The sequence below is a fragment of the Billgrantia gudaonensis genome (assembly GCF_900100195.1).
Lineage (GTDB): Bacteria > Pseudomonadota > Gammaproteobacteria > Pseudomonadales > Halomonadaceae > Halomonas > Halomonas gudaonensis.
The window spans coordinates 1-111544 of sequence record NZ_FNES01000013.1; the positions used below are offsets into that span (position 1 = coordinate 1).

The window sequence follows — 111544 nt, forward strand, 5'->3', positions numbered from 1 at the left end:
TGCTCACTGCCTCATCGACAAGCGCCCACATGAATTACCTGATCGATTGTTAAAGAGCGGCTCTCATCTCCCGTGAAAACGGAGCGGAGTGTCTCACCCTGCTGTCGGCAGTGCCGCCAGCGCCCGGCGAGGAAGGCGTATTCTACGTGATCGGCGCCGACTGTCAAGAGCGAACGTGTCGCTCAGCGGCCGACTCACGGCAGTGACGAAACCCGCGCAATGCCGGCAAAAAACCTCGCCGCATCAAACGCTTCCGTCACTCTCCACCGCTGGCAACGTGGCCCGTCGCCGGCAGCGGATGCGTACTTTACGGGCAACCCGCGTACGACGCAAGGGGTTCGCGTAGAAAAACGTCAGGACAAGCCACCACTCAAGGCGTCGGAATGCGCTTGAGCTTGCGCATCACGGCCAGGACGGGGCCAGAAACGACATAGGCACCAAATAACGCCAGCAACATCACCGAAGGCTGCACCGAGATGACCACGAAGGCCAGCACGACGGCCAGCAGCACCACGAAAGGCACAGGCCCCTTGAGATCGATGTCCTTGAAGCTGTAGTAGCGAATATTGCTGACCATCAGCACGCCAGCCGCAGCCACCAGGAACAACATCAGCAGCTTGAAGCCGAAGGCATCCGCGTCGAAACTGTGAAAGGTCCACACGCTCGCGGCAACCAGAGCAGCGGCAGACGGACTGGGCAGCCCGATGAACCACTTCTTGTCGACGCTGCCGATCTGGACGTTGAATCGAGCCAGGCGCAGCGCAGCGCAGGCCACATAGAGAAAAGCCACTACCCAACCTGTCTTGCCGACGTCCTGCAGAATCCAGGTAAAGGCCACCAGTGCCGGCGCTACGCCGAAGGAGAGCATGTCCGATAGACTGTCGTATTCGGCGCCGAAGGCGCTCTGGGTATTGGTCAGGCGAGCGACGCGCCCATCCAGCCCATCGAGCACCATGGCAATGAAGATCGCCACCGATGCTGCGGTGAAGTCGCCATTGATGCCGGCAACCACGGCAAAGAAGCCTGCAAAGAGTGCCGAGGTCGTGAAGAGGTTGGGCAACAGGTAAATTCCCTTGCGCCGCACCTTGCGGCCATCCTCGACGGACTCCTCTATCACCTCCGTTTCGCGCAGGAATGCGGCGGCCAGATCCTCACTCTCGTTCGACGCCGACTCCCGCGACTCCTCGCCCTCCCCAGAACGCTGACGCTCGTGCTCGTGCTCGGTATTGCGGGAATCCTGACTCATGCTGGACGTCCAATGCGGCAAATGAAGAGTGCCATTCTTGCACGCCGCCGTAGGTGCGAAAAGGCATTGCACCGCCACGCGAAAAGTCGAGGGCGCGGAATTCCGCGCCCTCGACAGCTAGCCGTTTCCGGGAAATCAGTTCTTGCTCTTGTCGACCAGCTGGTTGGCAGCGATCCACGGCATCATGCCGCGCAACTTGGCACCGACCTGCTCGATCTCGTGCTCGGCATTGAGGCGGCGACGCGCGGTCATCGAAGGATAGTTCGTATTACCCTCATTGATGAACATCTTGGCATACTCGCCGGTCTGAATGCGCTTGAGAGCATTGCGCATGGCTTCGCGCGACTGCTCGTTGATCACCTCTGGGCCTGTCACGTATTCGCCATACTCCGCATTGTTGGAGATGGAGTAGTTCATGTTGGCGATGCCGCCCTCGTACATCAGGTCGACGATCAGCTTGAGCTCGTGGAGGCACTCGAAGTAGGCCATCTCCGGGGCGTAGCCGGCTTCGGTCAGGGTTTCGAAGCCGGCCTTGACCAGTTCCACGGCGCCGCCGCACAGCACGGTCTGCTCGCCGAAAAGGTCGGTCTCGGTCTCGTCCTTGAAGGTGGTCTCGATGATACCGCTACGCCCGCCGCCGATAGCCGCGGCGTAGGAGAGCGCGAGCTCCTTCGCCTTTCCGGAAGCATCCTGCTGGATGGCGATCAGATCGGGTATGCCACCGCCGCGCACGAACTCGGAACGCACGGTATGGCCTGGCGCCTTGGGAGCGACCATGATGACATCGAGGTCGCCGCGCGGCTCGATCTGGTTGTAATGGATGTTGAAGCCGTGAGCGAACGCCAAAGTGGCCCCCTGCTTGAGGTTGGGCTCGACCTGGGTTTCGTAGATCGCCTTCTGGTTCTCGTCCGGCGCCAGGATCATCACCACGTCGGCACTCTGGCAGGCGGCCTCGACGGAAGCGACCTTGAGCCCGGCAGCCTCGGCCTTGGCGGCAGAGGAGGAGCCTTCACGCAGGGCGACGGTGACGTCGACGCCCGATTCCTTGAGGTTGTTGGCATGGGCATGGCCCTGGGAACCATAACCCACGATGGTGACCTGCTTGCCCTGAATGAGGGAGAGGTCGCAGTCCTTGTCGTAGTAGACGCGCATGGGAGTACTCCTGGAAGTCGAAGGTGGAAAATCGTGTCCGCGTTGATGGCCACCCGCGCCGTCTACCGCGGCGCTGGGAGTCGATCATTCGTTGCAGACACCTTACGCCAGAGTCCCTGTTGCGTAAAACGCGATGTTTGCAACATTACATGCCGGATTATGCAATACTAGACGGCATGGATACGCGCCCCCTGGAGCACTTTCTGGTCCTGGCCGATACGCTGCACTTTGGCCGTGCCAGCGAAGCCTGCCACGTCAGTCCCTCGACACTCTCACGCTCGATCCGCCAACTCGAGGCGAGCCTTGGCGTGCCGCTCTTCGAGCGCGACAACCGCCATGTCGCCTTAACCCGCCACGGCGAGACATTCCAGCACTTCGCGCGAGAAACCGTTGCCCAGTGGGAAGCGCTGCGCCTATCGCTGATGAGCGAGGCACAGCACCTCACCGGCGAGATCAGCATCTACTGTTCCGTGACCGCCAGCTACAGCTTCCTCTACGCTTTGCTCAGCGACTTCCGCGGGCGTCATCCAGGCATCGAACTCAAGCTGCATACCGGCGACCCCGCCGAGGCCATGGCCCGCGTGCTGGCCGGCGACGAGGACATGGCGATCACTCCCCGCCCGCGCCAGGCCCCCGAGGCACTGGCGTTCAAGTCGCTGACCCGCTCGCCGCTGGTATTCATCGCCCCTCACGAAGCGCACGACTGGACCCCCGCCACGCCGGAGACTCCGCGCATCGAACAGTGGCGAGCGGTACCGATGATCCTCTCCGAAGCGGGACTCTCGCGGGAGTATGCCGACACCTGGTTCCGTGCGCTGGGCATTGCGCCACGGATCTACGCCCAGGTCGCCGGGCACGAGGCCATCGTCAGCATGGTAGGGCTGGGCTTCGGCATCGGCGTGGTGCCGAAGATCGTACTCGACAACAGCCCGCTGGTAGAGCGCGTGCGGGTGCTGCCGGTCAAGCCGGAGCTGCCCCACTACGACGTCGGCCTATGCGTGCGAGAGCGGCGCCTCAAGAACCCGCTGATTCGTGCGCTCTGGGACGAGGTGGCAGAACGTTAGGGCGCGAAAAAGCCGCCCCGAAGGGCGGCCTGCGAGGTCATGGTAGAAGCCTCGATCACAGGGACAGCACTTTGTCTCCCCGCGCGATCCCCGATACGCCCGTCCTTGCCACCTCGAGGATGCCCACCGGCGCCATGGCCTGCAGGAAGGCATCGAGCTTGCCGGCATCCCCGGTGATCTGCACCGTGTAGAGGCTCGGCGAGACATCGACGATCTGCGCACGAAAAATGTCCACGGTACGTTTGACCTCATCGCGGGCGGCGCCCAGCGCCTTGACTTTCACCAGCATCAGCTCACGTTCGATGTGGTTGCCCTCGGTGAGATCGACGAGCTTGACCACGTCGATCAGCTTGTTGAGGTGCTTGGTGATCTGTTCTATCACCCGGTCGTCACCCACCGTGGTCACGGTCAGGCGAGACAAGGTCTCGTCCTCGGTAGGCGCGACGTTCAGCGTCTCGATGTTGAAGTTGCGCTGCGAGAAGAGCCCCACCACGCGTGACAGGGCGCCCGGTTCGTTTTCCATCAGAATCGAGATGATATGGCGCATCAGGTCCGCTCCGTCTTGGAAAGCAGCATGTCACGCATGGAGCCCAGGGGCACCTGCATCGGATAGACGTGCTCGCGCGGATCGACGATGACATCCAGGAACACCAGCTCGTCCTTGTCGGCCAGGGTACGGTCGAGCGCCTCCCCCAACTGCTCCTTGGTCTCCACCCGTAGTGCCGTGAAACCGTAGGCTTCGATCAGCTTGGCAAAGTCGGGCAGCGACTCCATGTAGGAGTGAGCATGGCGCGACTTGTAGTTGAGATCCTGCCACTGGCGCACCATGCCCAGCGAGGCGTTGTTGAGATTGATGATCTTCACCCCGCCGCCGAACTGCTTACAGGTCGATAGTTCTTGCATCATCATCTGGAAGCTGCCTTCCCCGGTGATGCAGATCACCTGTTCCTCGGGGAAGTTCTGCTTGATGCCCATGGCCGCCGGGAAGCCGAAGCCCATGGTGCCCAGCCCCCCAGAGGTGATGAAGCGGTTGGGCTTGTCGAACTTGTAGTACTGGGCGGCAAACATCTGATGCTGGCCGACGTCGGTAGTCACGTACGCCTCGCCGCGCGTCGCCTCGCACAGCGCCTCGACCACCTCCTGAGGCTTGAGCGCTTCACCGGCCTTGGAGGGCTCGTAGAGCTTGCCGCGGCGCTCCTCACGCCAGCCGTCGATCGTTTCCCACCACTCGGCGAGAGCTTCGGGATGGGCGATTTCCTGCCCCTGGACCAAGCTGATCATCTCGCTGATCACGCTGCCCGCCGGCCCCACGATGGGCACGTCGGCACGCACCGTTTTGGAAACGGAGCTGGGATCGATGTCCACATGGATGATCTTCGCCGTGGGACAGAACTTGGACGTGTTGTTGGTGACCCGGTCGTCGAAGCGTGCGCCGATGGCCACGATCAGGTCGGCATGGTGCATGGCCATGTTCGACTCGAAAGAGCCGTGCATGCCCAGCCAACCCAGGCACTGGCGATCGCTCTGCGGGTAGGCGCCGATACCCATCAGCGTGGTGGTGATGGGAAAGCCCAGCCGCTTGACCAGGTCGGTCAGCCCCTCGCTGGCCCGGCCGCTAACCACACCGCCACCGGTGTAGAACACCGGCCGCTTGGCCTTGAGCATCAGTTCCACGGCCTTCTTGATCTGCCCGGTATGCCCCCTCGCGACCGGGTTGTAGGAGCGCATCTTGACCTTCTTCGGGTAGACGTACTCGTAACGTTCGGTAGGAGCGGTCATGTCCTTGGGAATATCCACGACGACCGGGCCCGGACGACCGGTTGCCGCCAGATAGTAGGCCTTCTTGAGGACATCGGGAATCTCGGACGGGTGGCGGATCGAGAAGCTGTGCTTCACGATGGGCCGGGTCACGCCGATGATGTCGGTTTCCTGGAAGGCGTCGTCACCGATCAGGTGGCTCATCACCTGACCGCACAGCACCACCATGGGAATCGAGTCCATGTAGGCGGTGGCGATGCCGGTGACGGCGTTGGTAGCGCCCGGGCCGGACGTCACCAACACGGTGCCGGGCTTGCCTGAGGCACGCGCATAGCCGTCGGCGGCATGGGTGGCGGCCTGCTCGTGGCGTACCAGGATATGTTTGACCTTTTCCTGACGGAACAGCGCGTCATAGATATGCAGCGCCGCCCCACCCGGATAGCCATAGATGTATTCGACGCCCTCGTCCTGGAGGAATCGGGCGATCATGTCTGCGCCGGAAAGCAGTTCCACGGATGTTTCTCCCCTGGAGGTCTCGAGTGCGATCCGCGCTCCTATCGGAAGCACGGGGTCAAGTGCGGCGGTACGCCGCTGCCGGCCAAGCCGGCACCTGATGCCAAACCCTGGCTTGATGGGCCCTGTTGGGGCCTGCACTCTCTTTCGGGAACGCCGATTCATTGTGACATGAATCGTCAGTTCCCTTTCACGGCGGATCGCCGCGTCGGGGCGTTGGCCGTCATCGACGGTTGGCCGATGCCGGAAGTCCTTCGGCGGGTAAAGGCCCTGCGACCTACCCTTCGCGCGGCAATGGGGGATCGCCCGCTGGTGGCCGCGCCCGCGTATCAGGAAAGGTCAAGATTCCATTAGCGTGGCAAGAGTGTCAACCATCGTAGGCCGTTCGCTAGACCCATACTCCTGCCACGACAAGGACGAGCCACGAAAAAAACCCGCCGGCCGAGGAACGGCTGGCGGGCAAGGGGGTTACAGGACGCAACCTGATGATAAGTCTAGTCCGCATTCGGCGGCGCGCCCGACGATCCACGTAACGGCCTGTGAACGACGGTTCGCTTGTCGAATCCTCAGGCAGTCCGAAAGACCAGGCGTCCCTCCTCGGCCTCCACTCGGATGGTATCGCCGGGAGAGAACTTGCCGGCCAGGAGGTCCTGAGCCAGAGGGTTCTCGATGCGGCTTTGAATGGCCCGCTTGAGCGGACGGGCGCCGAACACTGGATCGAAGCCCACCACGGCGAGCTGCGCCAGCGCTTCGCTGGATACCTCGAGCGACAGCTCGTGCTCGGCGAGCCGTGAACGCAGCCGGTCGAGCTGAATCTCGGCAATGGCCTGGATCTGCTCCTGATCCAGTGCATGGAAGACCACCACTTCATCGATGCGGTTGATCAGCTCAGGGCGGAAGTGATTGCCCACCACCTCCATCACCGCGCTCTTCATCTGCTCGTAATCGGCGTCGTCGCCGCCCAGGCGCTGGATGATGTCCGAGCCCATGTTGGAGGTCATGACGACCACGGTGTTGCGGAAATCCACCGTACGCCCCTGGCCATCGGTGAGCCGGCCATCCTCGAGCACCTGCAGCAGGATGTTGAAGACGTCGGCATGGGCCTTCTCCACCTCGTCGAGCAGCAGCACCGAATAGGGTTTGCGGCGCACTGCCTCGGTCAGGTAGCCACCCTCTTCATAGCCGACGTAGCCGGGAGGCGCACCGATCAGTCTCGCCACGGAGTGCTTCTCCATGAACTCCGACATGTCGATGCGCACCATGGCCTCCTCGGTGTCGAAGAGGAAGTTCGCCAGCGACTTGCACAGTTCGGTCTTGCCGACCCCGGTGGGGCCCAGGAACAGGAAGGAACCGTTGGGGCGATTGGGGTCCGCGAGCCCGGCGCGCGAGCGGCGCACGGCATTGGCCACTGCGTTGACCGCCTCGTCCTGGCCGATCACCCGCTCATGCAAGGCTTGCTCCATACGCAGCAGCTTGTCGCGCTCGCCCTCGAGCATCTTGGCCACCGGGATACCGGTCCAGCGCGACACCACCTCGGCAATTTCCTCTTCGGTGACGTTGGAGCGCAACAGCTTGTGCTGCGACGTGTCCGCTTCGGCGGCACTGGTTTCGGCGATTTTCTTCTCGAGGTCGGGAATCACCCCGTACTGAAGCTCCGACATGCGTCCCAGATCGCCCTGGCGGCGCGCCTGCTCCAGCTCGACGCGGGCGCGATCCAGCTCGTCCTTGAACTGAGCGGCACCCTGAATGCTTGCCTTCTCGGCCTTCCATATCTCATCGAGGTCCGCATACTCGCGCTCGAGCTCCTCGATCTGCCCTTCCAGACTCTCGAGACGCTTCTTCGAGGCGTCGTCGGTCTCCTTCTTGAGGTGCTCGCGCTCCATCTTGAGCTGAATCAGCCGGCGATCGAGTCGATCCATCGACTCGGGCTTGGAATCGAGCTCCATGCGAATGCGCGAACACGCCTCATCGACCAGGTCGATGGCCTTGTCGGGCAACTGACGGTCGGTGATGTAGCGATGGGACAGCTTGGCCGCTGCGATGATGGCACCATCGGTGATGTCGACGCCATGATGCACCTCGTAGCGCTCCTTGAGGCCACGCAGGATCGCCACGGTGTCTTCCTCGGTGGGCTCGTCGACCAGTACCTTCTGGAAACGCCGCTCCAGCGCTGCATCCTTCTCGATGTGCTTGCGATACTCATCGAGCGTCGTCGCACCCACGCAATGCAGCTCGCCACGGGCCAGCGCCGGCTTGAGCATGTTGCCGGCATCCATGGCGCCCTCGGCCTTGCCGGCGCCGACCATGGTGTGCAGCTCGTCGATGAACAGGATGATCCGGCCCTCCTCTTGAGCCAGCTCCTTGAGCACGGCCTTGAGACGTTCCTCGAATTCACCGCGATACTTGGCGCCGGCCAGCAGCGCGCCCATGTCCAGCGACAGCACGCGCTTGTCCTTGAGCCCCTCGGGCACCTCACCGTCGACGATGCGGCTTGCCAGCCCCTCGACGATGGCGGTCTTGCCCACCCCTGGCTCGCCGATCAGCACCGGATTGTTCTTGGTGCGCCGCTGCAGCACCTGGATGGTACGGCGGATCTCATCGTCACGGCCGATCACCGGGTCAAGCTTGCCCTGCTCAGCTCGTTCGGTGAGATCCAGGGTGTACTTCTCCAGCGCCTCGCGGCTCTCCTCGGCGTTGGGGTCGTCGACCCGCTCACCGCCTCGCACGCTATCGATGGCGCCCTCCAGCGCCTGGCGAGTCACGCCGGCCTGCTTCAGCAACTTACTGACGGCATGACTCATTTCCAACGCAGCCAGCAGCACCAGTTCGCTGGCGATATACTGATCGCCGCGTTTCTGCGCCTCGCGGTCGGTGAGGTTGAACAACTTGCCCAGGTCGCGGGACGGCTGCACTTCGCCGTCGAACTGGCCCACTCTGGGCAGGTCGTCCAGGTGGCTCATCAAGCCATCTCGCAGATGCGCAGCGTTGCCGCCGGCCTTCTGCACCAGCGCCTTCACACCGGTATCGCTCGCATCGAGTAACGCCAGCAACAAATGACCCGGCTCGAGCTGGTTATGGCCGCGGCCCACGGCCAGCGACTGAGCCTCGGCTATGGCGTTCTGCAGCTTGGCGGTGAACTTGTCGAAACGCATTCGTTTTTCCTCCATCGGGGTGGCGAGGCGTTCGGACGCCCCGCTTGGCCCTGTCGATTCGTCTTGACAGAGTTAATGGAGTCTGGCGGGTGGGGTTTCAAGTCGGCCGCCAGGGAAAGGCAGGAAGCCTTGATGAGGGTCAAGGGTTGGGGTTGGAGGAGGTAGTTTGGCTCGAGACCCGGCGCTATCGCAACCAGATCACACTGGCCATGCGTCCGGTCTTGCCGTCATCGCGACGGTGGGAGTAGAAGCGTGACTCGCAGGCGGTGCAGAAATGGCCTCCGCCGATGTGGGACACGCCCAGGCGCTCGAGGCGCAGGCGCGCCAGCTTATAGAGATCGGCCATGTAGTGGCCCAGCCGATAGGGGCTGGGGTCGAAGGCAGCAGCGGCTTCGGGGTGCACGCCCACGAAGGCCTGCTGTACCTCCGGCCCTACCTCGAACTGGGCGTTGGAAATCGCCGGCCCCAGCCAGGCCATCAACCGTTCCGGCGGCAAGGCGAGTGCCGCCACCGTGGCCTCCAGCACGCCACCGGCCAAGCCACGCCAACCGGCATGAGCCACTGCCACGCGAGTGCCCTCACGATCGCAGAAGAATACCGGCAGGCAATCGGCGGTCAGCACCACGCAGGCATGGCCGCGATCGAAAGCCACCGACGCGTCCGCCTCCGGCACGCCGTCGGTGTAGCTCGACTGTACCCGAGCGCCGTGCACCTGTCTGAGCCAGAGCAACGGCCGCTCGTCGTCGAGCTCGTTGCCGATCAGCCGCCGGCACAGCGCTACGTGGGCAGGATTGTCACCTACCCCATCGGACGGATTGAAGCAGGCAAACACACCCTGACTGGGGCCGGTCTCGCGCGTGGTGACGAACGCCCCCACACCGGGCGGGGCCGGCCAATCGGGGATGATCAGGGTGGGCTCGAGATGGGGCGCATCGCTCATGTCATGGTCTCGGCATCATCACGGAGGGCGTCGATCAACAACAGCAGATCATCGGGCAGATGGGCACGTAGCGTCATCCGCTGGCCGCTCACCGGATGATCGAAGGCCAGTTTGCGGGCATGCAGCGCCTGACGCGGAAACTCGCGTAACAGGGTCTTGACGCCTTCGTCGGCGCCTGCCGGGAGTTTCAGGCGGCCGCCATAGACGGGGTCGCCAACGAGAGGGAAACGCTGATGGGCCAAGTGCACGCGGATCTGATGAGTGCGCCCGGTTTCCAGCCGGCACCGCACGTGGGTGTGGCCGCGGAAGCGTTCCACCACGCGATAGTGCGTCACCGCCGGTTTGCCGGCGGCATGTACCGCCTGGCGCTTGCGATCGCGGGGATGCCGACCGATGGGCGCATCCACGGTACCGCCCGCCGTCATCACCCCGGTGACCACGGCATCGTACTCCCGGGACACGCTGCGCGCCTGAAGCTGCTCGACCAGGGCGGTCTGGGCGGCGAGCGTCTTGGCCACCACCATGAGGCCGGTGGTGTCCTTGTCCAGGCGGTGCACGATGCCCGCTCGCGGCACGCTGGCCAGCGTCGGGCAGTGGTACAACAGGCCATTGAGCAGGGTCCCGTCTGGATTGCCGGCCGCAGGATGGACCACCAGCCCTGCGGGCTTGTCGACCACCAGCACTGCGTCATCCTCGAACGCCACCGACAGGGGAATCGCCTCGGGCTCGAAGCGTGCTTCATCCTCGAGCTCCGCCTCCAACCGCAGCCATTCGCCGCCGGCCAGTTTTTCCTTGGGCTTGGCCGGATGACCGTCGACGGTCAATGCTCCGGCCTTGATCCAGCCCTTGAGCCGTTCGCGGGAATGGTCGACGAACAGCTCGGCCGCCGCCTGGTCCAGGCGGCAACCCGCCAGGGCATTGGGCACGCGGTGCTGGGCTTCCAGTGTCTGGGGCATGGCGAACTATCGTTGCAGCACCGAGGACTGCGTTTTCACGCAAGGTGCTTTATAGTGGATGGGTTCCGGTCGATTCTACCATGGCCGACACAGGATGTTTGACACGAGGATCACGATGCGCGCTTTCCCCATCGCCACCCGCCTTGCAGCCCTCCTGATGGCCTCGACCCTGCTGGCCGGCTGTGCCAGCATTGGCTCATCGGAAGAGGAGGAAACCGATGAGTTCGCCGGCGTTGCCGAACGCGAACTCTACGAAGAAGCCCGCGATGCCCTTGAAGATGGCCGTTATACCACGGCCATCTCGCGCCTCGAGGCAATCGACACGCGCTACCCCTTCGGGGCTCACGCCGAGCAAGCCCAGTTGGAGCTGATCTACGCCTACTACGAAACGGGCGACTGGGAAGCCACCCGCGCCGCCGCGAACCGCTTCATTCGCCTGCACCCGAGCCATTCACGTGCCGACTACGCGCTCTACCTCCGCGGGCTGGCCGCCTGGCAAGCCGGCCGTTTCAGTCTCGAGCGTCTACGCCTGATCGACATCTCCAAGCGCGACCTCGGCGCCTCGCGTGACGCCTACTCCGATTTCCGCGAGCTGGTCGACCGCTACCCGGACAGCGAATACGCACCGGACGCAGAGCAGCGCATCGTCTATCTACGCAACGTGCTGGCCCGCCACGAACTGCACGTGGCCGACTTCTATCTACGCAAGGGGGCCTTCCTCGCCGCCGTGGAGCGCGGTCGCTGGGTGGTCGAGAAGTTCCCCGAATCCGCAGCCACTCGCGATGCACTGGCAGTGATGGTCGAAGGCTACCTGGGTCTCGACATGCGCGACCGTGCCCGCGAAGTGCTCGATGTGCTGATCGACAACGCACCGAGCCACGAGCAACTGCGAGGCCGCACCTTCCAGCCCAAGCACGTCGAGGGCGAAACGCTCTCGGCCTGACCGGCTGCGGGCTGCGGAAAGCCCGTCTTGGCTCTGGAAAGGCATACGCCACCCTCCTGCGGAGGGTGGCGTTTTCGTGCCCGAGTCACGCGGCTCGTCGCCCGCGGCTCGCGCGCAGCGCCTACTCCCCCGGCTGCCAGCCGTTGACGATGGGATAGCGACGGTCGCGACCGAACCCGCGTGGAGTGACGCGCACCCCCACTGCCGCCTGACGGCGCTTGTACTCATTGCGGTCGACCAACCGAACCACGCGATAGACATCCTCGCGCTCGAAACCGGCGTCGATGATCGCCTCGGCGCTCATGTCGCCCTCGATGTAGCGCACCAGAATGGCGTCGAGCACGTCGTAATCGGGCAGCGAGTCGGTATCCTTCTGATCCGGAGCCAGCTCCGCAGAGGGCGGGCGCTCGATGACCCTTTCGGGGATGGCCGGCGACTGGGTGTTACGCCAGCGTGCCAGGCGGTATACCCAGCTCTTGTAGACGTCCTTGATGGCATTGTAGCCACCCACCATGTCGCCGTAGAGCGTGGCATAGCCCACCGCCATCTCACTCTTGTTGCCGGTGGAAAGCACCATCAACCCCTTCTTGTTGGAGATGGCCATCAGCAGCACGCCACGGCAGCGCGACTGCAGATTCTCCTCGGTGGTGTCGCGCTCGGTACCGGCGAAGGTATCGGCCAGGGTCTCCATGAACGCCTCGACCATCGGCTCGATGGGCAGCACCTGATAGTGCACGCCGAGCAGGCGTGCCTGTTCGGCGGCGTCCTGCCGGGAGATGTCGGCGGTGTAGTGGTAGGGCATCATCACCGCCTGAACCCGCTGGGCTCCCAGAGCGTCCACCGCGATGGCCAGTGACAACGCCGAGTCGATGCCACCGGACAGTCCCAGCACGACTCCCTCGAAGCCGCTCTTGTTGACGTAATCGCGCAACCCGGTGACCAAGGCGCAGTACAGGCTCTCCTCCGGGTCCACGGAAGGTTCGATCTCGCCTTCGCGGGGCACCCAGCGATCCGCTTCGCGCACGAACTGCACCGGCATCAGTCCGGCCTGCCAGTAGGGTGCCAGCACGCGCAACTCGCCGCCGGCATCGACGCAGGCCGAACCTCCGTCGAAGACCAGCTCATCCTGTCCACCGATGGTGTTGACGTAGACCACCGGACGCTCGACCTCGGCCGCGCGTTGCTCGAGCAGGCGCAGCCGCTCGGCCGGCTTGTCCTGATGGTAGGGCGAAGCATTGAGGGTGATCAGGACATCGGCGCCAGCCTCGCAGGCAGCGCGCACCGGCGCCCCGTCCCAGAGATCTTCGCAGATCAACAGTCCGAGCCTGACGCCCTTGTGCTCGAGCACCAAGCTGCGGTTGCCGGTAGCGAAATAGCGTCGTTCGTCGAAGACCTGATAGTTGGGCAGTGCCTGCTTGGCGTATTCATCCAGCCATTCGCCGTTGTACAGCGCTCCGGCCAGGTTGTATCCCTGCCCTTCCCGGCGCCCCGGGTAGCCGATGATGACCAGCACGTCGCGCGCCACCTTGGACGCCATGCGCGCCCGCGCCTCACGCAAGCGCGTCTCCATCGACGGACGCAGCAACAGATCTTCCGGCGGATAGCCGCTCAGGAACAGCTCCGGGAACACCACCACGTCGGCGCCGTGCTCGATGCGCGCCTCACGCACCGCCTCGATGGCCCGTTCGGCATTGCCGGGTATGTCTCCTACCAACGGGTCCAACTGCGCCATTACCAGCGTCAAGTCTTGCATGGGCGTAGAAATCTCTCGAGAATCCAGTGTACCGCCATTGTCCCGCAAGGGCGCCCGGCTAGCAAAGCCGTCCGCCTCTCCCAGGGAGTCGCCAAAGGATGAACCTGTTGCTCATTCGTCTGATCATCTTCGTCATACTGTTCCTGGCCGGTTTCAAGCTCTACCGGCTGTATCGCGAGTGGCGGCTGGAGCAGGAGCGGCGCGATGACTTGCCGGGGGAAAGGCAGATGGTGCGCTGTGCCTGGTGCCAGGTTCACGTGCCCGAAGACGAAGCGCTTCGCGACAAGCGCACGGAAGCCTGGTTCTGCTGCAGCGCCCACCGAGACCGCTTCCTGCAGGAGCACGACCCGGAAGCCTGATTGCCGGCCGAGGCGGTCATCTCGCAACTCCGATATCGCCGTTCGCTTACACACGCTTCCCCAAGCTCGACTAGAGTGACAAGCGCCCAGTGGACAAGGGACTGCACTCCGGGAGGGCTTGCATGCCACGTGCCCCGCTACCCCGCTCCCACGGTGGAGCACGACCGCGATCACGCCACCGAACTGCCTGCGGGTTCACGCTCATCGAGCTGGTGACGACGCTCGCCGTCATGGCGATTCTGGCCACCTGGGCCGTGCCGGCCTTCCAGGCCCAGGCGGCTCGTCAGGAGGTCACCACCGACGTCATGCGGCTCAAGACGGCGCTGTCCATGGCGCGCAGCACTGCCATCACGCGGCGCACCCCCATCGTGGTCTGCCCGCTGGATGACAGCACGTCCGCAGGATGCAGCAAAGCCAATGACTGGACCCAGCCGCTGCTGATCAAGCCATGGAACGATGCCGATGCACCCGCGCTGCGGATACTCGCCGATGGCGAGGTGGAGTCGATCACCTACCGCGCCGACCGCCCGGTTCGCTTCACCGCACTGGGTCGTGCCAGCGGCTACAACGGCACCTTTCGCATCTGCGGCCGACGAAGCAACGCTGCACGCATCATCGTCAGCAATTTCGGGCGCGTTCGAGTGGAACGCGGCGCCGATTGCTGAAAGACTCGGCGCAGAAATCCGGCTTTCACTGGAGCGCCCGAATGCGTCAACCCATCGTCGGCTACCACCGCGACGAAGAGAACCACTGGGTCGCCGAACTCGCCTGCGGGCATAACCAGCACGTGCGCCACCAGCCGCCCTGGGTCGAGCGGCCCTGGGTCACCACGCCCGCCGGACGACAGCGCATGCTCGGTTTCGAGCTCGCCTGCAAGAAGTGCGACGAGGGCGCCCCGCCCGACAACCCGCTGCCCGCCTGAAGGCCGCCGCGGCTCGCTTCAGGCGCCTACCGGGAGACCGACGAACTCCGCCCTCACCTGCCGGCCTATCCCTTGGGACCCAGCAACAGCCAAATGATCAGCCCGACGACCGGGAAGATCAGCAGAATCAAGATCCACAGCAGCTTGCTGATCGGACCGGCGCCACTCTTGGCCACCTTGACGACGGCCCAGATGACGATGATCAGCCAGATCAGGCCCAGCAATCCGCCCACTTCGAGTCCCATAGGTGTCGTGCTCCTTGCGTGTCGGTCAGGGTACCCGTGCAGCATAGCCGTCTCTCACCGCAGCGTCATGCCCTCACTGGCCGCCACCATTCGGGCAACCGCTCACGCACGCCAGGTTGAGCGAAGCGGTCGTCCATCAGCACCACCACGCCCTCATCCTGCGGACCGCGAATCACCCGTCCCGCCGCCTGTACCACCTTGAGCAGCCCGGGGATGCGATAAGCGTAGTCGTCGCCACGGCCGAAACGAGTCGTCAGGCGCGCCTTGAGCACCTCGTTGAAGGCATCCGCCGGCGGCAGCCCGAGAGTGGCGACGAAGGCCCCCACCAGTCGCTCTCCCGGCAGGTCGATGCCCTCGCCGAAGGCTCCTCCCAGCACGGCGAAACCGATCCCCTCGCCACCGAGCCGAAAGCGCGCCAGGAAAGCCTCGCGTTCGTGCTCGGCCATGCCGCGCGTCTGCGCCCAGGTGGGAATGTCCGGACGCTCGAGCGTGAAACGCTCGTGCACCGTCGCCAGGTAAGCGAAGCTGCTGAAAAACGCCAGGTAGTTGCCGGGGCGCCGACGGAATTGAGCGGCCATCTCGGCGACGATGGGCGCCACCGAGGCGGGCCGATCGGCGAGCCGCGTGGAGATGTCGCTGCGAATGCGCACCTCGAGCTGTTCGGCCGTGAACGGGGCGGGCACGCTCTGCCACACCGCATCCGCCGGCAGCCCCAGCAGGTCGCGGTGGTACCCGGGCGGGCTCAGGGTGGCGGAAAACAGCACGGCAGCGTGGGCCGTGGCGAAGCGTGGCGCCAGGAAATCGGCCGGCACCAGGTTGCGGATGCCGAGCACGGCGCGACCGCGCCCATGGCGGGCGAGATCGCACAGCGAGTGCTCACCGAAGGTTTCGGCAAGGCGGGTGAAAGCCAGCGTCTCGAAGAGCAGCTCCTGCAGCTCGGCACTGGCGTCTTCCGGGTGCTCGCCCAGATGATCGGTGATAGCGGCCGCCACGCCCTGCAGCGCACCGCTCATTCCATCGGGAAGACCGTCCAGCACCCGGTAGGCGGGCCGACCCGGCTCACCGGCATCGCTCAGCCCCGCCTCCCTCACTTCCGTGTGCCACTGCCGAGCCAGACGCCCGAGAGCACGCTTCAACCCACCGGGGGCGGCACGCCGCAGGCGGCCGAGACGTCGCTGATCGAGTTCGGCACTGTACATGCCGCGCGCCCGCCCCACCAGATTGTGAGCCTCGTCGACCAGCAGGCCGACCCGCCAGTCGTTCTCCCGGGCCAGCCCGTGCAGCAAGGCATTGGCATCGAACCAGTGATTGACGTCACCGACGACGATATCGCACCAGCGCGCCATCTCCTGGCCCAGATAGTAGGGACAGACGCCATGGGCCAGCGCCACCTCGCGCAGGCCGTCACGGTCCAGCCAGCCCTGCGCCACCGCCGCGGCCCGCGCCTTCGGCAGGCGATCGAAGAAGCCCGCAGCCAATGGGCAGGCATCGCCATGGCAAGCGCTGTCGGGATGCTCGCAGGCCTTGTCGCGGGCGATCAGCTCCAGCACGCGCAGCGGCACTCTTCGAGAGCTTGGCTCGGCTGCCGGATCGGCCCCCAGAGTCTCCAGCGCCTCCAGCGCCAGTCGACGTCCCGGCGTCTTCATGGTGAGAAAGGCCAGGCGGTCCAGTCCCTGGCGCGGCATCGCAGCCAACATCGGAAAAAGCGTACCCAGCGTCTTGCCGATGCCGGTGGGCGCCTGGGCGAGCAGGCAGCGACCGGTGGCAGCCGCCTTGTAAACGCCCTCCGCCAGGTCGCGCTGGCCGGGGCGAAAGTCGCCGTGGGGAAAGCCCAGCGTTCGCAGGGCGGCATCGCGGCACTCGCGGTGCGCCACTTCCTGCTCGGCCCAGGCCAGGAAGCGCTCGCACTGCTCGGCAAACCATGCCTGTAGCTCGCTCGCCTCACCTCGTTCGGTGAGCACCGTCTCGTGCCCGCTCGCCACATCGAGGTAGACCAGCGCCAGTTCCACCGCATCCAGTCCGCGCTCGGCGCACAACAAGGCTCCGTAGACCTTGAGCTGCGCCCAGTGCAAGGCACGCTGGTTGTCGGCCATCCGCTCGAGGCTTCCACGATGCGTCTTGATCTCCTCCAGCCGGTTGGCCCTCACGTCATAGCCGTCGGCACGGCCGCTCACCGCCAGGCCCCGGTGGTAACCGGCGAGCGGCACCTCGTTCATGTAATCGGCTCCCCGCCGCGCCACCACTCGAGCATGCCCCGCAACGCCTTCCCGAGCGCTGGGTGCCGGCGTGAAGCGATGATCGAGATCGCCCGTGCGAGCGGTGAAGGCGCACAGGGCGCGCACCGCCACACGATAGCGAGGCGGGACCGAATCGTTCACGACATCCCCCACCAGCGTACGTGGCAGACGGCTGCCGGCATGTCCTGAGCGATGAAGAAACTCAGCCAGCGACGCTGGTTGTCCTGCAGGCGGTCGCCAGGTCCCTTCACTTCGATCAGCCGATAGCGCGGCTCGCCCGCCGCAGCCTGCGGCCGGAACTGGACGAGATCGGGCAGACCCGCGCGGTTGCCCTTCAAATCGCCGAGCAGGCGTTCGAAGCAGGCCCGCAAGTGGGCGGCGGGCACACAGGCCAGGGCGAGTTCGATCAACGCTTCATCGAGCGTTTCCCAGTGCACGAAGGGAGAAGCGAGGCCTCGCTTCTCCCGCCAGGTAGCGCGGATCGCCGCGGCATGGCTGTCATCGTCGAGCAGCGCCAGGCAGGCCGCGAAGTGCGCGCGGCGCCGGGTCACGAAATCCTCGCGATAGAGATCCGCCGGGGCGACATGGAAGGGGTGGAAGAAGGCGCCGGGCAGCGGTGCGAACAGCGCCTCCCAGCACAGCAGCCCGAACAGGCCGTTGATGAGCGCATTCTCCACGTAGTACACCGGAGCCGCGTCGCGGTGAAGATGGTCAGCCACTGCCCGTTCGACGCCCAGCGACGCCCCCATGGGATCGAGTTCCAGCGTGAAGCGCTCTGGCACCGGCTCGGGCAAACGCGGCGCCACGGGCTCGCCAAGCCGACGTGCCAGCCGCGGCAGCAAGCGATCGAGGGCCTGGGCTTCTGCCCCTGTGCATGCCTGGCTGTCTTGCACCAGCGGCCGAGCCAGCGCCAGCGCCTCGGCATGGCGCCCCTGGCGCTCCAACAATCGCAGCCGCCGGATGCGCGCCTCGCTGCTCGCCCCTTCGTTCCACCCGGCCTCGGCGTAGAGCGACAGGGCGAGCTCCACTTCTCCTTCACGCTCGGCCTGACGCCCCAGCGCCAGGCACAAGCGATCACGGTGTGCCATCAACCAGGCGTTGTTCGCCGGCATCTCGGGCAGTTCGGCCTTCAGCTCGGCGGCGGATTCGCCGGCATCGAGCCGTTCGCGCAGCCGATGCAGCGCCAGATAGGCATCCACCTCCCGGCGGGAACGAAATGCCCGGGAATCGTGCGTGAACGTCACCGACTCGAAACGCTGCACCCCCAGCTCGGCCAGCACGAACTCCGCCCAGTCCTGGCGCAGGTTGCCGAAGAACATCAGGCGCAACCGATCGCAGGTGGCCATCACCGCCAGGCGCACCACCCGATCCGGCGCTGCAGGCCACCAGTCGGTCAGGCGCCGCGAGTCATCGAGCCGCGGCGCCAGCGCCGCGTTCAGTGCCGCCTTGGATAGGCCCGGCGACAGTTCCGCCGCGGCGATCTCGCCGGCCAGGGCCTGGCGCAGCTCGGGAAGGCGCAGTTGGGCGAAGAGGGTGGCGATATCCAGCGCAGGGTCGGCATCGACGAAGTCCGCTTCGACCAGCGGCGCCAGCGCCGTCTCGGTATCGCCGATCTCGGCGTAGACGAGCCGCGAGGTACGAAAGTGCTCGCCACGACGCATCACCATGCGCACCAGCAGCGCTTGTGACGCCTCGGGCAGTGCCATGAAGGCCTCGAGAAAGGCCCGCTCCGGCGTGGCGAGCAGGTCCGCATGGCGCTTGGCCACCCAGTCGAGCACGAAGCGAAAGTTCGCCAGGTAGTAGCGCGGGTCGTCCAGCGGCGCGGTCGCCGCTCTGGCAGAGATACTGGTCATTCATCCATGGTATCAGGCGCCAAAGGGAGACGGCAGGGGCGATGCCTCGGGCCGCCTCTGGAACGGCTCCGACCGGCCTCAAGGAGACTCGGCGGGGCGCAGCACCATGCGCGAGTTGCGGATCTCGATATCGAAACGATTCAGGAAGCTCATGCCCATGAGGGCGACGTCTCCCTCCATGCCAGGGCTGATGGAACCGCGCACGTCGCTGGCGGAAAAACCGCCCAGGCTCACTTCGTCGAGGGTGGTGAGCTCACCGCGCACTCGCCCGTTGGCGGTGTTGAACCAGGCCGAACCGGACGCCTCCAGCCCCAGTCGCTCGGCCAGCGTGGCCGGTACCGCCACATAGGTGGCACCGGTATCGAGCAGGAATTCCACCGGCTCGCCGTTGATCCGCCCGGTCGCCATGAAGTGTCCGGAATGGCTGCGCTCCAGGGTGATCGGCGCATCGCCGCCCTCCACTGCATCGACGAGGTGGGCGTTGGGATTGCGCTGCGCCGCCAGAAAGCCATGGAACCACCAGGCACCCACGGCGATGAACAGCAGCCAGAACAACAACATCATGCCTAGCCCGACGCGACGCACGGATCTCTCGTCATCCATGGGAACCTCCCGGCCGCAGCCGACTCTCGCATCCTGTCAGTATGGACCAGGTTGCCCCGCTTGCGCTGCCCGGTCGCCGTTGCGTGCCTCCCAGTCATGTGCCGCCCGTTGCCCACGCGCCTGATTCACGAACAGACATACCAAAATGGCAACGACGAACAGCCCCGCGCACAGCAGGATGGACGCCTGCAGCCCCACCAGCGACTGCAGCAATCCCAGCCCGATGATGCCGATCACCCCGGCGAGCTTGTTGGCCAGGCCCCAGAAGCCGAAGAATTCGGCAGCCTTGCGGCTCGGCGAGAACAACCCCACCAGGGCGCGGCTGGCCGATTGGCTGGAGCCCAGCGACAATCCCGCCAGGCAGCCCACCACCAGGAACAGATGCTGGGCCTGCCAGTCGAGGCCAAGTCTGGCATTGAGCCAGGCGGTCAGCTCCGGGGTCGCCCAGATGGCCAGGATCGCCGCCACCCAGAGCGAGAGAGTGATGAGGTACGTGAGCTTGGTGCCGATGCGATCCTGGATGAAGCCGAAGCCCAGGGCGCCTGCCGCTGCGGTGATCTGCACGATGATGAACATGATATTGCGGACCGACTCGTCCCAGCCGATCACTTGGGCACCATAGATGAAGGCGAAGGCGATGATGATGTAGACCCCGGCCATGGAGAACAGCAACGAGACCAGGAAGGTCCCGAGATCCCGGAAGCGCCGCAGCTCGTGCAGGGTCGTAGAGACGCGCTCCAGGGCGATCTCGCGATAGGGCTTGCCGGGCGGCTGGGGCGTGCCGCGTTCCTTGACCCACAGGAAGGTGGGAATGGCGGTGACCAGGAAGAAACCCGCCGCGAAGGGCCCCACCCAGCGGATGCGCTCGAAGTTCTCGGCGGTCGCCTCACCCAGAACGATCAGGGTGAAACCCGCGGCGAAGAGCCCGCCCACGTAACCCAGTGCCCAGCCGAAGCCGGAAATCTTGCCCAGGTCCTCCGGCGGGCCGAGGTCGGGAAGGAAGGCAGCGATGAACGACTCGCCCATCGAGTAGGCGTAATTGGAAAGCACGATCAGCACCAGGCCCAGCACCACGTAGCCCGGTTCCACGAAGAAGAGCATGGCGGTGGTGGCCACCGTAGCCAGGTAGCTGGCGAACAGGAAGCGCTTCTTGGCGGCCTGATAATCCATCACCGCCCCGCACAGCGGCCCGGTCACCACCACCAGCAGGTAGCTGATCGCCAGCGCCAGGCTCCACAGGAAGTTGGCCAACCGGTAGCCGTCGCCGCGATCGCCGACGATCACCGTGGTGAAGAGTTCACCGAATACCACGGTGATGATCAGCAGGGTATAGGCCTGATTGGCGAAGTCGAACATCGCCCAGCCGAGAATCTCCCTGCGCGAAGCGCGGGGTGTCGTCGGCACGGCAGCGGGGATCGGGCTCATGCGGGACGTCCCTGTGATCGTGACGCCGCCAGACTAGCACCTTCGGCATGCCCGTCACTATCACCCGGCTCTCGCAATGGCCACAGCGTTGGCCATCGGAGATGACTTTCCTCATGCCTTCGACTAGTTTGCAATCGGGGTCGTGTCGATGACCGCCACCGGAACATGCTGCATCCCACCGGGGTGGCTCCCGAGCGCCCCGTCATAACAATAACGAGATGGAAGACGGATAAGACGAGGGAGCTCATGCGCAAAGGATTACTATGGGTGGCTTGCCTGTTGCTACCCATGACGGCAACGGCCGAACTGTCCGACCTGACATTCATCACGGAAGAGTACCCGCCCTACAACTATCAGCGCGGCGGACAGCCGGAAGGCATCGCCGTCGAACTCCTGGAACGCATTTTCACCCTCACCGATACCCCGCTGGATCGCCATGACATCCAGTTCTACCCGTGGGTCCGCGGCTATGACACGGCGCTTACCGAGCCCGGCACGGTGCTCTTCTCGACCACCCGCACCGAACAGCGCGAACCGCTGTTCCAGTGGGTCGGCCCCATCGCCACCGACCGCGTGTCACTGATCGCGCGACGCGACGCCGACATCCGCCTCGACGACCTCGATTCACTGATCGACAGCGACTACCGCGTGGCGGTGATTCGAGAAGACATCGGCGCCCAACGACTCCACGAAGCAGGAGTGCCCGACTCGCACATTCAGGTTGCCATGTCCAATGAAAGCGCCCTGCGCATGCTCGAGCGTGGGCGGGTCGACCTCTGGGCCTATGGCGAGGACGTCGCGTTCTGGCTGATGGAGGAGAAAGGGCTGGCCCGGGCCGACTTCGAGCCGGTACTGCCGATCAGCGAATCCGACCTCTACTTCGCGCTGCACCAGGATACCGACCCCGATCTGGTGGCCGCCATGCAGGACGCGCTGGACAGGCTGCGTACCGAGAGCCTCCCGGCCACGCCGGGAGAACACCGCGTGACGTTCAACACCGAGGAGTACCCTCCCTTCAACTTCCTCGACGAGGCGGGAGAGATCGACGGCATCGCCACCCGGCTACTGCAAACGGCCCTCCACGATACCGGTCTCACCGCCAACTTCCGTCTGCTGCCCTGGGCCCGCGCCTATGCCGAGGCGCGGCTGCGCGAAGACCACTGCGTCTACTCGACCACGCGTACGCCGAACCGCGAAACGCACTTCACCTGGATCGGCCCCCTGGCCATCAACGAATGGGCCGCCTTCGCCCTGGCCGAAAGCGACCTCGAGGCGAGCGAACTCGCGGACCTGGCCGATCGGCGAGTCGGCAGTTTCCGTGAGGATGCCGTTGGCCAGTATGCCGAGCAGCAGGGCATCAGCATCCTGCTCACCTCGGCGGAGCGCGACAATATCGGCCGCCTTCGGGCCGGCGTGATCGACGCCTGGGTCACTGGGACACGGACCGCACGGCAGCTGGCTCGAGAGGCCGACGTGGAGCTGAAACGGCTCTTCTCGTTTCGTCAGGAACCGCTCTACCTTGCCTGCCACCCCTCCGTCCCGGACGATTACGTGGCCGAACTGCAAGCCGCTCTCACGCAGCTGACCCGGAGCGGGCGCGCCGAGACACTGCGCCGCCAGGTTCTCGAGCAGTTGGAGGGCGATGCATGAAATCCGCCTTGCCCGTACCCAGACGGCGCAGTCTCAACGGCAAGCAGGCCATCCTGACACTGCTCATCGCCGGCCTGCTGAGTCTGGTCGCCGGCAGCATCGAACTGGCCCGCGACGCCGCCACCATGCGTGACGAAGTGAAGAACCAGACCGACCACCTGCTGGCACTGATCGACGGTACTGCTGCCGAAGCGGCCTTTCAGCTCAACCCCGACTTGGCCAGGCAGGTGGCCGACAGCCTTTTCGACGGCGACCGAGTGGCGCAGGTCGCGCTGCGTGACGACTTCGGACGCACCATGGCCAGCCGCGAACGCGATGACGACGCGTCGACCAACTGGCTGGTCACCCTGCTGTTCGACGACATCCTGCACTATCGCCGCACGCTGGTTTACGAACCCGGCCAAGGCGCCCCGACGACCCAGGTCGGTGAGATCGAACTCACCCTGGCCCTCGACAGCCTGGGCCGCGACTTCATGAGCCGCGGCCTGCTGGTCTTTTCGCTCAGCGTGATCAAGGCACTGGCGATTGCCGCGCTCATGGTCGTGGTGTTCCATGCGTTCATCACCCGCCCACTGCTGCGCGTGCATGCCGCCATCGTCGACACCGACCCGCGCCGGCCCGGCGAATGGCCCAAACCGCGCCTGGGCCGCCATGCCGACGACGAGCTGGGCCATCTGGTGGTCAGCCTCGACCGGCTGCTCAAGGCCTTCCAGAACGGCCTCGACCAGCGCGACCAACTGCACCAGATCTCCACGCTGGACGGCCTGACCGGCATCGCCAACCGGCGACGCTTCGACGGCTTCCTGCCGGATGCCTGGCAGCACTCCCGACGCTCGCGTCAGCCGCTGTCGCTGATTTTCATCGACATCGACAACTTCAAGGAATTCAACGATCGCTACGGGCACGTGCTCGGCGACGATACGCTGCGTGCCGTGGCCAGCGCCCTCTCGAACACTGTGACCCGAGCCACCGATCTGGTAGCACGCTACGGCGGCGAAGAGTTCGTCTGCGTACTTGCCGACACCGACATGGCCGGCGCTCGTGCCGTTGCCGACCGCCTGCGCGAAGCCATTCTCGAGTTGGCCATCCCGCACGCCGGCTCACCGCATGCCGAGTTCGTCACCGCCAGCTTCGGGGTCGCCTCGGCGTATCCCGCCGAAGAAGACGAGTTCGGCTTCGATGCCCTGCTCGAGCGGGCCGACGCCAAACTCTACCGCGCCAAGCATCACGGTCGCGACCGGATCGTCTGGGAGCCGTGATGGCCTGTCATGCCAGATCGTGCGCCTGGCCGGGGTGGGTCAGCGTGAAGGGCGATCATCGTCCGCTTCCGCACGACCATCGTTGCCACGTTGCAAGCGCTCGATCGCCTCGCCGCCTTCCTGGGCCAATCCAGCCAGGCGCTCGATCTGGGCATCCAGTTTGGGCAGCGCCTCCTGGCGATAGCGGGAGAGATCGTCGATGGCACCCATGACGTCGCCGAAAGCCTGTTCGAGCGCCTCCAGATCGAGCTGCGCCGAGCCGGCGCGGGTCTGGATCTCCACGCCCTGCTGGCGCAGCGAGCGAGCGGTTCCGGCGATCAGCTCCGAGGTGGTGGCGTTGAGGGACTCGACGCGGTCGAGGACCAACCGCTGATTGGCCAGCGCCAGGGCCACGGCGACCGCCACGGTGAGCGCCGAGACGGTGACGTGGATGGCGCGGTCGACGCCGCGCATCAGTTCGCGATTGTTTCGGATGATCACTTCCAGCGCCAGCACGCCTTGCTGACTCACCGCCTGCTGCTGCTGCAGATCGAGGATGCGCTGGCGCAGCGGGAAGAGCAGCTCCTCCTCGAGGAAGGTGCGCTGCGCGTCGCCCTCGTCGCGTCGCTCGATCACCGCTACCAGACGCCGGTCGATCAGCCGCCCCAGCGCCACCTGGCGCTCGAGTTGGCCGAGAATATCGCGCAGCGCCTGCTGGTCGTCGCCCAGCGTGAGGTTGTCGCGATGCAGCATGTCGCGCCCCGCCTCCAGGTCGGCGATGATCGCATCCAGTGCCTGCTGGGCATTCTCGAACTTGCGGAAATAGCGCTGCAGGCGACTTCCGGCACCGGGCAGGCGCTCCAGCACACGATCGAGGCGCCCCTGCTCGAGGCGATGGTGGCGCGGGTCGAGCGACTGCATGCGTCCACGCAGGTCGATCAGCGCCTTGGCCACCGGACCGCCGTCGTCGCCCTGGTGCGCGAGTTTGCGCAGCGGCGTCTGCAGCATGGCGCTGTGGTGAGCCGCCTGCTGCTGCAGCTCGAGGCCCATCTCGTCCACGGCGCGGCGCTGTCGAGCGAGCGTCTCGGCATCCTGGGTATCGGCCAGCACGTCCTCGACGAAGCGATCGGCCAGCGAGGCCAGCTCCGGGTCTTCGCTCTGTGCAGTCGCGTCATCCGGCGTCGGCGTCGCCGCGTTCAGTTCGCTCTCGATCTCTTCCACCGTCGGCAGGGAGAGCGGCGAGCCGCGGTCGGATGGCGATTTCATGATTGGCACCCCCTGCATATCGATGGATTGACCCAGTCTCGAAGTCACCTTACCCCAAGGACAAGCCATTCACTGGCTGGTTCGCCCGTAGCGCTCGGCGCGGCCAACGAAGCGACGCAGCTCCTCCAACGCCTGATCGGTCGCCACGCTTGCCTGGGGGCGGCCCGTTTCGATGCGCGCCAATGCCACGGCGGCATCGTCGAGTACGGTCAACGCCGACTCGTTGCGGGCCGCCAGGTGACGCAGGCGGCTCTCGGTGCCCTCGATCAGCTCCAGGCGCCGCTTGAGGGCGATGCGCTCCTCCACGGTCAGCGATTCGCGCGCCAGGCGGCGACGCACGAAATCGGCGTCGAGCCCCACCACGCCACGCGCCTGTGACGTCATGGCGGTCAGATTGTCCACCACGCCCAGGCACACCTCGCTGACCAGTCGCTGGGCGCGCTGGTAGGCGAGTTCCTGGGGCGAGAAACGCGCCTTCAGAATGTCCAGCACATGAGCATAGCGGCTATAGCCGCGGTCGGCCTGGATCGCCAGATCGGGGCGACGCACGTCGAGCAGCCCCTGCTTGGCACGACACAGCGCCAGCACCACCTCATCGTCACCCGCCGGAGGATGCGCCGGGTCGAGCACCGCCACGCCGCTCTCCCGGGCCTCACGCTCCTGCTCGACGCGCCGACGCTGCGCTTCGGCGACCAGTCGGGCCTCTTGACGGCATCGCTGCCGCCGCTGGCGCCAGCGATGCCAGGCCCGCTCCAGCGGTACCTCCACGGCGATGGCCGTCAGCCCCGCCAGCCAGCCAGCCAGGCTGGGGCCAAAGCCGCCCCACAGCGAGGTCAGCCACAACAGAAAGCTCAGGAAAGGCGCGAAGAGCGCATAGCGGAAGATCACCTGCAGGCGAGTGGGCGACTCGCCGGGCAGCGCCAATCTCGGGTTGACCAGCCCCACCAGGCACCACGGCAGGCAGGTGAGAAAGAGTCCGTAGGCAAATCCCTGCAGGAATCCCAGCATGGGCCTCGTTTCCAGCGACCATGGGCGATGTCCTGAGTGTACGGGTGGGCGGCGTTGGGCGCACGTCCCATTACATCAGTCGCGTCAACACCAAGGCGCTGCCGCTGACCAGCAGGGCGGTGATCACGGCAACGTCCACCGCCCGATCCAGCCAGCGATCGACTGCGCCAGGGGCCAGGCGGCGCACCGCGCGACGCTGCGAGGCACCACGGCGGGGCGGCGCACGGCGGAAGCCGAGCAGCGGCATGACGCACCTCCATTATCGTCGTTTCCTGGAGCTTATGACCTGGCCTCGAAGTGCGCCACCGCGAATGATCGGAATTGCAAGATGGCAGCGTCACCCCGATGATGAACGAAAAGCGCAGCAGGCTAACCAATTACGGGGTACCGAGATGCCGCAACTCGCCGACACGCCACTTTCCGTACTCGACCTCGCCCCGATTCGTCAGGGCGGTACCGCCGCCGACAGTTTTCGCGAGAGCGCCAACCTGGCCAGGCTCACCGAGCGGCTAGGCTTCACGCGCTACTGGCTGGCCGAACACCACGGCATCGACGGCATCGCCAGTGCCGCCACGGCCGTACTCATCGGCCACATCGCCGGGGCGACCTCGCACATCCGCGTCGGTAGCGGCGGGATCATGCTGCCCAACCACCCACCGCTGATCGTCGCCGAGCAGTTCGGCACCCTGGAGACGCTCTATCCGGGGCGAATCGATCTGGGACTGGGCCGCGCCCCGGGATCGGACGCTGCCACCATGGCGGCGCTGCGCCGCGATCCCCATGCCGGTGTCGACGACTTCCCGGAACGCCTCGCCGAGCTGCAACGGTTTCTCGGCGAACCACGACCGGGCCAGCGCGTGAGGGCCATCCCCGGCCAGGGCACCCGAGTTCCGCTGTGGCTGCTGGGTTCCAGCGGCTACAGTGCCCAACTGGCTGCTCGCGAAGGGCTGCCCTTCGCCTTCGCCGCCCAGTTCGCACCGGGCTATCTGCACGAGGCGCTGCGTCTCTACCGCGACAACTTCCGCCCTTCGGCAGTGCTCGAGCGCCCCCATGCCATGGTCGGCCTGCCGGTGATCGCCGCCGAAAGCGATGCACGCGCCGAATTTCTCGCCAGTACGGCCCGGCAGAAGTTCCTCAACCTGATTCGTGGCGCTTCCACCCGTTCGCTGCCGCCGGTGGAAACGCTGGACTGGACACCGACCGAACGCGCTCAGGTCGAGCAGTTCCTGGGAGCGGCGGTCATCGGCGGCCGCGAGACAGTGCGCCACGCCCTCGAGACCTTCCTCGAGCGCACCGGCGCCGACGAGTTGATGCTGGCGACCGACGTCTTCGCCGAAGCGGATCGACTGGCCAGCTACGAAATCGTGGCCGAGGCATGCCGATCGTGACCTTGACGACACGGCCGGACCGGCCCGTGTCCGGAACGATTCCGACTCTCCGGCCTCCAAGTGGCAGCCACGTCGCCCCGCCTGGGGGACGATTCGTTTGGAGAAAGTGATGCCCGACCCTCGCGACCCCCGCCGCAATCCCGCCTGGCATGCCGCCCAGCAGTGGCAGCGGCGTGCCCGACAGTCCCAAGGCAACGGCCTGCTCGGCAGCCTGAAGATGCTGCTTGCGTGGCTGCTGTTCGGCGCCCTGATGATCGTTGCCATGGTGCTTGGCCTGGTGTTACTGCTACTCGGCTGGGCCCTGATGCCGCTGCTGCGCCATCGGCTCAAGAAACGCATGGAGCAGATGCGTGCCGACCAGGCACAAGAGGCGGGCAGCAGCGTCCACTATCGCGAAACGCGCTCCCGGGAAAGCCGCTCAGCAGCGGGCACGCAGCGCGATAGACAGATACTCGAGGGGGATTTCGAGATCAAGGACGACGACCCACGGCATTGAGTCGCAACATGCCGTAGCGTTCAGGCACTGCCCTCGTAGGCCGCCTTGAGCCGATAGAATTCGGTGACGACCTCGTCCATGGCGGCAGGGTCGTAGTCGCACAGCCCGCTGACCACCAACTTCTTGGTTCCGCTGCCCACCACCTCGCCGGCATCGGTGATGCAGAACTGCAGCTGTACATCGCCCCGCTTGCCGTGCACCTCCAGCGCCGAGTCGACGAGCTCGAGCCTCGGCTGCTTCAGGTCCAGTCGATCCAGGGAAAAGCCCATGCTGTCGTAGACCACCAGCGGTCGGCGAGGATTGAACATCACCCCTTCGGCTTCCATCAACGGCTTGAGCACATGGGGAAAGTTCTTGCCGGAGAAGGACACGTAGCGCTTGGTGAAGGCTTCGATCACCCCGGCTTCCTCGGTACGCTCGCCGCGACGCGCCACTTCCAGGTAGCGCTTGCCGTCATCGTCGCTGACCGCGATGTGCGTGTCGTCGGGCGCCTCGAGGTGCAGCGGCACGTCGTTCCCGACCATGCTGCGAAAGCGAAAGTCCATGTGGCGGGAGAGTCCGAAATGGGACAGCACCAGGGCGAAGAGCAGGTCGCCCGGCACGCAGAAGCGTCGTGCATCGGGATCGTGAATGGGATTGAAGTCGCCGGCGACCCGCTTGGCGAAATCGCTGGCCTGTCGAGCGGTGATACGAATCCGCGACGCGCTGCGCGTATGGTAGGGATCGAGAAACATGCCTGGTCTTGCCTGCTCCGAACTGGGGTGACGCCTGCTGACTGACGCCTGTGTCGGACCCGATGATGCCACAAGTCGTCACCATGCGTCGCGATGCACCCAGCGGTAAAAGGGGATGCTGCGCCGCAATGCTGCTGATATAATTAGGCCGCTTACCACCTCTCCCTCTACCCTGACGGAAACCGCTACCATGGTGACTTGTCCACGCTCCTCGGACCATCGGCATCCTACCCGGTGGTCTTTTTGGTTCTGTGCCCCGCTTCTCTTCCTAGGGCTCTCCACACCCCTGCATGCCGCCGCCGGTCCGCTGGACCTCACGCCTTCGGCCGTCGGCATGGCCGCCTTGGCACTCTTCGTCCTCGCCTATGCCCTGGTCATGGCCGAGGAGAAGATCCATATGCGCAAGTCCAAACCGGTGTTGGTCGCGGCCGGCATCATCTGGGCGATGATCGGCTGGGTCTACGTCAATGCCGGCCTCTCGACGGAGTCCGAGCACGCCTTCCGCGAGACCCTGCTCGAGTTCTCCGAGCTGATGCTCTTCTTGCTGGTGGCGATGACCTACATCAACGCCATGGAGGAGCGCCGCGTGTTCGACGCCCTGCGCTCCTGGATGATCCGCAAGGGCTTCAGCTACAAGCAGCTGTTCTGGCTGACCGGCGGGCTCGCCTTCGTCATCTCGCCGGTGGCCGACAACCTCACCACCGCCCTGCTGATGTGCGCGGTGGTCACCAAGGTGGCCGAAGGCGACAAGCGTTTCATCAATCTATGCTGCATCAACATCGTGGTGGCAGCCAACGCCGGCGGTGCCTTCAGTCCCTTCGGCGACATCACCACGCTCATGGTATGGCAGGCCGGCATGGTCGAGTTCTATGAATTCCTGTCGCTGTTCATTCCCTCGCTGGTCAACTTCCTGATTCCTGCGGTGGTGATGAGCCTGTTCATCAACAACCGCAAGCCGGAAGGCGTCTACGAAGACGTTTGGCTCAAGCGCGGAGCCCGCCGCATCATCGCCCTGTTCCTGCTCACCGTGGCCACCGCGGTGGCCGGGCATACCCTGCTGCACCTGCCGCCGGTACTGGGCATGATGACCGGGCTGGGCTACCTGCAATTCTTCGGCTACTACCTGCGTCGTACCCTCCCGCGCTCGCTGGAGCGCAAACGCAAGCGCTACACCCGTCGCGGCGATTATCGCAAGCTCGAGCAGCTGGGCAGCGTGGTGCCCTTCGACGTGTTCAACCGCGTGGCCCGCGCCGAGTGGGACACCCTGCTGTTCTTCTACGGCGTGGTGATGTGCGTGGGTGGCCTGGGCTTCATGGGCTACCTGGCCACGATGTCCGAACTGCTCTACACCCAGTGGGATGCCACCTGGGCCAACGTCGTCCTGGGGCTGATCTCCGCCGTGATCGACAACATCCCGGTGATGTTCGCGGTGCTGACCATGGAGCCCGAGATGTCTCACGGCCACTGGCTGCTGGTGACCCTCACCGCAGGCGTCGGCGGCAGTCTGCTGTCGGTGGGCTCGGCCGCCGGGGTGGCGGTGATGGGTCAGTCACGCGGCGCCTATACCTTCATGGGCCATCTGCGCTGGGCACCGGTGATCATGCTCGGCTATATCGCCAGCATCGCCGTCCACCTGTGGCTCAATGCCGAGAGCTTCGCGATCATGCACTGACACGCGCCTCGTCAAGGGTCGAGCCGCGGCCCTTGATGAAGCCGTCCCGGCCAGCGCAACACCATGATGGCCAGGACGTTGCGGTGCTCACCGCCGGCCAGTTCGCTGCTGCCCGCGGGTGACGGAATGATGCCGCTTGTCGGGTCGACGGCCGCGACCAGCGCTTCGCGCAGGCGAGCTACCGCCGGATGCGCCTCGCGGCCGGCGAGCAGGAAACTGAGCGCCACCTCGGCCTGGATGTCCTCGGTGGCGCGCTTCCGGATCGTCTCGAGCTCGCGCTCGAAGCGGTCCAGTATCCAGGCGAACTCGTCGGGATCCACGCGTTGCTGGTAATAGCGGCTCGCCGCGATCACGAAATGGGTCATGCCGTAGAGATAGTTGCGGTATTCCAGGTCGTCCAGCCCGTCGGCACTGCCCGGCGGATACTGGGCACGAAAGGCGGAGACCACCGGCTCGCGGAGGTCGGTCACCCCGAGCTGATGCAGGAAGTGCACGTAGTTGCCCACCTGGGCCGCATAGGTGCGCAGGACTTGCGGGTCGGTCAGAAAACGCTTCCAGTCGACCTCGGCAAGGTAGTCGAGAGCCCGCTCGTGCCCGTCGACCTCCGTCAACAGGCCATGGTACTCGGCCTGGATCAGCCGGGCGAGCAGACGCCGCGCGAAGGGTAGCTCTCCCCACTCGGCGAGCATCGCCCGGCGAGCGCGCTGTTTCGCGGTGCGCTGCGGGTAGCTCACGACGATCTCGCGACTGCGCATGGCGGCATAGTCCGGCGCTTCGAGACCGACGATGTCGGCCTCGAGCTTGGCCACCAGCCGGCGCCCATAGGCGCGACTGAACGGCACATAGCGCGCCTCGCCGGTCAGGCGATAGAGACGCTGGGCGTAGTGGCGCTGCTTGGCGGGCGGCAGTTCGGGCAACGCCGCATCATAGACGGCCTGGATGGCAAGCCCCGTCTCGCGCTGGCGTTCGCGTTGGCTCGCGTCCAGGTGCGTTTCGACGCTGGCGCAGCCCGCGAGCAGCACGAGAAAGACGAGCAGCGACCACCCGACCGCCGGCCAGCGACCCAGCCGGCTGCGGACCATCTCACGTCGGATCATTGCCCTGTCTCCTGCGACGACGCTCGGGACGGATCAGCCTGACTCGTGCCTTGGGCGGTACCTTGGCCTGCTCGCCACCGTCCCGTGCTGCCGGACGGATCGTCACCCAGGCGAAAACGGGCAACGCGAGCCGCCACTGGATCGCCGCCAGGCGCAGGCTCAGCGTCGTCGCCACGCCGATCATGATCGATGCCAGAGCCGGTGCGTCCAGCGCCTCCAGCGCCACGTAGACGATGCCGCCAGCGATCGATGCGGTGGCGTAGACTTCCTGGCGCAGCACCATGGGCACGCGACGCGCCAGGACGTCGCGCACCATGCCGCCGGCCACTCCAGTGAGCAGGCCCATCAGCACCGCCACGATGCCGGGCGCCTCCAGCAGCAGCGCCTTGTGGGCCCCGATCACCGTGAACAGGGCCAGGCCGAAGGCATCCGCCACCGGCAGGAAGACTCGCGAGAGGCGATGAATGTAGTGGAAACCCAGGATCGACAGCCCCACGGTGGCCAGGATCACCCACAGGTAAGTGGGGTCGCTGACCCAGAACACCGGCCGCACGCCCAGTACCAGGTCGCGCAGGGTACCGCCGCCGATGCCGGTCACCGCCGCCAGCACCAGCATGCCGAAGGGGTCCATGCGCGAACGGCAGGCGAGTATCACGCCCGACAGGGAGAAGACGATCACCCCTGCCATGTCCAGCCAATGGACCAGGCTCGTCACGTTTCACCCGCCCGAATCGAAACCGGCAAGATTCTCCGCTCCGCTCTCATTGGTAGGTCACCACCAGAAATCCCACCAGCTCCGTATCGCCGACATTCTCGATGGTGTGTTCGAGATCGGCATGATAGTGAGCGGAGTCGCCAAGGCCCAGCTCGCAACGATTGTCGCCGGCCACCACGACCGCCCGCCCTTGGGTAACGGTGAGCAGCTCGCGGGTCCCCTCGAAGTGCGCAGCGCTGTGCAGCCGGGCGTTCGGGGCGAGGCGCACCTCGTAGAACTCCACGCTCTTCTCCAGGTGCAGCGGCGAGAGCGTGCGGATGCGGCAGTCGCGGTCGTCACGAAACAGCTGACTGGCATCGTCGCTGCGCACCACCTCGATGCGCGATGCCGTCCACGGCTGATCGACCAGCTCGCCGATGTTGAGCCCGAAAGCCTGGGCGATGCGCAGCGTCACTGCCAGGGTCGGGTTGGCCCGCCCGCGCTCGATCTGGCTCAGCATGGAACGGCTGACCCCCGAGGCGGCGGCCAGTTGCTCCAGCGTGAGGCCACGCTTCTTGCGCAGCTCCACGACTCGGCTCGCCAGCCCCTGGCTGCCGATGTCTCCCGTGGTGGAAGCTGCCACCGTTGTGTCGTTCACCCCGTCACTCCTCTATACCGATAGGAACACGCTGCAACCCACACGTGGGGCCATCGCCCAAATCCATGATGAGGGAATTATTTCTTGAATGATGGAATTATTCTGCAATACTGGAAGTCGTTCCTTTATCGTAAACGTTCTGGAGCGCAATGCCAGGATCCTGCGTTCCCGACGTCACTCCGACCCCCATAACAAGGTAGAGTCATGCAAGCACTGGTCAAGAAGGAAGCCGCGCCGGGACTGTGGCTGGCGGAGGTTCCGAAACCGGAGATCGGCATCAACGACGTGCTGATCCGCGTCAAGCGCACCGCCATCTGCGGCACCGATCTGCACATCTACAAGTGGGACAGTTGGGCGCAGAAGACCATTCCCACACCCATGGTGGTGGGTCACGAGTTCGTCGGCGAGATCGTCGAGGTCGGCTCCAACGTCAATGATTTCCACCCCGGCCAGATCGTCTCCGGCGAGGGCCACGTGGTGTGCGGGCGCTGCCGCAACTGCCTGGCGGGACGCCGCCACCTGTGCGCCCACACCAGCGGCGTGGGCGTCAATCGCCCGGGCGCCTTCGCCGAATACGTGGCGCTTCCCATGTCCAACGTCTGGGAGCACAAGCCGGGGATCGACCTCGACGTGGCCGCCCTGTTCGACCCGCTGGGCAACGCCGTGCACACTGCCCTGCAATTCGATCTGCTCGGCGAGGACGTGCTGATCACCGGCGCCGGGCCGATCGGCGCCATGGCCGCAGCGGTGTGCCGACATGCCGGGGCGCGCCACGTGGTGATCACCGACCTGAACCCGTCACGCCTGGCACTGGCCGAACGCCTCGGCGCCACCCGCACGGTGGACGTGCGCCATGAAACGCTGGCCGACGTGCAGCGCGACCTGGGGCTGGCCGAAGGCTTCGACGTGGGCCTGGAAATGTCCGGCAGCCCCGCCGCGTTCCGGGAGATGCTGGCCAACCTGTGCCACGGCGGCAAGGTGGCGATGCTCGGCATTCCCACCGAGGAGATGGCCATCGACTGGAACACCGTGATCTTCAACATGCTGACGATCAAGGGCATCTACGGTCGAGAGATGTACGAGACCTGGTACAAGATGTCGGTGATGATCGACTCGGGACTCGACATCTCGCCGGTGATCACCCACCGGTTGCCCTACACCGATTTTCAGCAGGGCTTCGAAGCCATGCTGGCTGGTGATGCCAGCAAGATCGTCCTCGACTGGGAGTAACGCCATGTACGGAGCCTTTCGACAGCACCTGCAGCGCGAGCTCGACACCATCGAATCCGCCGGGCTGACCAAGCACGAACGCCTGCTGGCCACGCCACAGGGCACCCATGTCGGCCTGCCCCCCTCGGCCGGGATGGAAGAAGGCCGCGAGGTGCTCAATCTGTGCGCCAACAATTACCTGGGCCTGGCCCAGCACCCCGAGGTCAACGCCGCCGCCAGGGTCGGGCTCGACGAGTGGGGTTACGGCCTGGCTTCGGTGCGCTTCATCTGCGGTACCCAGACCCAGCACAAGGATCTCGAGCAAGCGCTCAGCGACTTCCTCGGCGCCGAGGACACCATCCTCTACCCTTCCTGCTTCGACGCCAACGGCGGGCTCTTCGAGACGCTGCTCGGGCCGGAGGACGCGGTGATCTCCGATGCGCTCAACCATGCCAGCATCATCGACGGGATTCGTCTCAGCAAGGCCAAGCGCTACCGCTATCGCAACTGCGACCTGGCCGACCTCGAAGCGCAGTTGCAGGCCGCCGAGCGCGATGGCGCGCGCTTCAAGCTGATCTCCACCGACGGCGTCTTCTCCATGGACGGCACCATCGCCCCGCTGGATGCCATCTGCGACCTGGCGGAGCGCTACGGGGCGCTGGTGCACTTCGACGACTGCCATGCCACCGGCTTTCTCGGCGAGGGCGGTCGCGGCACCCACGAGTACCGCGACTGCATGGATCGCATCGACATCACCACCGGCACCCTGGGCAAGGCACTGGGCGGCGCCAGCGGCGGCTACACCAGCGGCCGACGCGAGATCGTCGCTCTGCTGCGTCAGCGCTCGCGGCCGTACCTGTTCTCCAACACCGTGGCCCCGCCGGTGGTGGCCGGCGCCCTGAAGGCCCTGGAACTGGCCGCCGAGTCCCGCGAGCTGCGCGACCGGCTCGAGGAGAACACCGCCTTCTTCCGCGCGGGACTCGAGCGCCTGGGCTTCGAGCTGCTGCCCGGCGAGCACCCCATCGTGCCGGTGATGCTGCACGATGCGTCCCTGGCCAGCCGCTTCGCCGACGCCATGCTCGAAGAAGGCATCTACGTGATCGCCTTCTCCTACCCGGTGGTGCCCAAGGGCCAGGCACGCATCCGCACCCAGATGTCCGCCGCCTTCACCCGCGACGACCTGGAGGCGGCGCTGGCCGCCTTCGCGCGGGTCAAGGCGAAGCTCGGGGTGTGACCCTCGCTTCGCCTCGTCTCCGGCGCCTTTCATCGCTGGGGGCTTGGAATAGTGCTCTCAGCCGATGGTGCCGCCACCGCGACGGGTAATCGCCACCACGGAGGGGCGCGGCGGCATGCCATCCGCGAAGTCGGGCCAGCGAGTCGCCGGATTCTCGAAGGTCGAGGGAGCGTCGCGTCCCGGGAAGGCCTCGGTTCCGTCGGCCGCCGGATGCTGCACCGCCACGAACAGAGCAGTGTCGTCCGGGGTGAAACAGGGCCCGCACATCTCGGCGCCGACCGGCACACGGAAGAACATCTTGCCGGTGCCGCGCCGCTCGCCCTCGGTCTCCAGCGCCCAGACCCCATCGGCAGTACCCGACTTCGCCCAGTTGCTGCCCTGGTCGGTGGTCACCCAGAGTCGGCCCCGTGCATCCACGGCGCAATTGTCGGGAGCCGCGAACCAGCCGTTATCGCTGGTAGCGGGATTCCACAGCGCGCCGACTTCGCCCCTGGCGGGATCGCCGCAGCGCACCAGCACTTCCCAGTGGTTGCGTTCGGCCGTGTGACGCCCCTCGGTGACGATCTCGAGGATGTGCCCGAAGGTGTTGTCGGCTCGCGGGTTGACCGCATCCACCTGCTCTTCGGTCCGCTGCGTATTGTTGGTGAGCATCACATAGACGTCGCCGGTGGCGGGATTGGCCTCGACGTCCTCGGGACGGTCCATGGGCGTGGCGCCCAGGGCGTCGGCGGCCAACCGAGTATCGATCAGCACGTCGGCCTGGCTGGCGAAACCATTCTCTTCGGTCAACGGTCCTTCGCCATGCACCAGCGGCAGCCAGGTCACGCTGCCATCTTCGTCGAAGCGGGCCACGTAGAGGGTACCGTGGTCGAGCAGGTCGCGGTTGGCCGCCGGGTCGGCACGCTCGACGACGTCGCGACTGACGAACTTGTAGACGTAGTCGAAGCGCTGGTCGTCGCCCATGTAGACCACCAGGCGGCCATCCTCGGCAATCACCGAAGCGGCGCCCTCGTGCTTGAAGCGCCCGAGTGCGGTGCGCTTGACCGGCACGCTCTCGGGATCGCGCGGGTCGATCTCCACCACCCAGCCGAAGCGGTTGGGCTCGTTGGGCTCCTGGGAAACATCGAAGCGGGCGTCGAACCGGCCCCAAGCGTAAGCGTTGCCCGGCACGCCGTAGCGCTCGAGCTTGGCCTTCTCCGGATGGTCGGCGACATCGCCCAGGAAATAGCCGTGGAAGTTCTCTTCGCAGGTGAGAATGGTACCCCAGGGCGTGGTACCGCCGGCGCAGTTGTTGAGAGTGCCGATCACCGTCGTGCCCTCGGAGTCGGCCGCGGTGCGCATCCGCTCGTGGCCGGCGGCGGGGCCGCCGATACGCATCTCGGTGCTGCGCGGGGACAGGCGTCGGTTGTAGCGACTGTTGCGCTGGTAGCGCCAGCGACCACCCTCGCCCAGGACCTCGACCACCGAGAGTCCGTGCGCAGCCTTCTCGATCTCCACCATCTCGGCGGTGATGCCGGAGAAGTCGTGCTCATCCTGTGGCCCCGGCAGGCCCGGAAACATCAGTTCCTCGTTGGTGTACTCGTGGTTGACCACCAGCAGGCCGCGGTCGAAGCGACCCTCCAGCGGCACGAAGCCCACGTAGTCATTGTTGTAGCCGAACTGGCGTTCCTGGGCATCGGCGCTCTGGCGGCGCGGATCGAACTCCGGCGCATCGTCGAACAGCGGGTCGCCCCAGCGAATCAACACCTCGGCCTCGTGGCCGGCCGCCACGTGGTGGGTCGTATCGACGCCGTGCACGATCTCCTCGAAGGCGAAGCGATCGTGCGCTTCGGCGGCGATGGCCGCGCTCAGCGGATGCAGTGCCCCGATGGCCGCCACGCCCAGGCCGGCACTGCCGGCGCCCTTGAGAAACCCGCGACGCGAGAAACGTCGCTCGATGATCTCGCCGATGGGGCGGTGCACGTGGGGGTTGCTCGGTTCGTTCTCGGCTTCCTCGAAATGGGCTCGACGATTGAAAACCATGGCTTCTTCTCCTTACGGGTCGCGATATCGCCGCGACTCAGTCACGGGATTCCTTGATAACGCCGCAAGGTGTCGCTCTGATGACGGTGCCATGGCAGTGTGGGGTCATGCATCGCAAGGACGAGACTGGCATCACTTAGGGTATGCTGTGTGCGCCAGACTCCGAAGCCTCGCAGGCAGAAACCGAGTGCCGCGCCCAATAACGAAGGAGCCCCCCATGGAATGGAGTCCCGCGCTGATCTGGCTCGCCCTCGCCCTTTTGCTGGGGCTGGCCGAGCTCACCTCCGGTGCCCTGCTGCTGCTGGCGCTGGCCATCGCCGCCACGCTAACCGCGGCCGTGGCGACCCTGGAGCCATCGCTGGCCGGGCAGCTGCTGGCCATGGGAGCCTTCTCCGGCGTGCTGGTGCCGCTCGCCGTGTGGAAGATCCGCCCCTGGTTCTCGCCCCGCGGCGTGGCCTATGGCACCACCGGCAGCGGAATTGAGAAGGGGCGGCGCTACACCACCCTCGAGCGCGAGTTCGACGGCGCCACGGGCATCAAGATCAACGGCGACTTCTATCGTCTGCGCGTGGCCCACAGCAGCGACACCGAACTGCCGGCGGGCACGCCCGTCATCTTCGAACGTTTCGACGGCACCACCGCCGTCGTGCATCTCGCCCCACCCGCAGCTCCCCAAGACAAGGAACAGTGACCATGAATGCGAATCTTCCCATCAGCCCAGGGCTGATTCTCGCCCTGATCGTCCTCGTCATCGGCATCCTGATCGTCGCCAAGGGCCTGGTGATCGTGCGCCAGTCGGAGGTGATGGTGATCGAGCGTCTGGGCTCCTTCCATCGCGTTCTGGAGAGCGGCATCAACATCATCGTCCCCTTCATCGAGCAGCCACGCGCCATCACCATGATCCGCTACAAGAAGCTGGGCGAAGAGTACCAGCCGCTCACCAGCGAGGACGTTCGCATCGACCGCCGCGAGACGGTGATGGACTTCCCCGGCCAGCCGGTGGTGACCACCGACAACGTCACGGTGACCATCAACGGTGCGCTCTACTACCAGATCATCGATCCCAAGCGCGCCGTCTACGAAGTGGAGAACATGAGCCAGGCGGTGGAGGTGCTGGCCAAGACCACCCTGCGCTCGGTGGTCGGCAAGATGGAGCTCGACAAGCTGTTCGAGTCGCGGGCCGAGGTCAACAACGAGATTCAGGCGGCCATGGAGGAGCCGGCCTCCAAATGGGGCGTGAAGATCTCGCGGGTCGAGGTGCAGGACATCGCCATGCCCGAGGAAGTGGAAACCGCCATGCGCTTGCAGATGGCCGCCGAGCGCAAGCGCCGCGCGACGGTGACCGAGGCCGAGGGCGAGAAGTCCGCGGCCATCGCCAAGGCCCAGGGCCAGCGCGAATCGGCGATCCTCAACGCCGAGGGTGACAAGGAGTCCGCCATCCTGCGTGCCCAGGGCGAGCAGGAATCGATCAAGCTGGTGCTGGGTGCCATCGGCGAGAATGAAGAGAACAAGCGTACCGTGGTGGGCTACCTGCTCGGTCAGAGCTACATCAAGGCGTTGCCGACGATGGCCCAGGATGGCGAGCGGGTATTCGTACCCTACGAATCCTCGGCACTGCTCGGCTCGATGGGCATGTTCCGCGAGCTGGCCGGCTCGCCGGAGGACGCCGTGGCCAACCACCTGCGCGGCAGCGACCGGCAAAGCGGGCTGCGCAGCGGCGTGGTGGGCGGAGCCGCCAGCGGCAGCTGAGCGCCGCGACAAGACTCGACAACGCGGCCGGGCAGCAGGCCACGGTAGTGAAATGGCACTGGGCGCGCCGGTGCATCATCGCGCCTTGTCAGGCAGTGTCTGCATCGAATCGGCGACGCATGATCGTCACTGCCTCGCCGCGATAGTCGCGCTCCTCCACCGCCTGCCAGCCCAGCCGACGATAGAGCGCCTGCTGATCCGGCGTGTAGAGATGGAAAAGCGCGATGCCGCTGTCGCGCGCTTCGGCCTCGACCCGCCGCACCAGCGACGATGCGATGCCCTGGCCGCGCCACTCGGGAAGCACGAATACCGAGGCCAACCAAGGTGACAGATCGGGGCGATCGCGCATATCGTCGGCCACCAGGCTCGCCGTGCCCACCGGTACGCCATCGTGCATGGCGACGAACACCGAAGGCACGCCGCCCGCACCGCACTCGCCACGCAAACGCTCGATGGCGTCGTCGAGGGTCATGCCGGGATTGAGATGCCCCCAGGCGGCATGAGTCCAGCCCGCCAGCGTGGCGACATGCGGCGAACCGGTGCTCAGCCGTTCGATCTTCGTGGCTTCCGTCATCTCGGCGCTCCTCAGGCCTTCCATTGCATGAGAGCCTTACGGTAACCACAAAGGCCCCAGCCCGCCAGCAGACGGACCGGGGCCGCATGGTCATGCCGGGGTCAACTCAGCTGATACGGATACACCGAGCCGATCTTCAGGATTCGGGTCAGTTCGTCCAGCGCGGCGAGGCTCTCGCCGGCGAGCTGCGGGTCGGCGAGGTCCGCAGGTGCCAGGCGGTCGCGGTAGTGGCGTTGCACCCAGGCGACGAGCTCGGCATGCAGGGCTTCGTCGAGCAGCACGCGGCCGGAAAGCGCAGCGCGCTCCTCGGCGGAAAGCACCACGCGCAAACGCAGACAGGCCGGCCCACCGCCGTTGCGCATGCTCTGCTTGACGTCCTTGACCACTACTTCGCCGATGGGGTTGGCCCCCGCCAGCAGGTGATCCTGAAGGGTGCGCCAGACGCGCTCGTTCTCCTGGCACTCGCCGGGCACCACCAGCGTCATGCTGCCATCGGGATTGGAGAGCAGCTGGGAATTGAAGAGATAGGAGCCCACGGCGTCCTCGAGGCTCACCGCCTCGGCGGGCACGCGCAGCGGGATCAGCGGCGTGACCAGCTTGTCGCGCAGCTCGTCGAGCACGGCCTGCTCGTCGAGGAAGGCCATCTCGTGGTAGAGCAGTACCGGGCCGTTGCCCACGCTGATGACGTCGTTGTGGAAGACCCCGGCGTCGATGGCATCCGGATGCTGCTGGGCGAATACCGTCTGCGATTCGCTCAGCCCGTGCTGGCGCGCCACCGCCTGACTGGCTTCGAGCGTCTGGCGAGCCGGGAAACGCTGCGGCGCCGGGCGCTCCTCGGTCCCCCAACCGAAAGCCTGGCGACCATAGACGTAGAGATGCACCCCGGCCTCGCCGTGCTCCCCGGCAAGACGCGTGTGATTGGCCGCGCCCTCGTCGGAGAAAGCCGGCGTGGCGGGCAGTGCCGGATGGTGGGCGAAGTGCGCTGGATCGCTGAAGATCGCCGCCAGCACGCGCCCCGTCGTGCCCGGCTCCAGGAAGCGGTGAAAGCTCGACTGCAGGTTGGCCGGCGTGAAGTGCACGCGGCCGTCCGGGGCGTCGCGGCTCGGCGTCAGCGTGGCGGCGTTGGCCGTCCACATGCTCGAGGCCGAGCACACCGCACGCAGGATCTGCGGCGCCTCGCCGGCGGCGCGCGCCAGCACCCGCTCGTCACTGCCGGCGAAGCCCAAGGCTCGCAAGGTCCCCAGGTCCGGACGCTGCTGGGGCGGCAGTACGCCCTGGAGGTAGCCCGCCTCCATCAGCGCTTTCATCTTGGCCAGCCCCTGAAGTGCCGCCTCCCGTGGATTGGCGACGAAACCGCCGTGGCTCATCGAAGCGACGTTGCCCAGCGCCAGGCCAGCATAGTTGTGAGTAGGGCCGACCAGGCCATCGAAGTTGACCTCGCGATAGTCGCTCTTCACGGTCTCGTTCACAGGCTGACTCCCGGTGGCAATTGGTCGGGCAGCGTCAAACTCTCGCTCTCCATGGAGGCCACCGGATAGGCGCAGTAGTCCGCCGCGTAATAGGCACTGGGGCGGTGGTTTCCGCTCTCGCCCACCCCTCCGAAGGGGGCGTCGCCGGAAGCACCGGTGGTCTGGCGATTCCAGTTGACGATCCCGGCGCGGATGCGCAGCAGGAAGTCGTCCCAGTCGGCACGCCCCCCCCCGATCAGGCCGGCAGAGAGGCCATAGCGGGTGTCGTTGGCCAACCGAATCGCCTCGTCCCAGTCGCGGTAGCGGTGCACCTTGAGCAGCGGACCGAAGTGCTCCTCGTCGGGCACCGCCAGGCCGGTGACGTCGATCAGGCCCGGGGAGAGCAAGCTGGAACCCTCTTCGAGACGCTCCAGGCGCGCCAGCACCGTACCGCCCAGGGCCTCGAGGTCATCCTGAGCGGCGAGCAGGCCATCCGCTGCCGGGCAGCTCACCAGGCCGGCGTAGAAGGGCGCCGGCTCGCTGAACTGCCCGGCCACCCGCAGCCGCGAGATGGCATCCGCCAGGGCGTCGAGCAGGTGATCGCCCACCTGGCCTTCGGGCACGATCAACCGCCGGGCGCAGGTACAGCGCTGCCCGCCGGAGAGAAACGCCGACTGCAGGATGGTCAGCACGGCGGCGTCCTGGTCCGGCACGTCCTTCACTACCAGCGGGTTGTTGCCGCCCAGCTCAAGGGCCAGGATCTTGTCCAGCTGGCCGGCGAACTGGCGGTGGAGAAGCCCTCCCACCTTGGCGCTGCCGGTGAACAGCAAGCCGTCGATGTCCGGATCGGCGGCCAGCGCCTGGCCCACCGGAGCGGAACCCTGAACCAGGTTGATCGCCCCGGCGGGCAACCCCGCTTCCTGCCAGCACTGCAAGGTCAAGTCGGCGGTCAGCGGCGTCTGCTCGCTGGGCTTGAACACCACCGTGTTGCCGGCCAGCAGCGCCGGAACGATATGTCCGTTGGGCAGATGGCCAGGGAAATTGTAGGGACCGAATACCGCCATCACGCCATGCGGACGATGACGCAGCACGGCCCGCGCCTCGCCGGCGTCGCGCTCCCGCTCGCCGGTGCGCTCCTGGTAGGCACGGATGGAGATCGCCACCTTGCCGATCATGGCGCCCACCTCGGTAAGCGCCTCCCACAGCGGCTTGCCGGTCTCATGGGCGATGGCACGAGCCAGGTCGTCACGATGGGCTTCCAGCACCTCACGGAAGCGCTCCACCAGCGCCTGGCGCTCGGCGAAGGAGCGGCGCGCCCAGGCCGGAAAGGCATGTCGGGCTGCCGCCACCGCCGCCCCGACCTCGGCCGCGCCAGCGGCGGCGCCCTGCCACAGCGCCTCCCCGGAGACCGGATCGTGCTTGGTGAAGGTCGCTCCGTCGCCCGACTGCCAGGCGCCGTCGATGAACAGCTGCTGCATGGCCTTCATGGTGTCTCCTCGGTATCCAGGATGCGCAGGGCGTCGCCGGCGTTGACTTCCAGCCGACGCGCCTCCGCTTCGCTCAAGGTAACGACGCCCTCGGCATCGGGGCCGCGGCCCACCCAGGCAGCGCGGAAACGCGCCATGTCGGTGGTGGCCGCCAGCCAGTGCGGTCGCTCGGCCGGCGCCTCGCCGTCGGTGATCGCTACTCGCGCTCGCCGCGAGGCGCGCACTGCCCGCACGTCGTCGACGTAGGCTTCCACGGTGGGACCGCCATCGAAGATGTCGATGTAGCCCTCCCAGCGCAATCCCTCTTTCTTGAGCATGGCCAGCGCCGGGCGAGTCTGCTCGTGTACCCGGCCGATGCAGGCTCGCGCCGCCTCGGAAAGAAAGGGCGTGTAGATGGGAAACTTGGGCATCAGCTCACCGATGAAGCTCTTCTGGCCCAGCCCAGTGAGCCGGTCGGCCTCGTCGAAGTCGAGGGGAAAGAAGTGACTCCCCAGGCACTCCCAGAACGGGCTCTTGCCGCGCTCGTCGAACAGTCCGCGCATCTCGGCAATCACCTTGTCGGGGAAGCGGTCGCGGAATTCGGCCATGAACAGCCAGCGCACCTGGGAAAGCAGCGCACCGTTGCGCTGGTGACATCGCTCGCGGCCGCGGTATTCGGGCCGCAGGAACAGCGAGGCCACCTCGGCGTCGCCGGTGTGGTCGGAGCTCAGGAAGAGGGTATCGATGGTGCGGTGCAAATCGAGCTGCACCGAGGAGTGGGCGAGCGTACCCAGGCGATAGTGGTAGAAGGGCACCTCGCGACCCACCTGGCCCTCGATGGCGCAGCAGCCGGCCAGCGCTCCGGTGTCCTCGTCCTCGAGCACGAAGAAGTAATTGCGCTGGTCCACCGGACGACGCTCGGCGAAGGCGGCTTCGGTGGCAGCGATCTTGTCGGCCAGGAAGTCGCGGTTGTCGGGCAGCGAGGTGAAGCCCACGCCGGTTTCCAGAGCCAGGGCCTGCAGTTCGGCCAGATCACCTTCGGCAATCGGTCGGATGCGCATCACAACTCTCCCTCGTCGTAGCCCGGGTCGAACTCGTCGCTGCTCGGCAGCGCCAGCGGCGCGGCGAGCACCGCGCGCCCCTCTTCCACGCCGAGCACGTCGGCATGTTCCGGCGACAGGATGAGCTGACCGGTGGGTGACAGGGCGTAGCGCGCCACCACGCAGCGGAAATCGCCCAACTGCTGGTTGGCGACCATCGCCGGCTCGGCATCGGGCAGGGCATGAGCCGGACGGATGCGCACCGGATGCCAGGCGGCGCACCGGAAGGTCGCCAACCGCTCGCGCTCGCCCTTGATCACCGGGCCGGCGTCGAAGAGGTCGACGTGCCGCGAACGCAGGAACCCCTCGGCGAGCATCTCCGCCAGCGCCGCTTCGTGGTCGGGATGCTCGCGGCCGATGGCAGCACGGGCCTGGGGCGTGAGCAGTGCCAGGTAAAGCGGAAACTGCGGCATCACCTCGGCGATGAAGCTCTTCGAGCGCACGCCGGCCAGGTAGTTGATCTCATGGTAGTCGCGCACGAAGAAGTGGCGTCCCACGCTGTTCCAGAACGGCGACTCGCCGTCCGCATCCAGATAACCGGGGAACGCCATGGCCAGTATCTCGGCAAAGCGTTCGGGATACTGGGCGATGAACATCAACCGCGCCCGGCGCAGCAGGCTCTCGGCACTGGTGCCCTTGTAGCGGGCATCCAGCGACAGCGCACACAGCAGGCTCGCTTCGGACACCTCGTGGGAGAGCGCCAGGGTCTGAACCTCGCGGCGCACGTTGAGCTGCTGAGACGCGTGGATCAGCGTCTCCTGGCGGTAGGTGTAGTAGGCTTCCCGGGCGCCGGCCTGGGCGCGTACCGTGGCGGTGCCCACGACCTCGCCACGCTCGCGGTCCTCGAGCACGAAGGTGTAGTGCTCGTCGCCGGGAAAGTCGACCTCACCGGCGAATGCCTGGCGCGAGCGGGCAATGCGCTCCTCCAGGCGATCGCGGTGTGCCGGCAGGTTGGTGAGCCGTGGCGTGGCGCTGCCCGCCAATCGTTCCAGGGCCGGCAGGTCGGCCGGCTGCACGGGGCGTACCACCAGCATGGCAGGGTCTCCGCTCGTCATGGGCGCGTGCATCATGGCGCGGCGTGCCCTCACTGCCCGGCCACCAGCCGTGCCACGGCGCGCTCCAGACGCACCATGCCCTCGTCGATGTCGGCCTCGGGAATCACCAGCGAAGGCGCCAAGCGCAGCACGTTGGGCCCGGCGATCAGCGCCATCACCCCCTCCTCGATGGCCAGTGGCAGGATGTCCTTGGCCCGACCCTCGAAGGCAGGTGCCATCTCCGCGCCGATCAACAGCCCCATGCCGCGAATCTCGCGGAATACGCCGTGCTTGGCATTGATCGCCTCCAGGTGCTCGCGGAACCGCTCATGGCGACGCTTGACCCCCTCCAGCACCTCGGGGGTGTCGATGTGCTCGACGGCAGCCAGCGCCACCGCGGAAGCCAGCGCATTGCCGCCGTAGGTGGACCCGTGGGTTCCAAAGCCGAAAGCCGGCGCCACGCGGTCGGTGGTGAGCATGGCCCCCACCGGGAAGCCGCCGCCCAGCGCCTTGGCGCTGGTGAGGATGTCGGGGGTCACCCCGTACTGCTCATGGGCGAACAGCGTGCCGGTGCGCCCCACGCCGGTCTGCACCTCGTCGAAGATCAGCAGGGCGTCGTGGGCGTCGCACAGCGCCCGCAGGCCGTGGAGGAACTCCGGCGTGGCCGGCACGATGCCACCCTCGCCCTGCATGGGCTCCACCACCACCGCACAGGTATCGTCGTCGATCAGGTCGCGCACGCTGTCCAGGTCGTTGAACTCGCCATGGACGATGCCGCCGGGCACCGGTCCGAAACCCTGGGCGTACTTGGGCTGACCGCCGACGCTGACGGTGAACAGGGTGCGGCCGTGGAACGATTGCGAAAAGGAAACGATACGGTGCTTGTGCTCGCTGACGTTGTCGTGGGCCCAGCGCCGCGCCAGCTTGAGGGCTGCCTCGTTGGCTTCGCCGCCGGAACTGCACAGATACACCTTGTCGGCGAAGGTCCGCTCGACCAGACTCCTGGCCAGCGCCAGCGCCGGCTCGTTGGTGTAGACGTTGGAGAGGTGCCACAGCTTGTTCGCCTGAGCGGTGAGCGCCTCGACCAGCACCGGGTGGCAGTGACCCAGCGAGTTGACCGCGATGCCCCCGGCGAAGTCGACGTACTCGCGTCCTTCCTGATCCCACAGGCGGCTGCCCTCGCCGCGCACCGGTATGGCCTGCTGGGGCGCATAGTTGGGCACCATGTAGCGGTCGAAATCGGCGCGGGTCGGGGTCTGGCTCATGTCGGTCTCCACTCCATCGGGCAGAATTCAGGGTCGAAACTCGAGTATAGGGAGCTTCCGCCCCGCAGGCTTTCAGCAATGGGACGACGACTTGTAGAAAAGGCTATCGACGCGCTCCGTGTGTGCCAATCAAGGAATCGGCTACGCTGAGAGGTCGCCACCAGGAGAGTTCGCATGTTCAACACCACGGCCTGGAACCGCCTGCGCTACAGTCTCTACGCCCCCGTCTACGATGGCGTGGCCGAGCGCGTCTTCCGTCGCGCTCGCCAGCGCTCACTGGAAGCGGTCGATTTCACGCCCGGCTGCCGAGTCCTGCTGGTGGGCGCCGGCACGGGGCTCGATCTGCCGTTGCTGCCTCGAGAGATGGAAGTCCACGCCACTGACCTCTCGCCCGCCATGGTGCGACGCCTGGCGCGCCGTGCCGACCGGCTGACCAGGGACGTGCAGTGCCACGTCATGGATGCCGAGGCGCTCGACTACCCGCCGGCACACTTCGACGTGGTGGTGATGCACCTGATCCTGGCGGTGATGCCGAACCCCGAGCGAGGGCTCGCCGAGGCCCACCGGGTGTTGCGCAATGGCGGCCAACTGTGCGTGATGGACAAGTTCCAGCCCGACGACCGCCCTGCCGCCTGGCCGCGGCGGGCGCTCAACGCCCTCACTTCGGCCATCGCCACCGACATCACCCGCCAGGCGCGACCGCTGCTGGAGAATGCCGGCTTCGTCATCGAACACGACCGGCCCGTGCTCGCCGGCTCGCTGTTCCGCGCCCTGCTCGCCCGCAAGCACATCGCTCTAGAACGCGACTGATCGGCCAGCTCACTGCACCGCGAGCCGACGCCGCCATGCCCGGGGCGAACCCGCCTCGAGTCGCTTCCAGGCGCGGCGCAGTTGGCGGTCGTCGCCCAGCCCGACCTCCTCGGCAATGCGCGCCAGGCTCCAGGGCGTCTCCTCCATCAACTGGCGCGCCAGCTGCAGGCGCAGCCGCGTCAGGTAATCGCCGGGCGACATGCCCGCCACGACGGCGAAGCGACGACGCAGATGGCGTTCGCTCAGCGCCGTGAGCTCGGCCATCTCCGCCAGAGTCCAGCGCTCCTTGAGCCCGGCACAGAGTGCATCCTGCAAGCGATGGATACGCTCATCGACGTGATTGCGCCCCGCGAGCCAGCCGGCCAGCTGAGGCTCGTGTCCGCTGCGCCGCAGGTAGAGCACCATCTCCCGGGCCACGGATAACGCCAGGCGATGCCCAAGCCGCCGGGTCAGCCAGTGCAGCATGGTGTCGATGCCGGTGGAGATACCAGCGCTGGTCAGGCAGGGCCCGTCCTCGATGAAGATGCAGTCACCCTGCACCCTAGCCTCGGGCGCCAGCCCCTGGAGCCGCTCCAACAGGGTGTGGTGGGTGGTGCAACGCCGTCCATTCAGCAGCCCCGCCTCGGCCATCAGCAGCGACCCCGAGCAGATCCCCATCAGGGTCGAGGCCTGTCCAGCCTGGCGACGCAGCCAATCGACACAGCCCGGCTGCAGTTCGGGGTCGATGCCGCGGCGGTACTGGCCGGGTACCAGCAGCAGATCCAGCGGTTTGAGCGCCTGCGGCAGCGGCTCGATGCCGCCGAGGGTCAGCGGCCCCAGCCAGTCCAGCGACGCGCGGGGGCCGAAGTAGCGGATCGCGATGCCGTCATCTTGCTGCTGGGCGGCATGCAACACCTGCAGCGGCCCGACCAAGTCCAGCGGCACCTGGCCGGGGAGCATCAGCACCCCGACCGTCAGTCCCGCGCCCTCAGGCGACGGCACCGCACCACTCCTCTCTCAGGGTCGCCACGTCGGCGATGCGTGCGAAGCGCCCCTCCAGCACCAGCTCGGTCCGCGCGCGGATCTCCTCGGCGCTCCAGGTGCGACCGTGGCGCGTCATGGGGAAGGTCAGGGTCGCCTCGGCGACGAAATCCACCGCGAAGCCCAGATCGGACGCGACCCGCGCGGTAGTCTCGCAGCACTGCTCGGTGCGGATGCCGCTGATCGCGAGCCGCTGAATGCCGCGCTCGCGCAGCCAGACTTCGAGACCGGTGTCGGTGAAGGCGTTGTGGGCGCGCTTGTGGAAGGTCGCCGCGGCGGCATCCTCGAAGCCGTCGAGCGGACGGATCAGGCCACGCTCGGGATCGAAGGGCGTACCGCTGCCCGGTGCCTCGTGGAAGATGCGCACTATCGGAAGACCGGCTTCACGGGCGAGGTCCAGCAGTTCGCGCTGGCGCTCGCGCCAGGGGGCGGCCAGGGCCTCGTCCCAGTAATCACGAACGGGAAAGGAAGCCTGGACATCGATCAGCAGCAGGGCGGTAGTCATGGGGCGAGTTTCTCATGGGACATGGAGCCCTCACCATAGCGCCGGACGATACGACACGGACGACCGTCACCGGACGGTGAGCGGACATTTCCGGCCATCATCGATCCGCCGTCGGGAAGCCCTCAGCCCAGCCGCTCTTCCCGAGGCGTGACCCCGAAATGGTTGCGATAGGCGGTGGAAAAGTGGGCCGGCGAGGAGAAGCCGGTTTTCATGGCGATCTCTCCGGCCGGCCAATCGGTGTCATGCAGCAGGCGGCGCGCCTCCTGCAAGCGCAGATCGAGATAGTAGCGGCCCGGCACCGCCTGCAGGTGCCGCTTGAACAGCCGCTCCAATTGGCGGCGCGAAATGCCCAGGTGCTCGGCCAGCTCGTGGGTGGTCAACGGCTCCTCGATGTTGGCTTCCATCAGCTGCACGGCATCGTGCAGCGCCGGCGGTGCGTTGCCCAGCCGTGAGCGCAAGGGGCCCGGCGCCGGCTCATCGGCCATGCGGATGCGCTCGAGCACGAAGTGCTGGGAAACGCGCTCGGCCAGCGCGCTGCCGTGGTGGGCGGCGATCAGCGTCATCATCATGTCCATGGCCGCCGTGCCACCGCCGCAGGTGAGGCGGTCGCGGTCGATCTCGAACAGCTGCCGGGACAGGCGCACCCGCGGGAAATCGCGCGCCACCTCCGCGAAGCACTGCCAAGGCAGCGTAGCCCGATAGCCATCCATCACCCCGGCGCGGACCAGCAGCTCCCCGCCACCGCTCACCCCGACCAGCGTCACCCCGTGCGCGGCCAGGTGCCGCAGGCAACCCAGCACTGCCGCCCAGCGCCCCGCAGGCAGTGGCGCAGGCGCACAGAGAATGAGCAGATCGAGCGTCTCGGGCAGCGATTCGAGCGGGCCGTCCACGGCCACGCTGAGGGAGGCCTGGCTGGGCACCTCGTCACCGCAAACGCTGAACGCATCGACCCGATAGAGCGGCTGCCCAGCCAACTGGTTGGCCACCATCAGCGGCTCGACCGCGCCCGCTTGCGCCAGCAGGGAAAACCCCGGCAGTACCAGGGTGCCGACCCGGCGGGTCGGCGTGACAACATCGGTGGAGGGAATTTCGGGCATTCGGCACGGCGCCTGGCACAACGAGCCTGTGATGTTACTCGATCGTGCCGACGCCGCCGAGTGGCTCAGGCGGCATGCCGGCCGACCCGTGCTTCAAGGCCAGACCAGCGTGAACAGCAGGATGGCTCCGGCGAGCAGGGCTGCGATCAGCAGTATCCAGTGCAACCCCTGAGGCGACTGGCGCGCCTCGGGCTGACCCTCGTCCGGCTCGGGATGCTCGAAATCCTCCGGCTGACGCACTTCCTTGAGGTGCTGAAGCTCCTCTTCGGGAGTCTTGCTTTCACGGGTGTCCATTGCCTACCTCCGTTGCCTGCTTCCCCCGGCGACGGAAGGCTTGCTCTCCGGGGTCATACCGTGACGACATCGAAGTCGATCCGTGGGTTCACGTCGGCGTCGTAATCGACGTCGTCCCGCTCGAATCCGAACAGCTTCAGAAAGTCGTGCTTGTACCCAGCATAGTCGGTAATCTCGAAGAGATTCTCGGTGGTCACCCGAGGCCACAGGTCCTTGCACGCCTGCTGCACGTCATCGCGCAGCTCCCAGTCGTCGAGACGCAGGCGACCGGCGTCGTCGGTGGTGAACTCGCCGGCATAGAGGCGTTCGCCGAACAAACGGTTGAGCTGGTCGATGGGCTCCTCGTGCAGTCCCTTCTCCTTCATCACCTTGTAGACCATGGAGATGTAGAGCGGCATCACCGGGATGGCGGCGCTGGCCTGGGTCACCACCGACTTGAGCACCGCCACGTTGGCACCGCCGCCGCTGGCCGCCAGCTTGGCGTCGATTTCGCCGGCAGCGCGGTCGAGGTCCTCCTTGGCCTTGCCCAGGGCACCGTGCCAGTAGATCGGCCAGGTGATCTCGGTGCCGATGTAGCTGAAAGCGACGCTGCGCGCCCCAGGTGCCAGCACGCCGGCGCGGTCCAGCGCCTCGATCCACAGCTCCCAGTCCTCGCCGCCCATCACCGCGATGGTGTCCTCGATCTCCTGCTCGGTGGCAGGCTCCACCTCGGCCTCGGTGACGACGTCCTTGTTGGTATCGATGGCGGTGGCGCGGTAGGGCTCGCCGATGGGCTTGAGCGCCGAGCGCTTGAGCTCGCCGGAATCCGGCAGCTTGCGCACCGGGGAGGCCAGCGAATAGACCACCAGGTCCACCTGCCCGAGGTCCTCGCGAATCAGTTCGATGGCCTTCTCGCGCACCTCGTGAGAGAAGGCATCGCCGTTGATCGACTTGCTGTAGCGCCCCGCTTGCTTGGCGAACTTGTCGAAGGCAGCGCTGTTGTACCAGCCGGCCGTGCCCGGCTTCTTCTCGCTGCCCGGCTTCTCGAAGAACACCCCCAGGGTATCGGCATCGTAGCCGAAGGCCGCCGTGATGCGTGCGGCCAGACCGTAGCCGCTCGATGCGCCGATCACCAGCACCTTCTTCGGCCCCTGCGACGCGTCGATACCGCGCTGGCGAGTCGCCTCGATCTGTTCGAGAACGTTTTTCTCGCAGCCGACTGGGTGGGTGGTGGTGCAGATGAAACCGCGAACCTTGGGTTTGATGATCACGTCATACCTCTACTATCAATGACCGGGAGTTCGTGCTTCGCCCGGGCGGATGAGCTGTCGCACCCTGGCCGAGCCAGGGTCGTCGTCGCGAACCGTGGCGACATTCTAGCGGCCGAGCCCGCCGCTGTCCGCCCTTGAGCGCATGGCCCGGCTGGGGCACGATGCCGGTCTCGAGCATAATGCAGGCAGGAGGGAAGGATGGATGCGCAGACGCTGGTCGATGAACGCGGTGACCTGTGGCTGGCGCTGGCACCGCTGTGGCTGGACCGCGAGCCGAGCGAACGCGACTATCGGCACATGGTGGAGGTGATACAGAGCCACGACCTGACCCTCGAAGAGCTGGAGTGGATCTTCCGTCTCGAGCTGGCTCCGGTCCTGTCACGCCATCAGCTTTCCGTGGCTGGTGCCTGGCAACGTTTCGACGACTATCAGCTGATGAAGCAACTGGTGGCCCACAATCTGCGACTCAAGGGCTGGCGCCGCCGCGGCTGGGCGCTGTTCTCGGGGCTCACCACGCTGATGACGCGCCACCGCTGGACCGAGCTGATCGAGCGCGTGGCAATCGCCCGCGGCCAACTCCCTCGCTGACGCTGCTCTCACGCCTCGTCCAGCGCCCTCTCGAGTTCGCGCTCGAGTTCGGGACCGGATGCGTTGGGCGCGAAGCGCCGGATCACCCGCCCGTCTCGGCCCACCAGAAACTTGGTGAAGTTCCATTTGATCCAGGTGGTGCCCAGTACGCCCGGCGCCTGACGCTTGAGATCCACGAACAGCGGATGCGTCCCCGGGCCATTGACCTTGACCTTCTGCATCAGCGGAAAGGTCACCCCATACTCACGACCGCCCAACGCACAGAAGTCCAGTGCCGACTCCGGCGACTGGCGGGCGAACTGATTGCAGGGAAAGCCGAGCACGGTGAATCCCCGTTCGCGATGGCGACGGTAGAGACGCTCCAGTTCGCGCAGCTGCGGCGTGAAACCACAGCGGCTGGCCACGTTGACGATCAGCAGCACCTGGCCCTGAAGGGCCAGAAGATTGAAGGGCTCACCGCTGTGGGTACGACAATCGTGCTCGTATATGGCCATGAGTCATCTGCCTTGCTGTCATGTTCCACGATGCCATGTCAATCGTGCCGACACCACCCTGACGACGAGCCGTTGACCGCCGCCGCAGGTCTGGCCATGCTGCGAGTCAGCCGCCGCCGCCGGAGTTCCCCTCATGACCGACCGGGCACCACGCACCCAACTCGATACCCACCGGGTCACCAATCAGCCGGCACCCTCTGCCGATTGCGACTACCTCGCCGATGATCCGGCCCTGGGCGATGCCCTGGCCCGCGAGGCGCCAGCATGGGTGATGGAGCGCCTTGCCCCGCTGGGGCGTGCCGTGGGCAGCGATCACGTCCAGAGCCTGGGCGAGGCCGCCAACGCCCATCCGCCGACCCTACGCCTGTTCGACCGCCACGGCCGGCGCCTCGACGAGGTGGCCTACCACCCCGCCTACCATGAACTGATGGCGCTAGCCATCGACGCCGGCTGGCACGCCATCGCCTGGCAAGAGGAAGGCCGCGGCGGACACCAGGCCCACGTGGCCGCCCTCTACCTGATGACCCAGGCGGAGCCGGGCTTCTGCTGCCCGGTGACCATGACGCACGCCGCCATGCCGGCACTACGCCATGCGCCGGCCGTGGCGGCCGAATGGGGGCCAGGACTGACGGCCAATGCCTATGATCCTCGCGTCCTTCCTCCCGCGGACAAACGCGGCCTGACCTGCGGCATGGCCATGACCGAGAAGCAGGGCGGCAGCGACGTGCGCAGCAACACCACGCGTGCCGAACGCAACGGTGACACCTGGCGCCTCACCGGCCACAAGTGGTTCTGCAGCGCCCCCATGTCCGACGCTTTCCTGACCCTCGCTCAGACCGATGACGGCCTTGGCTGCTTTCTGGTACCACGCTTCACCCCGGATGGCCAGCGCAATGCCATCGAGCTGCAGCGCCTGAAGGACAAGTGCGGCAACCGGGCCAACGCCTCGGCGGAAATCGAATATCGCAGCGCCTGGGCTCATCCGGTCGGCGACCCAGGGCGCGGCGTGGCGACCATTCTCGACATGGTCCAGCAGACCCGCCTCGATGCCGCCACGGCACCGGTGGGCATGATGCGCCAGGCGCTGCGCGAGGCCTGGTTGCACGTCCGCGAACGCCACGCCTTCGGCCGAGCGCTCGCCGAGCAGCCGCTGATGCGCACGGTGATCGCCGACCTGACGCTGGAAGTGGAAGCCGGTGTCGCACTGGCCCTGCGTACCGCCCGCGCCTTCGATGGTGCCGCCCGCGGAGACGCCCACGAAGCGGCCCTGGCACGCCTGCTGCCGTCGCTGGCCAAGTACTGGCACAACAAGCGCAGTCCCGCCTTCCAGGCCGAGGCCATGGAATGCCTGGGCGGCATCGGTTACGTGGAAGAGTCCCCACTGGCGCGGCTATATCGTGAGGCGCCAGTGAACTCGATCTGGGAAGGGTCGGGCAACGTGATCTGCCTGGACGTACTGCGCGTGCTGACCCGACACCCTGAGGCCTTCGCCGCCCTGCAGGCCGAACTGGTCGCTGCCCGCGGCCTGGAGCCCGACTTCGACCGCACGCTGGCAGCCCTGGAGCGGGAATTGGCTCTCCCGATCGAATCCCTCGAACCACGCAGCCGCTGGCTGACCCAGCGGCTGGCACAGTGTCTGCAGGCCGCCCTGCTGCTGCAACACGCCCCGCCCGAGATCGGCGAAACGTTCTGCCGCACGCGTCTGGGAGCCGAAGGTAGCGCCGCCTACGGCGTCATGCCCACCGGCTCCCCGCTGGCAGCGATCCTCTCGCGCACCGAGGCCTGAGCCCGGGCCAGCATCGGGATGGCTTCGGCGGCCACCGGTCGCGACAGTCCGAAGCCCTGCACGTGGGTGCAGCCGAAGCGCTCGAGGGCCGACAGGCTCTCGGCTTCTTCGAGCCCTTCGGCCACCACCCGCAGCCCCAGGCGACGCCCCAGCAGCGCCACCGCCTCGACGATGGCGGCGTCCTGCGGATCGACATGCAGGTGGCGTACGAAGCTGCGGTCCACCTTGAGCTCGCTGATCGGCAGCATCTGCAGCCGCGACAGCGATGAAAAGCCCACACCGAAGTCGTCCACCGAGATCTCCAGCCCGTTGAGGTGCAAGCGCGCGGCAATTTCGGAACCCAGCAGTTCGTCGTCCATGGCCGCCGTCTCGGTGATCTCGAACACCAGCAACGGCGGCTCGCCTGGGCCCCGGTGCTGCGTCAACGCCAGCAGGTCGGGCGACATGAGATCATCCGCGGTCACGTTCACCGACACCGAAAGGGACAGACCCTGGCATCGCCAGCGCTGGGCATCGGCCAGCGCCTGCTCCAGCACGAAGGCCGTCAGCCGCCGGCTCTGCCCGGTACTGAGCAATGGCAGGAAATTGGCCGGGCCGATCAAGCCGATCTCCGGATGGGCCCAGCGCACCAGCGCCTCGACGCCGCTCAGCCGCCCACTGGCCAGCGCGAACTGCGGCTGGTAGTGCACGGTCAGTTCACGGCGCGCCAACGCTCTTTCCAGTTCCTCGCCAGTGAAGAAAGGCCGGTTGCGTGGCACGCCGGGCGGCTGGCTCCCCAGCCGCAACCCGGCCAGCCGTTCGCGCAGTTCGCCCAGCCGCATGGGCTTGTCCAGCGAGCCGAGCATCTGCAGCCCGAGGGTCTGGCCCACGCGCTCGGCAATCCGCGAGATCTTCGGCTCGACGCCCCCCAGCAACAGCACCCAGCCGCGATACTCCCGTTCGGCGAGCAGTCGCAGCATGGCGATGCCATCGGGATCGGCGACACCCAGCCCCATCACCACCAACTGCGGCTGGCTGGAGACCACCTCATCGAGCATGGTAGCGGCACGGCGGTGATAGCGGCTCTGCATGCCCAGCACATGCAGCTGGTGCGAGAGGATTGCCGCGGCATCCGGGTCTTCTTCCAGCACAACGGCGAGTGCACGTGCCTCGCTGGCAAAGTCATCCATCGTCAGGGATTCCGGTCACATAATCATACTGAGGCTAGCAGTGTCCCAGGGCGGTTTCCGCTATCGGGTGGCGCTTGCAGTCAACGCTGGCGCGTCAGCCCAGTGGGCCGAGCGCCACGCGCAACGCCAGCCCCAGCAGCATCACGCCGGTCAGGCGGTGTATCCAGTGGGCACGTGCCTGCAGCCAGGGCAGTACCCGCGAATGCGACAGCGACATCGCCACCAGCACGTACCAGCCGCCATCGATGAGCATGGCAGTGGCCACGATGACCGCCTTGCCCGCCAGGCTCGTTTCCGGGGTGACGAACTGACTCAGCAAGGCAACGAAGAACAGAATCAGCTTGGGGTTGCCCAGCGCCACCAGGAAGCCTTCGCGCACGGCCTGAACGCGAGTGGTTTCGGCGGCGGACGCAGCCAGCATCGCGCCGCGCCCCGCCCGCAGCGACTTGATGCCCAGCCAGGCGAGATAGCCCGCCCCCGCCCAGATGATGCCCTGAAAGAGCGAGGGAAAGCGCACGATCAACGCCCCGAGCCCCCACACCGTCAACAAAGCGTAGAACCCCACGCCCAAGGCATGGGCGAGCGCCGCCGCCATGCCCGGCACCCGACCGCCACCCAAAGTATGCCGCAGCACCAGCGCCAAGCTGGGCCCCGGCGACATGGCTCCCATGGCACACACGGCAGCGAGTGACACCCACAGCGATAACGGCATGACGACTTCCTGATGTAGTAGCGAGCGTCGCGCTCAGCGGTGAAACTGCCCTTCACGCTCCGGCTGCCACAGGATGGCATCGATGCGCAGTTGCGCTTCGCCGCCACCGGGCAACGGCCACTCGATGACATCGCCGACGCGCAACCCGATCAGCGCCGCACCGATGGGCGCCATCACCGAGATGCCATCCTCCGTGGCGGCCAGCGCATGGGGATAGACGAGGGTGCGAATCATCTGCCGGTCGCGAGTCAGGTCGGTGAACTGTACCTGACTGTTCATGCTCACGGTATCCGCAGGGATCTCCTGGGGATCGATCACCTCGCCCCGTGCCAGTTCTTCCTCCAGCAGCTCGGCGACTGCCAGGCTCTCTCCGCTGGCCACGTCGATGAGACGCTGCAGCCGTTCGGCATCGAGCCGATTGATGATGATGGGGGGACGGGACGTCATACGCCCTCCTTGATCCGTTCCAATCAACGCTTTGTGGACGCAAAACCGGCCATCCAACGAAAACAGCCCTCCGCCCGCCATGCGGGAGAAGGACTGTATGCCCACCACCATACGCCATCCATACCCAAGGCGACAGCCCCCTGAATTCCTGCGCCCAATGACGCTACACTGACGGCACATCCAGCCAGGAAGTGCACAATGACCGTACGCACCTTCGCCATCGCGCTCATGGTTCTCGGCCCCGTGTTGATGATCGTCGGCTGGCAGACGACCAGCCCGGGCGGCTTCGTGGGTATCGTCCTGATCGTGCTGGGCGCCATTCTGCTGTGGACCCGCCGGACTTCCCGCCATGGGCGCTGAACAGCCCGATGCCGCCGAGATGCCGGAAGAGCGTCTCACCGGACTGGTGAGCCTGATCGACAGGCTCAAGCACGCCGGCCGATACGACGACAGCGTCAGTCTCGAAGCCATTCTGGACTGCGTGGGGCGACGAACCTTCGCTCCCTTCCTGCTGATCGCCGGCCTGATCACCCTCGCCCCGCTGATCGGCGATATCCCTGGCGTACCCACGCTGATGGCCAGCCTGGTGGCACTCACCGCCGCACAACTGCTGTTGGGGCGCGAACACCTGTGGCTGCCGCGCTGGCTGCTCGCCCGCCGGGCATCGCGCCAGCGCTACCGCCAGGCACTGGAGTGGCTGGAGCGGCCGGCCGGCTGGATCGACCGACTCATCAAGCCGCGGCTGCGTCGGCTAACGCGCCCCCCTGCCCACCTGGCAGTCGCCCTCACCTGCCTGCTGATCGCCCTGGCCATGCCGCCCATGGAGCTGATCCCCTTCACCGCCAACGGCGCCGGGCTGGCGCTGACGCTGTTCGGCCTGGCACTGTTCGCCGAAGATGGCCTGATGGCGCTGCTCGGTTACGCCCTGACCGGCGGCACACTGGCCGTGGTGCTTCTCAGCCTGGTCTGACTCGCCGCCGCTACGCCCCGCGCTTCGGGAGCCGCCATGCCCAGCCGCCTCACGCCGCTAAAACCGGTCCTTTCTGCAACGGCGCGCGTCGGCTACGTTGCCAAGGGGCTCGTCTACCTGCTGATCGGCGGCCTAGCCTCGCTGGCCGCAGCCGGGCTGGGCGGCGACAACGTCGGCTCGAAGCAAGCCATCAACCGGCTCATTGCCCAGCCCTTCGGCGACCTCATGATCGGCCTTCTGGGCGCCGGGCTGCTGGCCTATGCCCTATGGCGCCTGCTCCAGGCCCTGGTGGATACCGAGGGAATGGGCCTGAGGCTCAAGGCCATTGGCGCCCGCCTGGGGTTTCTCGCCAGCGCCGCCGTGCATGCCAGCCTCGGGGCCTACTGCTTCGACCTGCTGCGCCATGCGGCGACGGCCTCTGGCGAACGCCAGGCCCAGGATCGCACCGCCGAACTGATGAGCCATCCAGGCGGGGGCTGGCTGGTATTCACCGCCGGCCTGGTGTTTCTGGGCATTGGTCTGCGCCAGTCATGGCGCGCGCTGCGCCGCACCTACCTCAGGAACTGGTATCGGCGGGAGATGAGCACGGCCCAGCGCCGGCTGTTCGAGGCCATCACCCGCTGGGGTCTCACGGCGCGGGGCGTGGTGTTCGCGGTCGTCGGCCTGTTCCTGTGCATTGCCGCCTGGCAGACCGACCCCAGCCAGGCCCAGGGCCTGGGCGGCGCCCTCAGCGTACTGGCCCGCCAGCCCTTCGGGCCATGGCTGCTCGGCATCGTGGCACTGGGCCTGGTCGGCTACGGAATCTACTGCCTGATCAACGCCGCGTTCCGCGACACCAGCATCGATTGAGGAGAAAGGGCAGAAACGCAAAACAGCCGCCGTTAAGCGACTGCTTCTGAAATGGTACCGGCGGTCGGACTCGAACCGACAAGGGCTTGCACCCGGCGGATTTTGAATCCGCTGCGTCTACCAATTCCGCCACGCCGGCAACGCGCGTTGCATTATACGTGGGCACCCAAAGAGGTCAATCGAAGCGACTGACTTCGCGGCCGTGAGCCGGTATCCTTGGCGGCTTGTCCAGACGGTCCAGCCGTCAAGGTTCCGCCCACCTCCGTGATTTTCGAGCCTCCAGATCGCATGCAGCGTGCCGATTTCCATTACGAACTTCCCGAAGAGCTGATCGCCCGCTACCCCTCCGAGCAGCGCAGCGACTGCCGGCTGCTGTGCGTCGACGGCGCCAGCGGCGCTCTCGAACACCGTCGCTTCCCCGAGCTCACCGAGCTGCTCGAGCCCGGCGACCTGCTGGTGTTCAACGACACCCGAGTGATTCCCGCCCGTCTGCATGGCCACAAGGCCAGCGGCGGGCGCATCGAGCTGCTGCTCGAGCGCCCGCTCGACGCCCATCGCGGCCTCGCCCACCTGCGTTCGAGCAAGTCGCCCAAACCGGGCACCGAGCTCGTCTTCGAGGGCGGCGTTCGCGCGGTGGTCGAGGGGCGTGAGGGGCCTCTTTTCAAGCTGCGCTTTCTCGGCGAAACGCCGCTGGTCCAGTTGCTGGAGCAGCACGGCCACATGCCGCTGCCGCCCTACATCGACCGCGAAGACGAACTCGCCGACCGCGAGCGCTACCAGACCGTCTATGCACGGCGCGACGGTGCCGTGGCCGCGCCCACCGCCGGGCTGCATTTCGACGAGCCGCTGCTCGAGGCGCTGGCGGCCAAGGGCGTGGAAAGCGCCTTCGTCACCCTGCACGTGGGCGCCGGCACCTTCCAGCCGGTGCGCGTAGACGACATCCGTGAACATACGATGCACAGCGAGTGGGTCGAGGTGTCGCCCGGTGTCTGCGAGCAGGTACGTACCGCCCAAGCGCGCGGCAACCGCGTGGTGGCGGTGGGCACCACCAGCGTGCGCTGCCTGGAGAGCGCCTGCGCGGCGACCCCCGACGGGGCGATTGCCCCGTTAACCGGCGAGACCGACATCTTCATCTTTCCCGGTTATGAATGGCGCTGCGTCGACGCCCTGATCACCAACTTCCATCTGCCGGAATCGACCCTGCTCATGCTGGTGTCGGCCTTTGCCGGCTTCGATACCACCATGACCGCCTATCGCGAGGCGGTCGAGGCCCGCTATCGCTTCTTCAGCTACGGCGATGCCATGTTTCTGACGCGCCAGCCAATGCCTGCCTGATTCCAGAGAGCCCCATGCGCAACGACTGTTTCATGACCTTCGAGCACCTGGCCAGCGACGGCCGGGCCCGCCGTGGCCGCCTGCGTTTCCCGCGCGGGACCGTAGAAACCCCCGCTTTCATGCCGGTGGGCACCTACGGCACCGTCAAGGGCATGACGCCGGCCATGGTCGAGGAGATAGGCGCCGAGATCATTCTCGGCAACACCTTCCATCTGTGGCTGCGCCCCGGCACCGAGGTGATCGAGGCCCACGGCGACCTGCACGACTTCGCCCAGTGGCAGGGGCCCATTCTCACCGACTCCGGCGGCTTCCAGGTCTTCTCGCTGGGCGACATCCGCAAGATCACCGAGCAGGGCGTGCACTTCCGCTCGCCGGTGGACGGTGCCAAGGTCTTCATGGGGCCCGAGGAGTCCATGGCCGTCCAGCGCGCTCTGGGATCCGACGTGGTGATGATCTTCGACGAGTGCACTCCTTATCCGGCCGACTTCGAGACGGCCGAAGCCTCCATGGAGCTATCGCTGCGCTGGGCGAAGCGTTCGCGCGAGGCTCACGGCGACTCGCCCTCGGCCCTGTTCGGCATCATCCAGGGCGGCATGCATCCCGAGCTGCGCGAGCGCTCGCTGAAAGGGCTGCTCGACATCGGCTTCGACGGCCTGGCCATCGGCGGGCTCTCGGTGGGCGAGCCCAAGGAGGAGATGATGCGTGCCCTCGACTACCTGCCCACCTGGATGCCACCCGAACATCCGCGCTATCTGATGGGCGTCGGCAAGCCGGAGGATCTGGTGGAAGGGGTGCGCCGCGGCATCGACATGTTCGACTGCGTGATGCCCACGCGCAACGCACGCAACGGCCACTTGTTCACGGCCACGGGTACGGTGAAGATCCGCAATGCCAGGCACCGCCACGATACCGGCCCGCTGGAGGCCGACTGCGACTGCTATACCTGCCGGCACTTTTCCCGTGCCTACCTTCACCATCTGGATCGCTGCAACGAGATGCTCGGCGCCATGCTCAACACCATCCATAACCTGCGCTACTACCAGCGCCTGATGGCCGGTTTGCGCGGTGCCATCGAAGCGGGTACATTGGCGAACTTCGTGGAAGGCTTCTATGCGCAGCGCGGCCTGCCGGTTCCTCCCGCACCGAATTGACCGATCCCCAGTCGGCAGCACCCAAAGGAATGCGGGCGCCGGCTGACGCCATTCTTCACCCGTCTTGTCACACACTCAGGAGACCCATTGATCATGCTGGACTTCTTCATCTCGCCGGCCCATGCCCAGGATGCCGGCGCTGCCGGCGGCGGTATCGCCCAGATCGTCATGCTGGTCGGCTTCGTACTGATCTTCTACTTCCTGCTGTGGCGCCCCCAGGCCAAGCGCGCCAAGCAGCACAAGGAGTTGGTGGGTGGCCTCTCCAAGGGCGACGAGGTGGTCATCGGCGGTGGCCTGGTGGGCCGTATCACCAAGGTCAGCGACGAGTTCATCAGCATGGAAATCGCCGAAGGCACCGAGGTCAACGTGCAGAAGAGCGCCGTAGCGGCAGTGCTGCCCAAGGGCACCATCAAGTCCATCTGACCCGGCAAACACTGCACACCAAACGATGCCCCGCCGTGCTCGCCACCCGGGGCATCGTGTCGTGGCGACACGCCCCGGTCTCCCTTTCTGCAACCTAGGGCAGGGTTCCCATGCTCAACCGTTACCCCCTATGGAAGTATCTGCTGATACTCGTCGTGCTGCTGCTCGGACTGATCTACTCGCTGCCCAACCTCTTCCCTGAGGATCCGGCGGTTCAGATCAGCACCGAACGCGGCGACAGCACCGTCGGCGGCAGCCAGCTCGAACGCATCGAACAGGAGCTGCGCGACGCCGGCATCGCCATCAAGGCCGTGGAGGAGGAGGACAGCCGCGTTCTCATTCGCCTCGAAGACGACGACGACCAGTTGCCCGCCCGCGACCTGATCGCCGAACGGCTCGGCGACGACTACGTGGTTGCACTCAACCTGGCCGAATCCACGCCCGAGTGGCTGCAGTCGCTATCCGCCTCGCCCATGACGCTGGGCCTCGACCTGCGCGGTGGCGTTCACTTCCTGTTGGAAGTCGACATGGACGCTGCCCTGGAGCAACGACTGGAAGTCAATGCCAGCGCCATCCGTGAACAGCTCCGCGACGAGCGCATCCGCTATCGCGACACCCAGATCGAGGAACGCTCCCTCACCTTTACCTTCGCCAACGAAGAAGATCGCGATACCGCCCGCGGCCTGATCAGTCGCGAGTTTCCCGACTTCGACTACGCCAGCGAAGAGGACGGACGAGCCGCGCTTCTGGAAATGACTCTCACCGACCAGGCCGTCACCGAGATTCAGGACTATGCCATCGAGCAGAACCTGACCACGCTGCGCAACCGCGTCAACGAACTCGGCGTAGCCGAACCCCTGGTGCAGCGCCAAGGGCCGAATCGCATCGTGGTCGAACTGCCCGGCGTGCAGGACACGGTGGCCGCCAAGCGCGTGGTGGGCGCCACCGCCAATCTGGAGTTCCGCCTCGAGGCACGCCCGGACACCCCGGACAGCGAGACTCAGAGCTTCCCGTTCCGTAACGACGAGAATCGCAGCGCCGACCTGATGCGCGACGTCATCATCACCGGCGACAGCGTGTCGAGTGCCAACCGCAGCTTCGACGAGAACGGCCGCCCCCAGGTCAACATCGATCTGGACGGCACCGGCGGCACCCTGATGAACCGTGCCACGCGCACCAACATCGGCCGCAACATGGCGGTGCTGTTCATCGAGCACAAGACCCGCGAACGCACGGTGATGGAAGACGGCGAAGAAATCACCGAGCGCGAACCCTACACCGAGCGCGGCATCATCAGCCTGGCCACCATCCAGAGCGCGCTGGGCAACAGCTTCCGCATCACCGGGCTCGACTCGCCCACCGAAGCAGCGGAGCTCGCGCTGTTGCTGCGTTCCGGCTCGCTGGCCGCGCCGATCTACTTCGTGCAGGAACGCACCATCGGCCCGAGCCTGGGCGCCGAGAACATCGAGCGTGGCATCATGTCGGTGCAGATCGGTCTGCTGCTGGTGGTGGCCTTCATGCTGGTGCGCTACAAGGTGTTCGGGATTTTCGCCAACGTCGCCCTGGCACTCAACCTGACCCTGCTGGTGGCCGCCATGTCGCTGCTCGGCGCCACCCTGACCCTGCCCGGCATCGCCGGCATCGTGCTCACCCTGGGCATGGCCGTGGACGCCAACGTGCTGATATTCGAGCGAATACGCGAGGAACTGCGCAACGGCCTGTCGATACAGCAGGCCATTCAGGCCGGCTACGAGCGTGCCTTCAGCTCGATCATCGATGCCAACATCACCACCCTGCTGGTAGCGGTGATTCTGTTCTCGATCGGCACCGGGCCGGTCAAGGGCTTCGCCGTGACCCTGTCGCTGGGGATTTTGACCTCGCTGTTCACCGCTTTGATGGTGACTCGCGCGATGGTCAACCTCACCTACGGCGGCAAGCCGGTCAAGAAGCTCTGGATCTAAGAGGTGACCATGAAGACCCTCATCAACCGACAGTTCGATTTCATGGGCAAGCGGCGCATCGCGTTCGCCGTCTCCGCCGCAATGCTCCTGGTAGCGATCGCTTCGCTGCTGTTCCAGGGGCTCAGCCTGGGATTGGACTTCACCGGCGGAACCCTGGTGGAAGTGCGCTACTCGGCAGCACCATCGCTGGATGCCGTGCGCCAAATCCTCGAGGCTGCTGAATTCCGCGATGTTTCGGTGCAGACCTTCGGCGCTTCCACCGAGGTCTTGATCCGCCTGCAACAGGCCTTCGACCCCGACGTGGGCGAACGCGTGGTGGAGCTGCTGCGTCAGTCGGGCGACAGCGTTGAGCTGGTGCGCGCCGAGTTCGTGGGCGCCCAGGTGGGCGACCAGCTACGCGACCAGAGCGGCATGGGCCTGCTGGTGGCACTGGGCATCGTGATGCTCTACGTCGCCTTTCGCTTCCAGTACAAGTTCGCCATCGGCGCCCTGCTGGCCCTGGTGCACGACGTCATCGTCGTGGTCGGCATCTTTTCGCTGTTCCAGTTCGAGTTCGACCTCACGGTGCTCGCCGCCCTGCTGGCGGTGATCGGCTACTCGCTCAACGACACCATCGTGGTCTACGACCGCATCCGCGAGAACATCCGCAAGTCGCGCATCGACGACATGCCGACCATCTTCAACGAAGCGATCAATGCCACCCTGTCGCGCACCCTGGCAACCTCCGGCACTACCCTGCTGGTACTGCTGGCTCTGCTGCTGCTCGGTGGCGACATGATCCACTACTTCTCGGTGGCTCTGCTCGTCGGCATCGTGGTCGGCACCTTCTCCTCCATCTACGTCGCCTCGGCCCTGCTGCTGACCGTGCACCTGGAGCGCAAGGATCTGATACCGCCGCCGAAGGAAGCGGACGAGGAGGAAGAGCAGTTGCCCTGACAGCTCGAAGCGACCCTGAACGAAAACCGCCCCCGCAGCACATCGCTGCGGGGGCGGTTTTCTTTCGGCTTCCAGCTCAAGGCTGCTGGCTCAGAAGTGCGGCTTCAACTGCTGCACCAGCGCCTTGTAGAGCCGCGGCCCGGCGGCCATCAACGGCCCCTCCACCGTCACGCCCGGCTGACCGTCCGGAGTACCCATCAGCGCCCCGGCCTCCTTGAGCAGCAGTGAGCCGACATGCATGTCCTGCTCCTCCAGCCCCAGTACGAAGGCGGCATCCACATGCCCAGCGGCGAGTTCGGCGATATCCAGCAGGCCACTGCCCGAGGCAAGCATCAACTCGACCTGGGGGCCGAGCTGCTGCACCAGGGTCAGGTAGCTGGGCAGATAGCGGGTACGCAGCGATGCCTCGGGCAGGCTCATCGCCAAGCGTGCTCCACCGATCGACGTGGTCTTGGGTACGCGGATGCGCTTGCCGTTGAGCTGAGCACCGCGACCACGGCTGGCCAGGTATTCATCGTCGCTGAACGGACAGATCACCACGGCGTGTTCCGCTCGACCCTTGACCAGGCAAACGACGGAGAGCGCGAATCCGGAGGCGGCCACACCGAGGTTGGAGTAGCCGTGGAAGGGTTCGATCCGCCACAACACGTCGCGCCCTTCGCCCTCTCCCGCGCGATAGGGGGTATAGCGGCCGACCATCCCATGCTGGGGGTAGCCACGCGAGAGCTGACGGGTGATCAACGTCTCGGCGTTGCGGGCGGCTTCCTGCAACGTGCGCTGAAGATTGTGTTCTTCATGGGCATTCTCGATACGCTCGCGAATGCGCAGGAACTGTTCGGCGGCGCTGCGCGAGGCACGCAACGCAAATTGGACCATCGGATGCATGATCGGGCCTTGGGTACTCGGTGGTGTTAAAGAACGGGACGTTCGCTCGGAACGATGGCGCGAATCCTAGCAGAAGCGGGCGGGGCACGCCATCGGACCCGTCACCCGTAGCCCGTAGCCCGTAGCCCGTAGCCCGTAGCCCGTAGCCCGTAGCCCGTAGCCCGTAGCCCGTAGCCAGCATGCTAGACTCTTGTCCCTTCATTCATCGCTGCAGGGGCTTTCACCATGCTCGAGCGCATCCGCATCGTCCTGATCGGCACCAGCCATCCCGGCAACATTGGCGCCACGGCGCGGGCCATGCACAACATGGGGCTTTCCGATCTGGCGCTGGTAGCGCCGCGCTGCGAGCCGCTCACTGCCGACAGCATCTCGCGCGCCTCGGGTGCCGACCACCTGGTGCACGCCGCCCGCGTGCACGATACCCTGGACGCGGCGATAGCCGACTGTACCCTGGCCGTGGGGGCCAGCGCTCGCTCGCGCACCCTGCCCTGGCCGATGCTAACGCCGCGCGAACTCGGTGCGCGTCTGCCCGAGGAATTGGCCAGCGATGACGCCCGGGTAGCGCTGGTGCTCGGTCGTGAGGACAGCGGCCTCACCAACGCCGAGCTGCAGCGCTGCCACGCCCACGTGCACATCCCCACCAACCCGGACTTCAGCTCGCTCAACCTCGCTGCAGCGGTGCAGGTGCTCGCCTACGAGTGTCGCCAGGCGTGGCTCGACAGCGCCACGACCGCCGTCTCGCCCGAGGAGTCGCCCAGTCTGGCGAGTCACGACGAGCTCGAACGCTATTTCGAGCATCTCGAGCGCACCCTGATCGCCATCGGATTCCATGACCCGAAAACGCCCCGCCAGTTGATGGCACGGCTGCGCCGCTTCACCCTACGCGCCCGTCCCGAGCGCCTGGAGATCAACATCCTGCGTGGCATTCTCACCGCCACCGAACAGCAGGCCGACGCCCAGCGCACCAGCGATAGCGGGGAGTGATGTCCGCCGAGCGCTTGAAGCGGCCTGGTGCCGCCCCCAATAATGGGAAGACGATTCCCGGTGGCGTCTGCCGAGCACCCCGCCACCCCCTGCCACACAGGACCGTCGCATGTTTCAACGCCTTCGCGAGGACATCAACAGCGTATTCGCCCGCGACCCGGCGGCACGCAACTTCCTGGAAGTGCTGACCAACTATCCGGGCCTGCATGCGCTGCTGATCCATCGTCTGAGCCACTGGCTATGGCAAAAGAACCTCAAGTGGCTGGCACGCACGCTCTCCACCTTCGCCCGCTGGCTCACCGGAGTGGAGATCCACCCGGGTGCGACGATCGGACGGCGTTTCTTCATCGACCACGGCATGGGCGTGGTGATCGGCGAAACCGCCGAGGTGGGCGACGACGTCACCCTCTACCAGAGCGTCACGCTGGGCGGTACCAGCTGGAACAAGGGCAAGCGTCATCCAACCCTGGAGGACGGCGTCATCGTAGGGGCTGGCGCCAAGATCCTCGGCCCCTTCACGGTGGGCGCCGGGGCCAAGATCGGCTCCAACGCCGTGGTCACCAAGGAGGTTCCCGCCGGGGCCACGGTGGTGGGCATTCCCGGCAAGATCGTCAAGCGCGACGACCCCGATGCCGCCGAAGCGCTGGCCGTGGATCCCGAGCGGCGCGAGGCCATGCGCCGCAAGTTCGGCTTCGATGCCTACGGGGTCAGCGAGGACATGCCCGACCCGGTGGCGCGCTCGATCCAGGCCATGCTCGACCACATGCATGCCGTGGACGAGCGCATCGAACGCATGTGCCAGACCCTGCGCAAGCTCGACGCCGGCTACCGCGATGGCCGCCTGCCTGAGCTGCGCGACGAGGACTTCGCCGAGATACTCGCCGATGTGGAGAGCTGCTGCGGCCCCACCCATCGCGATGACGACGAGGAAAACGCCTCTGCCGAGCGCGGCGAGACGTCGCAGGGCGGCCCGCGGGAGAATGGTTGACCGCCGTACTGGGTCTTTACCATAATGATCGTTCGACTCCCGTGGCCCTGCCGTCGGTGGTGGCTTGAACGCCCACCGGGCGACGGTCTGCCCGCCGCCGAGGTAAGCCAGCTATGCATTCGACGAGCCCACCATGCGTTTGACCACCAAGGGACGCTACGCCGTCACTGCCATGCTCGACCTGGCCCTGCATGTCGACAAGGGGCCCACCAGCCTGGCCGATATTTCCCGACGTCAGGAGATATCGTTGCCTTACCTGGAGCAGCTCTTCGCCCGCCTGCGCCGCGCGGAACTGGTCAAGAGCGTGCGTGGCCCCGGAGGCGGCTATCTGCTCGGTGCGCTGCCCGACGAGATCTCGGTGTCGCGGGTCATCGACGCCGTCGACGAATCGGTGGATGCCACGCGCTGTCAGGGCTTGTCCGATTGCCAGCAGGGCGACACCTGCCTGACTCACCACCTGTGGTGCGACCTCTCCGAGCAGATCCGCGGCTTTCTCGACGGCATCACCCTGGGGCAGTTGGTCGCCAGCGGAGAGGTGCAGCGCATCGCGGCGCGTCAACGCAGCACCCGCACCGCCGACACCATCGCCACCACCAGCTCGCCCTGACGCCGCCCCGCCCCTGGACACTCAGCATGGAGACGCCCGCGAGCCCATGAGCGCCCTCGTCTATCTCGACTATGCCGCCACCACCCCGGTCGACCCGCGCGTGGCCGAGGCGATGAGCCGTCACCTCACTCTGGACGGCATCTTCGCCAATCCCGCGTCGCGCAGCCACATGCTAGGCTGGCAGGCGGAGCAGGTGGTGGAGAGTGCACGTCGCCAGGTCGCCGACGCCATCGGCGCCGACCCGCGCGAGATCGTCTGGACGAGCGGCGCCACCGAAGCCGACAACCTGGCGCTGACCGGTTTTCTGCGCGCCAATCGCGGCCGCGGCCGCCACCTGGTGACCTCCGTCGTCGAGCACAAGGCCGTGGTCGACACCGCCGCGGCGCTGGAGAGCGAGGGCTACGAGGTCACCTGGCTCACTCCCGGCCGAGACGGACGCGTCACCCCCGAGCAGTTGGGCGAGGCGCTACGCCCCGATACCGTGCTGGTCTCGCTGATGGCGGTGAACAACGAGCTGGGCTGCATACACGACCTGGCGGCACTCGCCGAAGTCGCCCACGCCGGCGGCGCCGCCTTCCACGTCGATGCCGCTCAGGCAGTGGGACGCATTCCACTCGACGTCGAACGGCTCGGCATCGATCTACTGTCGCTCTCCGGCCACAAGCTCTACGGCCCCAAGGGCATCGGCGCGCTCTACGTGCGGCGCAGCCCCGATCTTCGCCTGGAAGCACTGATTCACGGCGGCGGACACGAACGCGGCATGCGCTCCGGCACCCTGCCCACCCACCAGATCGCGGGCATGGGCGAAGCCATTGCCTTGACCGTCGCCGAAGGTGAAGCCGACCAGGCACGCATCACCGCGCTGCGCGACCGCCTGCTCGCCGGTCTCTCCGACCTCGACGGCATCCACCGCAACACCGACCTCGCAGTGGCGGTCCCCAACATTCTCAACCTCGCCTTCGAGGGCGTGGATGGCGAATCGCTGCTCATGGCGCTGCGCGACGTTGCCCTTTCCACCGGCTCGGCTTGCAACTCAGCGAGCGTCGAGCCGTCCTACGTGTTGAAGGGTATCGGCGTGCCGCGCTCTCTGGCGCTGGCCTCGCTGCGCTTCAGCTTCGGTCGCTTCACCACCGAGGCGGACATCGACCAGGCGCTGGCTTCGCTGCATCACGCCCTCACCGGCCTGCGGCGCTAGCCGCTCCACCCACCCTTGCAGGAGAACCACCATGGCACACCTTTCGATCACCGATGCCGCTGCCGAGCAGATCCGCCGGGTGCTCGAGGAGCGCGGCCACGGCCTGGGCCTGCGGGTCTCGGTCAAGCCCAGCGGTTGTTCCGGCTACAGCTACGTGCTCGACTTCGCCGACGAGTCGGCCGATGACGACGTCGCCTTCCAGGAGCGCGGCGTGACCGTCTACGTCGCCCCCGATGCCTTGGAAATGCTCGACGGCAGCGAGGTCGACTACGTCAACGAAGGGCTCAACCGCTTCTTCCGCTTCAACAACCCCAACGTCAAGGACCAGTGTGGGTGCGGCGAGAGCTTCAGCGTCTGAAGCAGCACTGCACAAGTGTCTGCGCGGGCAAATCGCTGCGTTGCGCGCGGCGCGACATCCTCACCTAGTACCGCATAGGCTCCGGTGTCTGCGCTGCGTGCGCCTGGCGCTTCACTCCGCTCGCCGACTTGTGCAGCGTTTCTTTCCACTGGAGCAACGATTGTTCAACGCCCGTCAGGAGCGTTATACTTTGCGTCCACTGCATTTGCGCTGAACCGTCTGCGCCGATCGTCTGGCGGTCGACGCCAACGCATCTTCTTCGAAGCGCCGCGCCTGCCGACTCCTCGCGAGTTTCGGCAAACGCGGCGCTATCCTCATCTGCACCGTCCACGGAGAGTACGCCCATGGCAACCGAACGCACCCTGTCCATCATCAAGCCCGACGCCGTCGCCAAGAACGTGATCGGCGAGATCGAGAGCCGTTTCGAGAAGGGCGGGCTGGCCATCGTCGCCGCCAAGATGCTGCACCTGTCTCGCGAGCAGGCGGAAGGCTTCTACGCCGAGCACAAGGAGCGCCCCTTCTTCAACGACCTCGTCGGCTTCATGACCTCCGGTCCGGTGGTGGTGCAGGTGCTGGAAGGCGAAAACGCCATTGCCGCCAACCGTGAGCTGATGGGCGCCACCAACCCCAAGGAAGCCGCGCCGGGCACCATCCGCGCCGACTTCGCCGAAACCATCGATGCCAACGCGGTGCACGGTTCGGACTCTCCCGAGTCGGCCGCACGCGAGATCGCTTATTTCTTCGAAGAGAACGAAATCTGTCCTCGCGGCTGAATGCCTCTCTCGCGGGGGCCATGACCCCCGCCTCCAGCCCAACCCGTAGCGTGACGCCATGACCGCTGATACCGCCCCCCAGAAAACCAACCTGCTCGGTCTCTCCCGCGATGCGATGGAAGCCTTCTTCCTGTCGCTCGGCGAAAAGAAGTTCCGCGCCGCCCAGGTGATGAAGTGGATCCACCACGAGGGATGCGACGACTTCGCGGCCATGACCAACCTCTCCAAGGCGCTGCGCGAGCGCCTGGCCGAGGTGGCCGAGATCCGCGGTCCCGGGGTCGTCTACGAAGGCACCTCCAGCGACGGTACGCGCAAGTGGGTGCTGGAAGTGGGAGACGGCAGCTACGTCGAGACGGTGCTGATTCCCGCCGACGACGGCAAGCGCCGCACCCTGTGCGTCTCGTCTCAGGTCGGCTGCTCGCTCGACTGCAGCTTCTGCTCCACCGGCAAGCAAGGCTTCCAGCGCAACCTCTCCGCCGCCGAGATCATCGGCCAGGTGTGGGTGGCCCAGCGCAGCGTCGGACCGCGCAAGGACACCGCCAACCGCCCGGTGACCAACGTGGTGATGATGGGCATGGGCGAGCCGCTGATGAACTACGACAACGTCGTGCCGGCGATGAAGCTGATGCTCGACGACAACGGCTACGGGCTCTCCAAGCGCCGCGTCACCCTCTCCACCTCCGGGGTGGTGCCGATGCTGGACAAGCTCGGCGACGAGCTCGACGTGAGCCTGGCCATCTCGCTGCACGCCGCCAACGACACGCTGCGCAACGAGCTGGTGCCGCTCAACCGCAAGTACAATATTCGTACCCTGCTCGACGCCTGCCAGCGCTATCTCGCCAAGTGCGACGACACGCGCATGGTCACCATCGAGTACACCCTGATCAAGGACGTCAACGATCAGCAGGTGCACGCCCGGGAGCTCGCCGAGCTGCTGCACGAGCTGCCGTGCAAGATCAACCTCATCCCCTTCAACCCGTTCCCCCACTCGGGGTACGAGAAACCGTCACGCAACCAGGCAATGCGCTTTCAGCAGTGGCTGTATGAACTCGGCTACACGGCACCGATCCGTACCACCCGCGGCGACGATATCGACGCCGCCTGCGGCCAGTTGGTGGGGCGGGTGAAGGACCGCACGCGCCGCCACGAACGCTACATCCGCTCGATCCAGATCGATGCCGACTGAACCGTGCCCGCCTTGACTTCAGTCCGGCACGGCGCTTTGATGGACAGGCTTTTCGCCACGGTCGGCCTGCATCTCGATGTCAGCGCCACCGGTCCGTTGCACCCCTTGAAGAGGATGCCATGACGCGTCATCCCTGGCTGCTACCTCGCCGCTCGCCCCTGTCCCTCGCGGCAGTCCTGGCCGGGTCGCTGTGGCTGGGCGGCTGTGCGGGCATGACAGAGCGAACCGACGACGCTGGCGGAGGTGCTGCCGAAGCCTACACTCGGCTGGGTGTCGCGTACCTCGAGCGCAACAATCTACCGCGCGCCATGTCGGCCCTGGATCGTGCCCTGGAGCACGATCCATCGTCGCCGGAAGCACTGCAGGCCATGGCCGTGGCCTATCAGCGCCAGGGTGAAGACGATCTCGCCGAAGAGGCCTTTCGACGGGCCCTGAGCAGCGACCCCGACTTCACCCAGGCGCGCAACAACTATGCCGCCTTTCTGTATGACCTAGGCCGCACTGAAGAAGCCTGCGAACAGCTCGAGCACGCCACCCGCGATACACAGTACGCCCGGCGCGCCCAACTGTTTGCCAATCTCGGGCGTTGTCGCCGCGACCAAGGCGAGATCGACGCCGCCCGCACGAGCCTGGAACGGGCCGTCAGCCTCGATCCGCGCTATGCCAGTGCCTATCTGCGCCTGGCCGACCTGGCACTGGCCGAGGGCGAACTCGCCCAGGCCCAGCGTCAATTGGAACGCTACATGAGCCTGGCCGGCGAAACGGCCGAGGCCCGCGCGCTGGCCAACGAGATCGCCACTGCCCGCAGCGGCGACGCCGCGCTGCGCAGTGACCCAGACGCTCCATGAACAACGTTTATCATGAAGGAAGCTCAGCCATGAGCGACACCCACGACACCGATGCCGCCGATCTCGTGTCTCAGAGTTCCTCTCCCGGGGAACTGCTGCGACGCGAGCGCGAGACGCAGGGCCTGAGCCGAGGCGAGGTCGCCACGGCGCTCAATCTGCGTCCCGCCGTGGTGGTGGGCCTGGAGGAGGACACCTACGACCAGGTGCCCATCGCGGCTTATCGTCGCGGCTACCTGCGCGCCTACGCCCGCCTGCTGGGCATCGAGGAGCGCCCCATCCTCGACGCCTACACGCGCCGTTTCGGCCACGAGGAGCCGCCGCAGCACACCACTCCCGTCCAGGTCACCAAGCCGCCGTCGCGGCTCGGCGCCTGGCTGTTCAAGCTGGTCACCCTGCTGGTCATCGCCGGCCTCATCGGGCTGACGCTAGTATGGTGGCAAAGCCGCGGCGGCGGCGAGCCCCCCGATGTGAGCGATAGCGGCTCCGTCTCGGTGGACGGCCTCGACGGCACCTCGTCGGTGGTCGAAGAGTCACGGCAGCCAACGAGCGACGAAGGCCTCCCGCCGCTACCGGAAGAGGGCGTCGACCCCTTGGGCGACGAGTCGGCAGCATCTTCCATGCCCGACGACGCCACCACCGCCGTGGATCGCGTCGACCCGAGCGCCAGCCAAACGCTGTCGGCCACCGCGCCAGCCGAACCCGAGACGGCGAACGCCGCGCTCGACGATTCCGCACCCGTCGACAGCGACGAAAGCTCGACAGCCTCCGAAACGCCGACGACCACCGATGAAACCGGCGGCGACGAGACGGTCGCCGATGTCGACGACGACGCCTCCAACGCCGAGAACGAATCCGCCGCACCAGAGGCGACAAGCGCCGACGGGGCGGCTTCCGAGCCGCAAGACGGTGCCGCGAATGCCGACGCCAACGTGTTGGCATTCACCTTCAACCAGCAATCGTGGACCGAAGTGTTCGACGCCAACGACGAGCGCATCTTCGTGGGTCTTCAGGAACCCGGAACCAGCGCTCGCGTCGAAGGCGAACCACCGTTTCGCCTGACCGTCGGCAACGCCTCCGGCGTCGAGCTCGAGTGGCGCGGCGAGGTCGTGAACATCACCGACCGTGCCGGCGCCAACAACGTCGCCCGCTTCACCCTGGGAGAATGATCCGCCGCCATGCATGCACCATCCCCCATCGTTCGTCGCCCGTCGCGCCAGATCCATGTCGGCAAGGTCGCCGTCGGAGGCGATGCGCCCATCTCCGTGCAGAGCATGACCAATACCGACACCCTCGACGTGACGGCCACCGTGGCACAGATCCGTCAGCTCGAGGCCGCCGGCGCCGACATCGTGCGCGTCTCGGTGCCGACCATGGACGCCGCCGAGGCATTCGGACGCATCAAGCGTGAGGTGACCGTACCTCTGGTCGCCGACATCCACTTCGACTACAGGATCGCCCTGCGCGTCGCCGAGCTGGGCGTCGACTGCCTGCGCATCAATCCCGGCAACATCGGCCGCGAGGATCGCGTGCAGGCCGTGGTCAGCGCCGCGCGCGACAACGGCATCCCCATCCGCATCGGCGTCAATGCCGGTTCCTTGGAGAAGGATCTGCAGAAGAAGTACGGCGAGCCCACGCCCGCCGCACTGGTGGAATCGGCCATGCGTCACATCGACCACCTCGATCGCCTCGACTTCCCCGACTTCAAGGTGAGCGTCAAGGCTTCCGATGTCTTCATGGCGGTGGCCGCCTACCGCGAGCTGGCCTCGCGCATCGAGCAGCCGCTGCACCTCGGGATCACCGAAGCCGGTGGGCTGCGCTCGGGCACCGTGAAGTCCTCCATCGGCCTGGGCATGCTGCTCATGGACGGCATCGGCGACACCATCCGCGTATCGCTGGCCGCCGATCCGGTCGAGGAGGTCAAGGTCGGCTACGACATGCTCAAGAGCCTGCGCCTGCGCAGCAAGGGCATCAACTTCATCGCCTGCCCCAGCTGCTCGCGCCAGAACTTCGACGTCATCGGCACCATGAACGCCCTGGAAGAGCGCCTCGAGGACGTCATGACGCCGCTGGACGTCTCGGTGATCGGCTGCGTGGTCAACGGTCCCGGCGAGGCCAAGGAGAGCGACGTCGGGCTCACCGGCGGCAGCCCCGCCAACCTCGTCTACCTGGATGGCAAACCCGCCTCCAAGCTGCGCAACGACCACCTGATCGACGACCTCGAGCGGTTGATCCGCGAGAAGGTGCGCGAGAAGGAGCAGGCCGAACGGGACGTGATCGCTCGTGGCGACTGAGCCGAGCGACGACAAGGAGCCAGCATTGAGCAAGCCTCACAGCAGTCAGAAAAAGATCCAAGCCATCCGTGGCATGAACGACCTGCTGCCGGATCAGTCGGCCCGATGGCAGTACGTCGAAGGCACCGTCGCGGCATTGATGCGCCGCTACGGCTATGCCGAGATTCGCACGCCCATCGTCGAGCAGACGGCGTTGTTCGCCCGTTCCATCGGCGAGGTCACCGACATCGTCGAGAAGGAGATGTACACCTTCGAGGACCGCAACGGCGACAGCCTGACCCTGCGCCCCGAGGGCACGGCGAGCTGCGTGCGCGCCGCCATGGAGCACGGCCTGCTGCACAACCAGACCCAGCGCCTGTGGTACCAGGGGCCGATGTTTCGCCACGAACGCCCGCAGAAAGGGCGCTACCGGCAGTTCCACCAGTTCGGCGTGGAGGCCTTCGGCCTGGAGGGGCCGGACATCGACACCGAAGTGATCCTCCTCTCGGCTCGACTGTGGCAGGAGCTCGGCCTCGCCGAACACGTCACCCTGGAACTCAATTCTCTGGGCTCGGCGGAGGCGCGTGCCGCCTACCGCGACAAGCTGGTCGCCTACTTCGAGGCGCACTTCGACAGACTCGACGAAGACTCGCGGCGGCGCCTCGTCAGCAACCCGCTGCGCATTCTCGACTCCAAGAACCCGGACATGGCTGCCATGCTGGCCGACGCACCGCGGCTGATGGACCATCTCGACGCCGAATCCCGCGTCCACTTCGAGGGCCTCACCGCCCGCCTCGAGGCCGCTGGCATCGACTACGTGATCAATCCGCGCCTGGTCCGCGGGCTGGACTACTACGGTCGCACCGTCTTCGAGTGGACCACCTCGGCGCTGGGCAGCCAGGGCACGGTGTGTGCCGGCGGCCGCTACGACGGCCTGGTGGAACAGCTGGGCGGCAAGCCGACCCCGGCGGTGGGTTTCGCCTTGGGGGTCGAGCGACTGATCCTGCTGCTCGAAACGCTGGAGCTGATGCCCGCCAGCATCGAAGACACGCTGGACCTCTACCTGATGCCCCTCGACGAGAGCGCCGAGGCGCCGGCGATGCTGCTGGCCGAGGAACTGCGCAGCGAGCTGCCCGGGCTGCGCCTGCAGCTGCACTGCGGTGGGGGCAGCTTCAAGAGCCGCATCAAGAAAGCCGACAAGAGCGGTGCCCGCCTGGCGCTGCTGCTCGGCGAGGATGAGCTCAGCCAACAACGGGTGACCGTCAAGTTCCTGCGCGAGGCGCGAGATCAGCAGCCCATCCCCCGTGAGACGCTGGCCGCCTGCCTGTCCGAATGGCTGGCCCAGGCACCCGACTGACCGGCCCTGACCCGGACACGCCGTGCCCAAGATCGCAACCCAATAGCCGCAGTCAAAGGAGACCGCCCGTGGCGGAGCTGAGAAGCGAAGAAGAACAGGTAGAAGCGCTCAAGCGCTGGTGGAAGGAAAATGCCGTATCGCTGATTGCCGGCGTGGCCATCGCCATCGCCGGGGTGGTGGGCTGGAACGCCTGGCAGAGCTATCAGGACGATCAGGCGACCGCCGCATCGATGCGCTACCAGCAGCTGGTCAATCTGGCCGGCACCGGCAACCTCGAACTCGCCAACCTCGAAGAGGCGCGCTCCCTCGCCGAGGAAATCGTCACCGAACATGACACGAGCCTGTATGCTGACCTGGCTCGCCTGATCGAGGCACGTCTGGCGGTCCAGCAGGGCGACCTCGACGGCGCCCGCAGCGCCCTGCAGGCAGTGATCGACGCCGATCGCCATGCCTACCTGCCCGGACTCGCACGGCTGCGCCTGGCACGTCTGATGCTCGCCTCCGATGACGCAGAGGCGGCTCTGGACACCCTGGAGTCCGGCATTCCCGACGCGCTCGCTGCCCAGCGGGCCGACGTGCGGGGCGACGCCTATGCAGCCCTGGAGCGCCGCGACGACGCACGCGAGGCGTGGCGCGAAGCCCTGTCGCTGGCAGAGCAACGCGACCAGCCGCTGTTCGGCGTGGAACTCAAGCTCGACAATCTCGGCATGGAAGAGGCCACCCTATGATTCGCAACAAGATCCCTCTCGTTCTCGTCGCCACCCTGGCTGTGGTCCTGGCCGGCTGTGCCAGCAAGCCGGAGCCGCGCAATGCGCCACAGGAGCTCCGCGATTTCGACGCCACGACCGAACTCCGCAGCGACTGGGGACACAGCGTGGGTGACGGCCTGGGCCGGGCGACCAACCCCATCGCCCCGGCGCGGGATGGCGATACCCTCTTCGCGGCCGACGCCAACGGCCTGGTGACAGCCATCGATGCCGATACCGGCCGCGAAGTATGGGAGACCCGTCTCGACGTCGGCGTTTCCAGCGGTCTCACCGCCGTTGCCGAGCGAGTCTATCTGGGCACCCGCAACGGCGAAGTGTTCTCCCTCGACCAGGAGAGCGGCGAGGTCGAATGGCGATCCAGCGTGCCCAGCGAAGTACTCGCCGCCCCGCAGCCCACCAACCAGCTGCTCATCGTCCAGAGCGGGGACGGCACCGTAACCGCCCTGGACCGCCGCACCGGCGACGAACGCTGGGTGCACAGCAGCACCGAACCCGCGCTGACACTGCGCGGCACCGGCACACCGCAGGCCATCGACCCGGTGACCTTCGTCGGTTTCGGCAACGGTCGCCTGGTGACTCTGGACAACCGCAACGGCCAACCCGTATGGGAGCGGCGCATCGCCGTACCCCAGGGTCGCAGTGAGATCGAGCGCCTCGTCGATCTGGACGGCCAGCCGGTATTGACTCCCGACGGTCGTCTGTTCGTCACCAGCTACAACGGACGCTTGGCCGCCCTGGAGGCCACCAGCGGCGAAGTGCAGTGGCAGCGCGATCTCTCCAGCTATCAGACCCCAGTGCTGGTGGGCGACCGCCTGTACGTGGTCGACGCCACCAGCCATGTCATCGCTCTGGATGCCGACAGCGGCGCCGAGCTGTGGCGCAACGACGCACTCGAAGGACGCCGACTGACCTCTCCGGCCTTTGCCGACGGCCACCTGGTGATGGGCGACTTCGAAGGCTACCTGCACCTGATCGATGCCCAGAGCGGTGAACTGGCCGCGCGCACGCACATCGACGGCTCCGGCATCAGCGTACGCCCGCTCACCGATTACCGTCGCATCTACGTACTGGCCAACGATGGCCATCTCGAGGCTCTGGAAATTCTCGAATGACACCCGTGATCGCCCTGGTCGGCCGCCCCAATGTCGGCAAGTCGACCCTCTTCAACCGCCTGACCCGCTCCCGGGACGCCCTGGTAGCCGACTTCGCGGGGCTGACCCGCGACCGCAAGTACGGCAACGGCCTGCTGGGCGACAAGGCCTACACGGTGATCGACACCGGCGGCATCAGCGGTGACGAAGAGGGCATCGACGCCGCCATGGCCGAGCAGTCGCTGGCGGCCATCGACGAGGCCGACATCGTGCTGTTCATGGTCGATGCACGGGCCGGCCTGCACGTCGCCGACGAGGCCATCGCCAACCACCTGCGCGTCAATCAGAAGAAGACCTGGCTGGTGGTCAACAAGACCGACGGTCTCGAAGAGCACGGTGCCATGGCCGAGTTCTGGGAGCTCGGTCTGGGCGAGCCCCATCCCATCGCCGCAGCCCACGGGCGCAACGTCACCGCGCTGATCGAGACGGTGCTCGCCCCCTTCCCCGAGCGCGACGAGAGCATCCCCGCCGACACCGGCAGCAAAGGCATCCGCATCGGCGTGATCGGCCGCCCCAACGTCGGCAAGTCGACCCTCGTCAACCGCATGCTCGGCGAAGAGCGCGTGGTGGTGTTCGACGAGGCAGGCACCACTCGCGACGCCATCGAGATCCCCTTCGAGCGCCGCGGCAAGCCCTACGTGCTGGTCGACACGGCAGGTGTGCGGCGACGCAAGAACGTCCGCGAGGTGGCCGAGAAGTTCTCGATCATCAAGACCCTGGAGGCGATCAAGGAATGTCACGTCGCCGTCATGGTGCTCGACGCGCGCTCGGGGCTCGTGGAACAGGACCTGCACCTGCTGGATTACGTGCTGACCACCGGTCGTGCCCTGGTATTGGCCGTCAACAAGTGGGACGGCCTGGAGCAGGAGGCCAAGGAGAAGATGCGCGCCGAAATCAAGCGTCGCCTGGGCTTCGCCGACTATGCCGACCTGCACTTCATCTCGGCATTGCACGGCACCGGCGTGGGCGATCTCTACCCGTCCATCGAGCGTGCCTTCGCCTCGGCCAATGCCCACTGGTCGACCAACCGTCTCACCACCCTGCTGCAGGACGCCGTCGCTCAGCATCCGCCGCCGTTGATCCACGGCCGGCGCATCAAGCTGCGCATGGCTCACCAGGGGGGCAGCAACCCGCCGATCATCGTCGTCCACGGCAACCAGACCGGCTCCCTGCCCGAAGCCTACAAGCGCTACCTGACCAACACCTTTCGCAAGGTGCTCAAGGTCAAGGGAACGCCGATTCGCTTCGAATTCCGCTCGGGCAAGAACCCCTACGACCCCCTGGCCGGCGCCAGCGACCGCGAGAAGGCCAAGCAACGCGAACTGGGCCGCACCCGCGACGCGCGCAGCCGCCGTCGCTGATCCCCGCTCATCCGCCCGGTCGTGAGGGGCGGCGTATCAACGCCGCCCCTCATGCAGGCGACGCCGTCCCACCCACTCGCAGGCGAACTGCCAGGCACCGCGACCGCTGCGCCCGCCGCGCAGGGTGGCGAAGCGGATCGCTTCGGCACGCGCCTCGGCGTTCCAGTCGTGGGCATGGCCGAGCTGGGTCACCCAGTGGCAGCAGGCTTCCAGGTAGGTATCCTGGTTGAACGGGTAGAAACCCAGCCATAGCCCGAAACGGTCGGAGAGCGATATCTTCTCTTCCACGGCATCGCCGTGATGCAGTTCGTCGCCAACCAGCTGTGAGGCCTGATTGTCGTCCAGGGACTCGGGCAGCAGATGGCGGCGGTTGGAAGTGGCATAGAGCAGCACGTTTTCCGGCGGCCCGGTCAGCGCACCGTCGAGCACGCTCTTCAGCGCCTTGTAGGCATCGTCGTGCCCCTCGAAGGAGAGGTCGTCGCAGTAGACCACGAAACGCCGCTCGTGGCGGCGCAGCTGAGACACCAGTAGCGGCAGGCTGCCCAGATCGTGACGGTCGACCTGCACCAGGCGTAGGCCCTCCGGTGCCAGACTGTTGAGCAACGCCCGGATCAGCGACGACTTGCCGCTGCCCCGCGAGCCCCACAACAGAGCGTGGTTGGCCGGAAATCCCTGCAAGAAGGCACGCGTATTGTCGACCAGCGCCAGTTTCTGGCGTTCGATGCCCAGCAGATCGCCCAGGCTCAGGGCATCCCGAGGCGGCACCGGCAGCAGGTGGCCGCCCAGCGAATGGCGCTGCCACAGCGCGGCCACGTCGCGCGACCAGTCGACCTCCTGGGGTGCCGGCGGCAGCCAGTGCTCCACGTGATCCAACAAGCGGGTCAGGCGACGGCTCAGCTCGGCGTCCATGGCATGCTCCTTTTCCGTATCGGGCGGTTGACCTGGCAGGCGTTCAGGGTATCTTGTGGCGAACCCGGTCGCCCCGTCCAGAGTCATAGGAATCTGGAACCGATAGGAGCCCCTACCATGCGCTGGACTCACTGCCTCGCCGTTGGTGCCCTCGCCATCGCGCTCACTGCCTGCACCACCTCGCCCACCGGCCGCTCGCAGCTCACCTTGATGTCTGACCAGCAACTCGATCAGATGGGGCAGCAGGCCTTCGCCCAGTATCAGAAGGAGCTTCCCTCGGTGGGCGGCGCACCGCAGCGCTATGCGGAATGCATTGCCAGCGCCATCGTCGACGTGCTGCCCGAGCGCGAGCGCAATCAGAACTGGCAGATTCGTGTCTTCGAATCCGAGCAGGCCAACGCCTTCGCCATGCCCGGCGGCTATATGGGGGTCAACACGGGGCTGCTGGAGATCGCCGAGACTCAGGACCAACTGGCCTCGGTGGTTGCCCATGAGATCGGCCACGTGCTGGCCCGTCACGCCAACGAGCGCGCTTCCAACCAGGCCGTCACCCAGATCGGCATCTCGGCGCTCGGCTCCGCGGCCGGCCTCGAAGGCCCCGGCGGCGAGCAGATGATGGCAGCCCTGGGCCTCGGCGCCCAGTACGGCATCCTGCTGCCCTTCTCGCGGCGCCATGAGAGCGAGGCCGACTCGATCGGCCTGATGCTGATGGCTGATGCCGGCTTCGATCCTCGTGCGAGCATCGCGTTGTGGGAAAACATGAGCGCCCAGGGCGGCGGCCAGCCGCCGGCATGGATGTCGACCCACCCCAGCCATGGCCAGCGCATCGGCGGGTTGGAAGCGCAGATGAGCGAGGCGATGTCGCGCTACGAGCAGGCGCGCAGCGCTGGGCGGACGCCCAATTGCCCTCGCCCCTAGGGAAACACTGATTCATTGCTACGCTCGATATCTTGATCGCCGGCGGTGCCGAAGCGTCGGACCGTCGGAATCCTCATGTAGCAGGCTACACCCCGGTTGATTCGAAACCTTCGGTTTCTCCCCCTTCGGGGCCATCCTCCGGATGTTTGTCGCTTCGCTCGGTTCTGCGCTCCGGCGGCGACCAACCTCACTTCGCTTGCGACATGAATCAGCGCTTCCCCAAACCCTCCTCACTTTTGGAAAGCGAATGCTGAAACTCGGACTGCTACTGCTGATCGTGCCGCCCCTGGCGCTGATGGGCCTCTATTTTCACGAGCTGTCGGCGGTGCGCGAATGCACCCTGATCGACGGTGGGCACTGGGACTACCTGGAGGGGGTGTGCCGCGACACGCGCCAACCCTTCGTGCCCTGGGTGGAGCGCGCGCCCTGGCTGGTCAACGGCGGCATGGGGCTGTCGGTGGCAGGGCTGGTGATGGTGATGGCGCGCTTCTACGTCAGGAAGCGCTGAGCGAGCGACGCAGCAGCTCCCGAACCGGGGCAGTGTCGGGGCGCTTGCCCCGCCACTGGAAGAACGACTCCGCGGCTTGCTCCACCAGCATGCCCAGGCCGTCTCGACAACGGGCACCGCGCTCGGCGGCCCACTGCAAAAAGACCGTGGGCTCGGCACCGTACATCATGTCGTAGGCGGTGGCCCCCGCGGCGAACAGGTCTTCGGGCAGTGGCGGCAGATCACCGGCCAGGCTTGCGCTGGTACCATTGATCACCACGTCGAAGGGGCCGGCCACGGCATCGAAGCCACCGCCGGCGATATCGCCCAGGTCGGTGAAGTCCTCGGCCAGCTCCGCTGCCTTCTCGGCGGTACGGTTGGCCACGAAGAGGCTGGCCGGCCTGGTGGCGAGCAGCGGCTCCAGCACGCCGCGCACCGCGCCCCCGGCACCCAGCACCAGAATCCGGGCCCCCTCCAATGCGACGCCGTGATCGACCAGGTCACGCACCAGCCCCACGCCATCGGTGGTATCGCCATACGTCTCGCCGTTGCCGCCGAGGATCAGGGTGTTCACCGCCCGGGCGCGTTGGGCACGACGGCTCAAGGTGTCGCACAGCCGGAAGGCCTCCTCCTTGAAGGGCACGGTGACGTTGGCGCCGCGGCCTCCCTCGGCCACGAAGGCGCGCCAGGCGCCGGCGAAGTCGTCGAGCGGCGCCTCGATGGCGGTGTAATCGATCGCTTCACCGGTCTGTTCGGCGAAGGCGGCATGGATGATCGGCGACCGGGAATGGGCCACCGGATGGCCGAAGACGCAGTAGCGGTCAATCATGAAAACTCCTCGATCCGTCGCTCGATTCGGCCTCGCCGAGCCAGTCGCGGGGGCGCAGATAATCTCGATAGAGGCGCTCTTCCGGGCTGCCCGGCTCAGGCTTCCAGTCGTAGCGCCAACTGACCAGCGGCGGCAATGACATCAGGATCGACTCGCTGCGCCCGCCGCTCTGCAGGCCGAACAGGGTGCCGCGGTCCCACACCAGATTGAACTCCACGTAGCGGCCGCGGCGGTAGAGCTGGAAGTCGCGCTCGCGCGCGCTCCAAGGGGTGGTGCGGCGGCGCTGCACGATGGGCAGGTAGGCGTCGAGAAAGGCATCGCCCACGGCGCGTTGGAAGCCGAAGCTCGTCTCGAAGCCCCATTCGTTGAGGTCGTCGAAGAAGAGCCCGCCGACCCCGCGCGGCTCGTCGCGGTGCTTGAGATAGAAGTAGTCGTCGCACCACGCCTTCAAGCGCGGGTAGACGTCCGCACCGAAGGGCGCGCAGGCATCTCGGGCCACGCGATGCCAATGCACCACGTCATCGTGAACCGGGTAGTAGGGGGTGAGATCGAAGCCGCCGCCGAACCACCACACCGGTGCCTCTCCGGCCTTCTCCGCGATCAGGAAGCGCACGTTGCCGTGGCTGGTCGGCACGTGAGGATTCTCGGGATGAAGCACCCAGGAGACGCCCACGGCATGGAAGCTGCGCCCGGCGAGCTGGGGTCGCGCGGCGGTGGCCGAGGGCGGCAGGCGCTCGCCGAAGACGTGGGAGAAGTTCACCCCGGCCTTCTCGAACAGCGCGCCGTTCTCGATCACCCGCGAGCGCCCGCCGCCGCCTTCGCGGCGCTGCCAGGCGTCCTCGCGAAAGCCGGCGCCACCGTCCTCGGCAGCCAGGGCGTCGCACAGGCGCTCCTGCAGGTCGAGCAGGTAGCGTTCGACGTCTTCCAGGTTGGCCTGGGACATGCACCCTCCCGAATGCCAGGTTTCAGCCGCGCAGCACCCGGCCGCTGATCAGATCGCGAATGGTGCTGGGCCGCTCGAGCCCGCCGAGCTCGCCGGGAACGATGGCATCGAGCGCATCGCCGAAGGCCTCGCGCACCGCCGCCGCGCTGGTGACTGGCGCCTCGCCGGCACGGTTGGCGGAGGTGGAGACGATGGGGCCGCCGAATGCCTCGCACAGCGCGATCACTCCCGGATGGTCGCTGACGCGCAGCGCCACGCTATCATGGGCGCCGCGCACCAAGGCGTGGGTACGGCCGTTGTCGGGCACCAGCCAGGTGTTGGGGCCCGGCCAGCTGGCCACCAGAGGGGCATGCAGCGCTGGCGGCAGGCGCTCGAGCCAGGGGGCGAACTGAGCGATGCTGGCTGCCACCAGGATCAGGCCCTTGGCGGGGTCGCGCGCCTTGAGGCGCAACAGCCGAGCCACCGCCGCATCGTCATCCGGATCGCAGCCCAGCCCCCACACGGCTTCGGTAGGGTAAGCGATCACGCCGCCCCGACGCAGGGCGGCAACGGCATGCTCGATCTGGCTGGCCTGGCTCATGGACACTCCTCGGAAGTCGACGCGACGACGCGTGAATGGGCAAGGATTCTATCACGCCCCCGACAGACGCACCCAGCCACCCGGCGCCTGCGCCGCGCAGCCTTGGAGCTCCAGTTCGAGCAGGCGACGCTGGCACTCCGGCACGTCGAGCCCGGTCAACGCCACCAGCGAATCCAGCGGCGCTGGCGTATCGCTGAGCCAGCGCAGCAGCGGGTCGCGACTCGTCTCGGGAGCGGCTCGTACCGCTGGCGTGGGCACGTGCACCGCCGCCCACTGGGAAAGCTCTTCCAGGATGTCGTCGATTCCGCGCACCAGCACCGCCCCTTGGCGGATCAGCTGCAGGCAACCTCGTGCCTGGGGATTGTGGATGGAGCCCGGCAGGGCGAACACCTCGCGATTCTGCTCGCTGGCCAGCCGTGCGCTCACCAGCGAGCCGCTCTTCTCGGCTGCCTCGACCACCAGCACCCCCAGCGAGAGTCCGGTGACGATGCGGTTGCGTCGCGGAAAGAAGCCCGCGCGAGCGCGGGTGCCGGGCGGGTGCTCGGCGAGCAGCAGGCCGCCCTCATCGCGTAGACGATGGTGAAGGGTGGCGTGCCGCGGAGGATAGATGACGTCGACGCCACAGCCCAGCACGGCAACGGTGCGCCCGCCCGCATCGAGCACGGCTCGCTGGGCGGCGCCGTCGATGCCCAGCGCCATGCCGCTGACCACCGCCCAGTCGCGCCCGGCGAGCTCCCGGGCGAAAGCGGCGGCGTTGGCCAACCCTTCGCGGGTCGGGCGCCGGGAGCCGACGATGGCCAGCGCCGGCGGCAGCAGCGCCGCCAGGTCGCCCTCGGCCCACAGCAGTGGCGGGGGATCGGCGATCTGGGTGAGCAGTGTCGGCCAGGCGGGATCTCCCGGATACAGCAGGTGGCGAGACGGGGCGCTTTCGCTCCACGCCAGGTCGGCCTCGATCTGCGCCCTCATCGGGCTGCGGGTGGGGTGATCCAACCACAGGCGCAGTGCCGTGGCCGCTTCACGGGGCAGCCGCGCCAGCCAGCCGTCGGGCCAGGCCGGCGCAGCGTCGCAGAGTTCGGCCAGGCGTGTGCTGCCCAAACCGGGCAAGCGAACGAGCGCCAGCCAATCGCGTAACGGCGGTAGCCGCCCAGGCACGGCACTCACCGCCCCGCGCGCCCGACGAGAGAAGCCGGGTTGTGGACTCGATCCCCCACCTCGAGGCTTCGCGTGGCACGCATGATCAAGGCGTAGCTCAGCTTGTCGTAAACGCGGAAGACCATGGCCAGGCCCGCTTCGCTACCGGGCAGTCTCAGCGCCTCGCCGGTCCGCGGGTCGGCAACCTGTTCGCCACGCTGCTCGACGGCCAGGACGTGGCCTGGCGCCAGGCCATCGCGTCGTCCACGGTCCAGGGTCACCACCTGCAGGCGGCCGGCGAAGCGCACGCCGCCGGGCACCGCCAGAATGCGGCCATCGATCTCGCTGTCGGGCGGGCGCGGCAGCAACTCGCGCTCCAGTTCACGACTCTCCAGCGGCAGCACGATGTCGTCGTCGCGAATCTCGCGGCTGGCGGCGGTCACCTCGAGCACGACGATGTCCGCTTCCTGACGCTCGCGGCGCACCTCGCCGATACTCTCCAGCTCGAGCCCCAGCACTTCACCGGTTGCCTCGTCGACGTAGCGCTCACCGCGACGGTAGACCCCGTAGCGTGCCCCCGAGGCCAGTTCGCCGCGAGCATAGAGACGATCGCCCGCGCCGCTGACGATACGCCGGTCGTCGCCGGCCACCACGTAGGCCAGCTCTTCCAGGCTCTCCGGGTCATCGACTACGCGATGATCGCGCAGGAAGTGGCGTATCGTCTCCAGAGGGATCGGCGCGATCGCTTCGCGAGGGGGGATGCGCCGCACCTCCGGCGACAGACGCACTACGTTCTGGCCGCGTTCCAGGCCCAGGCAGGGGCGGCCATCGCAGTCGTAGAGAACGATCGTGTCGCCAGGGTAGATCAGATGGGGGTCTTCGATCTGCGGGTTGACCCGCCACACGTCGGGCCACTGCCAAGGGTGTCGCAGGAAGCGCCCGGCGATGTCCCACAAGGTATCACCGCGCGCCACGGTATAGCGCTCGGGCGCCTCGTCGCGCAGTCCGCGATCCCAGCTCGGTGCCTGGGCCCAGGCCGATGCCGTGCCCAGCGCAACGCTCACTGCCAGCATCGCCAGGCTCGTCCGCACGCATTTCCCGCTTGTGCTCCCCTTCATCCCTGCCATCCCCTTGCTGGTCGAGATCGAGTCTCCCAGGCCCTCGTGACCGGAACCGTACCGGCCCGATCGGGTCGATATGCTATAGTCGCATGCTATGGCCCACATGCGAGGCACAGTGGTTTCCCCGCTGGCCTAGACCACCTAGAATAAGGCCATCCCCTGAATCAAGCATAACGGTGATACCAACGCCATGGCCAAACTACCCATCCTCGAGTTTCCCGACGAGCGACTGCGTATCCGAGCCGCTCCGGTCGAGGCGGTCGATGACGCGGTCCGCCAGCTGGTCGACGACATGCTCGAGACCATGTACGACGCCAACGGCATCGGCCTGGCCGCCACCCAGGTGGACGTGCATCGTCGCGTGATCGTCATGGACGTGAGCGATGCCCGCAATCAACCGCTGGTGCTGATCAATCCCGAGGTCACTCCGCTCGGCGACGAGCGCGAGCCCATGTCCGAGGGCTGCCTGTCGATTCCCGAATACTACGCCGAGGTGCCACGTGCGCTCAGGGTCCACCTCGAGGCGCTGGACCGCGACGGCACGCCCTACGAGCTCGAGGCCGACGGTCTGCTCGCCCACTGCATCCAGCACGAGTGCGATCACCTGGAAGGCGTGCTGTTCGTCGACTATCTCTCGCCGCTCAAGCGCGACCGCGTGCGCAAGAAGATGGAGAAGCGCCACAAGCAGATGCAGCCCGCCTGAGAGAGTGCATTCACCGTTCGCGAAGGCCGGGGTCACACCCCGGCCTTCGTCGTTGGGGCCGCCTCCGTTATCATGGGCCCTCCGCTCACCGGCAAGGCCCGAGACATGTCCCGATCCCTGCGCGTCATCTTCGCCGGCACGCCAGACTTCGCCGCAGAGAGCCTCACGGCACTGCTCGAGAGTCGTCACGCCGTCGCCGCCGTCTACACCCAGCCCGACCGCCCCGCCGGTCGCGGCCGGCAGCTGTCGGAAAGCCCGGTCAAGCGGCTGGCGGGCACCCACGGCCTGCCGGTGCTCCAGCCCGAGAGTCTCAAGACCACCGCGGTACAGGACGAACTGGCCGCCCACGACGCAGACGTCATGGTGGTGGTGGCCTACGGCCTGATCCTGCCGCCAGCGGTGCTGGAGATCCCCAGGCTGGGCTGCCTCAACGTCCACGCCTCGCTGCTGCCGCGCTGGCGAGGCGCGGCCCCCATTCAGCGCGCCATCGAGGCGGGCGATGCCGAGAGCGGCGTGACCATCATGCAGATGGACGAAGGGCTGGACACCGGCGACATGCTGCTCGTACGGCGCACGCCGATCACCGCCACCACCACCGGCGGCGAGCTCCACGACACCCTGGCCCGGCTCGGCGGCGAAGCGCTGGTCGAGGCCCTGGACGCCTTGGCGGAGGGGTCGCTCTCCGCCACCCCGCAGCCCTCGGTGGGCGCTACCTACGCCGCCAAGCTCTCCAAGTCCGAGGCCGAGCTGGATTTCCATGCGCCCGCCGAACGGCTGGCCGCCAAGATCCGGGCCTTCAACCCCTGGCCGGTGGCCTGGTGTGGCCTGGGAAATGCCCGCCTGCGCCTGCTGATGGCCGAAGCGAGCGCCCCTCGCGCCGGAGAGTCGGCGCCGTTCCCCGGAACCCTGCTGGCCCCCGATTCCGATGCACTGCGCATCGCCTGCGGCACTACCGGTAGCGAGGTCCTGCGCGTCACTCGCGCCCAGCTACCCGGCGGCAAGCCGCTTCCTGCCCGCGACCTGCTCAACGCCCGTCACGCCAGCCTGGCCCCTGGCCAGCCGCTGGGCGCCACCAGCCAGGAAAACCAGCCATGACTCGCTCCACTCCGCATTCACGAAACGGCACTCGACACGGCGAGATGACCGACGGCGGCCAGGCCGTGCGCGCCAGCGCTGCGCGGGCTCTGGCGCCGGTGATCGCCGGCAAGGGATCGCTCAACGACCTCGACGACCATCAGGTGGTGGCCCGCGACCGGGCGCTGTTCAAGGCGCTCTGCTACGGCACCTGCCGCACCCTGCCACGCCTGGAGGCGCTCGCCGACCGGCTGCTCAAGAGCCCCTTCAAGGCTCGCGACGCCGATGTCCAGGCACTGCTGCTGCTGGGCATTCATCAGTTGCTCTACCTGCGCATCCCTGCGCATGCCGCCGTTGGCGAGACCGCCGGCGCCGCCCGCCTACTCGGCAAGGAGTGGGCCACGCGCGTGATCAACGGTTGCCTGCGCCGCCTGCAGCGCGAATCCGCCGCCCTGCAGGCCGAAGTGGACCGCGATCCGGCCGTGGCACTGCTGCATCCTCGCTGGCTGCTCAAGACGCTGCGCCAGGCCTGGCCCGACGACTGGCGCGCCATTGCCGAGGCCAACAACGTTCCGGGGCCGATGACGCTGCGCGTCAACCGCCGCCGCGTGGATCGCGAAATCTATCTGGCGCGCCTCGCCGATGCCGGGTTCGAGGCACGCCTGTGCCTCCACTCGCCGGATGGCCTGACCCTGGAGACGCCCTGCGACGTCCAGGCACTGCCGGGCTTCGCCGAGGGTGACGTCAGCGTGCAGGACGAAGCCGCGCAGCTCGCTGCGGAACTGCTCGGCCCGGTCCTGGCGCCACGCCCTGGTGGCCGCGTGCTCGACGCCTGCTGCGCCCCCGGCGGCAAGACCGCCCATCTGCTGGAACTCTTCGACATCGAGCTCGTCGCCTTGGACAGCGATGCCGTGCGCCTGGCTCGGGTCGAGGACACTCTGGCGCGTCTCGGCCTCTCGGCCACTCTCGTGCATGACGACGCCACCCAGCATCGCTGGTGGGACGGTACCCTCTTCGACGCCATCCTGCTCGATGCTCCCTGCTCCGGCACCGGCGTCATCCGCCGCCACCCCGACATCAAACGCCTGCGCCGCCCCTCGGACATCGCCCAACTGGCCGACCTGCAGCGGCGTCTTCTCGACAGCCTGTGGCCACTGCTGCGTCCGGGCGGCACGCTGGTCTACGCTACCTGCTCGGTGCTCCCCGAAGAGAACAGCGAACGGATCGACGACTTCCTGTCGCGCACCCCCGATGCCCAGGACACGACGCCGGCAGACCTGAGCTGGGGCCGCTCCGCCGGCGCCGGACGTCAACTGCTGCCGACAGCGAACCATCACGACGGCTTCTTTTATGCCAGACTGAAAAAGGCGGCCATCTAAACCGTCCCAATCCGTCACATGCCAACGGGGAGGCGCCATGAGCCACCACGTCTACAAGCACATCGAACTCACCGGCTCCTCGGAGCTGGGTATCGAAGACGCCATCAACAACGCCATCGTCAAGGCTTCCGAGACGCTGCACGGCATGCGCTGGTTCGAGGTCACCGATACCCGCGGCCACATCGAGCATGGCCGCGTGGCTCACTGGCAGGTCACCCTGCGAATCGGCTTCACCCTCGACTGAAACCCGCTGCCTGGGCAGGACTGTTCCCCAACGGGCGGCTGGTTTATGCTAGCCGCTACTGTATTGCGGCGCACAAGGTGCGCCGTCGTCGATTCCGGCGCCCCGGACAGCGGACAACGACACAATGAAGATCATCATTCTCGGTGCCGGCCAGGTCGGCGGCACCCTGGCCGAACACCTGGCCCGCGAAGAGAACGACATCACCGTGGTGGACACCAACGGCGACAAGCTGCGCGAGCTGCACACCCGGCTCGACATCCGCACCGTGGTGGGGCCCGGCTCCTACCCGGTGGTGCTGCGCCAGGCCGGCTGCGAGGACGCCGACATGCTGATCGCGGTGACCAGCCGCGACGAAGTCAACATGATCGCCTGCCAGGTGGCCCACACTCTGTTTCGCACCCCCACCAAGATCGCCCGGGTCCGCGCCACGGCCTACCTCACCCGCAAGGGGCTGTTCGCCCACGAGGCGATCCCCATCGACGTGCTGATCAGCCCCGAGCAGGTGGTCACCGACCACATCCGCCGGCTGATCGAGCACCCCGGCGCCCTTCAGGTGCTCGAATTCGCCGGTGGCCTGGTGCAGCTGGTAGCGGTCAAGGCCTTCTACGGCGGCCCCCTGGTGGGCCAGGAACTGGGCTTTCTGCGTCGACACATGCCTAGCGTCGACACCCGCGTCGCGGCCATCTATCGCCGCAACCGACCGATCATCCCGCGCGGCGACACCACCATCGAGGCCGACGACGAGGTGTTCTTCATCGCCGCACGCCGCGATATCCGTGCGGTGATGAGCGAGCTGCGTCGGGTCGACCGCGACTTCCGCCGCATCATGATCGCCGGCGGCGGCAACATCGGCGAGCGCCTCGCCGAACACCTCGAGCACAGCCACCAGGTGAAGATCATCGAGCACGGCATCGAGCGCTGCACGGTGCTCTCCGAACGCCTCGACCGTACCGTGGTGCTGCACGGCAGCGCCACCAGCAAGCGCCTGCTCGAGGAAGAAAACATCGAGGACTGCGACATCTTCTGCGCGCTGACCAACGACGACGAGGTCAACATCATGTCGTCGATGCTGGCCAAGCGCATGGGCGCCAAGAAGGTGCTCACGCTGATCAACAACGCCGCCTACGTCGACCTGGTGCAGGGCGGCGAGATCGACATCGCCATCTCGCCCCAGCAGGCCACGATCGGCAGCCTGCTGACCCACGTCAGGCGCGGCGACATCGTCAACGTCCACTCGCTGCGCCGCGGCGCCGCCGAGGCCATCGAGGCCATCGCCCACGGCGATACCCAGTCTTCCAAGGTGGTGGGGCGTGCCATCGGCGAGATCGATCTGCCCAACGGCACCACCATCGGTGCCATCGTGCGCGGCAAGGAAGTACTGATCGCCCACGACGACGTGGTGGTGGAATCCGGCGACCACGTGATCCTCTTCGTCATCGACAAGCGACGCATCCGCGAAGTGGAGCGTCTCTTCCAGGTCGGGCTGACGTTCTTCTGATGCGGTTGCCAGCTCTGCCGATGCCGAGCCGCGAGACGATGCGGCGGCCCGCAACGCTCGCGCTCCCTGTCCGAGGGGGCACGCCATGAGCCTGCGCATGATCCTGCGCATCCTCGGGCTGTTGCTGATGATGTTCAGCCTGACCCTGGTGCCGCCGATTCTCATCTCCTGGCTGTTCGCCGACGGCATGTGGCAGGACTTCCTGATCGCCATCGGCATCACCGTGGCGACAGGGGCGGTGATGTATCTGCCCAACCGCCACGCACGCCGCGAGCTACGCACCCGCGACGGCTTCCTGATCGCGGCGCTGTTCTGGAGCGTGCTGGCGCTGTTCGGCTCGCTGCCGCTGATGTTCGCCGGCGATTCGGCGCTATCGCTCACCGATGCCGTCTTCGAGTCCTTTTCGGGGCTCACCACCACCGGGGCCACGGTGATCACCGGCATCGAGCATCTGCCCGAGTCGATCCGCTACTACCGCCAGCAGCTGCAGTGGCTGGGCGGCATGGGGATCGTGGTGCTGGCCGTGGCGATCCTGCCGACCCTCGGCGTCGGCGGCATGGCGCTCTATCGCACCGAGATACCGGGACCGCTGAAGGACTCCAAGCTCACCCCGCGCATCACCGAGACGGCCAAGGCGCTGTGGTACATCTACGCCTCCCTCACGCTGACCTGCATGCTGGCCTACATGGCGGCCGGCATGAATTGGTTCGATGCCCTGGGCCACAGTTTCTCCACCGTGGCCATCGGGGGCTTCTCCACCTACGACGCCAGCATCGGCCATTTCGACAGCGCCGCCATCGAGTTGATCTGTGCCGCCTTTCTGATCGTCTCCGCCATGAGCTTCAGCCTGCACTTCCTGGCCTGGCGCGGCCGTCAGCTCAAGCACTACGTGCAGGATCCCGAAGCGCGCTTCCTGCTGCTGTTCCTGGCCGGACTGACGGTGATCACCGTGGTGTCGCTGTGGCTCACCGAACAATACGGCGTCGAGCGCGGCCTGCGTCACGGTTTCTTCGAAGTGGTTTCGGTCGCCACCACGGCGGGGTTCGCGGTGGCGGACTTTTCCGCCTGGCCGGGCGCACTGCCCTTCCTGCTCTTCGTCACCGCCTTCGTGGGCGGCTGCTCCGGCTCCACCGGCGGCGGCATGAAGGTGATCCGCATCATCCTCATCCTCAAGCAGGGCATGCGCGAGGTGATGCGCCTGATCCACCCCAGCGCGGTGATATCGGTCAAGGTGGGCAAAGTCAGCGTGCCGGACGGCATCGCCCAGGCGGTGTGGGGCTTCTTCTCGGTCTACCTGCTGCTGTTCTTCCTGATGCTGGTCGGCGTGATGGCCACCGGCGTCGATCAGGTCACCGCCTGGTCGACGGTGGGCTCGGCGCTCAACAACCTGGGCCCGGCACTGGGTGAGGCAAGCGCCCATTACGGCGACCTGCCCACCGTCACCAAGTGGATTCTGATCGTGGCCATGTTGCTCGGCCGCTTGGAGATATTCACCGTGCTGGTACTGTTCACGCCGGCCTTCTGGCGCAAGTAGCCGAGGTTTGGCCCGCCGGCAGGCTTCATGGATAATCGACTCTTCAGCCCTCAGTCTCGAGCCGTCATGACCGACTCCCAGGAACCCACGACCGCCTCCCAGCCCGCCATCAGCGGCCCCCACCGCGTCATCGAGATGGGGGGCAGTCGCTATACTCTGCTGGGCACCGCCCACGTCTCGGCCGAGAGCGCCGCAGACGTGCGCAGCCTGATTCGCTCGGGTGAGTTCGACGCCGTGGCCATCGAACTGTGCGATTCGCGCCACCAGAATCTCAGCAACCCCGACGCCCTGGCCGAGCAAGACCTGTTCGCCATCTTCCGCCAGGGCAAGGCCGGCATGGTGGCCGCCAGCCTGGCGCTGGGCGCTTTCCAGCAGCGGGTGGCCGAACAGTCGGGCATCGAGCCCGGCGCCGAGATGCGCGCCGCCCTTGAGGAGACGCGCCGCGACGGACTGCCGCTGCTGCTGATCGACCGCGACGTCGGCATCACCTTGAAGCGCATCTACCACAACGTGCCCTGGTGGCAGCGCTTCTCGCTGTTTTCGGGTCTGCTGGGCAGCGTGCTATCGCGCCAGGAAGTATCGAGCGACGAGATCGAGCGGCTGAAAGAGGGCGATGTCCTGGAGTCCACCTTCAGCGAGTTCGCTGCCGAGTCCGAGGCGCTGTTCACGCCGCTGATCAGCGAGCGCGACCGCTACATGGTCTTGCGCCTGGCCGAGCAGGCACCGCCCGGGCGCTATCGTCACGTGCTGGTGGTGATCGGTGCCGGTCACCTCAAGGGCATGGCCGAGCAGCTCGAGTCGCCGCTCCCGGAGGCGCCCACCGCCGAGCGCGAAGCGCTGGAGAGCACCCCGCCACCATCGCGCCTGTGGCGCGCACTGCCCTGGGTGGTGACGGCCCTGGTGCTGACCGGCTTCGCCATCGGCTTTTCGCGTAACACCGAACTCGGCTGGCAGCTGATCGGCGAATGGTTCGTGATCAACGGCGTGCTGTCTGGCGTGGCCACGTTGTTCGCCCTGGCCCACCCATTGACGGTGGCCGCTACCGTCGTCGCCGCCCCGCTCACCTCGCTCAATCCCACCATCGGCGCCGGCTTCGTCGCCGCCGGCGTGGAACTCTTGCTGCGCAAGCCCAAGGTGCGCGACTTCTCGACCCTGCGCCATGACGTCACCGCGCTCAAGGGCTGGTGGCGCAACCGGGTCTCGCGGACCCTTCTGGTATTCCTGTTCGCCACGCTGGGCTCCGCTGCCGGCACCTGGATCGCCGGCTTCCGTATCGCCGACGCCCTGCTCAGACTGCCCGGCTAACCCAACGGTGCGAGTCCGGCTTACTCCTCGTCGCCCGTCGATTGCCTGGCTCGGTAGAAGGCATCGATGACCTGGGCGACCACCTTGCGTTCGGCAACCGGTAGCGCCAGATATTTCTCCAGCACCTGGCGCTCTTCGGCACTGATCGTGGATTTCCAGCGCCCCTTCGCCTCGCGAATCCGATTCACGGCGCGCTTTCCATAACGCAGCTCCTGCGGCTCGACGTTCAACCACGCTGCCAGCACTTCGAGCTTCTCCTGCTGGGGCAGGGTTTCGCCCCGCAACCAGCGGCGCACACCCTGAAGCGTCACGGGCTTGCCCCAGAAACGCAGATTGAACTCACGTTCCAGTACGGCCGGGCGTGGCTCGTAACCGGCCGCGCGCATGGCATTGGCCAGTCGATCGGCAAAGGCAGACTCGTCGCTCATCGAGGCAACGTGCCGCCTGTGTTACACGCTAGGATAAACTCCGGTTGAATCATAAGGTGAACCAATGGTTAAATTAATGAAGTTGGATGTTATACTCGCCCAGACACCTAGCGCAGGCGACGGCAGCCCCGGGGGCCTCGACCGGGGCGGGGCCACGCCAAGGACACCGCCATGGACTCGCTGGAAACGGATCTCGTAGCGAGCGACTACCGTGCCGCATTGGCGTACGACCCACGGGCCATTCAACCGTGCGGCTGTCTCATGGCCGTCGACCGGCAATGGCGACGAATCCGGCTTGCCAGCACCAACCTGGCGGACTTTCTCGATCTGCCCCAGGCGGATGTCCTGTCGCTTTCTCCCCATCAGTTGCTCGGTGCATCGCTCATCGAGGCATTGCAGCATCAGTTGTCACGGCCATCGACGCCACGCGCTTCGCGCCGTCTGACCGGTCGGCAGCGGTCTCTGCTGGTCACCGCGCATGGTTCGGCCGTCACGGCGACACTCGAGATCGAGCCCCTGGAGAATCTCGACGACGACCTGACCGGCCGTGGCGTCGCCTGGGGACGCCGATTCGATGCCTGCCATGACCCGCAGCAGCTCGAAAGCGTATTGCTCCAGGCAGTGCAGGAGATCACCGGCCATGCCCATGCCTGCATACGCTACTGCACTCCCGGCGCCGGGGATCTCGAAGCGGGCACGGGGCTACGCATGGTCGCGGACACCCAAGCGAAGCCGGTACCGCTCATCGGCGACACCACGGTGGATGCCTCCCTGGCTTTTCACGCGCTTCCCGACCGACAGGCGCGACAGCTGCGCCGACGTGCCGTTCGCTCCGTTCTGGCCTTCCCTCTGCATGACGAGACGCCCTCTTCCGGTGGCCTGCTGATCGGATACAGTGCCATACCCCGCTATCTGGCACCTCCCGTTCGTCAGCTGCTTCAGCTGGTGGCGCAAGCTGCCTGGCAGCGCCACCAATTGCTCGAGGAGCGCAGCAACCTGCGGCGCCGCCAGCGTTTGCTGGACGCCTACGAGTGCCTCGGCAGCGAAGGCATGCAGCATCTGTCGATCCGGAGCCTGCGGGAGGCCGGCCAGACCTGGCTCGAGATATTCCAGGCCTGCGGCATGCTGTTGACGCAGGGCGGTCAGATCAACGGCATCGGCACCCACCCCGAAAAATCGACCCTGAGTGACATACTCCGCTTCCTGGACGCCAACGGCCGCCGGCGCCCCTGGAGCCATCACGACCTGGCCAGCACCCCGCTCGCCGGAGAGTTGACCGCCGACCCTTCGTTTGCCGGTCTGCTCGCCGTTCCGCTACGGACGGGAAACGACACCACCGGCTGGCTCATGCTATTCCGCCGTGCGACCGCCAACGGCACCAGTCCGCCCTGGCAACCCGCCGACCTGCACCAGGCACAGGAACTCGCCCGCCTGCTGTCGGCCGACATGACCTTGTGCCAGGCCCGCCAGCTCGCCAAGCGATTGCAGGAGCACAATACGACGCTGGCGAGACTCGCCCACACCGATCCCGTCACCCAGGTCGCCAACCGGCATCGCATCGAGCAGGTGCTGGATGCCGAACTGCTCGCCTGCGAGCACAGCCATGAGCCCTGCTCGCTGCTGCTCTTCGACGTCGACCACTTCAAGCGCATCAACGACACGCATGGACACGATGCCGGCGATCGGGTCCTGTACCACCTGGCGCAGGAAACCCTGGCCCGCCTGCGCACCAGTGACCATCTCGGTCGCTGGGGTGGTGAAGAGTTCCTGATCATCGCACCGAACTGCACCTTGCATGCCGCCGCCGACCTTGCCCGGCGGCTGTGCGACGAGATAGCCGAGCTCCCGATGCCATTCGCCGGCCCTATCTCGGCCAGCTTTGGCGTCACCCAGTGGTCAGCGGGCGACACACCCAAGAGCATCGTGCGGCGTGCCGACCTGGCGATGTATCAAGCCAAGCAGGCGGGAAGAAGCCGCGTGCGAACGGCCTGAGCATGACACGCTCATGCGCCGCGGCGCGCCATCAGGCGCTGCATCGCCGGCGTCGGCGCAGCGATTTTCTCGAAGCGCCGGCTCGCTGCATAGCTGTCGTTGAACGCATCGAAATAATCGTCGAGCACCCGCGCGGCGTCCGCATCGCCGCCCTGATTCAGCAGCTCGGCCGCGACCTCGGCAGTGCACAGGTGCTCGCTGGAAGCGGGCTTGCGCAGCCGATAACGAGTCTCTCGCCGAGCATGCAACGGCAACACCGGGAAAGCATCGAGGTAAGGGCTGCGGCGAAAGATGCGCCGTACCTGTCGCCAGGTACCGTCGAGCAGCAGGTACACCGGGATGCGCCCTGCCACCCGTGTCTCGGTGACGGCCTCGATGCTCACCACGCGGTCGGCGTAATCCGGCTGATCATCGGGGAAGATCACGAAGGGGGCATAACGCGGATCGTCGAGCAGGGCCAGCAGGCCCGGGTCCGGCGCCGTGCGGTACCAGGTGAAGACCTGGGTATCGGGTAGCACGTCACGAATCAGCCGCCCGGTGTTGGTGGGCTTGTGGTGCTCCAGGGGATGGGTGAGCAGCCACACCCTGGCCACGCTCTGAGCCTCGACCCGATAGGGGCAGAGGCAGTTGAGCTCGGGCAGGTTGCAGCCGGGGCAACGCACTACGAAGCTGCCGCGGGCCTTGAACTCGCGACGCGGCGGGCGCGGATGACCGGTGGCGGGGTCATGAGAACGTCCGGTGGCGGGGTCGCTGGCGACGGCACCGCTCTCGGGCGTGTCCGAGACGGAAGGCTGATCCGACATGATGCTGGGCGACTCTCGACGGGGGACCAGGCATTCTAGCAATGCTGCACACTGCGGTCACCCGCTCAGCGGGTCCGGCACCCAGAGCCTCCCCTCGCGCTGCCAGTGACGCGTAAGCGCCGGCACGCCCTTGCCGGCCGGCTGATCGAAACGCGTGACGCCCGGCGGCGCCAGGGCATGCGCTTCGGGATCGACCAGCACGCAGGGCACATCCATTCCCACCTGATCGAGCAGCGAGGCTGCCGGCATCACGGCCAGCGAGGTACCCACCACCAGTAGAAGGTCGGCCTCGGCGGCGATTTCGCACGCCTCGCCGAAGCGCGGCACGCTCTCGCCGAACCACACGACGTCGGGGCGCAGTTGGCTGCCCTTGTCGCACACGTCACCCAGGCGGATGCCGCCGCGCCGCAGCGGGTAGCGCAACCGCGGATCCACCGAGGAGCGCGCCTGAAGGATCTCCCCGTGCAGATGGAGCACATCGCGCGAGCCGGCGCGCTCGTGCAGGTCGTCGATGTTCTGAGTGATGATGCTGACCCGAAAGCCCTGCGCCTCGAGGGCTGCCAGCGCCCGGTGCGCAGCATTGGGACGGGCGCGGCGCACCTGCTCCCGGCGGGCGTCGTAGAACCGCAGCACGCGCTCGGGATCGCGGTGCCATGCCTCGAGGGTCGCCACCTCCTCGACGGAATGGTCTGCCCACAGGCCATCGCTGGCACGAAAGGTCTGGATGCCGCTCTCGGCACTGATGCCCGCGCCGGTGAGAACGACCAGGTGGGGACGCGGCGACTCGCCCAAGCTCCACTCCTCGAAACGTCGCATCGACTCAATAGACCAGCCCGTTGCCGTCGCTTCCGGCAAAGCGCTGCTTGTTGCGATAGGGGTAGACGTCGATCACCCGTCCGTCGCGAATGGCCTGCTGCAGCCCCTGCCAGTAGCCGGCATCGAAGAGCTCGGGATGCAGCGTATAGAAGAGCTTGCGCAAGCGCAGGTTCGCGAACAGGAAGGGGCCGAACTCTTCGGGAAAAATATCATTCGGCCCCACCGAGTACCAGGGTTCGTCGGCGAGCTCCTGCTCGGGATAGAGCGGCTCGGGGATGTGGCGGAAGTTGCACTCGGTGAGATAGCAGATCTCGTCGTAGTCGTAGAAGATCACACGACCGTGCCGGGTCACCCCGAAGTTCTTGAGCAGCATGTCGCCGGGAAAGATGTTGGCGGCGGCCAACTGCTTGATGGCATTGCCGTAGTCCTTGAGCACCGCACGTTCCTCGGCTTCGTCGCACTGCTCCAGATAGAGGTTGAGCGGGGTCATCATGCGCTCGGTGTAGCAGTGCTCGATGATCACCTTGTCGCCCTTGAGATAGACGGTGGAAGGTGCCACGCGCAGCAGCTCCTCGAGGCAGTCGGGGTCGAAGTGATCCCGCCGGGCGATGAAGTGCGAGAACTCCTGGGTGTCGGCCATGCGCCCCACGCGGTCGTGGCGCTTGACCAGGCGGTATTTCTCGCGCACGTCCTCGCGGCTCATCTCCTTGGTGGGATCGAAACGATCCTTGATGATCTTGAACACGGTGCGAAACGACGGCAGCACGAACACCGCCATCACCATGCCGCGCACGCCGGGGGCGATGATGAAGCGGTCCTCACGTCTGGCCACCTGCTGGTTGAGGGCGCGAAAGAACTCGGTCTTGCCGTGCTTGAAGAAGCCGATGGCGGCGTAGAGTTCGCCGGCGGGCTTGTCGGGCATCAGCTCGCGCAGGTAGTCGACGAACTCCCCGGGCACCGGCACCTCGACCTGGAAGTAGGCGCGCGTGAAAGAAAAGATGATCGACACCTCATCGGGCTCGATGAGCACCGTGTCCAGATGCAGCCCCTTGCCTTCATCGTGCAGCACCGGCAGTACCAGCGGCACCTGCTCGCCACCCCCGCGAATGCGCCCCACCAGATAGGCGCCCTTGTTGCGATAGAAGACGCTCTCGAGCAGCTCCACCTCGGCATCCGCGGCATCCCGCAGCACTGCCGGCAGATGACCGCACAGGAAGTCGGCACCCAGGCGGGTATCCCGCCCCAGGTCGTCGAAGGGCGTCTCGAAGGGCGCCTCCGCCAGCGCCCAGCGAACGGCTGCCTGCCAGTCGCCGTCCACCACATGGCGCCGGCACAGCTCGATGCCCGAGCGGTGCGCCGCACCATCCCGCGAGCTGTAGACGAACATCCAGTCGTTGCGAATGTGGCGATGATGGAACACGGAGCAGAACAGTGAGTTGAAGTAGGTCTCGGCCAGTTCGTAATCGAGCCGCTGGCTGATCAGCTCGGCATAGTGGTTCCTTGCCTCCCGCCAGCACTCGCAGTGGGTCAGTTCCTCCTCGCTGAAGGTGCGCCGCAGTCGCTCCAGGGTATCGTCGACTTTCTCTGCATAGAGATTGATGCGCTCCGCGGAGGCCTGCTGCGCTTCGCGCCAGGCAGCGTCGCGAAATCGTCGGCTGGCATCGGCGGTGATGGCCTTGAAGCGCGAACGGTACTCGTCGAAGCCATGCAGGATGGTGGCGGCAAGGCGATAGGCGGGCGACAGCTTCATGGCGGACTCCAGACAGCGTGAGCGCCCAGCATCGCGGATTTTGCCGTGGCGGGCGAGCCGACCATGGTGTATCGGTCTGTAGCGTGGCGACACGCCGCCCAGCGCCGCTGTCATCGTTTCATCACGCCTCTGTCGCACTGGCGTCACGCGAAGCCGGCAGCCTCGCAGTGAGAAGATCACCCACGAGGTCGTCATGCGCATCTGTCTGGTCAGCGAAACCTGGGCACCCGACATCAATGGCGTCGCCCACACGCTCAGCCACCTGGCCGACGAGCTGCACGGCCGCGGTGTCGAGCTCCAGTTGGTGCGACCAGGACCATCGCAGGGCGTTCGGTTCCAGCGGGCGGCGGGCATGCAGGCGGAGCTTCAGGTGCGCGGCGTGTCCCTGCCTGGCTATCGGGAAGTCCGAATCGGCCTGCCCGCGCCGCGGCGACTGCAAAGCCTGTGGCAACGGCAGCGACCCGACGCGGTCTATCTCGCCACCCAGGGCCCGCTGGGCTGGTCGGCCCGCCGAATCGCCCACCGCCTCGGCATCCCCGTCGTCGCCGGCTGGCATACCAACTTCGATCACTACTGTCACGATTACGGCCTACCGTGGCTGGAACCGGTCCTGCTAAGCGCGCTTCGCCGCTTTCACAACGGCTGTGCGGCCACCCTGGTGCCGACCCATGCCCAAGTGCAGAGCCTGCACGGTCAAGGCTTCCAGCGCCTGGCCGTGATGGGCCGCGGCATCGACGGCGAACGCTTCTCGCCAGCCCACCGCGACTCTCGGCTGCGCACCCGGTGGGGCGTCGACGACCATACCCCGGTCGCCCTCTACGTCGGTCGGCTGGCCTGGGAGAAGAACCTGACGCTGCTCGAAGAGACCTTTCGCGCCCTGCTCGAGGCCCGGCCCGACATGGCACTGGTGATCGTCGGCGACGGTCCGGCCCGGGCACGCCTCGAGACGGCGCTGCCCGATGCGCACTTCACCGGCTTCGTATCCCGCGAGGCGCTGCCGCGCTATTACGCCAGTGCCGACCTGTTCGTATTCCCCTCGCTGTCGGAGACTTGGGGCAACGTGGTCTTGGAAGCCATGGCCAGCGGCCTGGCGGTGGTCGCCTATCGCCACGCCGCGGCCGCCGAGCTGATCGGCCACGATCACCATGGTCTGGCCATCATCCCCGGCGATGAGACGAGCTTTCGGGATGCTGCAGTGGCGCTCTCTCAGCAACCGGCCCGCTTCGCTCGTCTTGGCCGCGCCGCCCGGCAGCGTGCGCTGGAATATCGCTGGCCGGCCATCACCGATGCCTTCCTCGCCGTTATCGACCATGTCCGGGAGAGAGACCATGAAACCGCGCGCCCCTGCGGTGTTTGACCGCCTCGACCTGCTGGAGTGGCAGCTGTGCCAGCGCATTGCCCGCTTCAGTCTCTATCGCCCCTGGCTCGGCACGCTACGCCTGGCCAGCAAGCTCGGCGACTGGCCGGTATGGGTGGCGCTGATCGCCGCCCAGCCGTGGCTTCACGGTTCCCAAGGCTACGCCCGTATGGCGCAGTACACGCTCACCGCCCTATTGGCCATCGTCGTCTATCGAGCACTCAAGACGCGACTGTGCCGCGAACGCCCCTTCATCACCTTCGGCGCACGCATCACCTGCCGCGAACCGGCTCGCGACCGCTACAGCTTCCCCAGCGGCCACACCATGCACGCGGTGCTGTTCTGCGTCCTCACCGCGCACCACGCGCCGGCACTGCTGCCCTGGCTGGTGCCGCTGGCGCTGATGATTGCGGTGTCGCGGGTGGGGTTGGGGCTGCACTACATGAGCGACGTACTCGCCGGCGCGGCCATCGGCTACGCCTTCGCCGTGGCCAGCCTGGCGCTGGCCGGGTGAGGCAGGCCGGGACATTCCACCGTCATCGCTTCGTCACCCCATCGTCATGTCGCCGACACGCCCCTGTCATCGATGCCGACCAGCATCGAAGGTGTCATTCACCCCCACAACCACAGGTGACAGCATGCGTTGCGTTATCCCCAACCGTACCCTGTTCGGCGCCGCTTTCGCCGCCAGTGCCGTCTTCATGGGCCTCTCCTCGGCCCACGCCGACTTCGCGCTGAGCGAACGCTACAACGATGCCGACGGTGACTTGGTGGCCGACGTCCCCGAGGACGAATCGCAGTGGCTCGACCCGGACACCCTGGTGTTCGCCTACACCCCGGTGGAGGACCCGGCCGTCTATGCCGAGGTCTGGGCCGGCTTTCTCGAGCACATGGAGGAAGTCACCGGCAAGGAGGTGCAATTCTTCCCGGTGCAGTCCAACGCCGCCCAGATCGAGGCGATGCGTGCCGGACGCCTGCACGTGGCCGGCTTCAATACCGGCTCCAACCCTCTTGCCGTGGCTTGTGCCGGCTTCCGCCCCTTCGCCATGATGGCAGCCGAGGATGGCTCCTTCGGTTACGAGATGGAGATCATTACCTACCCGGGTTCGGAAGTGCGCGAAGTGGAAGACATCCGCGGCCGTACCCTCACCCATACCTCGGAAACCTCCAATTCCGGCTTCAAGGCGCCCACCGCGTTGATGGCCTCGGAATTCGGCATGACCTCCGGCGAAGACTACGAGGTCGACTTCTCCGGCAAGCACGACAACTCCGTGCTCGGCGTAGCCAATGAGGACTATGAAGTCGCCACCGTCGCCAATTCGGTAAAGAACCGCATGATCGACCGCGGCGTGATCGAGGCCGACCAGGTGGAAGTGCTTTATCAGTCCGATACCTTCCCCACCACTGGCTACGGCACCGTCTACAACCTGGCACCGGAGCTTCAGGAGGCGATCCAGGAAGCCTTCTTCAGCTTCGACTGGGAAGGCAGTGCACTGGCCGAGGAGTTCGGTCGCAACGGCGAGGAGCAGTTCATCCCCATCTCCTTCAAAGAGCACTGGGCGGTGATTCGCCAGATCGACGAAGCCAACGGGGTCGAATACGACTGCAACTGAGCCCTCTCTCCATGCGAGCTCGCGGGCGGCCTGGCCGCCCGCCTTTTGCGTTCATTGCGGAGACTTCCGTGCTAGACATTCAACGACTCTCCAAGACCTATGGTTCCAGAAGCGGCGCCTCCGGCGACAAGGCCCTGCGCGACGTTTCTTTCCGCGTACCGCAAGGTCAGACGCTGGGTCTCATCGGCCCCTCAGGCGCCGGCAAGTCGACGCTGATCCGCTGCATCAACCGTCTGGTGGAGCCGACGAGCGGCGCAATCCACCTCGGCGACACCGACCTCGCCGCCCTGGGTAGCCGCGACCTGCGTCGCGCGCGTCGTCGCATCGGCATGATCTTCCAGGAGTACGCCCTGGTGGAGCGCCTCACCGTGATGGAGAACGTGCTCTCCGGACGGTTGGGCTACGTGCCTTTCTGGCGCAGCTTCACGCGACGCTTTCCGGGCCGCGACATCGAGAACGCCTACCGCCTGCTCGACCGGGTGGGGCTGCTCGACCATGCCGACAAGCGCGCCGATGCCCTCTCCGGGGGCCAACGCCAGCGAGTGGGTATCGCCCGCGCCCTCGCCCAGGAGCCGGAACTGCTGCTGGTGGATGAACCGACGGCGAGCCTCGATCCCAAGACCAGCCGGCAGATCATGCGCTTGATCACCGAAATCGGCGCGGAACGCAACCTGCCGACCATCGTCAACATCCACGACGTTCCCCTGGCACAGCAGTTCGTGGACCGCATCATCGGCCTGCGCAGCGGCGAGCTGGTGTTCGACGGCAGTCCCGACGCATTGACCGAAGCCGTGCTCACCGACATCTACGGTGCCGAGGACTGGACCGCCATGCGCCAAGACCATGAAGAGGATGAGGCCGCCGAGCAGGCCAGTCGCCTGACGCTGGCGGGAGGTGCCGGATGACTGGAGCCGGCCACTATCCGCGTCGCTGGCGCCGTCCCCCGCAGATCTTCACTCACCGCGGCTGGCGCCTGGCATTGCAGCTGGCCATCCTGGCCTACCTGGTGCTGGCCGTAGGCTCGCTGGAGGTCGACGTGTCGCGGGTCGTCGAGGGCCTGGAGCGCGGCGCGCGTTTCATGCAGGGCTTCTTGCAGCCCGACTTCGTGAGCCGCTGGAGCGACATTCGTCAGGGTCTGATCGAAAGCCTCACCATGACGCTGACCGCCACCGTGGTGGGCATTCTCGTCTCGGTGCCCATCGGCATCGGCGCGGCCCGTAACCTGGTACCGCAACCCGTCTACCTGGTGTGTCGTGCGATCATCGCGGTGAGTCGCTCGCTCCAGGAAGTCATCATCGCCATCTTCCTGGTGGCCATGTTCGGCTTCGGTCCCTTCGCCGGCTTCGTGACCTTGGCCTTCGCCTCCATTGGCTTCCTCGCCAAGCTGCTCGCCGACGACATCGAGGAGATCGACGCCAGCCAGGCCGAGGCGATCCGCGCCACCGGCGCCAGCTGGTGGCAGCTGATCCACTACGCCGTGCAGCCCCAGGTGATGCCGCGGCTGATCGGCCTGTCGCTCTACCGCCTGGACATCAACTTCCGCGAGAGCGCGGTGATCGGCATCGTCGGCGCCGGTGGCATCGGCGCCACCCTCAACACCGCCATCGACCGCTACGAATACGACAGTGCCGGCGCCATCCTGCTGATCGTCATCGCCATCGTCATGCTGGTGGAGTACAGCTCCAGTCATCTGAGGAAATATCTGCAATGACCCGACTCGATCCGACCGCCAGCGAGCCGACCCACTACGCTCAAGTGTGGTCCTTCCGTACGCCCAAGGCGCGGCTGGCGCTGTGGGCCGGCTGGCTGGCCCTGGTGGCACTCTTCGTTTGGTGCTGGCAGGTGATGAACGCCGGCACGATGTGGGTCTTCGTCGCCGACGCGCCGAGTCAGGCGGCCGACATCGGTAGCCGCATGTTCCCGCCACGGCTCGACTACCTGCCCGAGCTGCTGGCACCGCTGTGGGACACACTCAACATCGCGACCCTGGGCACCCTGGGGGGCGTCATTCTGGCGGTACCGGTGGCCTTTCTGGCGGCAGCCAACACGACGCCCTCGAAGCTGCTGGTGAGACCCGTGGCGCTGCTGGTGATCGTCACCTCGCGCTCGATCAACTCGCTGATCTGGGCACTGCTGCTGGTGGCCATCATCGGGCCGGGCCTTCTGGCGGGCATCGTGGCCATCGCCCTGCGCTCCATCGGCTTCGTCGGCAAGCTGCTCTACGAGGCCATCGAGGAAACCGACGTTCGCCAGATCGAGGCCGTCACCGCCACCGGCGCCAGCCGCTCCCAAATCATCCACTACGGCATCGTGCCCCAGGTGCTGCCCGCCTTCTGGGGCATCTCGGTGTTCCGCTGGGACATCAACATCCGTGAAAGCACCATCCTCGGCCTGGTGGGCGCCGGCGGCATCGGCATGAAACTGCAGTCGTCTATCGATACGCTGGCCTGGTCCCAGGTGGCGACCATCCTGGTCGTGATTCTCGCCACGGTAGTGGTGAGCGAAGCGGTCTCGGCGCGGCTGCGTCACGCACTCATCTGATGCGACGATCCACGAACAGGCTGTTACCCGGCTGCTTCTTGGCCTGTTTCTTGAGGTCGGAAAGCTCCGTGGCGATATCCAGCGCCATGTCCTGCGTCCCGGCCGGTACCGGGCGGGCCGCCAGCGACACGCTGACGATGGGAAAGAAGGTCTCGACGCCCTGGCGATTCTCGAGATGGATGCCGCCGGCGCGACGGTCGGCATCGTCGTAGAAGTCCGGAGCGATGGCAGCGAAGGCCTCGAGGATGCGACGACAGGTATCGCGCCAGCTGGCATCCTCCAGCAACAGCACGAAGTCGTCCCCACCCACGTGGCCGACGAAATCGGCCTCGTCCGCCTGGGTCTGCAGCAGGCTGGCCACGGCGATGATCACCCGGTCGCCACGGGCATAGCCGTAGGCGTCGTTGAACGCCTTGAAGTGGTCCAGGTCGCAGTAGACCGCCGTGAAGGCCTCGCCGCGCTCCAGCCACCGGGCCAGGGTCTCGTTGATCAGGATATTGCCCGGCAGACCGGTCAGCGGGTTGGCATGCCGGGCCTGCCGAACCTGTATCGCGGTGATCTCGCGCAGCAGGTCGACGATATTGCCCATGCCTCGATAGTTGCCGTCACCGTCGACGATCACGAAGTCTTCCTGCTGGCCATCGTCCCCGGCGGTCACTCGCTGGCTGAGCTTGGCCAACGGCGTGTCGGCGGCGGCCACCAGCATCTGCGTATCGGCCAGTTCCCGCACCTGGCGCTTGGCATAGAGCGAATGGCTGAACGGGTTGGTGAACAGCATCAGAAAGGCGTTGCGCCGCACCACTCCCAGCGGCCGCCCACGGTCCACGACGGGCACGCAGCGCAGCGACGGATGGCGGCGAAAGCGCTCCACCAACGCCGGCACGGGCATGTCTGGCGGCACGGCGGCAATCGCACGGGTGATGGAACAGGCGCAGCGCGCGGGCTCCTGGCACGGCGTCGCATGGGCGGGTAGCAGATGGGAGACGTTGTGCGGTGGCGCTTCGCTGGGCCGCGCGAAGAAATAGCCCTGCAGCAGCGACAGGCCACGATCGAGTTCCCATAGACAGCGATGCTCCTGCTCGGTCTCGATGCCCTCGGCGATCAGCTGGCAATCCAGGCTGCGCGCCACGTCGAGAATCGAGCGCAGGAATTCGCGCTTGGCCGGCGCCTGGTCGATACCCGCGACGAAATGACGGTCGAGCTTGACGAAGTCCGGCCGCAGCTCCGACCAGTGCCGCAGGCTGGAGTGCCCTGCGCCGAGGTCGTCCAGCGCCACCTGGAAGCCCATCTCGCGGTAGTGGGCCACCGCCTGGCGCATCAAAGCGTAGTCGTGGATCGGCATGTGCTCGGTGAGCTCGATCACCACCCGGTTCGGCGCCAATCCCACCTCGTGCAGAAACCGCAGGGTGAGACCTTCCCGAAAGTCGCGCTCGACGATGGTGGCCGGCATGACGTTGAGAAACAGCTGCCCCGGCAGACCCAGCGTCACGAAGCGCTGAATCGCCAGGCGCCGGCACAATAGGTCCAGCTCCACCAGCAGGCCGGCGTGCATGGCCACGTCGAACAGGCGTACCGGCGAACGCAGGGGCGATCCCTCGGGACCGCGCGCCAGCGCCTCGTAGCCGTGAATCGTCCGACGCCCGGCATCGACGATGGGCTGGAAATGCACCACCAGCCGCTCACCCTCGATGATCGCTCTGAGTGCATCGCCCTCCGTCGTCATGGCTCTTCCCTGCATCATGGTCGTGCGAAGAGAATGCGACACCACCGTGACATGGGTATGACAGCAACGCCATGGCGCCGGTCGGCCCACGGTGGATCGCTCGGAATGGCCGCTTGTGCCTCGATACTCACGATGGCTGAACGCCCGCGCCGGATGACAAGTCACCCCCAGACGGCGACAATGAGCGCCCTTCGCGAAGGGAACGGACGACACATGATCGACGAGCTGCGGATACTCCATGACGACGCGCACCTGGTCGTCGTGCACAAGCCGGCAGGACTGCTGGTGCACCGCACCGACCTGGCCCGCGGCGAGCGCGAATTCCTGGTGCAGCGGCTGCGCGACAGGCTGGGCCGGCGCGTCTATCCGGTACACCGACTCGACCGACCCACCTCCGGCGTGATGGTGTTCGCCCTCGACCCCGAAAGTGCCTCCCGGCTCGGCGCAGCGTTCACCGAACGCCGGGTGACCAAACGCTACCTGGCCGTGGTGCGCGGCATCGGCCCCGAGACCGCATCTCTGGACTATCCACTGCGCGAGGAGGACGGCCGCCGACCCAAGGCGGAGATGCCTGCCCAGCCTGCCATCACCGAGGTACGCCGCCTGGACAGCGTGGAGCTGCCGATAGCGGTGGACCGCTACCCGCGCGCCCGCTACTCGCTGATGGAAGCGCGCCCGCTGACTGGCCGTCGCCACCAGATTCGCCGCCACCTGTCACGGCGTGGCTATCCAATCGTCGGCGATGCCAAGCACGGCAAGAGCATTCACAACCGTTTCTTCGCCGACCGCCTGGACGCCCCGCGCCTGCTGCTGGCCGCCGTCGAGCTGGACTTCGAACATCCCGTGGACGCCTGCCGCCTGAGGGTGAACGCCGGCCTGGACGCGCCCATGAGCCGCCTGTTCGAACGCTTCGGCTGGAGCGGCCACCTGCCGGTGGATCGCGTCCACCGCGACACCCTTGCCGAACCCACCGTGGAACCGATCACGCCATGACCGAACTGCCCCAGGCTATCCCCCACGCCCCGGACGACCACGCGCTACGCTTCGGCGGCATCCGCCGCCTCTACGGTCAGCGCGCCGCCGAGCGATTCCGTTCGGCTCACGTGGTGGTGGTCGGCGTGGGCGGCGTGGGCAGTTGGGCCGTCGAGGCGCTGGCACGCTCCGGCATCGGCAGGCTCACGTTGATCGATCTCGACGACGTCTGCGTATCGAACGTCAACCGCCAACTGCACGCCCTGGACGGCACCATCGGCCGTCCCAAGGTCGAGGTGCTCGCCGAACGCTGCCGTGCCATCCAGCCCGGCATCGAAGTGGTGGCCGACACCGCCTTCGTCACCCCCACCAACCTGGCCACGCGGCTGCCGCAGGATGCCGACCACGTGGTGGACGCCATCGACAGCGTGGCGGCCAAGGCGGCTCTGATCGCCTGGTGCCGGCGCCACAAGCTGCCGATCACCGTCACCGGCGCCGCCGGCGGCCAGACCGACCCTACCCGCATCCGCACGGCGGACCTAACGCGCACCGAACACGATCCGCTGCTGGCCAAGGTGCGCGCCCGTCTGCGCCGCGACTACGGCTTCTCGCGCAACCCCAAGCGACGCTTTGCGGTGGAATGCGTCTACTCTGACGAACAGCTGGTCTATCCTGCCGCCAACGGTGAAGTGTGCTTCGAGAAGCCCGGCTCGAACGAGTCCACGCGGCTCGACTGCGCTTCGGGCTTCGGTGCTGCCACCTTCGTCACCGGCAGCTTCGGCTTCGTGGCCGCCTCGCGGGTGCTGGCCAGACTGGCCAGGCAGGCCACCGCCAGCCACGACGGCGAAACCGTCCTCTGACTGGATGATCGTGGCAAGAGCCTATCGTCAACCGTGTCACATCCCGGAGCTTGACATGACGCAGCCCCACCCCGTCCCCGGTATCTACTGCCACTACAAGGGCAACCGCTACGAGGTCCTCGGCGTGGCCCACCACAGCGAGACCGAGGAGCCGCTGGTCGTCTACCGTGCCCTCTACGGCGACTACGGTCTGTGGGTGCGACCGCTGGAGGACTTCAACGAAACCGTCGAGGTGCAGGGCGAACCCGTGCCACGCTTCGAGCGCGAGAAAGCGTTCTGAGTCGAATAGAGACGCACCTGCCACCCTTGTGGACCAGGATGGATCAGAAACGGGACCGCATTGGGAAGTCTCACGCCATCCGGATTTCCGAAAAGCTGAGCACGAATCACCCGGAAGACACCGGAATGCGCCACCACCAGCGGCAGGACATCATGGGCCAACACCCCATTCAGCGCCGCCAAGACCCGCGACTGGAAGCAGACCCAGCTCTCGCCGCCTGGGGGTGTGGCCTCGTAGGGAGTCTGTCGCTCGAACGCCTGCTCTTCCAGCCGCCCCCAGTCACGCTCATCGAGTCCACCGATGCGCATCGCTTCCTCACCGGGAACCGCCAGCTCGGCGGTTCGCCAGGCGCGCTGCAAGGTACTGGTCGCGACCCGGCTCCAGGGTCTGGCGAGCCAGGTGGCGGCCTGCCGGGCCTGAGCCTCGCCAAGGGCGGTCAGTGGCACGTCGGTGCGCCCGCCGATGCGTCGCTGACGATTCAGCCGCGTTTCCCCGTGACGCATGAACACGAAGGGCTTAGCCAGCAGCATCGCTACCCTCCTCCGACATGGCAGGCTCTTCTGTCGCAGTCAGCAACTCGCCCACCGCGCGTACCTCGCGGGTAAAGAGAGGGATGACGCGCTCGGCCCCCAAGCGATTCGTGAGCCCCCGCATGTGGGTGAGCCGCAGGTGAACGTTCCAGCGCAGCCAGTCGACTTCGCCGTCGGCCTTCTGGCGCTGTCGGCGGGGAGTGAGATACCCCGTATGCAGCAGCCGGTGCTCGGGCCAGTCCTGTGGATCGTCGTCGCAGTCCTCCACCAGCCACAGTTCGGGGGAGCCCACGCGCGGCGCATCGAGCAGCCGGCGAATGGTCGCATCATGCGCATCCCTACGCAGCGAACCTGGCAAGCGCAATAGCTGTTCGAGCGCCTGACGGCAAGCGGCGTCCAGGTTCCAGGCAATCCCCAGCCGCTCGGCGTGGGCATCGAGCCACAGCGCCATTTCCAGCCCCCGGCCGGATAACGGTACCGGCAGCACCCGCGGCCCGGTCAAGCTCCGCGCAATGGCCGCACGACATTGCGCCTGGGGCGTATCGTAGCGACCGTAGGAGGCATCCAGCAGGGCAATGCGGGCGGGCGGCGGCATGTCGAAGGGAAAGAGTTGCGACTCCAGGCAGGCATCGCCGCTGTAGAACACCCCGCTACCGATGCCCAGATGCAACCATACGCCACCGAGCGAGTGCCCGGCGTGGCCGGTGGTCACTGGAATACCCTCAATGCGGCACTGACCGCGCTCGGGCAGCGCTCGCCACTCGCGCCCGCCCGGCAGCGCTGCCGCCACCACGGCGGTGCAATAGAGCGGCAGCTCGGCCGGCAACTCCGCAACAGCACCGATATGATCGAAGTGGTCGTGACTGATCAGCACGGCATCGACGTCCAGCCCATCGACCCAGGCCGTCGACTGCCCCGAATGCAGGGCGCCGCCGGCGTCGAGCAGCAGACGCTTGCCCTCGGCCTCGACCAGGATGGCCGCAGGCGACTTGTCGCCCAGCCCGCTGAGCACCTCGATGCGCGGGCTCATGCATCGGGCTCCAGGCACCAGCCCTCATGCAGCGTCAAGCCCACCTTCTGCCCTTCGGTGAGAGCTTCGTGATGATAGGCCATTAGCGCTTCACCGCTTTCTAGGCAGAGGTGCAACTCGTAACGTTCGCCGCGGAAGGTCACGCCTTCCACTCGCGCGCGCAGGGCGTGGAAGGAAGAGGAATCGGGCAATACCGTGACGTGCTCCGGCCGCACCAGCACCGTCTGGGTGCGCTCGGTGGCAATGGCGGCGAGCCCCCGCATCAGGGTGGCCTCCTCCAGGCGCTGTCCCGGCCGCCCCGCAGCCACCTTCAGTTGGCTGCCCTGGCCGATGAAGCTCGCCACCCAGGTAGACCGCGGCCGGCGATAGAGCGTTTGCGGCGTGGCCCACTGCTCCAGCCGACCTTCCCGCATGACCGCGATCCGGTCCGCCAGCGCCATGGCCTCGCTCTGGTCATGAGTGACATAGACCAGGGTGGCCCGGGTACGGCGATGGAAATCGCGAAAGCTCTGCTCCATCGCCGCGCGCAAGTGACGGTCGAGATTGGCCAGCGGTTCGTCGAGCAGTACGACGTCGGGGTCGGTGACCAGACAGCGCGCCAGTGCCACGCGCTGTCGCTGGCCGCCGCTCAGCTCCTGTGGCGAACGCTGGGCGTAGGGCTCCAGAGCCACCATGGCCAGCGCCTTCGCCACCTGACGCTGATAGGCCTCGCCGCTCCGGCGGCGCAGCTTGAGCGGGTAGCCGACGTTGTCGGCCACGCTCATGTGCGGCCACAAGGCATACGACTGGAACACCATGGCCATGTTGCGCTGCTCCGGCGGCACATGCTGGTCCAGGCCGGCCAGAAGGCGCCCTCCCAGATGGATCTCACCCTCGCTGAGCGACTCGAAGCCGGCCAGCATGCGCAGCATGGTGGTCTTGCCGCAACCGCTGGGACCGAGCAGGGCGACGAACTCACCTGGTTCGACGTCCAGGGAGAGTGCATCGACGGCGCGCTGCTCGCCGAAACGCTTGGTGACGCGATCGATCGTCAATCCTGCCATGGTACGACTCCCTTGGGCAGGCGCGGCGCCAGCAGGCTCAGGCAGAGCATCAGCGCAGCGACCATCGCTACCACCAGCACCGAAACCGCAGCGGCCAGCACGCTCTCGCCGCCTTCGTCCAGGTTGAAGATCATCACCCCCAGGGTCTCGTTGCCGGCACTCCACAGCAGCGCCGAGACGGTCAGCTCGTTGACCGCCATCAGGAATACCAGCAGCCCGCCGGCAAACAGCGCTGGCGCCACCAGCGGCAGTACGATGCCACTCAGACGCCGCCAGGGACCGGCACCCGCGAGTTGGGCAGCCTCCTCCAGCGAAGGGTCGAGCTGGGAAAGACCGGCAGCCACCGGCTTGAAACACACCACCAGGAAGCGCGCCAGATAGGCGATGAAGATCAATCCGAGGGTGCCGTAGAGCGCCACGCCAATGAGCGGGATGGGGCGCACGAAAAGCAGGATGCAAGCTACCGCCAACACCACGCCCGGCAGCGCATAGGGCAGTTCG

Annotated in this window: 110 protein-coding genes and 1 tRNA gene (1 of these 111 cut by a window edge); 58 read left to right on the forward strand and 53 right to left on the reverse strand. The window is 66.6% G+C overall.

The window, feature by feature from the left end:
* Positions 1–370: 370 nt before the first annotated feature.
* Positions 371–1246, reverse strand: coding sequence for a CDP-diacylglycerol--serine O-phosphatidyltransferase (gene pssA, locus BLP96_RS14340; protein ID WP_089687337.1), 876 nt, complete (start codon positions 1244–1246; stop codon positions 371–373).
* A gap of 135 nt (positions 1247–1381) precedes the next feature.
* Positions 1382–2398, reverse strand: a complete 1017-nt coding sequence (gene ilvC, locus BLP96_RS14345; RefSeq protein WP_089687339.1) for a ketol-acid reductoisomerase — start codon at positions 2396–2398, stop codon at positions 1382–1384.
* Between the two features lie 176 nt (positions 2399–2574).
* On the opposite strand from ilvC, the gene ilvY reads away from it, so the two are divergent.
* Positions 2575–3462: an HTH-type transcriptional activator IlvY gene (gene ilvY / locus BLP96_RS14350; RefSeq protein WP_089687341.1), complete on the forward strand. Its 888-nt coding sequence runs from the start codon at positions 2575–2577 to the stop codon at positions 3460–3462.
* Positions 3463–3517: 55 nt separating this feature from the next.
* Here ilvY and ilvN read toward each other — a convergent pair whose 3' ends face one another.
* The 5 genes from ilvN to rluD all read right to left on the reverse strand — a co-directional run bounded on the left by ilvN (position 3518) and on the right by rluD (position 10781).
* Positions 3518–4009, reverse strand: coding sequence for an acetolactate synthase small subunit (ilvN, locus tag BLP96_RS14355; protein WP_089687343.1), 492 nt, complete (start codon positions 4007–4009; stop codon positions 3518–3520).
* Complete coding sequence (locus BLP96_RS14360; protein WP_089687345.1) at positions 4009–5733, reverse strand: acetolactate synthase 3 large subunit; 1725 nt, start codon at positions 5731–5733, stop codon at positions 4009–4011. The genes ilvN and BLP96_RS14360 overlap by 1 nt, the downstream gene beginning before the upstream one ends.
* Positions 5734–6299: 566 nt before the next feature.
* Positions 6300–8885 carry an ATP-dependent chaperone ClpB gene (gene clpB / locus BLP96_RS14365; RefSeq protein ID WP_089687347.1) on the reverse strand — a complete coding sequence of 862 codons (2586 nt, stop codon included), beginning with the start codon at positions 8883–8885 and terminating at the stop codon, positions 6300–6302.
* A 184-nt stretch (positions 8886–9069) separates the two neighbouring features.
* Positions 9070–9825 carry a peptidoglycan editing factor PgeF gene (gene pgeF, locus BLP96_RS14370; protein ID WP_089687349.1) on the reverse strand — a complete coding sequence of 252 codons (756 nt, stop codon included), beginning with the start codon at positions 9823–9825 and terminating at the stop codon, positions 9070–9072.
* Positions 9822–10781 carry a 23S rRNA pseudouridine(1911/1915/1917) synthase RluD gene (gene rluD, locus BLP96_RS14375; protein WP_089687351.1) on the reverse strand — a complete coding sequence of 320 codons (960 nt, stop codon included), beginning with the start codon at positions 10779–10781 and terminating at the stop codon, positions 9822–9824. The genes pgeF and rluD overlap by 4 nt, the downstream gene beginning before the upstream one ends.
* A 115-nt stretch (positions 10782–10896) precedes the next feature.
* On the opposite strand from rluD, the gene BLP96_RS14380 reads away from it, so the two are divergent.
* Positions 10897–11724 (forward strand): outer membrane protein assembly factor BamD, encoded by an 828-nt coding sequence (locus BLP96_RS14380; protein ID WP_089687353.1) that lies wholly within the window; start codon positions 10897–10899, stop codon positions 11722–11724.
* 121 nt (positions 11725–11845) lie between these two features.
* Here the strand turns inward: BLP96_RS14380 and BLP96_RS14385 are convergent, their stop codons facing one another.
* Positions 11846–13477, reverse strand: a complete 1632-nt coding sequence (locus BLP96_RS14385; protein ID WP_089687355.1) for an NAD+ synthase — start codon at positions 13475–13477, stop codon at positions 11846–11848.
* A gap of 98 nt (positions 13478–13575) precedes the next feature.
* On the opposite strand from BLP96_RS14385, the gene BLP96_RS14390 reads away from it, so the two are divergent.
* The 3 genes from BLP96_RS14390 (at position 13576) to BLP96_RS14400 (ending at position 14758) form a co-directional block, all read left to right on the forward strand.
* Positions 13576–13836, forward strand: coding sequence for a PP0621 family protein (locus BLP96_RS14390; RefSeq protein ID WP_089687357.1), 261 nt, complete (start codon positions 13576–13578; stop codon positions 13834–13836).
* Between the two features lie 122 nt (positions 13837–13958).
* Positions 13959–14501 (forward strand): GspH/FimT family pseudopilin, encoded by a 543-nt coding sequence (locus BLP96_RS14395; RefSeq protein WP_089687359.1) that lies wholly within the window; start codon positions 13959–13961, stop codon positions 14499–14501.
* 41 nt (positions 14502–14542) lie between these two features.
* Entirely contained in the window at positions 14543–14758 is a 216-nt protein-coding gene (locus BLP96_RS14400; RefSeq protein ID WP_089687361.1) for a DUF3565 domain-containing protein, read from the forward strand.
* Between the two features lie 65 nt (positions 14759–14823).
* On the opposite strand, the gene BLP96_RS14405 is transcribed toward BLP96_RS14400, so the two are convergent.
* The 5 genes from BLP96_RS14405 to BLP96_RS14425 form a co-directional block, all read right to left on the reverse strand.
* Complete coding sequence (locus tag BLP96_RS14405) at positions 14824–15003, reverse strand: PLDc N-terminal domain-containing protein (protein WP_089687363.1); 180 nt, start codon at positions 15001–15003, stop codon at positions 14824–14826.
* A gap of 65 nt (positions 15004–15068) precedes the next feature.
* Positions 15069–17381, reverse strand: a complete 2313-nt coding sequence (locus BLP96_RS14410) for an ATP-dependent DNA helicase (RefSeq protein ID WP_218118616.1) — start codon at positions 17379–17381, stop codon at positions 15069–15071.
* Positions 17378–19093, reverse strand: coding sequence for a VRR-NUC domain-containing protein (locus BLP96_RS14415; protein WP_089687367.1), 1716 nt, complete (start codon positions 19091–19093; stop codon positions 17378–17380). Before BLP96_RS14415 ends, BLP96_RS14410 begins: the two co-directional genes overlap by 4 nt.
* 78 nt (positions 19094–19171) lie before the next feature.
* Positions 19172–19696, reverse strand: coding sequence for a retropepsin-like aspartic protease family protein (locus BLP96_RS14420; RefSeq protein WP_089687369.1), 525 nt, complete (start codon positions 19694–19696; stop codon positions 19172–19174).
* 36 nt (positions 19697–19732) lie between these two features.
* Positions 19733–21121 (reverse strand): MFS transporter, encoded by a 1389-nt coding sequence (locus BLP96_RS14425; RefSeq protein WP_245682268.1) that lies wholly within the window; start codon positions 21119–21121, stop codon positions 19733–19735.
* Positions 21122–21367: 246 nt separating this feature from the next.
* Between BLP96_RS14425 and BLP96_RS20420 the strand changes: the two genes are divergently transcribed.
* Complete coding sequence (locus BLP96_RS20420) at positions 21368–22771, forward strand: substrate-binding periplasmic protein (protein WP_245682269.1); 1404 nt, start codon at positions 21368–21370, stop codon at positions 22769–22771.
* Positions 22768–24030, forward strand: coding sequence for a GGDEF domain-containing protein (locus BLP96_RS14435; RefSeq protein WP_089687372.1), 1263 nt, complete (start codon positions 22768–22770; stop codon positions 24028–24030). Before BLP96_RS20420 ends, BLP96_RS14435 begins: the two co-directional genes overlap by 4 nt.
* Before the next feature lie 39 nt (positions 24031–24069).
* Here BLP96_RS14435 and BLP96_RS14440 read toward each other — a convergent pair whose 3' ends face one another.
* The 3 genes from BLP96_RS14440 to BLP96_RS20140 all read right to left on the reverse strand — a co-directional run bounded on the left by BLP96_RS14440 (position 24070) and on the right by BLP96_RS20140 (position 26530).
* Positions 24070–25275, reverse strand: coding sequence for a toxic anion resistance protein (locus BLP96_RS14440; RefSeq protein ID WP_089687618.1), 1206 nt, complete (start codon positions 25273–25275; stop codon positions 24070–24072).
* 69 nt (positions 25276–25344) lie between these two features.
* A complete protein-coding gene (locus tag BLP96_RS14445; RefSeq protein ID WP_089687374.1) occupies positions 25345–26283 on the reverse strand; it encodes a cobyrinic acid a,c-diamide synthase in 939 nt (312 codons plus the stop codon).
* Positions 26284–26353: 70 nt separating this feature from the next.
* Positions 26354–26530 carry a hypothetical protein gene (locus BLP96_RS20140; RefSeq protein WP_176761532.1) on the reverse strand — a complete coding sequence of 59 codons (177 nt, stop codon included), beginning with the start codon at positions 26528–26530 and terminating at the stop codon, positions 26354–26356.
* 145 nt (positions 26531–26675) lie between these two features.
* On the opposite strand from BLP96_RS20140, the gene BLP96_RS14450 reads away from it, so the two are divergent.
* The gene (locus BLP96_RS14450; protein ID WP_089687376.1) at positions 26676–27671 is read left to right on the forward strand and encodes an LLM class flavin-dependent oxidoreductase; all 996 of its coding nucleotides are present in this window, start codon (positions 26676–26678) and stop codon (positions 27669–27671) included.
* Positions 27672–27780: 109 nt separating this feature from the next.
* On the forward strand, positions 27781–28167 hold the full coding sequence (locus BLP96_RS14455) for a hypothetical protein (RefSeq protein WP_089687378.1): 387 nt from the start codon (positions 27781–27783) through the stop codon (positions 28165–28167).
* A gap of 20 nt (positions 28168–28187) precedes the next feature.
* Here the strand turns inward: BLP96_RS14455 and BLP96_RS14460 are convergent, their stop codons facing one another.
* Positions 28188–28901 (reverse strand): DUF3581 family protein, encoded by a 714-nt coding sequence (locus tag BLP96_RS14460; RefSeq protein WP_089687380.1) that lies wholly within the window; start codon positions 28899–28901, stop codon positions 28188–28190.
* 190 nt (positions 28902–29091) lie between these two features.
* On the opposite strand from BLP96_RS14460, the gene nhaD reads away from it, so the two are divergent.
* Entirely contained in the window at positions 29092–30573 is a 1482-nt protein-coding gene (gene nhaD / locus BLP96_RS14465; protein WP_089687382.1) for a sodium:proton antiporter NhaD, read from the forward strand.
* A gap of 11 nt (positions 30574–30584) precedes the next feature.
* Here the strand turns inward: nhaD and BLP96_RS14470 are convergent, their stop codons facing one another.
* From BLP96_RS14470 to BLP96_RS14480, 3 genes are read right to left on the reverse strand one after another with little or no spacing between them, the layout of a single operon-like run.
* Positions 30585–31670, reverse strand: coding sequence for a DUF3541 domain-containing protein (locus tag BLP96_RS14470; RefSeq protein WP_245682270.1), 1086 nt, complete (start codon positions 31668–31670; stop codon positions 30585–30587).
* Positions 31657–32385: a trimeric intracellular cation channel family protein gene (locus BLP96_RS14475; protein WP_089687384.1), complete on the reverse strand. Its 729-nt coding sequence runs from the start codon at positions 32383–32385 to the stop codon at positions 31657–31659. Before BLP96_RS14475 ends, BLP96_RS14470 begins: the two co-directional genes overlap by 14 nt.
* A 46-nt stretch (positions 32386–32431) precedes the next feature.
* On the reverse strand, positions 32432–33022 hold the full coding sequence (locus BLP96_RS14480; RefSeq protein WP_245682271.1) for a helix-turn-helix domain-containing protein: 591 nt from the start codon (positions 33020–33022) through the stop codon (positions 32432–32434).
* Between the two features lie 204 nt (positions 33023–33226).
* Between BLP96_RS14480 and tdh the strand changes: the two genes are divergently transcribed.
* Together tdh and kbl are read left to right on the forward strand one after the other, a co-directional pair.
* Complete coding sequence (gene tdh / locus BLP96_RS14485) at positions 33227–34252, forward strand: L-threonine 3-dehydrogenase (protein ID WP_089687386.1); 1026 nt, start codon at positions 33227–33229, stop codon at positions 34250–34252.
* A 4-nt stretch (positions 34253–34256) separates the two neighbouring features.
* Positions 34257–35465, forward strand: coding sequence for a glycine C-acetyltransferase (kbl, locus tag BLP96_RS14490; RefSeq protein WP_089687387.1), 1209 nt, complete (start codon positions 34257–34259; stop codon positions 35463–35465).
* Between the two features lie 57 nt (positions 35466–35522).
* Here the strand turns inward: kbl and BLP96_RS14495 are convergent, their stop codons facing one another.
* Entirely contained in the window at positions 35523–37487 is a 1965-nt protein-coding gene (locus BLP96_RS14495) for a PhoX family protein (RefSeq protein ID WP_089687389.1), read from the reverse strand.
* 217 nt (positions 37488–37704) lie between these two features.
* Between BLP96_RS14495 and BLP96_RS14500 the strand changes: the two genes are divergently transcribed.
* Positions 37705–38178, forward strand: a complete 474-nt coding sequence (locus BLP96_RS14500) for an NfeD family protein (RefSeq protein WP_089687391.1) — start codon at positions 37705–37707, stop codon at positions 38176–38178.
* Positions 38179–38180: 2 nt separating this feature from the next.
* Positions 38181–39236, forward strand: a complete 1056-nt coding sequence (locus BLP96_RS14505; RefSeq protein WP_089687392.1) for an SPFH domain-containing protein — start codon at positions 38181–38183, stop codon at positions 39234–39236.
* A gap of 88 nt (positions 39237–39324) precedes the next feature.
* On the opposite strand, the gene BLP96_RS14510 is transcribed toward BLP96_RS14505, so the two are convergent.
* The 6 genes from BLP96_RS14510 to BLP96_RS14535 all read right to left on the reverse strand — a co-directional run bounded on the left by BLP96_RS14510 (position 39325) and on the right by BLP96_RS14535 (position 46123).
* The gene (locus BLP96_RS14510; protein ID WP_089687394.1) at positions 39325–39810 is read right to left on the reverse strand and encodes a GNAT family N-acetyltransferase; all 486 of its coding nucleotides are present in this window, start codon (positions 39808–39810) and stop codon (positions 39325–39327) included.
* Positions 39811–39911: 101 nt separating this feature from the next.
* Entirely contained in the window at positions 39912–41279 is a 1368-nt protein-coding gene (gene astB / locus BLP96_RS14515; protein WP_245682272.1) for an N-succinylarginine dihydrolase, read from the reverse strand.
* Positions 41276–42745: a succinylglutamate-semialdehyde dehydrogenase gene (astD, locus tag BLP96_RS14520; protein ID WP_089687396.1), complete on the reverse strand. Its 1470-nt coding sequence runs from the start codon at positions 42743–42745 to the stop codon at positions 41276–41278. The genes astB and astD overlap by 4 nt, the downstream gene beginning before the upstream one ends.
* On the reverse strand, positions 42742–43785 hold the full coding sequence (gene astA, locus BLP96_RS14525) for an arginine N-succinyltransferase (RefSeq protein WP_089687398.1): 1044 nt from the start codon (positions 43783–43785) through the stop codon (positions 42742–42744). The genes astD and astA overlap by 4 nt, the downstream gene beginning before the upstream one ends.
* Positions 43785–44858 (reverse strand): arginine N-succinyltransferase, encoded by a 1074-nt coding sequence (locus BLP96_RS14530; protein WP_089687400.1) that lies wholly within the window; start codon positions 44856–44858, stop codon positions 43785–43787. Before BLP96_RS14530 ends, astA begins: the two co-directional genes overlap by 1 nt.
* 50 nt (positions 44859–44908) lie before the next feature.
* The gene (locus BLP96_RS14535) at positions 44909–46123 is read right to left on the reverse strand and encodes an aspartate aminotransferase family protein (protein ID WP_089687403.1); all 1215 of its coding nucleotides are present in this window, start codon (positions 46121–46123) and stop codon (positions 44909–44911) included.
* Between the two features lie 174 nt (positions 46124–46297).
* On the opposite strand from BLP96_RS14535, the gene BLP96_RS14540 reads away from it, so the two are divergent.
* Entirely contained in the window at positions 46298–46933 is a 636-nt protein-coding gene (locus BLP96_RS14540) for a class I SAM-dependent methyltransferase (RefSeq protein ID WP_089687405.1), read from the forward strand.
* A 9-nt stretch (positions 46934–46942) separates the two neighbouring features.
* On the opposite strand, the gene BLP96_RS14545 is transcribed toward BLP96_RS14540, so the two are convergent.
* From BLP96_RS14545 to fabV, 5 genes are all read right to left on the reverse strand, one after another.
* On the reverse strand, positions 46943–47914 hold the full coding sequence (locus BLP96_RS14545; protein WP_245682273.1) for a GlxA family transcriptional regulator: 972 nt from the start codon (positions 47912–47914) through the stop codon (positions 46943–46945).
* Positions 47901–48458, reverse strand: coding sequence for an isochorismatase family protein (locus tag BLP96_RS14550; protein WP_089687407.1), 558 nt, complete (start codon positions 48456–48458; stop codon positions 47901–47903). The genes BLP96_RS14545 and BLP96_RS14550 overlap by 14 nt, the downstream gene beginning before the upstream one ends.
* A gap of 122 nt (positions 48459–48580) precedes the next feature.
* A complete protein-coding gene (locus BLP96_RS14555; RefSeq protein ID WP_176761533.1) occupies positions 48581–49555 on the reverse strand; it encodes a GlxA family transcriptional regulator in 975 nt (324 codons plus the stop codon).
* A gap of 93 nt (positions 49556–49648) precedes the next feature.
* Positions 49649–49849 (reverse strand): hypothetical protein, encoded by a 201-nt coding sequence (locus BLP96_RS14560; protein WP_089687409.1) that lies wholly within the window; start codon positions 49847–49849, stop codon positions 49649–49651.
* 53 nt (positions 49850–49902) lie between these two features.
* Positions 49903–51099, reverse strand: a complete 1197-nt coding sequence (fabV, locus tag BLP96_RS14565; RefSeq protein WP_089687411.1) for an enoyl-ACP reductase FabV — start codon at positions 51097–51099, stop codon at positions 49903–49905.
* 198 nt (positions 51100–51297) lie between these two features.
* On the opposite strand from fabV, the gene BLP96_RS14570 reads away from it, so the two are divergent.
* Positions 51298–51687 (forward strand): DUF7079 family protein, encoded by a 390-nt coding sequence (locus BLP96_RS14570; RefSeq protein ID WP_089687413.1) that lies wholly within the window; start codon positions 51298–51300, stop codon positions 51685–51687.
* An 8-nt stretch (positions 51688–51695) separates the two neighbouring features.
* Here BLP96_RS14570 and BLP96_RS14575 read toward each other — a convergent pair whose 3' ends face one another.
* Positions 51696–52181, reverse strand: coding sequence for a glutathione peroxidase (locus BLP96_RS14575; RefSeq protein ID WP_089687415.1), 486 nt, complete (start codon positions 52179–52181; stop codon positions 51696–51698).
* A 133-nt stretch (positions 52182–52314) separates the two neighbouring features.
* On the opposite strand from BLP96_RS14575, the gene BLP96_RS14580 reads away from it, so the two are divergent.
* On the forward strand, positions 52315–53967 hold the full coding sequence (locus BLP96_RS14580) for an isovaleryl-CoA dehydrogenase (protein ID WP_089687417.1): 1653 nt from the start codon (positions 52315–52317) through the stop codon (positions 53965–53967).
* On the opposite strand, the gene BLP96_RS14585 is transcribed toward BLP96_RS14580, so the two are convergent.
* The 3 genes from BLP96_RS14585 to rnk all read right to left on the reverse strand — a co-directional run bounded on the left by BLP96_RS14585 (position 53907) and on the right by rnk (position 56295).
* Positions 53907–55136 carry an EAL domain-containing response regulator gene (locus tag BLP96_RS14585; protein ID WP_089687419.1) on the reverse strand — a complete coding sequence of 410 codons (1230 nt, stop codon included), beginning with the start codon at positions 55134–55136 and terminating at the stop codon, positions 53907–53909. The genes BLP96_RS14580 and BLP96_RS14585 overlap by 61 nt on opposite strands.
* A 94-nt stretch (positions 55137–55230) precedes the next feature.
* Positions 55231–55848, reverse strand: a complete 618-nt coding sequence (locus BLP96_RS14590) for a LysE family translocator (protein ID WP_089687421.1) — start codon at positions 55846–55848, stop codon at positions 55231–55233.
* Positions 55849–55881: 33 nt separating this feature from the next.
* Positions 55882–56295: a nucleoside diphosphate kinase regulator gene (gene rnk / locus BLP96_RS14595; RefSeq protein WP_089687423.1), complete on the reverse strand. Its 414-nt coding sequence runs from the start codon at positions 56293–56295 to the stop codon at positions 55882–55884.
* A 198-nt stretch (positions 56296–56493) separates the two neighbouring features.
* Here rnk and BLP96_RS20145 point away from each other — a divergent pair, with 198 nt between their 5' ends.
* The 3 genes from BLP96_RS20145 to BLP96_RS14605 are packed head-to-tail and all read left to right on the forward strand — an operon-like array spanning position 56494 to position 58114.
* Complete coding sequence (locus tag BLP96_RS20145; RefSeq protein ID WP_176761534.1) at positions 56494–56655, forward strand: hypothetical protein; 162 nt, start codon at positions 56494–56496, stop codon at positions 56653–56655.
* Positions 56645–57265: an exopolysaccharide biosynthesis protein gene (locus BLP96_RS14600; protein ID WP_245682274.1), complete on the forward strand. Its 621-nt coding sequence runs from the start codon at positions 56645–56647 to the stop codon at positions 57263–57265. Before BLP96_RS20145 ends, BLP96_RS14600 begins: the two co-directional genes overlap by 11 nt.
* Positions 57266–57301: 36 nt before the next feature.
* Positions 57302–58114 (forward strand): DUF1206 domain-containing protein, encoded by an 813-nt coding sequence (locus tag BLP96_RS14605; protein ID WP_089687425.1) that lies wholly within the window; start codon positions 57302–57304, stop codon positions 58112–58114.
* Positions 58115–58166: 52 nt separating this feature from the next.
* Here the strand turns inward: BLP96_RS14605 and BLP96_RS14610 are convergent.
* Positions 58167–58253: transfer RNA gene (locus BLP96_RS14610), tRNA-Leu, on the reverse strand.
* Positions 58254–58402: 149 nt separating this feature from the next.
* Here BLP96_RS14610 and queA point away from each other — a divergent pair.
* The 5 genes from queA to secF all read left to right on the forward strand — a co-directional run bounded on the left by queA (position 58403) and on the right by secF (position 63920).
* Complete coding sequence (gene queA / locus BLP96_RS14615; protein ID WP_089687426.1) at positions 58403–59449, forward strand: tRNA preQ1(34) S-adenosylmethionine ribosyltransferase-isomerase QueA; 1047 nt, start codon at positions 58403–58405, stop codon at positions 59447–59449.
* 32 nt (positions 59450–59481) lie between these two features.
* Entirely contained in the window at positions 59482–60600 is a 1119-nt protein-coding gene (gene tgt, locus BLP96_RS14620; RefSeq protein ID WP_479688548.1) for a tRNA guanosine(34) transglycosylase Tgt, read from the forward strand.
* Between the two features lie 93 nt (positions 60601–60693).
* Complete coding sequence (yajC, locus tag BLP96_RS14625) at positions 60694–61023, forward strand: preprotein translocase subunit YajC (protein WP_089687639.1); 330 nt, start codon at positions 60694–60696, stop codon at positions 61021–61023.
* 110 nt (positions 61024–61133) lie between these two features.
* Positions 61134–62984, forward strand: coding sequence for a protein translocase subunit SecD (gene secD, locus BLP96_RS14630; protein ID WP_089687430.1), 1851 nt, complete (start codon positions 61134–61136; stop codon positions 62982–62984).
* A 9-nt stretch (positions 62985–62993) separates the two neighbouring features.
* Positions 62994–63920 carry a protein translocase subunit SecF gene (gene secF / locus BLP96_RS14635; protein WP_089687431.1) on the forward strand — a complete coding sequence of 309 codons (927 nt, stop codon included), beginning with the start codon at positions 62994–62996 and terminating at the stop codon, positions 63918–63920.
* Positions 63921–64010: 90 nt separating this feature from the next.
* On the opposite strand, the gene BLP96_RS14640 is transcribed toward secF, so the two are convergent.
* The gene (locus tag BLP96_RS14640) at positions 64011–64805 is read right to left on the reverse strand and encodes an inositol monophosphatase family protein (RefSeq protein WP_089687433.1); all 795 of its coding nucleotides are present in this window, start codon (positions 64803–64805) and stop codon (positions 64011–64013) included.
* A 225-nt stretch (positions 64806–65030) separates the two neighbouring features.
* Here BLP96_RS14640 and trmJ point away from each other — a divergent pair, with 225 nt between their 5' ends.
* The 14 genes from trmJ (at position 65031) to der (ending at position 78650) form a co-directional block, all read left to right on the forward strand.
* Entirely contained in the window at positions 65031–65789 is a 759-nt protein-coding gene (gene trmJ / locus BLP96_RS14645; RefSeq protein WP_089687435.1) for a tRNA (cytosine(32)/uridine(32)-2'-O)-methyltransferase TrmJ, read from the forward strand.
* 109 nt (positions 65790–65898) lie between these two features.
* Complete coding sequence (gene cysE / locus BLP96_RS14650) at positions 65899–66777, forward strand: serine O-acetyltransferase (protein WP_089687437.1); 879 nt, start codon at positions 65899–65901, stop codon at positions 66775–66777.
* Between the two features lie 133 nt (positions 66778–66910).
* Entirely contained in the window at positions 66911–67384 is a 474-nt protein-coding gene (locus BLP96_RS14655) for a Fe-S cluster assembly transcription factor (protein WP_089687440.1), read from the forward strand.
* A gap of 46 nt (positions 67385–67430) precedes the next feature.
* Positions 67431–68579, forward strand: coding sequence for an aminotransferase class V-fold PLP-dependent enzyme (locus BLP96_RS14660; protein WP_089687443.1), 1149 nt, complete (start codon positions 67431–67433; stop codon positions 68577–68579).
* 31 nt (positions 68580–68610) lie between these two features.
* A complete protein-coding gene (locus BLP96_RS14665; RefSeq protein WP_089687446.1) occupies positions 68611–68937 on the forward strand; it encodes a HesB/IscA family protein in 327 nt (108 codons plus the stop codon).
* Positions 68938–69281: 344 nt separating this feature from the next.
* A complete protein-coding gene (gene ndk / locus BLP96_RS14675; protein WP_089687453.1) occupies positions 69282–69710 on the forward strand; it encodes a nucleoside-diphosphate kinase in 429 nt (142 codons plus the stop codon).
* A gap of 58 nt (positions 69711–69768) precedes the next feature.
* Positions 69769–70896, forward strand: a complete 1128-nt coding sequence (rlmN, locus tag BLP96_RS14680; protein ID WP_089687456.1) for a dual-specificity RNA methyltransferase RlmN — start codon at positions 69769–69771, stop codon at positions 70894–70896.
* A gap of 119 nt (positions 70897–71015) precedes the next feature.
* Positions 71016–71744, forward strand: coding sequence for a type IV pilus biogenesis/stability protein PilW (pilW, locus tag BLP96_RS14685; protein WP_089687460.1), 729 nt, complete (start codon positions 71016–71018; stop codon positions 71742–71744).
* Between the two features lie 29 nt (positions 71745–71773).
* The gene (locus tag BLP96_RS14690; protein ID WP_089687464.1) at positions 71774–72910 is read left to right on the forward strand and encodes a RodZ domain-containing protein; all 1137 of its coding nucleotides are present in this window, start codon (positions 71774–71776) and stop codon (positions 72908–72910) included.
* A 9-nt stretch (positions 72911–72919) separates the two neighbouring features.
* Positions 72920–74035, forward strand: a complete 1116-nt coding sequence (gene ispG / locus BLP96_RS14695; protein WP_089687467.1) for a flavodoxin-dependent (E)-4-hydroxy-3-methylbut-2-enyl-diphosphate synthase — start codon at positions 72920–72922, stop codon at positions 74033–74035.
* Positions 74036–74060: 25 nt separating this feature from the next.
* A complete protein-coding gene (gene hisS / locus BLP96_RS14700) occupies positions 74061–75371 on the forward strand; it encodes a histidine--tRNA ligase (protein ID WP_089687471.1) in 1311 nt (436 codons plus the stop codon).
* Between the two features lie 68 nt (positions 75372–75439).
* Positions 75440–76099 carry a YfgM family protein gene (locus tag BLP96_RS14705; protein WP_089687472.1) on the forward strand — a complete coding sequence of 220 codons (660 nt, stop codon included), beginning with the start codon at positions 75440–75442 and terminating at the stop codon, positions 76097–76099.
* Positions 76096–77250, forward strand: coding sequence for an outer membrane protein assembly factor BamB (gene bamB, locus BLP96_RS14710; protein ID WP_089687475.1), 1155 nt, complete (start codon positions 76096–76098; stop codon positions 77248–77250). The genes BLP96_RS14705 and bamB overlap by 4 nt, the downstream gene beginning before the upstream one ends.
* Positions 77247–78650 (forward strand): ribosome biogenesis GTPase Der, encoded by a 1404-nt coding sequence (gene der / locus BLP96_RS14715; RefSeq protein WP_089687479.1) that lies wholly within the window; start codon positions 77247–77249, stop codon positions 78648–78650. Before bamB ends, der begins: the two co-directional genes overlap by 4 nt.
* A 36-nt stretch (positions 78651–78686) precedes the next feature.
* On the opposite strand, the gene BLP96_RS14720 is transcribed toward der, so the two are convergent.
* Complete coding sequence (locus tag BLP96_RS14720; protein ID WP_089687482.1) at positions 78687–79559, reverse strand: ATP-binding protein; 873 nt, start codon at positions 79557–79559, stop codon at positions 78687–78689.
* 117 nt (positions 79560–79676) lie between these two features.
* On the opposite strand from BLP96_RS14720, the gene BLP96_RS14725 reads away from it, so the two are divergent.
* Together BLP96_RS14725 and BLP96_RS14730 are read left to right on the forward strand one after the other, a co-directional pair.
* Entirely contained in the window at positions 79677–80477 is an 801-nt protein-coding gene (locus BLP96_RS14725) for a M48 family metallopeptidase (RefSeq protein WP_089687486.1), read from the forward strand.
* Between the two features lie 247 nt (positions 80478–80724).
* Positions 80725–80985: a hypothetical protein gene (locus BLP96_RS14730; protein ID WP_089687489.1), complete on the forward strand. Its 261-nt coding sequence runs from the start codon at positions 80725–80727 to the stop codon at positions 80983–80985.
* On the opposite strand, the gene aroE is transcribed toward BLP96_RS14730, so the two are convergent.
* Genes aroE through BLP96_RS14755 form a run of 5 tightly spaced genes read right to left on the reverse strand, consistent with a single transcriptional unit; the run spans position 80972 to position 85520 of the window.
* Entirely contained in the window at positions 80972–81793 is an 822-nt protein-coding gene (gene aroE, locus BLP96_RS14735; protein WP_089687492.1) for a shikimate dehydrogenase, read from the reverse strand. The two genes, BLP96_RS14730 and aroE, sit on opposite strands and share 14 nt — an antisense overlap.
* Positions 81786–82736 carry an oxygen-dependent coproporphyrinogen oxidase gene (hemF, locus tag BLP96_RS14740; RefSeq protein ID WP_089687495.1) on the reverse strand — a complete coding sequence of 317 codons (951 nt, stop codon included), beginning with the start codon at positions 82734–82736 and terminating at the stop codon, positions 81786–81788. The genes aroE and hemF overlap by 8 nt, the downstream gene beginning before the upstream one ends.
* Before the next feature lie 22 nt (positions 82737–82758).
* The gene (gene tsaC, locus BLP96_RS14745) at positions 82759–83316 is read right to left on the reverse strand and encodes an L-threonylcarbamoyladenylate synthase type 1 TsaC (protein ID WP_089687498.1); all 558 of its coding nucleotides are present in this window, start codon (positions 83314–83316) and stop codon (positions 82759–82761) included.
* Positions 83317–83367: 51 nt separating this feature from the next.
* Positions 83368–84477 carry a DNA-processing protein DprA gene (dprA, locus tag BLP96_RS14750; RefSeq protein WP_245682275.1) on the reverse strand — a complete coding sequence of 370 codons (1110 nt, stop codon included), beginning with the start codon at positions 84475–84477 and terminating at the stop codon, positions 83368–83370.
* Entirely contained in the window at positions 84474–85520 is a 1047-nt protein-coding gene (locus BLP96_RS14755) for a LysM peptidoglycan-binding domain-containing protein (protein WP_089687504.1), read from the reverse strand. Before BLP96_RS14755 ends, dprA begins: the two co-directional genes overlap by 4 nt.
* A gap of 238 nt (positions 85521–85758) precedes the next feature.
* Here BLP96_RS14755 and def point away from each other — a divergent pair, with 238 nt between their 5' ends.
* The 7 genes from def (at position 85759) to BLP96_RS14790 (ending at position 93305) form a co-directional block, all read left to right on the forward strand.
* A complete protein-coding gene (def, locus tag BLP96_RS14760) occupies positions 85759–86271 on the forward strand; it encodes a peptide deformylase (protein ID WP_089687508.1) in 513 nt (170 codons plus the stop codon).
* A gap of 105 nt (positions 86272–86376) precedes the next feature.
* Positions 86377–87366 (forward strand): methionyl-tRNA formyltransferase, encoded by a 990-nt coding sequence (gene fmt / locus BLP96_RS14765; protein WP_089687511.1) that lies wholly within the window; start codon positions 86377–86379, stop codon positions 87364–87366.
* A complete protein-coding gene (gene rsmB, locus BLP96_RS14770) occupies positions 87363–88724 on the forward strand; it encodes a 16S rRNA (cytosine(967)-C(5))-methyltransferase RsmB (RefSeq protein WP_176761535.1) in 1362 nt (453 codons plus the stop codon). The genes fmt and rsmB overlap by 4 nt, the downstream gene beginning before the upstream one ends.
* Positions 88725–88761: 37 nt before the next feature.
* Entirely contained in the window at positions 88762–88968 is a 207-nt protein-coding gene (locus tag BLP96_RS14775; protein WP_089687513.1) for a dodecin, read from the forward strand.
* A 124-nt stretch (positions 88969–89092) separates the two neighbouring features.
* Complete coding sequence (gene trkA / locus BLP96_RS14780; RefSeq protein WP_089687516.1) at positions 89093–90466, forward strand: Trk system potassium transporter TrkA; 1374 nt, start codon at positions 89093–89095, stop codon at positions 90464–90466.
* A gap of 85 nt (positions 90467–90551) precedes the next feature.
* Positions 90552–92000, forward strand: coding sequence for a TrkH family potassium uptake protein (locus BLP96_RS14785; RefSeq protein ID WP_089687519.1), 1449 nt, complete (start codon positions 90552–90554; stop codon positions 91998–92000).
* A 66-nt stretch (positions 92001–92066) separates the two neighbouring features.
* Positions 92067–93305: a TraB/GumN family protein gene (locus BLP96_RS14790; RefSeq protein WP_089687523.1), complete on the forward strand. Its 1239-nt coding sequence runs from the start codon at positions 92067–92069 to the stop codon at positions 93303–93305.
* Between the two features lie 20 nt (positions 93306–93325).
* On the opposite strand, the gene BLP96_RS14795 is transcribed toward BLP96_RS14790, so the two are convergent.
* Positions 93326–93733, reverse strand: coding sequence for a transcriptional regulator (locus BLP96_RS14795; protein ID WP_089687525.1), 408 nt, complete (start codon positions 93731–93733; stop codon positions 93326–93328).
* A 171-nt stretch (positions 93734–93904) separates the two neighbouring features.
* Between BLP96_RS14795 and BLP96_RS14800 the strand changes: the two genes are divergently transcribed.
* A complete protein-coding gene (locus tag BLP96_RS14800; protein WP_089687528.1) occupies positions 93905–95725 on the forward strand; it encodes a sensor domain-containing diguanylate cyclase in 1821 nt (606 codons plus the stop codon).
* Between the two features lie 11 nt (positions 95726–95736).
* On the opposite strand, the gene BLP96_RS14805 is transcribed toward BLP96_RS14800, so the two are convergent.
* From BLP96_RS14805 to aceK, 3 genes are read right to left on the reverse strand one after another with little or no spacing between them, the layout of a single operon-like run.
* A complete protein-coding gene (locus BLP96_RS14805) occupies positions 95737–96528 on the reverse strand; it encodes a tRNA-uridine aminocarboxypropyltransferase (protein ID WP_089687531.1) in 792 nt (263 codons plus the stop codon).
* A 57-nt stretch (positions 96529–96585) separates the two neighbouring features.
* A complete protein-coding gene (locus BLP96_RS14810) occupies positions 96586–97320 on the reverse strand; it encodes an SIR2 family NAD-dependent protein deacylase (protein ID WP_245682276.1) in 735 nt (244 codons plus the stop codon).
* A 28-nt stretch (positions 97321–97348) separates the two neighbouring features.
* Positions 97349–99094, reverse strand: coding sequence for a bifunctional isocitrate dehydrogenase kinase/phosphatase (gene aceK / locus BLP96_RS14815; RefSeq protein ID WP_089687537.1), 1746 nt, complete (start codon positions 99092–99094; stop codon positions 97349–97351).
* Between the two features lie 193 nt (positions 99095–99287).
* Between aceK and BLP96_RS14820 the strand changes: the two genes are divergently transcribed.
* The 6 genes from BLP96_RS14820 to phnE (BLP96_RS14845) all read left to right on the forward strand — a co-directional run bounded on the left by BLP96_RS14820 (position 99288) and on the right by phnE (BLP96_RS14845) (position 104605).
* Positions 99288–100451 carry a glycosyltransferase family 4 protein gene (locus tag BLP96_RS14820; RefSeq protein ID WP_089687539.1) on the forward strand — a complete coding sequence of 388 codons (1164 nt, stop codon included), beginning with the start codon at positions 99288–99290 and terminating at the stop codon, positions 100449–100451.
* Positions 100423–100965, forward strand: coding sequence for a phosphatase PAP2 family protein (locus tag BLP96_RS14825; RefSeq protein ID WP_089687542.1), 543 nt, complete (start codon positions 100423–100425; stop codon positions 100963–100965). The genes BLP96_RS14820 and BLP96_RS14825 overlap by 29 nt, the downstream gene beginning before the upstream one ends.
* 124 nt (positions 100966–101089) lie before the next feature.
* Positions 101090–102064 carry a phosphate/phosphite/phosphonate ABC transporter substrate-binding protein gene (gene phnD / locus BLP96_RS14830; RefSeq protein ID WP_089687545.1) on the forward strand — a complete coding sequence of 325 codons (975 nt, stop codon included), beginning with the start codon at positions 101090–101092 and terminating at the stop codon, positions 102062–102064.
* A 68-nt stretch (positions 102065–102132) separates the two neighbouring features.
* Positions 102133–102969, forward strand: coding sequence for a phosphonate ABC transporter ATP-binding protein (gene phnC, locus BLP96_RS14835; protein ID WP_089687548.1), 837 nt, complete (start codon positions 102133–102135; stop codon positions 102967–102969).
* Positions 102966–103775: a phosphonate ABC transporter, permease protein PhnE gene (phnE, locus tag BLP96_RS14840; protein ID WP_089687551.1), complete on the forward strand. Its 810-nt coding sequence runs from the start codon at positions 102966–102968 to the stop codon at positions 103773–103775. The genes phnC and phnE (BLP96_RS14840) overlap by 4 nt, the downstream gene beginning before the upstream one ends.
* Positions 103772–104605 carry a phosphonate ABC transporter, permease protein PhnE gene (phnE, locus tag BLP96_RS14845; RefSeq protein ID WP_089687554.1) on the forward strand — a complete coding sequence of 278 codons (834 nt, stop codon included), beginning with the start codon at positions 103772–103774 and terminating at the stop codon, positions 104603–104605. Before phnE (BLP96_RS14840) ends, phnE (BLP96_RS14845) begins: the two co-directional genes overlap by 4 nt.
* Here the strand turns inward: phnE (BLP96_RS14845) and BLP96_RS14850 are convergent.
* Positions 104598–106328: a bifunctional diguanylate cyclase/phosphodiesterase gene (locus BLP96_RS14850; RefSeq protein ID WP_245682277.1), complete on the reverse strand. Its 1731-nt coding sequence runs from the start codon at positions 106326–106328 to the stop codon at positions 104598–104600. The two genes, phnE (BLP96_RS14845) and BLP96_RS14850, sit on opposite strands and share 8 nt — an antisense overlap.
* A gap of 213 nt (positions 106329–106541) precedes the next feature.
* Here BLP96_RS14850 and BLP96_RS14855 point away from each other — a divergent pair, with 213 nt between their 5' ends.
* Genes BLP96_RS14855 through BLP96_RS14865 form a run of 3 tightly spaced genes read left to right on the forward strand, consistent with a single transcriptional unit; the run spans position 106542 to position 108440 of the window.
* Positions 106542–107321 carry a pseudouridine synthase gene (locus BLP96_RS14855; RefSeq protein ID WP_176761536.1) on the forward strand — a complete coding sequence of 260 codons (780 nt, stop codon included), beginning with the start codon at positions 106542–106544 and terminating at the stop codon, positions 107319–107321.
* Positions 107318–108160, forward strand: a complete 843-nt coding sequence (gene tcdA / locus BLP96_RS14860) for a tRNA cyclic N6-threonylcarbamoyladenosine(37) synthase TcdA (protein WP_089687560.1) — start codon at positions 107318–107320, stop codon at positions 108158–108160. Before BLP96_RS14855 ends, tcdA begins: the two co-directional genes overlap by 4 nt.
* Before the next feature lie 55 nt (positions 108161–108215).
* Positions 108216–108440 carry a DUF1653 domain-containing protein gene (locus BLP96_RS14865; RefSeq protein ID WP_089687563.1) on the forward strand — a complete coding sequence of 75 codons (225 nt, stop codon included), beginning with the start codon at positions 108216–108218 and terminating at the stop codon, positions 108438–108440.
* On the opposite strand, the gene BLP96_RS20595 is transcribed toward BLP96_RS14865, so the two are convergent.
* The 4 genes in view from BLP96_RS20595 to BLP96_RS14885 are tightly spaced (each overlapping or abutting the next) and all read right to left on the reverse strand, a layout consistent with a single transcriptional unit that may run on beyond the window.
* Positions 108344–108970, reverse strand: a complete 627-nt coding sequence (locus BLP96_RS20595) for a histidine phosphatase family protein (protein ID WP_089687566.1) — start codon at positions 108968–108970, stop codon at positions 108344–108346. The two genes, BLP96_RS14865 and BLP96_RS20595, sit on opposite strands and share 97 nt — an antisense overlap.
* Positions 108957–110000: an MBL fold metallo-hydrolase gene (locus tag BLP96_RS14875; protein WP_089687569.1), complete on the reverse strand. Its 1044-nt coding sequence runs from the start codon at positions 109998–110000 to the stop codon at positions 108957–108959. Before BLP96_RS14875 ends, BLP96_RS20595 begins: the two co-directional genes overlap by 14 nt.
* Positions 109997–111043 carry an ABC transporter ATP-binding protein gene (locus tag BLP96_RS14880; RefSeq protein WP_089687572.1) on the reverse strand — a complete coding sequence of 349 codons (1047 nt, stop codon included), beginning with the start codon at positions 111041–111043 and terminating at the stop codon, positions 109997–109999. The genes BLP96_RS14875 and BLP96_RS14880 overlap by 4 nt, the downstream gene beginning before the upstream one ends.
* Positions 111031–111544: the end of an ABC transporter permease gene (locus tag BLP96_RS14885; protein WP_089687575.1), read on the reverse strand. 1187 nt of this gene lie beyond the right edge of the window; 514 of the gene's 1701 nt are visible here — the last part of the coding sequence; its start codon lies beyond the right edge, outside the window; its stop codon occupies positions 111031–111033. The genes BLP96_RS14880 and BLP96_RS14885 overlap by 13 nt, the downstream gene beginning before the upstream one ends.

Coding starts and splice junctions, on each gene's coding strand:
- kbl (WP_089687387.1), top strand. CDS start 34,257: ATGTACGGAGCCTTTCGACAGCACCTGCAGCGCGAGCTCGACACCATC.
- BLP96_RS20145 (WP_176761534.1), top strand. CDS start 56,494: ATGACCGTACGCACCTTCGCCATCGCGCTCATGGTTCTCGGCCCCGTG.
- BLP96_RS14445 (WP_089687374.1), bottom strand. CDS start 26,283: ATGCTGGGATTCCTGCAGGGATTTGCCTACGGACTCTTTCTCACCTGC.
- BLP96_RS14560 (WP_089687409.1), bottom strand. CDS start 49,849: ATGGACACCCGTGAAAGCAAGACTCCCGAAGAGGAGCTTCAGCACCTC.
- cysE (WP_089687437.1), top strand. CDS start 65,899: ATGTTTCAACGCCTTCGCGAGGACATCAACAGCGTATTCGCCCGCGAC.
- BLP96_RS14690 (WP_089687464.1), top strand. CDS start 71,774: ATGAGCGACACCCACGACACCGATGCCGCCGATCTCGTGTCTCAGAGT.
- ilvY (WP_089687341.1), top strand. CDS start 2,575: ATGGATACGCGCCCCCTGGAGCACTTTCTGGTCCTGGCCGATACGCTG.
- astA (WP_089687398.1), bottom strand. CDS start 43,785: ATGCGCATCCGACCGATTGCCGAAGGTGATCTGGCCGAACTGCAGGCC.
- BLP96_RS14640 (WP_089687433.1), bottom strand. CDS start 64,805: ATGCATCCGATGGTCCAATTTGCGTTGCGTGCCTCGCGCAGCGCCGCC.
- BLP96_RS14500 (WP_089687391.1), top strand. CDS start 37,705: ATGGAATGGAGTCCCGCGCTGATCTGGCTCGCCCTCGCCCTTTTGCTG.
- pgeF (WP_089687349.1), bottom strand. CDS start 9,825: ATGAGCGATGCGCCCCATCTCGAGCCCACCCTGATCATCCCCGATTGG.
- BLP96_RS14575 (WP_089687415.1), bottom strand. CDS start 52,181: ATGGCCATATACGAGCACGATTGTCGTACCCACAGCGGTGAGCCCTTC.
- clpB (WP_089687347.1), bottom strand. CDS start 8,885: ATGCGTTTCGACAAGTTCACCGCCAAGCTGCAGAACGCCATAGCCGAG.
- fmt (WP_089687511.1), top strand. CDS start 86,377: ATGTCCCGATCCCTGCGCGTCATCTTCGCCGGCACGCCAGACTTCGCC.
- BLP96_RS14550 (WP_089687407.1), bottom strand. CDS start 48,458: ATGACTACCGCCCTGCTGCTGATCGATGTCCAGGCTTCCTTTCCCGTT.
- BLP96_RS20595 (WP_089687566.1), bottom strand. CDS start 108,970: ATGCTGCTGGCTAAGCCCTTCGTGTTCATGCGTCACGGGGAAACGCGG.
- rsmB (WP_176761535.1), top strand. CDS start 87,363: ATGACTCGCTCCACTCCGCATTCACGAAACGGCACTCGACACGGCGAG.
- BLP96_RS14805 (WP_089687531.1), bottom strand. CDS start 96,528: ATGTCGGATCAGCCTTCCGTCTCGGACACGCCCGAGAGCGGTGCCGTC.
- der (WP_089687479.1), top strand. CDS start 77,247: ATGACACCCGTGATCGCCCTGGTCGGCCGCCCCAATGTCGGCAAGTCG.
- BLP96_RS14880 (WP_089687572.1), bottom strand. CDS start 111,043: ATGGCAGGATTGACGATCGATCGCGTCACCAAGCGTTTCGGCGAGCAG.
- BLP96_RS14825 (WP_089687542.1), top strand. CDS start 100,423: ATGAAACCGCGCGCCCCTGCGGTGTTTGACCGCCTCGACCTGCTGGAG.
- BLP96_RS14800 (WP_089687528.1), top strand. CDS start 93,905: ATGGACTCGCTGGAAACGGATCTCGTAGCGAGCGACTACCGTGCCGCA.
- ndk (WP_089687453.1), top strand. CDS start 69,282: ATGGCAACCGAACGCACCCTGTCCATCATCAAGCCCGACGCCGTCGCC.
- BLP96_RS14730 (WP_089687489.1), top strand. CDS start 80,725: ATGCTGAAACTCGGACTGCTACTGCTGATCGTGCCGCCCCTGGCGCTG.
- BLP96_RS14420 (WP_089687369.1), bottom strand. CDS start 19,696: ATGGATGACGAGAGATCCGTGCGTCGCGTCGGGCTAGGCATGATGTTG.
- ilvN (WP_089687343.1), bottom strand. CDS start 4,009: ATGCGCCATATCATCTCGATTCTGATGGAAAACGAACCGGGCGCCCTG.
- BLP96_RS14540 (WP_089687405.1), top strand. CDS start 46,298: ATGTTCAACACCACGGCCTGGAACCGCCTGCGCTACAGTCTCTACGCC.
- BLP96_RS14855 (WP_176761536.1), top strand. CDS start 106,542: ATGATCGACGAGCTGCGGATACTCCATGACGACGCGCACCTGGTCGTC.
- BLP96_RS14720 (WP_089687482.1), bottom strand. CDS start 79,559: ATGGACGCCGAGCTGAGCCGTCGCCTGACCCGCTTGTTGGATCACGTG.
- ilvC (WP_089687339.1), bottom strand. CDS start 2,398: ATGCGCGTCTACTACGACAAGGACTGCGACCTCTCCCTCATTCAGGGC.
- BLP96_RS20420 (WP_245682269.1), top strand. CDS start 21,368: ATGCGCAAAGGATTACTATGGGTGGCTTGCCTGTTGCTACCCATGACG.
- BLP96_RS14660 (WP_089687443.1), top strand. CDS start 67,431: ATGAGCGCCCTCGTCTATCTCGACTATGCCGCCACCACCCCGGTCGAC.
- rluD (WP_089687351.1), bottom strand. CDS start 10,781: ATGCCCCAGACACTGGAAGCCCAGCACCGCGTGCCCAATGCCCTGGCG.
- phnE (WP_089687551.1), top strand. CDS start 102,966: ATGACTGGAGCCGGCCACTATCCGCGTCGCTGGCGCCGTCCCCCGCAG.
- BLP96_RS14455 (WP_089687378.1), top strand. CDS start 27,781: ATGCCCGACCCTCGCGACCCCCGCCGCAATCCCGCCTGGCATGCCGCC.
- BLP96_RS14535 (WP_089687403.1), bottom strand. CDS start 46,123: ATGAGCCAGACCCCGACCCGCGCCGATTTCGACCGCTACATGGTGCCC.
- BLP96_RS14590 (WP_089687421.1), bottom strand. CDS start 55,848: ATGCCGTTATCGCTGTGGGTGTCACTCGCTGCCGTGTGTGCCATGGGA.
- bamB (WP_089687475.1), top strand. CDS start 76,096: ATGATTCGCAACAAGATCCCTCTCGTTCTCGTCGCCACCCTGGCTGTG.
- BLP96_RS14405 (WP_089687363.1), bottom strand. CDS start 15,003: ATGGGACTCGAAGTGGGCGGATTGCTGGGCCTGATCTGGCTGATCATC.
- tsaC (WP_089687498.1), bottom strand. CDS start 83,316: ATGAGCCAGGCCAGCCAGATCGAGCATGCCGTTGCCGCCCTGCGTCGG.
- BLP96_RS14395 (WP_089687359.1), top strand. CDS start 13,959: ATGCCACGTGCCCCGCTACCCCGCTCCCACGGTGGAGCACGACCGCGA.
- phnD (WP_089687545.1), top strand. CDS start 101,090: ATGCGTTGCGTTATCCCCAACCGTACCCTGTTCGGCGCCGCTTTCGCC.
- BLP96_RS14605 (WP_089687425.1), top strand. CDS start 57,302: ATGCCCAGCCGCCTCACGCCGCTAAAACCGGTCCTTTCTGCAACGGCG.
- BLP96_RS14385 (WP_089687355.1), bottom strand. CDS start 13,477: ATGCAAGACTTGACGCTGGTAATGGCGCAGTTGGACCCGTTGGTAGGA.
- BLP96_RS14820 (WP_089687539.1), top strand. CDS start 99,288: ATGCGCATCTGTCTGGTCAGCGAAACCTGGGCACCCGACATCAATGGC.
- hemF (WP_089687495.1), bottom strand. CDS start 82,736: ATGTCCCAGGCCAACCTGGAAGACGTCGAACGCTACCTGCTCGACCTG.
- BLP96_RS14570 (WP_089687413.1), top strand. CDS start 51,298: ATGGATGCGCAGACGCTGGTCGATGAACGCGGTGACCTGTGGCTGGCG.
- BLP96_RS14790 (WP_089687523.1), top strand. CDS start 92,067: ATGACCGACTCCCAGGAACCCACGACCGCCTCCCAGCCCGCCATCAGC.
- BLP96_RS14850 (WP_245682277.1), bottom strand. CDS start 106,328: ATGACGACGGAGGGCGATGCACTCAGAGCGATCATCGAGGGTGAGCGG.
- trkA (WP_089687516.1), top strand. CDS start 89,093: ATGAAGATCATCATTCTCGGTGCCGGCCAGGTCGGCGGCACCCTGGCC.
- astD (WP_089687396.1), bottom strand. CDS start 42,745: ATGAAGGCCATGCAGCAGCTGTTCATCGACGGCGCCTGGCAGTCGGGC.
- aceK (WP_089687537.1), bottom strand. CDS start 99,094: ATGAAGCTGTCGCCCGCCTATCGCCTTGCCGCCACCATCCTGCATGGC.
- BLP96_RS14585 (WP_089687419.1), bottom strand. CDS start 55,136: ATGGATGACTTTGCCAGCGAGGCACGTGCACTCGCCGTTGTGCTGGAA.
- BLP96_RS14415 (WP_089687367.1), bottom strand. CDS start 19,093: ATGACCAGTATCTCTGCCAGAGCGGCGACCGCGCCGCTGGACGACCCG.
- BLP96_RS14875 (WP_089687569.1), bottom strand. CDS start 110,000: ATGAGCCCGCGCATCGAGGTGCTCAGCGGGCTGGGCGACAAGTCGCCT.
- BLP96_RS14725 (WP_089687486.1), top strand. CDS start 79,677: ATGCGCTGGACTCACTGCCTCGCCGTTGGTGCCCTCGCCATCGCGCTC.
- aroE (WP_089687492.1), bottom strand. CDS start 81,793: ATGATTGACCGCTACTGCGTCTTCGGCCATCCGGTGGCCCATTCCCGG.
- ispG (WP_089687467.1), top strand. CDS start 72,920: ATGCATGCACCATCCCCCATCGTTCGTCGCCCGTCGCGCCAGATCCAT.
- trmJ (WP_089687435.1), top strand. CDS start 65,031: ATGCTCGAGCGCATCCGCATCGTCCTGATCGGCACCAGCCATCCCGGC.
- BLP96_RS14785 (WP_089687519.1), top strand. CDS start 90,552: ATGAGCCTGCGCATGATCCTGCGCATCCTCGGGCTGTTGCTGATGATG.
- BLP96_RS14665 (WP_089687446.1), top strand. CDS start 68,611: ATGGCACACCTTTCGATCACCGATGCCGCTGCCGAGCAGATCCGCCGG.
- BLP96_RS14795 (WP_089687525.1), bottom strand. CDS start 93,733: ATGAGCGACGAGTCTGCCTTTGCCGATCGACTGGCCAATGCCATGCGC.
- BLP96_RS14530 (WP_089687400.1), bottom strand. CDS start 44,858: ATGCTGGTGGTACGCCCCGTGCAGCCGGCCGACCTGCCGGCCCTGGAA.
- pilW (WP_089687460.1), top strand. CDS start 71,016: ATGACGCGTCATCCCTGGCTGCTACCTCGCCGCTCGCCCCTGTCCCTC.
- BLP96_RS14425 (WP_245682268.1), bottom strand. CDS start 21,121: ATGAGCCCGATCCCCGCTGCCGTGCCGACGACACCCCGCGCTTCGCGC.
- yajC (WP_089687639.1), top strand. CDS start 60,694: ATGCTGGACTTCTTCATCTCGCCGGCCCATGCCCAGGATGCCGGCGCT.
- BLP96_RS14865 (WP_089687563.1), top strand. CDS start 108,216: ATGACGCAGCCCCACCCCGTCCCCGGTATCTACTGCCACTACAAGGGC.
- BLP96_RS14460 (WP_089687380.1), bottom strand. CDS start 28,901: ATGTTTCTCGATCCCTACCATACGCGCAGCGCGTCGCGGATTCGTATC.
- BLP96_RS14505 (WP_089687392.1), top strand. CDS start 38,181: ATGAATGCGAATCTTCCCATCAGCCCAGGGCTGATTCTCGCCCTGATC.
- nhaD (WP_089687382.1), top strand. CDS start 29,092: ATGGTGACTTGTCCACGCTCCTCGGACCATCGGCATCCTACCCGGTGG.
- tcdA (WP_089687560.1), top strand. CDS start 107,318: ATGACCGAACTGCCCCAGGCTATCCCCCACGCCCCGGACGACCACGCG.
- BLP96_RS14380 (WP_089687353.1), top strand. CDS start 10,897: ATGCGCGCTTTCCCCATCGCCACCCGCCTTGCAGCCCTCCTGATGGCC.
- BLP96_RS14495 (WP_089687389.1), bottom strand. CDS start 37,487: ATGGTTTTCAATCGTCGAGCCCATTTCGAGGAAGCCGAGAACGAACCG.
- queA (WP_089687426.1), top strand. CDS start 58,403: ATGCAGCGTGCCGATTTCCATTACGAACTTCCCGAAGAGCTGATCGCC.
- BLP96_RS14555 (WP_176761533.1), bottom strand. CDS start 49,555: ATGCCCGAAATTCCCTCCACCGATGTTGTCACGCCGACCCGCCGGGTC.
- BLP96_RS14580 (WP_089687417.1), top strand. CDS start 52,315: ATGACCGACCGGGCACCACGCACCCAACTCGATACCCACCGGGTCACC.
- tdh (WP_089687386.1), top strand. CDS start 33,227: ATGCAAGCACTGGTCAAGAAGGAAGCCGCGCCGGGACTGTGGCTGGCG.
- pssA (WP_089687337.1), bottom strand. CDS start 1,246: ATGAGTCAGGATTCCCGCAATACCGAGCACGAGCACGAGCGTCAGCGT.
- tgt (WP_479688548.1), top strand. CDS start 59,482: ATGACCTTCGAGCACCTGGCCAGCGACGGCCGGGCCCGCCGTGGCCGC.
- BLP96_RS14400 (WP_089687361.1), top strand. CDS start 14,543: ATGCGTCAACCCATCGTCGGCTACCACCGCGACGAAGAGAACCACTGG.
- BLP96_RS14390 (WP_089687357.1), top strand. CDS start 13,576: ATGAACCTGTTGCTCATTCGTCTGATCATCTTCGTCATACTGTTCCTG.
- secF (WP_089687431.1), top strand. CDS start 62,994: ATGAAGACCCTCATCAACCGACAGTTCGATTTCATGGGCAAGCGGCGC.
- BLP96_RS14510 (WP_089687394.1), bottom strand. CDS start 39,810: ATGACGGAAGCCACGAAGATCGAACGGCTGAGCACCGGTTCGCCGCAT.
- BLP96_RS14755 (WP_089687504.1), bottom strand. CDS start 85,520: ATGCTGGCAGTGAGCGTTGCGCTGGGCACGGCATCGGCCTGGGCCCAG.
- BLP96_RS14655 (WP_089687440.1), top strand. CDS start 66,911: ATGCGTTTGACCACCAAGGGACGCTACGCCGTCACTGCCATGCTCGAC.
- BLP96_RS14435 (WP_089687372.1), top strand. CDS start 22,768: ATGAAATCCGCCTTGCCCGTACCCAGACGGCGCAGTCTCAACGGCAAG.
- BLP96_RS14600 (WP_245682274.1), top strand. CDS start 56,645: ATGGGCGCTGAACAGCCCGATGCCGCCGAGATGCCGGAAGAGCGTCTC.
- secD (WP_089687430.1), top strand. CDS start 61,134: ATGCTCAACCGTTACCCCCTATGGAAGTATCTGCTGATACTCGTCGTG.
- phnE (WP_089687554.1), top strand. CDS start 103,772: ATGACCCGACTCGATCCGACCGCCAGCGAGCCGACCCACTACGCTCAA.
- rnk (WP_089687423.1), bottom strand. CDS start 56,295: ATGACGTCCCGTCCCCCCATCATCATCAATCGGCTCGATGCCGAACGG.
- BLP96_RS14775 (WP_089687513.1), top strand. CDS start 88,762: ATGAGCCACCACGTCTACAAGCACATCGAACTCACCGGCTCCTCGGAG.
- BLP96_RS14470 (WP_245682270.1), bottom strand. CDS start 31,670: ATGATCCGACGTGAGATGGTCCGCAGCCGGCTGGGTCGCTGGCCGGCG.
- BLP96_RS20140 (WP_176761532.1), bottom strand. CDS start 26,530: ATGCCGCTGCTCGGCTTCCGCCGTGCGCCGCCCCGCCGTGGTGCCTCG.
- rlmN (WP_089687456.1), top strand. CDS start 69,769: ATGACCGCTGATACCGCCCCCCAGAAAACCAACCTGCTCGGTCTCTCC.
- def (WP_089687508.1), top strand. CDS start 85,759: ATGGCCAAACTACCCATCCTCGAGTTTCCCGACGAGCGACTGCGTATC.
- BLP96_RS14450 (WP_089687376.1), top strand. CDS start 26,676: ATGCCGCAACTCGCCGACACGCCACTTTCCGTACTCGACCTCGCCCCG.
- BLP96_RS14440 (WP_089687618.1), bottom strand. CDS start 25,275: ATGAAATCGCCATCCGACCGCGGCTCGCCGCTCTCCCTGCCGACGGTG.